The 112,887-nt window shown below is 67.1% G+C and carries 100 protein-coding genes and 3 pseudogenes (2 of these 103 running past the window's edge); 39 read left to right on the top strand and 64 right to left on the bottom strand.

Annotated elements, in window-relative coordinates; all coding sequences use genetic code 11:
- From ATO4_RS01860 to ATO4_RS01885, 6 genes are all read right to left on the bottom strand, one after another.
- A protein-coding gene (locus ATO4_RS01860; RefSeq protein ID WP_083589672.1) for a 3-hydroxybutyryl-CoA dehydrogenase crosses the window boundary here: on the bottom strand, positions 1-668 show its 5' portion. 214 nt of this gene lie to the left of the window's left edge; 668 of the gene's 882 nt are visible here — the first part of the coding sequence; it begins with the start codon at positions 666-668; its stop codon lies beyond the left edge, outside the window.
- A gap of 71 nt (positions 669-739) precedes the next feature.
- Entirely contained in the window at positions 740-1,669 is a 930-nt protein-coding gene (locus ATO4_RS01865; protein ID WP_083589673.1) for an electron transfer flavoprotein subunit alpha/FixB family protein, read from the bottom strand.
- Between the two features lie 124 nt (positions 1,670-1,793).
- Complete coding sequence (locus ATO4_RS01870; protein WP_083589674.1) at positions 1,794-2,543, bottom strand: electron transfer flavoprotein subunit beta/FixA family protein; 750 nt, start codon at positions 2,541-2,543, stop codon at positions 1,794-1,796.
- A gap of 240 nt (positions 2,544-2,783) precedes the next feature.
- Positions 2,784-3,356, bottom strand: a complete 573-nt coding sequence (locus ATO4_RS01875) for a cob(I)yrinic acid a,c-diamide adenosyltransferase (protein WP_083589675.1) — start codon at positions 3,354-3,356, stop codon at positions 2,784-2,786.
- Positions 3,357-3,397: 41 nt separating this feature from the next.
- Positions 3,398-3,589 (bottom strand): twin transmembrane helix small protein, encoded by a 192-nt coding sequence (locus tag ATO4_RS01880; protein WP_083589676.1) that lies wholly within the window; start codon positions 3,587-3,589, stop codon positions 3,398-3,400.
- 111 nt (positions 3,590-3,700) lie between these two features.
- Positions 3,701-4,582 (bottom strand): DMT family transporter, encoded by an 882-nt coding sequence (locus ATO4_RS01885; protein ID WP_245308511.1) that lies wholly within the window; start codon positions 4,580-4,582, stop codon positions 3,701-3,703.
- Positions 4,583-4,830: 248 nt separating this feature from the next.
- Between ATO4_RS01885 and ATO4_RS28210 the strand changes: the two are divergent.
- Positions 4,831-5,229, top strand: a pseudogene (locus tag ATO4_RS28210) (PAS domain-containing protein); the annotation flags it as partial.
- Positions 5,230-5,295: 66 nt separating this feature from the next.
- Positions 5,296-6,234 (top strand): annotated as a pseudogene (locus tag ATO4_RS01890) (methyl-accepting chemotaxis protein); the annotation flags it as partial.
- A 75-nt stretch (positions 6,235-6,309) separates the two neighbouring features.
- On the opposite strand, the gene ATO4_RS01895 reads toward ATO4_RS01890, so the two are convergent.
- A complete protein-coding gene (locus tag ATO4_RS01895) occupies positions 6,310-7,329 on the bottom strand; it encodes a potassium channel family protein (RefSeq protein ID WP_083589678.1) in 1,020 nt (339 codons plus the stop codon).
- A 373-nt stretch (positions 7,330-7,702) separates the two neighbouring features.
- Between ATO4_RS01895 and ATO4_RS01900 the strand changes: the two genes are divergently transcribed.
- Positions 7,703-8,089, top strand: coding sequence for a hypothetical protein (locus ATO4_RS01900; protein ID WP_083589679.1), 387 nt, complete (start codon positions 7,703-7,705; stop codon positions 8,087-8,089).
- 242 nt (positions 8,090-8,331) lie between these two features.
- Here ATO4_RS01900 and mfd read toward each other — a convergent pair whose 3' ends face one another.
- Together mfd and ATO4_RS01910 are read right to left on the bottom strand one after the other, a co-directional pair.
- The gene (mfd, locus tag ATO4_RS01905) at positions 8,332-11,856 is read right to left on the bottom strand and encodes a transcription-repair coupling factor (RefSeq protein WP_083589680.1); all 3,525 of its coding nucleotides are present in this window, start codon (positions 11,854-11,856) and stop codon (positions 8,332-8,334) included.
- Entirely contained in the window at positions 11,853-12,188 is a 336-nt protein-coding gene (locus tag ATO4_RS01910; protein ID WP_083589681.1) for a succinate dehydrogenase assembly factor 2, read from the bottom strand. The genes mfd and ATO4_RS01910 overlap by 4 nt, the downstream gene beginning before the upstream one ends.
- Positions 12,189-12,298: 110 nt before the next feature.
- Between ATO4_RS01910 and recG the strand changes: the two genes are divergently transcribed.
- Positions 12,299-14,404, top strand: a complete 2,106-nt coding sequence (gene recG, locus ATO4_RS01915; RefSeq protein WP_083589682.1) for an ATP-dependent DNA helicase RecG — start codon at positions 12,299-12,301, stop codon at positions 14,402-14,404.
- A 12-nt stretch (positions 14,405-14,416) separates the two neighbouring features.
- On the opposite strand, the gene ATO4_RS26815 is transcribed toward recG, so the two are convergent.
- Positions 14,417-15,202 carry a hypothetical protein gene (locus ATO4_RS26815; protein WP_139802189.1) on the bottom strand — a complete coding sequence of 262 codons (786 nt, stop codon included), beginning with the start codon at positions 15,200-15,202 and terminating at the stop codon, positions 14,417-14,419.
- A gap of 316 nt (positions 15,203-15,518) precedes the next feature.
- Positions 15,519-15,785 (bottom strand): hypothetical protein, encoded by a 267-nt coding sequence (locus ATO4_RS01920; RefSeq protein WP_083589683.1) that lies wholly within the window; start codon positions 15,783-15,785, stop codon positions 15,519-15,521.
- 391 nt (positions 15,786-16,176) lie between these two features.
- Here ATO4_RS01920 and ATO4_RS26820 point away from each other — a divergent pair, with 391 nt between their 5' ends.
- Positions 16,177-16,494, top strand: coding sequence for a hypothetical protein (locus ATO4_RS26820; protein ID WP_139802190.1), 318 nt, complete (start codon positions 16,177-16,179; stop codon positions 16,492-16,494).
- A 1,082-nt stretch (positions 16,495-17,576) separates the two neighbouring features.
- A complete protein-coding gene (locus ATO4_RS01925; protein WP_083589684.1) occupies positions 17,577-18,527 on the top strand; it encodes a glutaminase in 951 nt (316 codons plus the stop codon).
- Between the two features lie 97 nt (positions 18,528-18,624).
- Here the strand turns inward: ATO4_RS01925 and rpe are convergent, their stop codons facing one another.
- From rpe to ATO4_RS01965, 8 genes are all read right to left on the bottom strand, one after another.
- Positions 18,625-19,311 carry a ribulose-phosphate 3-epimerase gene (rpe, locus tag ATO4_RS01930; protein WP_083589685.1) on the bottom strand — a complete coding sequence of 229 codons (687 nt, stop codon included), beginning with the start codon at positions 19,309-19,311 and terminating at the stop codon, positions 18,625-18,627.
- 20 nt (positions 19,312-19,331) lie between these two features.
- Positions 19,332-20,375, bottom strand: coding sequence for a CbbX protein (gene cbbX / locus ATO4_RS01935; protein ID WP_083589686.1), 1,044 nt, complete (start codon positions 20,373-20,375; stop codon positions 19,332-19,334).
- 143 nt (positions 20,376-20,518) lie between these two features.
- Positions 20,519-20,941: a ribulose bisphosphate carboxylase small subunit gene (locus ATO4_RS01940; RefSeq protein WP_083589687.1), complete on the bottom strand. Its 423-nt coding sequence runs from the start codon at positions 20,939-20,941 to the stop codon at positions 20,519-20,521.
- Positions 20,942-21,041: 100 nt separating this feature from the next.
- On the bottom strand, positions 21,042-22,499 hold the full coding sequence (locus ATO4_RS01945; protein WP_083589688.1) for a form I ribulose bisphosphate carboxylase large subunit: 1,458 nt from the start codon (positions 22,497-22,499) through the stop codon (positions 21,042-21,044).
- A gap of 170 nt (positions 22,500-22,669) precedes the next feature.
- Positions 22,670-23,755, bottom strand: coding sequence for a class II fructose-bisphosphate aldolase (gene fba / locus ATO4_RS01950; RefSeq protein WP_083589689.1), 1,086 nt, complete (start codon positions 23,753-23,755; stop codon positions 22,670-22,672).
- Between the two features lie 122 nt (positions 23,756-23,877).
- On the bottom strand, positions 23,878-25,887 hold the full coding sequence (tkt, locus tag ATO4_RS01955) for a transketolase (protein ID WP_083589690.1): 2,010 nt from the start codon (positions 25,885-25,887) through the stop codon (positions 23,878-23,880).
- 30 nt (positions 25,888-25,917) lie between these two features.
- Entirely contained in the window at positions 25,918-26,790 is an 873-nt protein-coding gene (locus ATO4_RS01960; protein ID WP_083589691.1) for a phosphoribulokinase, read from the bottom strand.
- A gap of 54 nt (positions 26,791-26,844) precedes the next feature.
- Complete coding sequence (locus ATO4_RS01965; protein ID WP_139802191.1) at positions 26,845-27,882, bottom strand: class 1 fructose-bisphosphatase; 1,038 nt, start codon at positions 27,880-27,882, stop codon at positions 26,845-26,847.
- Between the two features lie 128 nt (positions 27,883-28,010).
- On the opposite strand from ATO4_RS01965, the gene ATO4_RS01970 reads away from it, so the two are divergent.
- Positions 28,011-28,958 carry a LysR family transcriptional regulator gene (locus ATO4_RS01970; protein ID WP_083589693.1) on the top strand — a complete coding sequence of 316 codons (948 nt, stop codon included), beginning with the start codon at positions 28,011-28,013 and terminating at the stop codon, positions 28,956-28,958.
- A 32-nt stretch (positions 28,959-28,990) separates the two neighbouring features.
- Here the strand turns inward: ATO4_RS01970 and fni are convergent, their stop codons facing one another.
- On the bottom strand, positions 28,991-30,058 hold the full coding sequence (fni, locus tag ATO4_RS01975) for a type 2 isopentenyl-diphosphate Delta-isomerase (RefSeq protein WP_083589840.1): 1,068 nt from the start codon (positions 30,056-30,058) through the stop codon (positions 28,991-28,993).
- 321 nt (positions 30,059-30,379) lie between these two features.
- Between fni and ATO4_RS01980 the strand changes: the two genes are divergently transcribed.
- Positions 30,380-31,336 (top strand): polyprenyl synthetase family protein, encoded by a 957-nt coding sequence (locus ATO4_RS01980; RefSeq protein ID WP_245308512.1) that lies wholly within the window; start codon positions 30,380-30,382, stop codon positions 31,334-31,336.
- Positions 31,337-31,409: 73 nt separating this feature from the next.
- On the top strand, positions 31,410-31,946 hold the full coding sequence (locus tag ATO4_RS01985) for a sterol desaturase family protein (RefSeq protein ID WP_245308513.1): 537 nt from the start codon (positions 31,410-31,412) through the stop codon (positions 31,944-31,946).
- Here ATO4_RS01985 and ATO4_RS01990 read toward each other — a convergent pair.
- Genes ATO4_RS01990 through ATO4_RS02005 form a run of 4 tightly spaced genes read right to left on the bottom strand, consistent with a single transcriptional unit; the run spans position 31,920 to position 36,921 of the window.
- Positions 31,920-32,945 (bottom strand): phytoene/squalene synthase family protein, encoded by a 1,026-nt coding sequence (locus ATO4_RS01990; protein ID WP_083589694.1) that lies wholly within the window; start codon positions 32,943-32,945, stop codon positions 31,920-31,922. The two genes, ATO4_RS01985 and ATO4_RS01990, sit on opposite strands and share 27 nt — an antisense overlap.
- 4 nt (positions 32,946-32,949) lie before the next feature.
- Positions 32,950-34,476: a phytoene desaturase gene (locus ATO4_RS01995; protein ID WP_083589695.1), complete on the bottom strand. Its 1,527-nt coding sequence runs from the start codon at positions 34,474-34,476 to the stop codon at positions 32,950-32,952.
- A complete protein-coding gene (gene crtY / locus ATO4_RS02000) occupies positions 34,473-35,645 on the bottom strand; it encodes a lycopene beta-cyclase CrtY (RefSeq protein ID WP_083589696.1) in 1,173 nt (390 codons plus the stop codon). Before crtY ends, ATO4_RS01995 begins: the two co-directional genes overlap by 4 nt.
- Complete coding sequence (locus ATO4_RS02005) at positions 35,632-36,921, bottom strand: glycosyltransferase (protein WP_176222819.1); 1,290 nt, start codon at positions 36,919-36,921, stop codon at positions 35,632-35,634. The genes crtY and ATO4_RS02005 overlap by 14 nt, the downstream gene beginning before the upstream one ends.
- Before the next feature lie 115 nt (positions 36,922-37,036).
- Between ATO4_RS02005 and ATO4_RS02010 the strand changes: the two genes are divergently transcribed.
- Positions 37,037-37,696 carry a DUF2585 family protein gene (locus ATO4_RS02010; RefSeq protein WP_176222820.1) on the top strand — a complete coding sequence of 220 codons (660 nt, stop codon included), beginning with the start codon at positions 37,037-37,039 and terminating at the stop codon, positions 37,694-37,696.
- Positions 37,697-37,771: 75 nt separating this feature from the next.
- Here ATO4_RS02010 and ATO4_RS02015 read toward each other — a convergent pair whose 3' ends face one another.
- Together ATO4_RS02015 and ATO4_RS02020 are read right to left on the bottom strand one after the other, a co-directional pair.
- Positions 37,772-39,346 carry an ATP-binding protein gene (locus ATO4_RS02015; RefSeq protein ID WP_083589844.1) on the bottom strand — a complete coding sequence of 525 codons (1,575 nt, stop codon included), beginning with the start codon at positions 39,344-39,346 and terminating at the stop codon, positions 37,772-37,774.
- Between the two features lie 216 nt (positions 39,347-39,562).
- The gene (locus ATO4_RS02020) at positions 39,563-40,849 is read right to left on the bottom strand and encodes a DUF4147 domain-containing protein (RefSeq protein ID WP_083589698.1); all 1,287 of its coding nucleotides are present in this window, start codon (positions 40,847-40,849) and stop codon (positions 39,563-39,565) included.
- A gap of 139 nt (positions 40,850-40,988) precedes the next feature.
- Here ATO4_RS02020 and ATO4_RS02025 point away from each other — a divergent pair, with 139 nt between their 5' ends.
- The 4 genes from ATO4_RS02025 (at position 40,989) to ATO4_RS02035 (ending at position 44,704) form a co-directional block, all read left to right on the top strand.
- Positions 40,989-42,407, top strand: a complete 1,419-nt coding sequence (locus tag ATO4_RS02025) for a cytochrome ubiquinol oxidase subunit I (RefSeq protein ID WP_083589699.1) — start codon at positions 40,989-40,991, stop codon at positions 42,405-42,407.
- A gap of 10 nt (positions 42,408-42,417) precedes the next feature.
- Positions 42,418-43,419: a cytochrome d ubiquinol oxidase subunit II gene (gene cydB, locus ATO4_RS02030; protein WP_083589700.1), complete on the top strand. Its 1,002-nt coding sequence runs from the start codon at positions 42,418-42,420 to the stop codon at positions 43,417-43,419.
- Positions 43,416-43,556 carry a DUF2474 domain-containing protein gene (locus tag ATO4_RS26825; protein ID WP_139802192.1) on the top strand — a complete coding sequence of 47 codons (141 nt, stop codon included), beginning with the start codon at positions 43,416-43,418 and terminating at the stop codon, positions 43,554-43,556. The genes cydB and ATO4_RS26825 overlap by 4 nt, the downstream gene beginning before the upstream one ends.
- Before the next feature lie 101 nt (positions 43,557-43,657).
- Positions 43,658-44,704 carry a Gfo/Idh/MocA family oxidoreductase gene (locus tag ATO4_RS02035; RefSeq protein WP_083589701.1) on the top strand — a complete coding sequence of 349 codons (1,047 nt, stop codon included), beginning with the start codon at positions 43,658-43,660 and terminating at the stop codon, positions 44,702-44,704.
- Here the strand turns inward: ATO4_RS02035 and ATO4_RS02040 are convergent.
- The 3 genes from ATO4_RS02040 to ATO4_RS02050 all read right to left on the bottom strand — a co-directional run bounded on the left by ATO4_RS02040 (position 44,618) and on the right by ATO4_RS02050 (position 46,928).
- Positions 44,618-45,856 (bottom strand): Gfo/Idh/MocA family oxidoreductase, encoded by a 1,239-nt coding sequence (locus ATO4_RS02040; protein ID WP_083589702.1) that lies wholly within the window; start codon positions 45,854-45,856, stop codon positions 44,618-44,620. The genes ATO4_RS02035 and ATO4_RS02040 overlap by 87 nt on opposite strands.
- A gap of 126 nt (positions 45,857-45,982) precedes the next feature.
- Positions 45,983-46,654 carry a DNA-3-methyladenine glycosylase I gene (locus ATO4_RS02045; protein WP_083589703.1) on the bottom strand — a complete coding sequence of 224 codons (672 nt, stop codon included), beginning with the start codon at positions 46,652-46,654 and terminating at the stop codon, positions 45,983-45,985.
- A gap of 79 nt (positions 46,655-46,733) precedes the next feature.
- Positions 46,734-46,928 (bottom strand): hypothetical protein, encoded by a 195-nt coding sequence (locus ATO4_RS02050; RefSeq protein ID WP_083589704.1) that lies wholly within the window; start codon positions 46,926-46,928, stop codon positions 46,734-46,736.
- A 453-nt stretch (positions 46,929-47,381) separates the two neighbouring features.
- Here ATO4_RS02050 and ATO4_RS02055 point away from each other — a divergent pair, with 453 nt between their 5' ends.
- The 6 genes from ATO4_RS02055 (at position 47,382) to ychF (ending at position 52,993) form a co-directional block, all read left to right on the top strand.
- Entirely contained in the window at positions 47,382-48,098 is a 717-nt protein-coding gene (locus ATO4_RS02055) for a L,D-transpeptidase (RefSeq protein ID WP_083589705.1), read from the top strand.
- Positions 48,099-48,379: 281 nt separating this feature from the next.
- Positions 48,380-49,099, top strand: coding sequence for a L,D-transpeptidase (locus tag ATO4_RS02060; RefSeq protein WP_245308528.1), 720 nt, complete (start codon positions 48,380-48,382; stop codon positions 49,097-49,099).
- Between the two features lie 301 nt (positions 49,100-49,400).
- Positions 49,401-50,060, top strand: a complete 660-nt coding sequence (locus tag ATO4_RS02065; protein ID WP_083589706.1) for a 50S ribosomal protein L25/general stress protein Ctc — start codon at positions 49,401-49,403, stop codon at positions 50,058-50,060.
- Positions 50,061-50,487: 427 nt separating this feature from the next.
- The gene (pth, locus tag ATO4_RS02070; RefSeq protein ID WP_083589846.1) at positions 50,488-51,219 is read left to right on the top strand and encodes an aminoacyl-tRNA hydrolase; all 732 of its coding nucleotides are present in this window, start codon (positions 50,488-50,490) and stop codon (positions 51,217-51,219) included.
- Positions 51,220-51,259: 40 nt separating this feature from the next.
- Positions 51,260-51,727 (top strand): DUF4279 domain-containing protein, encoded by a 468-nt coding sequence (locus ATO4_RS02075; protein WP_083589707.1) that lies wholly within the window; start codon positions 51,260-51,262, stop codon positions 51,725-51,727.
- A 162-nt stretch (positions 51,728-51,889) separates the two neighbouring features.
- Positions 51,890-52,993 carry a redox-regulated ATPase YchF gene (ychF, locus tag ATO4_RS02080; RefSeq protein WP_083589708.1) on the top strand — a complete coding sequence of 368 codons (1,104 nt, stop codon included), beginning with the start codon at positions 51,890-51,892 and terminating at the stop codon, positions 52,991-52,993.
- Positions 52,994-53,029: 36 nt separating this feature from the next.
- Here ychF and ATO4_RS02085 read toward each other — a convergent pair whose 3' ends face one another.
- Positions 53,030-53,515, bottom strand: coding sequence for an OsmC family protein (locus tag ATO4_RS02085; protein WP_083589709.1), 486 nt, complete (start codon positions 53,513-53,515; stop codon positions 53,030-53,032).
- Between the two features lie 133 nt (positions 53,516-53,648).
- Between ATO4_RS02085 and ATO4_RS02090 the strand changes: the two genes are divergently transcribed.
- Entirely contained in the window at positions 53,649-54,212 is a 564-nt protein-coding gene (locus tag ATO4_RS02090; RefSeq protein WP_083589710.1) for a hypothetical protein, read from the top strand.
- Between the two features lie 135 nt (positions 54,213-54,347).
- Here the strand turns inward: ATO4_RS02090 and ATO4_RS02095 are convergent, their stop codons facing one another.
- Positions 54,348-55,229, bottom strand: coding sequence for a 5'-nucleotidase, lipoprotein e(P4) family (locus ATO4_RS02095; protein ID WP_083589711.1), 882 nt, complete (start codon positions 55,227-55,229; stop codon positions 54,348-54,350).
- A 195-nt stretch (positions 55,230-55,424) separates the two neighbouring features.
- Between ATO4_RS02095 and ATO4_RS27575 the strand changes: the two genes are divergently transcribed.
- From ATO4_RS27575 to ATO4_RS02105, 3 genes are all read left to right on the top strand, one after another.
- Complete coding sequence (locus ATO4_RS27575) at positions 55,425-55,880, top strand: MaoC family dehydratase (RefSeq protein ID WP_176222821.1); 456 nt, start codon at positions 55,425-55,427, stop codon at positions 55,878-55,880.
- On the top strand, positions 55,877-56,347 hold the full coding sequence (locus ATO4_RS27580) for a MaoC family dehydratase (protein ID WP_176222822.1): 471 nt from the start codon (positions 55,877-55,879) through the stop codon (positions 56,345-56,347). The genes ATO4_RS27575 and ATO4_RS27580 overlap by 4 nt, the downstream gene beginning before the upstream one ends.
- Positions 56,348-56,493: 146 nt before the next feature.
- Complete coding sequence (locus tag ATO4_RS02105) at positions 56,494-56,895, top strand: hypothetical protein (protein ID WP_083589712.1); 402 nt, start codon at positions 56,494-56,496, stop codon at positions 56,893-56,895.
- A gap of 182 nt (positions 56,896-57,077) precedes the next feature.
- Here ATO4_RS02105 and ATO4_RS02110 read toward each other — a convergent pair whose 3' ends face one another.
- The 8 genes from ATO4_RS02110 to ATO4_RS02145 all read right to left on the bottom strand — a co-directional run bounded on the left by ATO4_RS02110 (position 57,078) and on the right by ATO4_RS02145 (position 69,154).
- Positions 57,078-58,208, bottom strand: a complete 1,131-nt coding sequence (locus tag ATO4_RS02110; protein ID WP_083589713.1) for an ATP-dependent RecD-like DNA helicase — start codon at positions 58,206-58,208, stop codon at positions 57,078-57,080.
- 313 nt (positions 58,209-58,521) lie between these two features.
- Positions 58,522-60,561 carry a PAS domain-containing sensor histidine kinase gene (locus ATO4_RS02115; RefSeq protein WP_083589714.1) on the bottom strand — a complete coding sequence of 680 codons (2,040 nt, stop codon included), beginning with the start codon at positions 60,559-60,561 and terminating at the stop codon, positions 58,522-58,524.
- Between the two features lie 500 nt (positions 60,562-61,061).
- Positions 61,062-61,637 (bottom strand): acetolactate synthase small subunit, encoded by a 576-nt coding sequence (gene ilvN, locus ATO4_RS02120; protein ID WP_083589715.1) that lies wholly within the window; start codon positions 61,635-61,637, stop codon positions 61,062-61,064.
- A 34-nt stretch (positions 61,638-61,671) separates the two neighbouring features.
- Positions 61,672-63,462 carry an acetolactate synthase 3 large subunit gene (locus ATO4_RS02125; protein ID WP_083589716.1) on the bottom strand — a complete coding sequence of 597 codons (1,791 nt, stop codon included), beginning with the start codon at positions 63,460-63,462 and terminating at the stop codon, positions 61,672-61,674.
- Between the two features lie 250 nt (positions 63,463-63,712).
- Positions 63,713-64,549: a DUF1206 domain-containing protein gene (locus ATO4_RS02130; RefSeq protein ID WP_083589717.1), complete on the bottom strand. Its 837-nt coding sequence runs from the start codon at positions 64,547-64,549 to the stop codon at positions 63,713-63,715.
- Between the two features lie 196 nt (positions 64,550-64,745).
- Complete coding sequence (locus ATO4_RS02135) at positions 64,746-66,224, bottom strand: mannitol dehydrogenase family protein (protein WP_083589718.1); 1,479 nt, start codon at positions 66,222-66,224, stop codon at positions 64,746-64,748.
- Between the two features lie 240 nt (positions 66,225-66,464).
- Positions 66,465-67,874 carry a glucuronate isomerase gene (gene uxaC / locus ATO4_RS02140; protein WP_083589847.1) on the bottom strand — a complete coding sequence of 470 codons (1,410 nt, stop codon included), beginning with the start codon at positions 67,872-67,874 and terminating at the stop codon, positions 66,465-66,467.
- 119 nt (positions 67,875-67,993) lie between these two features.
- A complete protein-coding gene (locus ATO4_RS02145; protein WP_083589719.1) occupies positions 67,994-69,154 on the bottom strand; it encodes an aminotransferase class I/II-fold pyridoxal phosphate-dependent enzyme in 1,161 nt (386 codons plus the stop codon).
- 153 nt (positions 69,155-69,307) lie between these two features.
- Here ATO4_RS02145 and ATO4_RS02150 point away from each other — a divergent pair, with 153 nt between their 5' ends.
- From ATO4_RS02150 to aat, 5 genes are all read left to right on the top strand, one after another.
- The gene (locus ATO4_RS02150) at positions 69,308-70,702 is read left to right on the top strand and encodes a M48 family metalloprotease (RefSeq protein ID WP_083589720.1); all 1,395 of its coding nucleotides are present in this window, start codon (positions 69,308-69,310) and stop codon (positions 70,700-70,702) included.
- A gap of 110 nt (positions 70,703-70,812) precedes the next feature.
- Positions 70,813-71,580, top strand: a complete 768-nt coding sequence (locus ATO4_RS02155) for a DsbA family protein (protein WP_176222823.1) — start codon at positions 70,813-70,815, stop codon at positions 71,578-71,580.
- 336 nt (positions 71,581-71,916) lie between these two features.
- On the top strand, positions 71,917-72,396 hold the full coding sequence (gene accB, locus ATO4_RS02160) for an acetyl-CoA carboxylase biotin carboxyl carrier protein (protein ID WP_083589721.1): 480 nt from the start codon (positions 71,917-71,919) through the stop codon (positions 72,394-72,396).
- An 11-nt stretch (positions 72,397-72,407) separates the two neighbouring features.
- Positions 72,408-73,757: an acetyl-CoA carboxylase biotin carboxylase subunit gene (accC, locus tag ATO4_RS02165; protein ID WP_083589722.1), complete on the top strand. Its 1,350-nt coding sequence runs from the start codon at positions 72,408-72,410 to the stop codon at positions 73,755-73,757.
- Between the two features lie 221 nt (positions 73,758-73,978).
- The gene (gene aat, locus ATO4_RS02170) at positions 73,979-74,647 is read left to right on the top strand and encodes a leucyl/phenylalanyl-tRNA--protein transferase (protein WP_083589849.1); all 669 of its coding nucleotides are present in this window, start codon (positions 73,979-73,981) and stop codon (positions 74,645-74,647) included.
- Here the strand turns inward: aat and ATO4_RS02175 are convergent.
- The 5 genes from ATO4_RS02175 to gatB all read right to left on the bottom strand — a co-directional run bounded on the left by ATO4_RS02175 (position 74,587) and on the right by gatB (position 78,293).
- Entirely contained in the window at positions 74,587-74,988 is a 402-nt protein-coding gene (locus tag ATO4_RS02175; protein WP_083589850.1) for a DUF2155 domain-containing protein, read from the bottom strand. The genes aat and ATO4_RS02175 overlap by 61 nt on opposite strands.
- Positions 74,989-75,215: 227 nt before the next feature.
- Positions 75,216-75,599, bottom strand: a complete 384-nt coding sequence (locus ATO4_RS02180) for an NADH:ubiquinone oxidoreductase subunit NDUFA12 (protein WP_083589723.1) — start codon at positions 75,597-75,599, stop codon at positions 75,216-75,218.
- Between the two features lie 111 nt (positions 75,600-75,710).
- Entirely contained in the window at positions 75,711-76,184 is a 474-nt protein-coding gene (locus ATO4_RS02185) for a phosphate-starvation-inducible PsiE family protein (protein ID WP_083589724.1), read from the bottom strand.
- Positions 76,185-76,293: 109 nt separating this feature from the next.
- The gene (locus ATO4_RS02190) at positions 76,294-76,797 is read right to left on the bottom strand and encodes a GNAT family N-acetyltransferase (protein ID WP_083589725.1); all 504 of its coding nucleotides are present in this window, start codon (positions 76,795-76,797) and stop codon (positions 76,294-76,296) included.
- Positions 76,794-78,293: an Asp-tRNA(Asn)/Glu-tRNA(Gln) amidotransferase subunit GatB gene (gene gatB, locus ATO4_RS02195; RefSeq protein WP_083589726.1), complete on the bottom strand. Its 1,500-nt coding sequence runs from the start codon at positions 78,291-78,293 to the stop codon at positions 76,794-76,796. The genes ATO4_RS02190 and gatB overlap by 4 nt, the downstream gene beginning before the upstream one ends.
- Positions 78,294-78,474: 181 nt before the next feature.
- Here gatB and ATO4_RS02200 point away from each other — a divergent pair, with 181 nt between their 5' ends.
- Positions 78,475-79,077, top strand: a complete 603-nt coding sequence (locus ATO4_RS02200; protein ID WP_176222824.1) for a Uma2 family endonuclease — start codon at positions 78,475-78,477, stop codon at positions 79,075-79,077.
- A 15-nt stretch (positions 79,078-79,092) separates the two neighbouring features.
- Here the strand turns inward: ATO4_RS02200 and ATO4_RS02205 are convergent, their stop codons facing one another.
- Both ATO4_RS02205 and ATO4_RS02210 read right to left on the bottom strand, forming a co-directional pair.
- Complete coding sequence (locus ATO4_RS02205) at positions 79,093-80,133, bottom strand: hypothetical protein (RefSeq protein ID WP_083589728.1); 1,041 nt, start codon at positions 80,131-80,133, stop codon at positions 79,093-79,095.
- A gap of 162 nt (positions 80,134-80,295) precedes the next feature.
- Positions 80,296-81,714, bottom strand: a complete 1,419-nt coding sequence (locus ATO4_RS02210; protein WP_176222825.1) for a PLP-dependent aminotransferase family protein — start codon at positions 81,712-81,714, stop codon at positions 80,296-80,298.
- A gap of 108 nt (positions 81,715-81,822) precedes the next feature.
- On the opposite strand from ATO4_RS02210, the gene ATO4_RS02215 reads away from it, so the two are divergent.
- Positions 81,823-82,101, top strand: coding sequence for a DUF1127 domain-containing protein (locus tag ATO4_RS02215; protein ID WP_176222826.1), 279 nt, complete (start codon positions 81,823-81,825; stop codon positions 82,099-82,101).
- Positions 82,102-82,165: 64 nt separating this feature from the next.
- Here the strand turns inward: ATO4_RS02215 and ATO4_RS02220 are convergent, their stop codons facing one another.
- From ATO4_RS02220 to ATO4_RS02270, 11 genes and pseudogenes are all read right to left on the bottom strand, one after another.
- Positions 82,166-82,573 carry a TfoX/Sxy family protein gene (locus ATO4_RS02220; protein ID WP_083589730.1) on the bottom strand — a complete coding sequence of 136 codons (408 nt, stop codon included), beginning with the start codon at positions 82,571-82,573 and terminating at the stop codon, positions 82,166-82,168.
- 16 nt (positions 82,574-82,589) lie between these two features.
- Positions 82,590-82,970, bottom strand: coding sequence for a Fe-S cluster assembly scaffold SufA (gene sufA / locus ATO4_RS02225; RefSeq protein ID WP_083589731.1), 381 nt, complete (start codon positions 82,968-82,970; stop codon positions 82,590-82,592).
- Positions 82,971-83,158: 188 nt separating this feature from the next.
- Positions 83,159-83,581 (bottom strand): VOC family protein, encoded by a 423-nt coding sequence (locus tag ATO4_RS02230; RefSeq protein ID WP_083589732.1) that lies wholly within the window; start codon positions 83,579-83,581, stop codon positions 83,159-83,161.
- A 13-nt stretch (positions 83,582-83,594) separates the two neighbouring features.
- Positions 83,595-83,921, bottom strand: a pseudogene (locus tag ATO4_RS02235) (SUF system Fe-S cluster assembly protein); the annotation flags it as partial.
- 196 nt (positions 83,922-84,117) lie between these two features.
- Positions 84,118-85,368, bottom strand: a complete 1,251-nt coding sequence (locus ATO4_RS02240; protein WP_083589734.1) for a cysteine desulfurase — start codon at positions 85,366-85,368, stop codon at positions 84,118-84,120.
- Positions 85,369-85,480: 112 nt separating this feature from the next.
- Positions 85,481-86,746 (bottom strand): Fe-S cluster assembly protein SufD, encoded by a 1,266-nt coding sequence (gene sufD, locus ATO4_RS02245; RefSeq protein WP_083589735.1) that lies wholly within the window; start codon positions 86,744-86,746, stop codon positions 85,481-85,483.
- Positions 86,747-86,749: 3 nt separating this feature from the next.
- Positions 86,750-87,505 (bottom strand): Fe-S cluster assembly ATPase SufC, encoded by a 756-nt coding sequence (gene sufC, locus ATO4_RS02250; protein WP_083589736.1) that lies wholly within the window; start codon positions 87,503-87,505, stop codon positions 86,750-86,752.
- Positions 87,506-87,563: 58 nt separating this feature from the next.
- Positions 87,564-87,764, bottom strand: coding sequence for a hypothetical protein (locus ATO4_RS02255; RefSeq protein WP_083589737.1), 201 nt, complete (start codon positions 87,762-87,764; stop codon positions 87,564-87,566).
- Entirely contained in the window at positions 87,764-87,985 is a 222-nt protein-coding gene (locus tag ATO4_RS02260; RefSeq protein ID WP_083589852.1) for a hypothetical protein, read from the bottom strand. Before ATO4_RS02260 ends, ATO4_RS02255 begins: the two co-directional genes overlap by 1 nt.
- 90 nt (positions 87,986-88,075) lie before the next feature.
- Positions 88,076-89,596 (bottom strand): Fe-S cluster assembly protein SufB, encoded by a 1,521-nt coding sequence (sufB, locus tag ATO4_RS02265; protein WP_083589738.1) that lies wholly within the window; start codon positions 89,594-89,596, stop codon positions 88,076-88,078.
- A 132-nt stretch (positions 89,597-89,728) separates the two neighbouring features.
- Complete coding sequence (locus tag ATO4_RS02270) at positions 89,729-90,928, bottom strand: cysteine desulfurase family protein (protein WP_083589739.1); 1,200 nt, start codon at positions 90,926-90,928, stop codon at positions 89,729-89,731.
- Between the two features lie 189 nt (positions 90,929-91,117).
- On the opposite strand from ATO4_RS02270, the gene ATO4_RS02275 reads away from it, so the two are divergent.
- Positions 91,118-91,792 carry an alpha/beta hydrolase gene (locus ATO4_RS02275; protein ID WP_083589740.1) on the top strand — a complete coding sequence of 225 codons (675 nt, stop codon included), beginning with the start codon at positions 91,118-91,120 and terminating at the stop codon, positions 91,790-91,792.
- A gap of 251 nt (positions 91,793-92,043) precedes the next feature.
- The gene (gene tyrS, locus ATO4_RS02280) at positions 92,044-93,294 is read left to right on the top strand and encodes a tyrosine--tRNA ligase (protein WP_083589741.1); all 1,251 of its coding nucleotides are present in this window, start codon (positions 92,044-92,046) and stop codon (positions 93,292-93,294) included.
- A 130-nt stretch (positions 93,295-93,424) separates the two neighbouring features.
- Here the strand turns inward: tyrS and ATO4_RS02285 are convergent, their stop codons facing one another.
- Positions 93,425-96,634 (bottom strand): hypothetical protein, encoded by a 3,210-nt coding sequence (locus ATO4_RS02285; protein ID WP_083589742.1) that lies wholly within the window; start codon positions 96,632-96,634, stop codon positions 93,425-93,427.
- Between the two features lie 241 nt (positions 96,635-96,875).
- Between ATO4_RS02285 and ATO4_RS02290 the strand changes: the two genes are divergently transcribed.
- From ATO4_RS02290 to ATO4_RS02300, 3 genes are all read left to right on the top strand, one after another.
- Positions 96,876-97,352: a peroxiredoxin gene (locus tag ATO4_RS02290; RefSeq protein WP_083589743.1), complete on the top strand. Its 477-nt coding sequence runs from the start codon at positions 96,876-96,878 to the stop codon at positions 97,350-97,352.
- Positions 97,353-97,357: 5 nt separating this feature from the next.
- Positions 97,358-98,188 (top strand): ferritin-like domain-containing protein, encoded by an 831-nt coding sequence (locus ATO4_RS02295; RefSeq protein ID WP_083589744.1) that lies wholly within the window; start codon positions 97,358-97,360, stop codon positions 98,186-98,188.
- A gap of 109 nt (positions 98,189-98,297) precedes the next feature.
- Positions 98,298-99,743 (top strand): M23 family metallopeptidase, encoded by a 1,446-nt coding sequence (locus ATO4_RS02300; protein WP_245308515.1) that lies wholly within the window; start codon positions 98,298-98,300, stop codon positions 99,741-99,743.
- A 16-nt stretch (positions 99,744-99,759) separates the two neighbouring features.
- Here ATO4_RS02300 and ATO4_RS26830 read toward each other — a convergent pair whose 3' ends face one another.
- From ATO4_RS26830 to ATO4_RS02320, 4 genes are all read right to left on the bottom strand, one after another.
- On the bottom strand, positions 99,760-100,359 hold the full coding sequence (locus ATO4_RS26830; RefSeq protein ID WP_139802196.1) for a hypothetical protein: 600 nt from the start codon (positions 100,357-100,359) through the stop codon (positions 99,760-99,762).
- Positions 100,360-100,504: 145 nt separating this feature from the next.
- Positions 100,505-101,633 (bottom strand): peptide chain release factor 2 gene (gene prfB, locus ATO4_RS02305; RefSeq protein WP_139802197.1). Its coding sequence is split into 2 segments (ribosomal slippage): positions 100,505-101,563 and positions 101,565-101,633, totalling 1,128 coding nucleotides; the frame shifts between segments, so codons are not numbered across the junction.
- A 152-nt stretch (positions 101,634-101,785) separates the two neighbouring features.
- Positions 101,786-104,230 carry a penicillin-binding protein 1A gene (locus tag ATO4_RS02315; protein WP_083589747.1) on the bottom strand — a complete coding sequence of 815 codons (2,445 nt, stop codon included), beginning with the start codon at positions 104,228-104,230 and terminating at the stop codon, positions 101,786-101,788.
- A 355-nt stretch (positions 104,231-104,585) separates the two neighbouring features.
- Entirely contained in the window at positions 104,586-105,812 is a 1,227-nt protein-coding gene (locus tag ATO4_RS02320) for an N-acetylmuramoyl-L-alanine amidase (protein WP_176222827.1), read from the bottom strand.
- 849 nt (positions 105,813-106,661) lie between these two features.
- Here ATO4_RS02320 and ATO4_RS02325 point away from each other — a divergent pair.
- A complete protein-coding gene (locus ATO4_RS02325; protein ID WP_083589748.1) occupies positions 106,662-109,631 on the top strand; it encodes an Rne/Rng family ribonuclease in 2,970 nt (989 codons plus the stop codon).
- Between the two features lie 851 nt (positions 109,632-110,482).
- Here ATO4_RS02325 and ATO4_RS02330 read toward each other — a convergent pair.
- Together ATO4_RS02330 and ATO4_RS02335 are read right to left on the bottom strand one after the other, a co-directional pair.
- Positions 110,483-111,835, bottom strand: coding sequence for a PleD family two-component system response regulator (locus ATO4_RS02330; RefSeq protein WP_083589749.1), 1,353 nt, complete (start codon positions 111,833-111,835; stop codon positions 110,483-110,485).
- An 8-nt stretch (positions 111,836-111,843) separates the two neighbouring features.
- The gene (locus tag ATO4_RS02335; protein ID WP_083589750.1) at positions 111,844-112,215 is read right to left on the bottom strand and encodes a response regulator; all 372 of its coding nucleotides are present in this window, start codon (positions 112,213-112,215) and stop codon (positions 111,844-111,846) included.
- A 113-nt stretch (positions 112,216-112,328) separates the two neighbouring features.
- On the opposite strand from ATO4_RS02335, the gene ATO4_RS02340 reads away from it, so the two are divergent.
- Positions 112,329-112,637 (top strand): DUF3572 domain-containing protein, encoded by a 309-nt coding sequence (locus ATO4_RS02340; protein ID WP_083589854.1) that lies wholly within the window; start codon positions 112,329-112,331, stop codon positions 112,635-112,637.
- 24 nt (positions 112,638-112,661) lie between these two features.
- A protein-coding gene (locus ATO4_RS02345; RefSeq protein ID WP_083589751.1) for a hypothetical protein crosses the window boundary here: on the top strand, positions 112,662-112,887 show its 5' end (the start). The gene runs 431 nt beyond the window's last position; 226 of the gene's 657 nt are visible here — the first part of the coding sequence; its start codon is at positions 112,662-112,664; the stop codon falls past the right edge of the window.

A 112,887-nucleotide genomic window follows, 5' to 3' on the forward strand; every position in this document is an offset into this window, starting at 1 on the left:
CCGAGCTTCATCGCCGTGTCGATCGACGTCACCGAGCCGACGCCCTCGTAGAGCGTGTAGATCGCCTCGTTGATCATCGGCAGGAGGATGCGGTTGACGATGAAGGCCGGAAAGTCCTCCGATACCGTGATCGCCTTGTCGAGCGCGCCGACGAAGACCTTGGCCGCCTCGAAGGTCTCTTCCTCCGTGGCGATGCCGCGCACCAGTTCGACCAGCTTCATCACCGGCACCGGGTTCATGAAGTGGATGCCCATGAAGCGCTCGGGGCGGTCGGTTGCGGAGGCGAGCCGGGTGATCGAGATCGACGAGGTGTTCGTCGCCAGCATCGCGCTCGGCTTCAGATGCGGGCAGACCTCCCGGTAGATCTTGCGCTTGACCGTCTCGTCCTCGGTCGCCGCCTCGATGACGAGGTCGCGGTCGCCGAGATCGGCGACATTCGTCGTGCCGGCGATGCGGGCGAGCGCGCCGGCCTTGTCGGCCTCGCTGATCTTTTCGGATGCCAGCTGGCGGCCCATCGACTTGTCGATGCGCTGCAGGCCGGAGGCCACGCGATCCTCGGCGATGTCGTAGAGCTTGACGTCGAAACCGGCGAGCGCCGCGACATGGGCGATCCCCGCCCCCATCTGGCCCGCGCCGACGACACCGATCGTTCTGATTTCAGACGCCATTTTCGCTCTCTCCCAGGGTCTTGTTGCACCGCAGCATAGGCTTGGCCGCACCGGCGATCAAGCAGACGGGCTCAGAGCTTGTCCTTCATCTCCGGCAGGATCTGGAACAGGTCGCCGACGAGGCCGTAGTCGGCCACCTGGAAGATCGGCGCCTCCTCGTCCTTGTTGATGGCGACGATGACCTTGGAATCCTTCATGCCGGCGAGATGCTGGATCGCCCCGGAAATGCCGGCGGCGATGTAGAGCTCGGGCGCCACCACCTTGCCGGTCTGGCCGACCTGCCAGTCGTTCGGCGCGTAGCCGGCGTCGACCGCGGCGCGCGAGGCGCCGACGGCGGCGCCGAGCTTGTCGGCGAGCGGCAGGATGAACTCGTCGAACTTCTCCTTCGAGCCGAGCGCCCGGCCACCGGAGAGGATGATCTTGGCCGCCGACAGCTCCGGGCGCTCCGAATGGGCGAGCTTCTCCTCGACGAAGCGGGAAAGCCCCGGATCGCCCGCCGCCTCGACGGAGGCGGTCTCGGCAGAGCCGCCCTCGCCCGTCGCCTGGAACGCCGAGGTGCGCACGGTGATCACCTTCTTGGCGTCCTTCGACTTCACCGTCTGGACGGCGTTGCCGGCATAGATCGGCCGCTCGAAGGTGTCGGGCGCGATCACGGCGGTGACGTCGGAGACCTGCATGACGTCGAGGAGCGCGGCGACGCGCGGCGCGACGTTCTTGCCGGTGGTCGTCGCGGCGAAGACGATGGCGTCGTAGCCCTCGGCGAGCTTGACGACGAGATCGGCCATGGGTTCGGCGAGATGATGGGCATAGGCCGCATCGTCGGCGCTCAGCACCTTGGCGACACCGCCCAGCCTGGCGGCAGCCTCGGCGACCGCGCCGGCGCCCTGTCCGGCCACCAGCACATGCACGTCGCCGCCGAGCATGGAGGCGGCGGACAGCGCCTTGGCGGTCTGCTCGGACAGGGTCTGGTTGTCGTGCTCGGCGATCAGAAGGGTGGTCATGTCGTTGTCCTCGGGTAGCCCGGTATCCCGTGTCGTCGGGTCTCGTCGGGCGCTTCGTCCGGTCGGTGCAAGGGTGCCGCCTCAGGCGGCAAGGCAGGCGGCGCGGCGGCCGCCCGCTCTAGCGTCACAACAGGCCGGCCTCGTTCTTCAGCTTGTCGATGAGCTCGTCGACGGAGGCGACCTTGACGCCGGCCTCGCGCTTCTTCGGCTCTTCGGTCTTCAGCACCTCGAGGCGGGGCGCGATGTCGACGCCGAAGTCCTCGGGGCTCTTCTCGTCGATCGGCTTCTTCTTGGCCTTCATGATGTTCGGCAGCGAGGCGTAGCGCGGCTCGTTGAGGCGAAGATCGGTGGTCACCACGGCCGGCATCTTCAGATCCACGGTCTGCAGGCCGCCATCGACCTCGCGGCTCACCGTCAGGCGACCGTCCGCCGGCCGGACCTCGTTGGCGAAGGTGCCCTGGCTCCAGCCGAGCAGCGCCGCCAGCATCTGGCCGGTCTGGTTGCAGTCGTCGTCGATCGCCTGCTTGCCGACGATGACGAGGTCGGGCTTCTCCGCCTCGACGACGCCCTTGAGGATCTTGGCGACGGCGAGCGGCTCGGTCGGCTGGTCGGTCTTGACCAGGATGCCGCGGTCCGCGCCCATGGCGAGCGCCGTGCGGATCGTCTCCTGCGCCTGCTGCGGGCCGACGGACACGGCGATCACCTCGGTCGCCGTGCCGGCCTCCTTCAGGCGGATCGCCTCCTCGACGGCGATCTCGTCGAACGGGTTCATCGACATCTTGACGTTGGCGAGTTCGACGCCCGAGCCGTCCGACTTGACGCGGATCTTCACGTTGTAGTCGACCACCCGCTTGACTGCGACGAGAACTTTCATGGGCGGATTGTCTCCTTCGAGGTGTCTTTCAAGCGACGATTTTGTTGCGGCACTCTTCGCGCAAAGCGGGGCGGCTTGGCAAGCCGGAGGCGGTCGTCACCGCCACTGCGATCGCGGGAAACTAGGCCCGCCATCAGGATTTCGCCCTTCCCGGGCATCGGTGCGACCCGTGCCGGCGGCCGCGGCGACGGCCAACGCCCGGCGATTCGCCTCGGCAGGGCGCCGATCCCGGCGCTCCCCTCACCGGCTGCCTCCCGGCACCCAGAGGACGTCCGCCCTGCCCTCGTCGTTGGCGATGCGGGCGGCGACGAAGAAGTGGTCGGACAGGCGATTGACGTAGCGGATGGCGGTGGCGGCGACGGGCTCGCCCTGCTTGGCCGAAAGCGCGATCATCAGCCGCTCGGCGCGGCGCGCCACGGTGCGGGCGAGATGCAGATGCGTCGCGGCGGGCGAGCCGGCCGGCAGCACGAAGGACTTCAGCGGCGACAGCCGCGCATTCATCGCGTCGATCTCGGCCTCCAGCCGCTCCACCTGGCTGTCGACGACCTTCAGCGGCTCGAATTCGAGCTTCTTGCCGGTGTCGGGGGTGGCGAGCTCCGCCCCGAGGTCGAAAAGCTCGTTCTGGATCCGCGCCAGCATCGCGTCGATCTCCGCCTCGGCATAGAGCCGCGCGAGACCGATCACGGCATTCAGCTCGTCGACGGTGCCGTAGGTTTCGACCCTGAGATCCGCCTTAGAGCGGCGCTCGCCATTGCCGAGCGAGGTCTCGCCCAAGTCGCCCGTGCGGGTGTAGATCCTGTTCAGTCGGACCAAATCCGCCTCCCTTCCAGTGTTCTCGATGGACGTCTGCGGCGTCAGCGCTTGGCCAGCAGCAGCACCCCGACGATGAGGATGACGGCGAGCCCCTGCAGCATGACGCGGGCCCGCATCAGCTTCTGCGAGGTGTTGCCGGAGCCGCCGCGCATCATGTTGACGAGCCCGGCGAGCAGCACGCCGGCGGTGACGATCATCACCAGGAGGGCAAGATAGGTCAGGAAGCTGGACATGCCGTCCTTTCGGTTTCGAAACGAGGGATCGTTTCCGCTTCATATAAGCGCGCGGAGCGTTTCAGCGAACCGCTCCCGCAAGACAGCATCGCAGCATCGCGGCCCGCCGCCTCATCGCGCACCCTTCAGCCGCACCCGCCCCATCGCGGCGGAGACCCCCACGCCCGCCAGAAGCAGGCCGCCCAGCTGGACGATCGTCAGCGTCTCGCCGAACAGGAGATAGGCCATCACGGCGGTGACGCCCGGCGTCAGATACATCAGCGAGGCCACCTTCGAGACGGCGCCCTCCCGGATCAGCATCATCATCAGGAAGATCGCGCCGATCGACAGCACCACGGTCAGCCAGACCAGGGCGAAGATCACCTCGCCGTTCCACTCGATGCGCATCGTCTCGAACAGGGCGGCGAGGGCAAAGCTCGGGATCAGCGCGCCCAGATACTGGTAGAAGGTGCCGGTTCTGACGTCGATCCCGGTGGCGAAGCGCTTCTGCCAGATCGTGCCGATCGAGATCGCCAGCGCCGACAGGCAGGCCGGCGCGACGTTGACGAAATGGTAGTCGCCGCCGCTGCCGAGCTTCGGCAGGATGACCAGCGCGACGCCGACGAGGCCGAGGAAGAGCCCGAGCGCGTGGCGCGGGCGGATCGTCTCGCCCAGCGCCGGCGCGGCGATCAGCGCGGTGATGATCGGCTGCAGGCCCACGATCAGCGCGGCGACGCCGGCATTCAACCCGTGCCGCACGGCGAAGAACACCCCGCCGAGATAGACGCCATGGATCAGGCTGCCGGCGATCATCGAATGGCCGCCGAGGCGCCAGCCCGGCCAGGCGGCCCGGGAGACGAGCGCCATGGCGCCAAGCAGGACGAGCGCCAGCGCATAGCGCAGCGACAGGAAGGTGAACGGCTCCGCATAGGGCATGGCGAAGCGCGCGCCGATGAAGCCGGTCGACCAGAGGAGCACGAAGACGGCCGGAAAGAACGAAACGAAACGCTGCACGTCGGCGCCGCACCCGGAATGGGAGATGGAGGAAGATGCCCGCCGGGCCCCGCCTCTGGAATGAACGGCAACCCTGTATCGCGAACGGCCGCGCTCTGTCACGACCTCGATCGCAGCGTAGGACTCGAACAAATCAGCCTCCGGAGAACCCGGCGCGCTTCAGACGCCCGCTCCGCCGCTCCGCCAGATAACCAGATCTTGACGATTTCCATCGACAGTGAGTGATCAAGAGATCGCTTCCGGGGGGAATGCAAGTGTTTGGCAGAACGCGCAGCAAGAAGACTTTCAAGGACCATGCGGCGGAGGCCGTCTTTCACCTCTCCCCCGACGGCTACTACGTCCTCGACGACGGCGTCCTCACGGAATGCAACCCGTCGACGGAACGCATGCTTGCCGCCAGCCGCGAGCGGCTGATCGGGCTGCGCTTCGAGGACCTGTCGCCCGAAAAGCAGGCCTGCGGGACCCGCTCCAGCGAGCTGGTGAAACGCATCCTCGCCGATGTCGCGAGAGACGGCGTCACCCGTTTCGAATGGAAGATGAAGCGGCTGGACGGTACGACCTTCCCCGGCTTCCTGACGCTGATCGCCTCGGAAATCGACGGCCGCCCCGCGGTCATCACCTTCCTCGTCGACATGACGATCATGGTCGAGTTGCGCGAGCAGGGCGACAAGGCCCGCATCGCCGAGGAGGCTGCCGCGAAGAAGCAGTCCGACGCCTTCGCGCTGCTGGCGGACGGCCTGTCGAAGGTCGCCTCGGGCGATCTGTCGGTGCGCGTCGGCCCAAGGATGCCCCAGGGCTTCGAGCGCATCGGAAACGACTTCGATTCGGCGATCGGGTCGTTGGGCGCGGCGATGGGGGAGGTCACCGAGTCGGTCCGGATCGTCGCGGCGACGTCGGGCGAGATCGCCGGCACGGCCGACGATCTGGCGCGCCGCACCGAGCAGCAGGCGGCGACGCTCGAAGAGACCGTCGCGGCGCTGAACGAGATTTCCCGCGCCGTGAACCAGACGGCGCAGAGTTCGAGCGCGGCACAGAAGACCGCCTCCACCGCCCGCCAGAAGGCCGAGCGCGGGGGCACGGTGGTGGCGTCGGCCATCGAGGCGATGAACCGCATCGAGGGCTCGTCCCAGCAGATCAACCAGATCATCTCGGTGATCGACGAGATCGCCTTCCAGACCAACCTCCTCGCGCTGAACGCCGGCGTCGAGGCGGCCCGGGCCGGCGAGGCGGGCAAGGGCTTTGCCGTCGTCGCCCAGGAAGTCCGGGCGCTGGCGCAGCGTTCCGCAGAAGCCGCCAAGGAGATCAAGGCGCTGATCTCCGCGTCGTCGGATCAGGTGGAAACCGGCGTCGAGCTCGTCACCGCCTCCGGCCGGAGCCTCGAGGAGATCGTCGCCGAAGTCTCGGCCATGAGCGAGACGATCAACCAGATCGCCAGCGCCGCCGGCAACCAGGCGACGAGCCTGCGCGAGCTCTCGAGTGCGGCCGACGCCATGGACAAGGCGACCCAGCAGAATGCCGCCATCGTCGAAGAGACGACCGCCGCGGCCAGATCGCTGGCCATCGAGGCCGAGAAGCTCGACACCATCGTGCAGAAGTTCGAGGTCGAGGAACGCCCCGTGACAACGCGGCGCCCCCAGCGCCTGGCCGCCTGAGGCCACTCAGCCCCGTGAACCGACACCAACGGGCAGATGCCGCCGCATCCGCCCGTTGAACCGCCTCCCCTTGCATCAGGACGGGCTCCGGTCGCCCCCCGACGAGACCACGTCGTGCCATCTCCATCCGTCGCTCTCGACCAGCGACTTGAGCAGGCGGCGATCCGCCCCGCCCGTGTCGGCCGCGATGGCAGGCGTGGCGTCGATGGGCACGCCGTTCGCCACCGCCGCGCTCAGGTCGGGCGCCGCCGGTTGTCGCTCGGAGATGTTGATATGGGCCGACTCCATCGCCCCCAGGAACGTCGCGACGGCCGCCTGGCACTGGACCAGCGACAGTCGGCTCGGCCGAATGTGCTCGGGTGTCGAATGCGAGATCGCGTCGATCGCCTCGCTGAACGCCGCGAGACGGACCGGTAGCGCCGACTCCGCATGCCTGCTGTGGAAATAGTGCAGGATCGGATAGGCGAGATGCTGCTCGCCGAGCGTCAGGATCTGCGTCGAGATATCCGGCAGGACGCCTTCGAGGCTCGCCAGGCTCTTGCCGTCCCAGGCCATTTGCAGGATGCCGGCCGGCGTGCTGCCGATGCCATGGATCGTCAGCGCCAGCTGGCGCTTCTGGACGGCGGCCGAGAGGATCGGCACGAGATACGTCACCGACAGGGTCAGTGCCAGAAGCCCGTTGGCCGCGCAGACCGCGGTGAGGATCTGCCAGAGGGCGCCGGACGGCTTGAAGTCGCCGATCCCCAGCGTCGTGACCGTGTAGCCGGCGAAGTACAGCGCATCGAGCGCGCCGGCCGGCTCGTTCGTCGATGCATCGACGATGCTCCCGCTCGCGCCGAGAAACACCAGCCACCAGCCCAGCCACAGGCCGGCATACCAGCCGAGCGTGGTCAGGGCGAGGAACAGCGGGCCGATCTTGGTGAAGATCGCGTGGCGCCTCGGGCTCTTCGAAAAGACGCGCAGGCACAGCTTCCAGATCAGCCGCAGGCCGCGCGACGTCAGCGGGCCCGCCCCTTGCGCGGTGAGGGTCGTCATGCCGATCTCCGCGATCGTCCAGGCGACGACGAGGATGCCGAGGAAGGTCACGGCGATCATCGGCCCGATCCCTCGCGCACAGACCCCGGTTTGGAGTTGCTCAAGTCGTCATCCTCACAAAAAAGGCCCGCCATTCCTGCGGCCCGTCCACCAGTCCGGGATTGCATCTCGCCTCGTTCTCGAACCATGCCTGGCCCTGAACGCAGGAACGCCAAGTATTGTTCAAATTCAACGACGTCTTCCTGCCCGTCGGGCGCTGCTGAGACGCTTCCCGAGTGGCATCGGCCGCTGCCGGAATGTTCGCTCCTGCCCGCCTGCCTTGCCCGCTGCCTGCACCGGTCGGAACAATACGACTAGAATCCTCATGATTGGGGAAGCTGACTTGAAAGTTCTGTCGGCCATTTTCCGAACAAGAGATTCGGGAACCAGCGTCATGACCAACAGCGACCCCTTACCGTCGATCGAGATCGCTTCCGTCTACAGCGCCTTCGCGTCGAGACAGTTCGAGCCGGCGACCCTCGCCATCGAGAACCGCAGCACCGAGACGGCGCGGGCCGTGCCGGACGAACTCCGGGCGTCCCTCGCCGGATCGCTGCGATCGCCGGAAATCAACCAGGCCTATATCGAGAGGCTGAAGGCGCAGGCCGAGGAACAGGCGATCAATCGCCGGGCGATGCGCACCCGCACGCAGGTCGACGCTGTCGGGTCCAAGGCTTCCCTCGACCTGACGGCCCTGAAGAACAGCCCCGAGGCAACGACCGCCACCGGCAATGGTCCGCTCGATGCCGTGATGGAGGCCTATCGCGCCAATCTCGGCTGACCCGGGGCATCGTTCGTCCGGCGGGAAGCACAAGGCACGCCCCGACGCACCGACCGACCTGTCGTGCCCGACAGCGATGCCGGTCTTCGGGCCGGTGCCGTTCCAGTTCCACCAAGGCCGGGAGGGCCACGGCCAGCGAGCGCCCAGCCCGGGCGCCCGCTTCCGCAAAGCCGGCGCCGTGCCTCAGAGGGCGGCGCCCGCTGTGCCGGTGACGCCCTTTCCGCAGATATCCCGGGATGGCCTCACGCCGCCTTTTTCTGCCCCTCGTCGACGAAACGCGCCAGGTTGGTCGCCACCGTCGCCGCGCCGTTCAGGCGCTTTTCCGGTGTCGGCCAGTCGCGGATGAGGACGATCGACTGGTCCGGCCGGATCTTCGCCGCCGCGCCCTGCTCGCCGATATAGCGCACGAGCGCCGCCGGATTGGCGAAGTTCTTGTCGCGGAAGGTGATGACGATCCCCTTCGGTCCGGCATCGAGCTTCTCGATGTTGGCCTTCCGGCACAATGCCTTGATGAACACGACTTTCAGAAGGTGCTCCACTTCGGTGGGCAGCGGCCCGAAGCGGTCGATCAGCTCGGCGCCGAAACCGTCGATCTCGCGGGCGTCGCCGAGATCGGCGAGGCGGCGATAGAGCGTCATGCGCAGCTGCAGGTCGGGGACGTAGTGCTCTGGGATCATCACGGCGGTGCCGAGCGTGATCTGCGGCGACCACTGGCCGTTCGTCTCGCTCTCGACGCCCTTCATCTCGGCGACGGCCTCTTCTAGCATCTGCTGGTAGAGCTCGAAACCGACCTCCTTGATGTGGCCGGACTGCTCATCGCCGAGGAGGTTGCCGGCGCCGCGCTGGTCGAGATCGTGGGAAGCCAGCTGGAAGCCGGCGCCGAGAGTGTCCAGCGACTGCAGCACCTTCAGCCGACGGTCAGCGCCCTTGGTCGGCGTCTTGTTGGCCGGCAAAGTGAGGAGGGCATAGGCCCGCTGCTTGGACCGTCCGACGCGGCCGCGGATCTGGTAGAGCTGGGCGAGGCCGAACATGTCCGCCCGGTGGACGATCAGCGTGTTCGCCGTCGGGATGTCGAGGCCGGATTCGACGATGGTCGTCGCCAGCAGGACGTCGTACTGGCCCTCGTAGAAGGCGTTCATGATGTCGTCGAGTTCGCCCGCCGCCATCTGGCCGTGGGCGACCGCCACCTTCAGCTCCGGCACCTGGGTGTCGAGGAACTCCTTCACCGAGGCGAGGTCCGACACCCGCGGGCAGACATAGAAGCTCTGGCCGCCCCTGTATCGTTCGCGCAGCAGCGTCTCGCGCACCACCATCGCGTCGAAGGGCGAGACGAAGGTGCGCACCGCCATGCGGTCGACCGGCGGCGTGGTGATCAGCGACAGTTCGCGCACGCCGGTGAGAGCGAGCTGCAGCGTCCGCGGGATCGGCGTGGCCGAGAGGGTGAGGACGTGCACGTCCGACTTCAGCTCCTTCAGCCGCTCCTTGTGCTTGACGCCGAAATGCTGCTCCTCGTCGATGATCAAAAGGCCGAGCGACTTGAAGTTGACCGCCTTGCCGAGCAGCGCATGGGTTCCGACGACGATGTCCAATGTACCGTCGGCGATGCCTTTCTTGACACCTGCCAACTCCTTCGCCGTCACCAGCCGCGAAGCCTGGCCGACCTGGATCGGCAGGCCGCGGAACCGTTCGGCAAAGGTCTTGTAGTGCTGGCGGGCGAGCAGCGTCGTCGGAACGACGACCGCCACCTGCAGCCCGTTCATCGCCGCGATGAAGGCGGCCCGCAGCGCCACCTCGGTCTTGCCGAAGCCGACATCGCCGCAGACGAGGCGGTCCATCGGCTTGCCGGCGGCGAGATCGTCGGTGACCGCGTCGATGGCGCCGAGCTGGTCCTCGGTCTCCTCATAGGGGAATCTCGCGGCAAACTCGTCCCACAGCCCTTCCGGCGGCAACAGCCGCGGCGCCCCGCGCATCTCGCGCTCGGCTGCGATCTTGATCAGGCCGCCCGCCATCTCGAGCAGCGTCTTCTTCAGCTTGGCCTTGCGGGCCTGCCAGGCGCCGCCGCCGAGCCGGTCGAGCATGGCTTCCGAGCCCTCGCCGCCATAGCGCGACAGGAGCTCGATGTTTTCCACCGGCAGGAACAGCCGGTCGTCGCCGTGATAGCGCAGCTCCAGGCAGTCGTGCGGCGCCCCCGCCGCCTGGATGGTCTTCAGCCCGACGAAGCGGCCGATACCGTGGTCGACATGGACGACGATGTCGCCCTCGTCCAAACCGGAGACCTCGGCGATGAAGTCGGAATTTTTCCGCCGCTTGCGGCCGCGCCGCACGAGCCGGTCGCCGAGAATGTCCTGCTCGGCGACGACGACGAGATCGTCGCTCTCGAAACCGGCTTCGAGGCCGAGGACGGCGGTGACGACGAAGTTCTTCGGCGCCTCGCGCACCTGCTTGAGGGTCTCGGCCGGCTTGATGTTGCCGAGGCCGTGCTCCTCCATCACCTGGGTCAGCCGCTCGCGCGAGCCTTCCGTCCAGCCGGCCAAAAGCACCCGCTGCCCCGCGGCGCGCAGCTTGGCGACATGGTCGACCGCCTCGGCGAAGACGTTGACGCCCTCGGCGGTGCGCTCGGTGGAGAAGTTGCGCCCGCGCCGGTAGTCGAGATTGTAGGCGTCGCGGCCGAGGACGTCGGAGACGCCATAGGCCGAGAAGCGCACCGGCTCGGCGCTGGCGAGACCGCCGGCGAGCTCGTCGTCACTGAGGTAGAGCGCGTCCGGCTCCACCGGATGATACGGCACGCCGCCCTCGCCGCCGCCCTCGCCGCCGCTCTCGCCGGCGCCGCGCTTTCGCGCCTGATAGTGGTCCTCGATCAGCGTCCGGCGCTCGGCCACCGCCTCGCTGGTCAGATGGTCGAGGACGAAGGCAAAGCCCCGGCAGTGGTCGAAGATCGTGTCGAGCCGCTCGTAGAACAGCGGCAGCCAGTGCTCCATGCCGGCGAAGCGCTTGCCCTCGGAGATCGATTCGTAGAGGGCGTCGCCGCGCTGGGCGGCGCCGAAGCGCTTGATGTAGCTGGTCCGGAAGCGGCTGATCGTCTCGTCGCGCAGCGAGACTTCCGAGACCGGCGACAATTCGAAGCGCTTCAGCTGCTTCGTCGTGCGCTGGCTCGCCGGATCGAAGGCGCGCACCGTCTCCAGCGTGTCGCCGAAGAAGTCGAGCCGCACCGGCTCCTCCGCCCCCGGCGCAAAGACGTCGAGAATGCCGCCGCGCACCGCATATTCGCCGCGCTCGCGCACCGTCGAGACCCGCTCGAAGCCGCCCCGCGTCAATGCCGTGACGATCTTCTCCATCGGCATCTGGCCGCTGGCGGCGACCGAGATCGCCTCCTCGGCGAGGAGTTCCGCCGGCGGCATCTTCTGTAAAAGCGCGTTCGCCGTGGTGAGGATCACCGCCCGGTGCGGCGCCTCGCGAAGGCTGGCCAATGCTGCCATCGCCGCGAGCCGCCGCGCCGCCGCCTCGGAGGAGGGGCCGACGCGGTCATAGGGCAGACAGTCCCAGGCCGGCAGCGTCAGGACGGGCAGCTCCGGCGCGACGAATTTCAGCGCCTCCTCGATCTCCGGCATGCGGCTGCCGTCGCGCATGACGAAGACCAGCGGCCGCTTCTTGGCGCGGTGGCGCGCGACGTCGGCAAGAACGAAGGCTTCGGAGCCCTCGACGACACCGCCGATATCGAGCGCGCCGTCCCTGTCCAGCGCCTTCTTGAGCTTGTCCGGCAGGCTCACGTCTCGCTCCCCGCGGCCTTCTCGGCGCCGACCGCCATGCCGCCGGCCGCAGCCCCGCCGACATGAAAGTCGCGGATCTGCCGGAACACCGGCGTGTCGAAATTGGCCGGCGTCTCCGCCTCGCCGGTCAGCCACATGAAGATGTCGCGATCCTGCGCTTCCATCAAAAGCTCGTAGTCGTCGAGCTCTGCGTCGCTCAACGTCCCGATCTTCGCGTCGGCGAACTGCCCGAGCACGAGATCCATCTCCCGGATGCCGCGATGCCAGGAGCGAAAGAGCGCCTTGCGGCGACGAATGTCGAGATCGCTCGATGAGCGCTGCATGCCTGTCATGGGAAACCTGTCGCCTGGGAACAGCCCCTCATATAGGCACCGATCGGCTCTGTCAGCAGATCGGCCATTCGTTGCTTGCCTTCATCGGCATGGTCGCTAAACGTCGCCCCATGCGCCCCTCCCTCCTCGACCCCCTCTTCGCCCCCGTCACCACGCTGGAAGGCGTCGGGCCGAAGCTCGCCGGCCTCTTGCAGACCCTGCTGGTGCGCCCCGGCGAAACGCTGCGCATCCGCGACCTCGTCTTCCACCTGCCGACCGGCCTCGTCGACCGGAGGAAGCGCGGCGAGATCGCCACCGCCCCGGAAGGCGCGATCGTCACCCTCACCGTCCGCATCGACCGCCACCAGCCCCCTGGACGGGCGCAGAAGTCGGTGCCCTACCGGGTGTTCGCGACCGACGAGACCGGCGAGATCGCGCTCACCTATTTCCGGGCGCAGCCGGCCTGGATGGAAAGCCTCCTGCCCGTCGGCGAGACGATGATCGTCTCCGGCAAGGTCGAGTGGTTCAACGGCCGCCCGTCCATGGTCCATCCGGATTTCGTCGCCAGCCTCGAGCGGGCCGAGACCATGAGCCTCGTCGAGCCGATCTATCCGATGACGGCCGGGCTCTCCGGCAAGGTGTTGCGCAAGGCGATCGGCCAGGCGCTGGAGCGCGTGCCGCCCTTCCCCGAATGGATCGAGCCTTCGGTCGTGAAGCGCCAGACCTTCCCGACCTTCAACGACGCGCTGAAGCGCCTGCACGACCCGGCGGACGCCGCCGACATTTCGCCGGAGAGCCCGTCATGGCGCCGCATCGCCTATGACGAATATCTGGCGAGCCAGCTCGCCCTCGCCCTCTCCCGCCAGAACCAGAAGGCGGTGCCCGGCCGGGCGATGACCGACCCGGCCGGGCGGCTGGCCAAGGTCAAGGCCGCCCTGCCCTTCGCGCTCACCGCCGGCCAGGAACAGGCCTTCGCCGAGATCGCGGCCGACATGGCGAGCCCCGAGCGCATGCTGCGCCTCCTGCAGGGCGATGTCGGCGCCGGCAAGACGATCGTCGCCCTGATGGCGATGGCGGTGGCGGCAGGGTCCGGCTGCCAGTCGGCCCTGCTCGCCCCGACGGAAATCCTCGCCCGCCAGCATTTCGCCAGCCTCGGAAAACTCTGCGAGGCCGCGGGCCTCGCCATGACCCTCCTCACCGGCCGCGACAACGGCAAGGCCCGCGCTGCCAAGCTGGAGAGTATCGCCAACGGTCAGACCGACATCGTCGTCGGCACCCACGCGCTGTTTCAGGAAGACGTCGCCTACCACGACCTCGGCCTCGTCATCGTCGACGAGCAGCACCGCTTCGGCGTCCACCAGCGCCTGTCGCTGACGAGAAAGGGCCGCGGCGCCGATCTCCTGGTGATGACGGCCACCCCCATCCCGCGCACCCTCGTCCTCTCCGCCTTCGGCGACATGGAGGTCTCGCGCCTCTCGGAAAAGCCGAAGGGGCGAAAACCGATCGCGACCGTGGCGCTGCCCACCGACCGCATCGAGGAGGTCGTCGAGCGGATCGGCAACGCCATTGCCGGCGGCCAACGGGTCTACTGGGTCTGCCCGCTTGTGGAGGAGAGCGAGAAGAGCGACCTTATGGCCGCCGAGGAGCGCGGCCGTCAGCTCCGCGACGTCTTCGGCGAAGACACCGTCGGCGTCGTCCACGGCCGCATGAACGCCGAGGAGAAGGACACCGTGATGGGCGCCTTCAAGCGCGGCGAAAAGCGCCTCGTCGTCGCAACCACGGTCATCGAGGTCGGCGTCGACGTGCCGGAGGCGACGATCATCGTCATCGAACACGCCGAGCGCTTCGGCCTCTCCCAGCTCCACCAGTTGCGCGGCCGCGTCGGCCGCGGCGACAAGCCCTCGGCCTGCGTCCTCCTCTACCGCGGCCCCCTGGGCGAAACGGCGGCGGCCCGCCTCAAGGTCATGCGCGAAACCGAAGACGGTTTTCGCATCGCCGAGGAAGACCTGAAACTGCGCGGCGAAGGCGACCTCCTCGGCACCCAGCAATCGGGCCTCCCCTTCTTCCGCATCGCCCGCACCGAGCACCACGCCGACCTGATGGAGGTGGCGCGGGATGACGCGCGGCTAGTGCTGGCGAAGGACCCGGAGCTGAAGGGCGAGCGGGGCGAAGCGCTGCGGGCGCTGCTGTATCTGTTCGGGAAGGACGAGGCGGTGAGGCTGCTGCGGTCGGGATGAGGTAGCTACTCTTTAGCGATTACTACGGGTGTTTTTACTTTCAGATAAAGAAGCCACGAGCCTCCTTCCAATTTCAACAACTGTAGCAACATCGCAAATAATTTGGCCATGAATTGTAACAGGTCGGCTTTTCTCCCCATAAGAATGGGTCATTAAGGGTTGAAATTTACCAAGCGAACGCTGTCTAGCCATCAATTCATCCCACTGTCTCCAGTTCCCTGTCTGAGCTGCCTCTTGTGATTCCGCTTCAATCTGTGCGTATTTCTCTGCGTCTTGCTCGCTAAGAGTTGCCGGAGGGATATAAACGGGAATACGATGCGCTACGGCATGCCGATAGTTCTCAAGATATTCAAACCATGGATCCGAAGCGATAAGATATGCGCGAAACTCGTATGGGAGACTTTCTCGTACAATGAGATTCTTACGCCCAAATCCAATCATCCCGTCGGGTATTGCAAGGCCCTTTTTATTCCGAAGATCAGTTTCGACGCACCAAATACGAGCCATATTGTCAATGGCACCATATACGTTTAGCAAAAACGACTGTATGAACGCCTCAGCGTCATGTAGATCCCTTTTGGATGGGGACTTCGAATCTCCCAAAGAGATCACGGAGAAAATTCGTTCTGTCAAATGCGTAAGAGCACGTATGCGACGGCAAAGTCCGTGCTTAGCGTACTCAGATCCAGTTGCGGTGACGTAATCGCGACAAATGATTGTCAAAAACAATCCTTCGCTCGCACGCAACCATTCATCCTTTGTATCAATTATGTGAGCAATATCAGATGAAGCGTACATATTGCGTCTTCTTTTGAATATTGGTAGCGGTGATTCAGATGTCTCAGTACCTCTTGCCAGACATACAAGTCACAGCCACGGTTCACGTGCCTCTTCATCTTCGGCCCGCAGGTCGGCGATATATACCTTTGCTCCTCACTAGCACTTAGTTTCAGGCCGAGCGGCCTTTTCCGACGCCGAAAGGGCAATGGAACAGCTCAGGCATGGATCCCAGTGCAGGCGCAGGAGGACGACGAAGCGGGGGTGAAGTCGCCCCTCCCGCTGGGCCGGACAGCATGATCGACCCAGGTGGCGGAGCCGCGAAGCGGCACACACCTCACGCCACCCTCTTCCCCGGCAGCCGCTCCGCCATCCCCTCCGGATCATCATAAACGAGATCGATCATCGTCAGCCCCAAGGCGTCCGGCTTGGTCCGGCGTTGCTCCCAGTTGCGCAGCGTCGCGGCCGGGACCTGGAGGAGGCTCGCGAAGTCGGCCTGACTGGCGGCGAGGCGCGCGCGCGTCGCCTTGAGCTTGGCGGCATAGTCCAGTGGCGCGAGAGGCACGTCGCTCCAATCCGGGTTATCATCGCCGACATCAACCACAGCGCTTCACCTCGCGGTCGTTCGCCTTGCGCACGGAGACCACCCAAAGACCATCATCGCGCACGGTGTGGACGCAGGCCGTTAGCCGGCCGTCCCCACACCCGCCGAGTTGACACTTCATCATGACAAACGGGCAAGAGTGCCCTGCCGGCGATGCCGCCGCACGTTTCGCCTCGACTTTCCCGTGGAAGAACGGGCGCCGTCAACACTGCGTCGTCATTCTCGGGCCCCGTCCCGAGAATCCAGGGGCAGCCGCCGCAAGGATCGGCGGCTTCCGCCTTCTGCAGCTGAAGCGGAACGCGCCCGACGATCTCTGGAGCCTCGGGACGAGGCCCTACTGCATTCACACATCTCGAGCGGTCGCGTCGGCAGTCTCCCATATGACTTCGCCATGGAAGAACGGTCGCAAAGCTGGAAACATCGTCATCCCGGCCCCCCGAGCCGGGATCCATTCCTCGACGTTGAAATGGCCTTTTGCTTCAGAACGAACAATGCGTCGGAAACCCACGGGCGCAACGGCGTCGACGATTTGGAATGGATCCCGGGTCAAGCCCGGGATGACGACGCGGTGGTGCTTCCATTCATTCTGCGACGTCGGTTCATCTCGCCTGATGCCAGCCGCAATGCCGGCGCGAGATGTGTGAATCTTGTAGCGACGAAGCCCGAAAACGACGAGGCCGCGATGGTCGCGACCAACCTGCCTCGATGAAGCGCCACCCGCACCCCTTCGTCATCCTCGGCCCGTGAGGGTCGGGGATCCATGCCTCGCCGGCTCAGGAGCATCCCGGTTCGAAACTAGCGTCCCCGCCACTCGATCGGCGGCGGAAACGCAGAGGCAAGGATCCCCGCGCTGGCGCACGAGGATGACGAAGCGGGGAGGACGGCGCCCCTTTCTGCGCCGTCCGCATCCGTCAAAGCGCCGTCATGACAGTCCCCTGCCCGCCATCACATCCCCGTCATCCAAAAACTAATCCCCATCCCCTCCACCCCGCCGATAATCCCCTCGCCGCCTTCCCGGAGGGACACGGACGATCGCCGGGATCGTTCGGGAAGGCGGGTGGTGTCCGCGGTGCGAACCCTTCCGGAGGGTTTTCGCATCCCGGACGGGTCCGAGGCTCCGCCGACCCCTCGCGTAATACGGCGCGGGTGCGGATTGGTCCGCTTTAACGGGAGGTCCTGAAAAGGGGGCTCCCGTGAAGCGTCGGCAGCCGGTGAGCGACCTCGGGTCCGGAGCGGAGGCGAAGAGCCGAAGCACCGGGCGGGGGAAGCGAGCCCCAAGGGCCTGGCAAAGACACCGCGCGGAACGCCGGAGGCGGGCCGTTACTAGAAACTATTCGGAGGCTCGCCTCCGGCGTTCCGCTGTCCGCCCGCCGGGCGACCGGCGACAGGACCAGCCCCTCCCTCGGGACGGGGCGCATCGCATGGGCCAAGACCGGGGCGCATCGCGTCGCCGGGGGTTTTGGCGCGGGGGTGATTTGCGGCTGTGCGAGGCGCCCCCCTCTGTCCTCCTGAGCCTGTCGAAGGGCGAGCATCTCCCCCACAAGGGGGGAGATCAGGCGGTTTCAGCGGCAGCACCCTTTCGTCGAGCGACCGGCGAGATCGAGACAGCTGCGATTGGCGGCGGCAGCGACGTCTGAGATCAGCCCCGCCGTCGACGCTCGGCCGATCTCCCCCCTTGTCGGGGAGATGCCCGGCAGGGCAGAGGGGGGTAAGCCACGCGTCACCGTCGCCGGACAAAAATGGCAGCGAGGCCAGGCGCCCGCCTCGCAACGACCCGAAGGGACATCGCCTATGGCCAATCTCGAAACCGTCGTCGCCGAGATCGCCGCCGAGATGGCCGCGCGGCCGGATCGCGGACAGGTGGCGACCTACATCCCCGAGCTCGGGCGGATCGATCCGAACCAGTTCGCCATCGCCGTGGCGCTCAAGGACGGCAGCACCGTCTGCGGCGGCGATTGCGGGGCGTACTTCTCCATCCAGAGCGTCTCGAAGGTCTTCACCCTCACCCTCGCCTTGGGGCTCGCCGGCGACCGGCTGTGGAACCGGGTCGGCCGCGAGCCGTCGGGGAGCCGTTTCAACTCGATCGTCCAATTGGAGCAGGAGCGCGGCATCCCGCGCAATCCCTTCATCAATGCCGGCGCCATCGCCGTCACCGACATGATCCTCTCCGGCCACCAGCCGCGCGAGGCTCTCGGCGAGATCCTGCGCTTCCTGCAGTTCCTCGCCGACGACGACGGCGTCCATATCGACCGGGCGGTGGCGGCGTCGGAGGAGCGCACCGGCTTCAACAATCGGGCGCTCGCAAATTTCATGAAGGGCTTCGGCGTCATCGAGAACACGGTGGAATACGTGCTGGGCGTCTATTTCCACCACTGTGCCATCGCCATGACCGCCCGCCAGCTGGCCAAGGCCGGCAGCTTCCTCGCCCATCTCGGCAAGAACCCCGCCACCGGCCATTCGGTGGTGACCGCCGAGCGGGCCCGGCGCATCAACGCCATCATGCTCACCTGCGGCCATTACGACGGCTCCGGCGAGTTCGCCTACCGGGTCGGCCTGCCGGGCAAGAGCGGCGTCGGCGGCGCCATCCTCGCCGTGGTGCCGGGCAAGGCGAGCGTTGCGGTCTGGTCGCCGGGGCTGGACGCTTCCGGCAATTCCCATCTCGGCCGCATCGCTCTGGAAAGGCTCACCGCCCGCATGGGCTGGTCGATCTTCGGCGCCCCGGCGGCGATCGAGCCGGGCTGAGGCCCGACACGCGGGAGGGCGCCGGACGCCGGACGCCGGACGCCGGACGCCGGAGAACGCGGCACAGATCAGGCGCCCCCGGTCAAATGGCCCCCGGTCAGGCGGGCGTCGAGGCCGCGCCCATTGCCGCCTCGCGGATGGCCGCGATGTTCCGCTCGTAATGCTGGGGGGTCCCGCCCTTGAACACCGCCGAGCCGGCGACCAGCGCATTCGCCCCGGCGGCGACCACCAGCGGCGCCGTCTCCGGCGTGATGCCGCCATCCACCTCGATGTCGATCGGCCGGTCGCCGATCATCGCCTTCACCCGGGCGATCTTGTCCACCACCGACGGGATGAAGGCCTGGCCGCCGAAGCCGGGATTGACGGTCATCAGGAGGATCAGGTCGAGCCGGTCGAGGACATACTGGATGACGCTTTCGGGCGTCGACGGATTGAGCGAGACGCCGGCCTTTTTGCCGGTCGCCTTGATCGCCTGGAGCGAGCGGTCGAGATGCTTGGTCGCCTCGGCATGGACGGTGATGACGTCGCAGCCGGCCTCGGCGAAGGCCTCGATATAGGGATCGCAGGGCTCGATCATCAGGTGACAGTCGAACAGCTTGGCCGAAGAGGCGCGGATCGCCTTGATGATCGGCGGGCCGAAGGTGATGTTGGGGACGAAATGGCCGTCCATCACGTCGAGATGGATCCAGTCCGCCCCCATCCGGTCGACGGCCGCGACCTCCTCGCCGAGCCGCGAGAAATCCGCCGAAAGGATGGAGGGGGCGATGGCGATGGGGCGGGTCATTGGGCGGGTCACGGGCCGGGTCATGGGGCAGTCTCCTCTGGCCCCCTCGCGGGGCGGGCTTGGTCGGCGGTCTGGCCGGGCTTTTGCAGGAACACCCGGCTCGCCGCAATGTCCTCTGCCGCAATCTCCGACAGGGCGCTCGCGTCGAGCGGGCCGTTATCGGCCTCGAACAGCCGGTTCGCCTGCCGCAGCCGCGCCCGGTCCAGCGCGTTGCGGATCGAGCGGGCATTGGCGAAATGCGGCTGGGCGCGGCGGTGCTCGATGTAGCTGGCCAGCGTCGTCGCCGCCTCCTCGGTCAGGTGGTAGTTCTGCCGCGCCAGCATGCCGACGGCGATCTGGTGCAGTTCTTCGTCGCTGTAGTCCGGAAAGTCGATGTGGTGCGCGATGCGCGAGCGGAAACCGGGATTGCTCTCGAAGAACTTGTCCATCCGGTCGGCATAGCCGGCGAGGATGACGACGAGGTCGTCGCGCTGGTTCTCCATCACCTGCAGGAGGATCTCGATCGCCTCCTGGCCGTAGTCGCGCTCGTTCTCGGGACGATAGAGGTAGTAGGCCTCGTCGATGAACAACACGCCGCCCATCGCCTTCTTCAGGATGTCCTTGGTCTTCGGCGCCGTGTGGCCGATATACTGGCCGACGAGATCGTCCCTCGTGACCGAGACGAGGTGACCCTTGCGGATGTAGCCGAGCCGGTGGAGGAGGTTCGCCATCTTCAGCGCCACCGTCGTCTTGCCGGTGCCGGGATTGCCGGTGAAGCTCATGTGCAGCGTCGGCGTCTCGTGGGCGAGCCCGAGCCGCCGCCGCGCCCGCTCGACGAGCAAGAGCGCCGCCGTCTCGCGGATGCGCTTCTTGACGGGCTTGAGGCCGATCAGCTCGCGGTCGAGTTCCTCGAGCGTCTCGCGGACCCCGGCATCCTCGTATTCGCGCTTGAGGTCGACGGTGGTGATCAAAGGCGCGGCGGCGGCCGCCTCGGCTGTGTCCGGAGGCGTGGCTGCGCCTGGAGCCGGCTTGGCGGCAGCCTCGTCCGGTTTGCCGCCTTTGTTCAACTGGTCGAGGTAGCTCATCTATGACCTCCCGTTGGATGAATGCTCCGGAATGACGTCGCGCCCGCGACCACCCCCCCTGTCCTCCTGAGCCTGTCGAAGGCTCAGGAGGAAAGGGGGGGTGCCTCGGCGCAAACGTCACGGGCTGGGCGAGACCCGTCCCCTCAAGCCTCGTAACGCTCGCCCTCGGGCTTTGCGTCGGCGTAGGGCTCAGTGGTGTAGCGCATGTTGCGGCCGTTGCCCTCCTGGCGGCGCAGGCGGTAGCCGGGCTCCTCCTTCGGCCGGTTGACGATGAAGGAGATCTTCACCGACTCCCAGCCATGGGTGGAATCGAAGGCCGAGAGGCGGATGTAGCGGTCGCCGAAGGCCTTGCGGCAGCTCTGCAGCTCCATCATGACGCCGGCGGCATCGGCGATGTCGAACATCGGATGGCCCCACATGTCCCAGTAGGTGTTCCGGGGATGCGGATCGTCGGTGTATTCGAGATTCACCGCCCAGCCATTGTCGAGGCAGTACTGGATCTGCTTGGTGATCTGCTCGTCGGTGAGATCGGGCAGGAAGGAAAACGTCCCTTGTGTCATGCGCATGGTAGTGGTTCCTCTAAAGGTTCGAACGAACGGCAAGGCCTGAAAGGGGGGCTGGGGCGGCCCTTGGGAGGACGATCCGCCCCAGCCCTTCCGCCACGGCTCAGGCGGCGGTGGCCGTCACCGCGTAGTCCGGCGAGTCGGTCGAGGTGTAGTTGAAGGTGACATCCTTCCAGGTATCCAGCGCCGCCTTCAGCGGCGAGCAGGTCTTGGCCGCCTCGTTGAGGATGTCCGGTCCCTCGCGCACGATGTCGCGTCCCTCGTTGCGGGCGAGAATCATGCATTCCAGCGCCACGCGGTTGGCCGTCGCGCCGGCGGCGATGCCCATCGGGTGACCGATCGTGCCGCCGCCGAACTGCAGGACGACGTCCTCGCCGAGGAGGTCGATGAGTTGGTGCATCTGGCCGGCATGGATGCCGCCGGAGGCGACCGGCATCATCTTGTTGAGCGAGGCCCAGGGCTGGTCGAAGAAGATGCCGTTCTCGAGCCGTTGCTCGGTGAACTCGTTGCGGCAGATGTCGTAATAGCCCCTGGTCGTCGCCGGATCGCCCTCCAGCTTGCCGACCACCGTGCCGGCATGGATGTGGTCGACGCCGGCGAGCCGAGCCCATTTGGCGATGACGCGGAAGGAGACGCCATGGGTCTTCTGGCGCGTATAGGTGGAGTGGCCCGCCCGGTGGAGATGCAGGATCATGTTCTTGCGGCGCGCCCACTTCGCCATGGACTGCATCGCCGTCCAGCCGATGACGAGATCGATCATGACGATGTTGGAGCCGAGTTCGGCGGCGAACTCCGCCCGCTCGTACATGTCTTCCATCGTCGCGGCGGTGACGTTGAGATAGGTGCCCTTGATCTCGCCGGTGGCGGCCTGGGCCTTGTTCACCGCCTCCATGCAGTAGAGGAAGCGCTCGCGCCAATCCATGAAGGGCTGGGAGTTGATGTTCTCGTCGTCCTTGGTGAAGTCGAGCCCGCCCTTCAGCGCCTCGTAGACGACGCGGCCGTAGTTGCGGCCGGACAGGCCGAGCTTCGGCTTCACCGTCGCGCCGAGCAGCGGCCGGCCGAACTTGTCGAGGCGCTCGCGCTCGACGACGATGCCGGTGGCGGGGCCCTGGAAGGTCTTCACATAGGCCGTCGGCAGCCGCATGTCCTCGAGCCGCAGGCCCTTCAGCGGCTTGAAGCCGAAGACGTTGCCGATGATCGAGGCCGTCAGGTTGGCGATCGAGCCGTTCTCGAACAGGTCGAGGTCATAGGCGATGTAGGCGAAGTACTGGTCGGTGGTGTTCGGCACCTTGTCGACCCGGTAGGCCTTGGCGCGGTACTTCTCGGCCGCGGTGAGGCGATCGGTCCAGACGACCGTCCAGGTGGCGGTGGAACTCTCGCCGGCGACCGCCGCCGCCGCCTCGATCGGATCGACGCCGTCCTGGGGCGTGATCCGGAAGCAGGCGATGATGTCGGTCTCCTTCGGCTGGTAGTCGGGCTCCCAGTAGCCCATCTTCTTGTATTCCATGACGCCGGACTTGTAGCGGTCCTTGCCGGTAACGGTCTGCGATCCCGTATCCATCTTGCCTTCTCCTTCTTCTCGAAATTCGGGCTTCGTCCGTCCATTGCGGGAATCAGGACAAAGTCTCTCCGCTCGCCGCGGAGGGTGGTCCGCGTCGTCGCCATTGGATGGTGCTGTTGCTCACTCGGTACGGCCGGCCGGTCTTTCTCGGCCGGGTCTTGCGGCCTCGCCTATTCGGCGGCGGCGGCCGTCAGTTCGATCCGTGGATCGAGTTCGCCCGTCTGATACCGGACGGCCATCTGGTCCAGCGGGAGGACCCTGATCTTCGAAGCCTTCCCGGCGCAGCCGAACTGCTCGTAGCGATCGAGGCAGAGCTTCTGCAGCGCCGCCATCGCCGGCACCAGGAACTTGCGCGGGTCGAATTCCTCGGGCTTCTCCATCGCCACCTTGCGGAACTGCCCGGTCATGGCCATCCGGCAGTCGGTGTCGATGTTGACCTTGCGCACGCCGTGCTTGATGCCGCGGACGATCTCCTCGACCGGCACGCCGTAGGTCTCGCGCATCCGGCCACCATACTTGTTGATGATCTCCTGGAGATCCTCCGGCACCGACGAGGAGCCGTGCATCACGAGATGGGTGTTCGGGAGCTTCGAATGGATTTCCTCGATGATGTGCATCGCGAGGATCTCGCCATCCGGCTTGCGGGAAAACTTGTAGGCGCCGTGCGAGGTGCCCATGGCGATCGCCAGCGCGTCGACGCCGGTGCGGCGGACGAAGTCGACGGCCTGGTCGGGATCGGTCAGGAGCTTGTCCTGGTCGAGCTTGCCCTCGAAGCCGACGCCGTCTTCCTTCTCGCCCTCGCCGGTCTCCAGCGAACCGAGCACGCCGAGTTCGCCTTCCACCGAGGCGCCCACCCAGTGGGCCATGCGCGTCACCCGTTCGGTGATCGCGACGTTGTAGTCGTAAGAGGCCGGCGTCTTCATGTCGGCCTCCAGCGAGCCGTCCATCATCACCGAGGTGAAGCCGTGGCGGATCGCGGTCAGGCAGGTCTGCTCGTTGTTGCCGTGGTCCTGGTGAACGCAGACCGGGATCTGCGGGAACATCTCGACGAGCGCGTCCATCATCTTTTCGAGCATGATGTCCTTGGCGTAGGATCGCGCGCCCCGCGAGGCCTGCATGATCACCGGCGCGTCGGCCTTCGCCGCCGCCTCCATGATCGCCAGCCCCTGCTCCATGTTGTTGATGTTGAAGGCTGGCACGCCGTAGCCATGTTCGGCTGCGTGGTCGAGCAACTGCCTGAGCGTGATCTTGGCCATGGCGCACTACACTCCCGATTGGCGCAATAGTTCCCCGTTCGCGGGAGAGACATCTCCCGCGCCGATCGTCGTTCCTCCGAGAAGGGCCGGCCGGTCAGCCGGCCCCTCGCGTCATGTCGTAATCAGTGCTTCACCATCCGGCCGGCCGCCTCGACGACCGCCTCGGCGGTGATGCCGAACTTTTCGTAGACCTGAGGGGCCGGCGCCGAGGCGCCGAAGCCGTGCATGCCGATGAAATGGCCGTCCTCGCCGATCCAGCGGTCCCAGCCGAGACGGGCCGCCGCCTCGATGGCGATGCGCGGTGCGGTGCCGAGGACGGATTTGCGATAGGCCGCGTCCTGCTCCTCGAACAGCTCCCAGCAGGGCATCGAGACGACCGCGACCTTCATGCCCTTTTCCTCGAGCGTCCTGGCGGCCGCGACGGCGATCTCGACCTCGGTGCCGGTGGACAGGATCGTCAGGTCCCGCTCGCCCTCGGCCTCCTTGAGAACATAGGCGCCCATGCGGGTCCTGTTCTCGCTCGTGTCGCCGGAGCGGACCGTCGGAATGCCCTGCCGCGACAGCGCCATCACCGACGGACGCTTGGTCTCGGTCATGGCGATCTCCCAGGCCTCGTTCGTCTCGACCGCATCGGCGGGCCGGAACAGGAGGAGGTTCGGCGTCGCGCGGTGGATCGCCAGATGCTCGATCGGCTGATGCGTCGGGCCGTCCTCGCCGAGGCCGATGGAATCATGGGTCATGACGTAGACGACCCGGATTCCCATCAGCGCCGACAGGCGGATCGCACCGCGGGCATAGTCGGTGAAGCACATGAAGGTGCCGCCATAGGGGATGAACCCGCCATGAAGGGCGATGCCGTTCATCACCGCCGCCATGCCGTGCTCGCGGATACCGTAGCGGATGTAGCGGCCGGAATACTCACCGGGGGTGATGTCGGTCAGGCCCTTGGTGCGGGTGTTGTTCGAGGGCGTCAGATCGGCCGAGCCGCCGATGGTCAGCTCGGTGGCGCCGTTGATCACCTCGAGCGCCATCTCGGACGCCTTGCGGGTGGCGACCTTCGGCTGCTCGGAAACGATCTCCGCGCGGGCCTTCGCCATCAGCTCGGCGAGGTTTTCCGGCAGGGTCGTTGCATAGCGCGTTTCGAACTCGGCCCGGTTCGGCGCCGCGTCGCGGGTCTTCTCCCAGGCTTCGCGGGCCTCGCGGCCCTTCTGGGCGGCCGCGTGCCAGGCCGCGGTGATCGGCTCGGGGACGACGAAGGCCTCCGAGGTCCAGCCGAGGTGCTTGCGCGTCGCGGCGACCTCGTCCTTGCCGAGCGCATTGCCATGCACCTTGTCGGTGCCCTGCAGGTTCGGCGCGCCGTAGCCGATGATGGTGCGGCAGGCGATGAAGGCCGGCTTGTCGCTCTTGCGAGCTTCTTCAATCACCTTTTCGATCGCCTCAGGGTCGTGGCCGTCGACGCTGAACGTGTTCCAGCCATGGGCGTCGAAACGCTCGATCTGGTCGATCGAGGTGGAGAGCTTGGTGTCGCCGTCGATGGAGATGTGGTTATCGTCGAAGAAGTAGATCAGCTTGTTGAGCTTCAGGTGCCCGGCAAGGTCGATCGCCTCGTGGGAGATGCCTTCCATCAGGCAGCCGTCGCCGCAGAAGACATAGGTGTAGTGGTCGACGAGATCGTCGCCGAAGCGAGCCGCCAGCATCCGTTCGGCGAGCGCCATGCCGACCGCCATGGTGATGCCCTGGCCGAGCGGGCCGGTGGTCGCCTCGATGCCGGCGGCGTGACCGTATTCCGGATGCCCGGCGGTGCGGCTGCCGAGCTGGCGGAAATTCTCGATCTCCTCGATCGACATCTCCGGGAAGCCGAGCAGGTGCATGACCGAATACTGCAGCATCGAGCCGTGTCCGTTGGACAGGACGAAGCGATCTCTGTTCGGCCATTCCGGCTGGCTCGGATCGACGCGCAGGAACTTCGAGAACAGCACCGCGGCGACGTCGGCCATGCCCATCGGCATGCCGGGATGGCCGGAATTGGCTTTCTGGACGGCATCCATCGAGAGCGCGCGAATGGCGTTTGCCATGTCGCGGAGCGAGACGCCCGCCATCTCGTGGGGCGATTTTTCAACGGCTTGGGACATGATGTCTTCCCTTGGAATCTCTTTTCGAGCTCAGGACGCGCGACGTTTCTTTTCCATCAGCTGGAGGATCAGCGGCGTCAGGATGAGCTGCATTGCGATGTCGAGCTTGTTGCCCGGTGCAACGATGGAGTTGGCTCGGGACATGAAGCTCCCGTGGATCATAGATAGAAGATAGGGAAAATCGATGCCCCGCGGCTTGGCAAAGCGGATGACGATCATGGATTCGTCCGGCGTCGGGATCCAGCGGGCGATGAACGGGTCCGAGGTGTCGACGATCGGCACGCGCTGGAAGTTGATGTCGGTGCGGCCGAACTGCGGACAGATGTATTTCACGTAGTCCGGCATGCGCCGCAGGATGGTGTCCATGACCGCTTCGGTGGAATAGCCGCGCGTGGCCTTGTCGCGGTGGATCTTCTGGATCCATTCGAGATTGATCACCGGGACGACGCCGATCTTGAGATCGACCAGCGGCGCCAGATCGACCGTCTCGGTCTTCACGCAGCCATGCAGGCCCTCGTAGAACAGCAGGTCGCTCTCCTCCAGCGGCGCCCATTCGGAGAAGGTGCCGGGCTCGGCGCCGTAGAGCTGCGCCTCTTCCTGATCGTGGACGTAGTGGCGCGTCTCGCCCCTGCCCTTGCGGCCGAAGTCCTGGAAGACCTCCTGCAGCTTTTCCAGGATGTTGGCCTCCGGGCTGAAATGCGAGAAGTCGCGGTTGCCCCGGGACTCCTCGTCCAGCATCTTGGCCTTCATCGCCTGGCGATCGTAGCGGTGGAAGGCGTCGCCCTCGATGAAGGCGGCGCGGACGTCCTCGCGGCGGAAGATCTGGTCGAAGATCTTCTTCACCGAGGTGGTGCCGGCGCCGGACGAGCCGGTGATGGCGATGATCGGATGCTTAGCGGACATCTGGTTTCCCTCCCGGATCCCGATGCGCCTCCCAACGCAGCGGGTCGAATTTGATTATGCCCTGAACAGGCTTCGCTTGCCGAACAGCGGCGAGCGCTCGGCCAGCGCCGAGGGATCGGCAATGTACCTCGCGACCCGCTCGACCTCGCGCTTCGATCCGAAGACCAGCGGCGTGCGGTCGTGCAGTCCCTCCGGCACGATGTCGAGGATCCGCGTCGTCCCGTCGGTGGCGAGCCCCCCGGCGTTCTCGACGCAGAAGGCGATCGGATTGGCCTCGTAGACCAGCCTCAGCCTGCCCTTGGCGTAGCCTTTGCGTCCGTCGCCCGGATAGAGGAAGATCCCGCCGCGCAAGAGGATGCGGTAGCAGTCCGCGACCATGGAGGCGATCCAGCGCATGTTGAAGTCGCGCTCGCGCGGGCCCTCGCTGCCGGCGAGGAGGTCGTCGACATAGCTGCGGATCGGCTGGTCCCAATGCCGGTAGTTCGAGGCGTTGATGGCGAACTCCTTCGCCTTGTCGAGGAGCACCAGCGAGGACTTCAATTCGACGAAGCCGCCGAAGCTCGGCGAGAAGATGAAGACGTGGGTGCCGTTGCCCATCGACATGACCAGCAGGAGCTGCGGCCCGTAGACGAAGAAGCCGGCGCCGAGCTGCACCGAGCCCTTCTGCCGGAACACCGAGGCCGGATCGCCGCGATGCTCGTCACCGACCGGCAGGATCGAGAAGATCGTGCCAATGGAGACATTGGTCTCGATGTTGGAGGAGCCGTCCAGCGGGTCGATCGCCAGCGCCAGCGGGGCGTCGAGCTTCAGCGCCACGGCCTCGTCCTGCTCCTCCGATCCGAAGAAGGCGATCGGCGAGGCTTCGGCCGCCTCGAGAAAGACCTTGTCGGCGACGACGTCGAGTTCCTTCTGGACGTCGCCACCGGCATTCGTCGCGCCGTGGGCGTTGCCCATGCCTTCGCCGCCGGCGATGATCTTGTTGCGCAGCTTGACCGAGGCGCTGCAGAGATTGCGGATGGTGTCGGCGACCTGTCGCTTCAGCGGATCGCTGCCGCATTCCGAACTCAGATGTGCGTCGAGAGACGATGCCATGCTTTCCTCCATGGAGCTGCGGGGTTCTGCGCCCCGCTCGCCCTGTGAAGAGGACGATGGACGCGCAGGCTGGATAAGTAAAATTTATTATCTTTACGCAAGCCGTAAAACAAAATAACTACGGAGTCATGCGGAACCTCACTCTTCGCCAATTGCGCTCGGTCCAGGCGATCAGTCGCCACGGGACGATCGCCGCCGCCGCCAGACAGCTGGGGCTGACGGCTCCGGCCGTGACCCTCCAGGTGAAACAGATGGAGGACGACGTCGGTCTCGCCCTCTTCGACAGGACCAGCGAGGGGATGCGGCTGACGGTGGCGGGGACCGCCATACTGGCGGCCGCCAACGCCATCGAGACGACCCTGCGGGGCCTCTCGGAGGAGATCGATTCGATCAAGGGAGTGCGGTCCGGCACGATCAATCTGGGTGTCGTCTCCACGGCGAAATACTTCGCGCCGCGGCTGATCGCGGCCTTTCGTGACGCCTATCCCGAGATCGAGATGAAGCTCAAGGTCGGCAATCGCCACGACATCATCGCCGACCTCAAGGACTACAAGCTGGACATCGCGCTGATGGGGCGCCCGCCGACGGAATTTCCGGTCGCCTCCACGTTTTTCGGCGACCATCCGCTGGTGATCATCGCCGAACCGGATCATCCGCTGGTCCGCGAGCGGGACATCCGGCGCGAACGGCTGCTCTGCGAACGGATCATCATTCGCGAACAGGGATCGGGGACGCGAGCGGCGCTGGAGGGCTTCTTTGCCGGCGATCTCGAACGGCTGGCTGCCTGCAGCGTCGAGATGGGTTCCAACGAGACGATCAAGCAGGCGGTGATGGCCGGGCTCGGCATCGCCTTCATCTCCGCCCACACCATCGCCTTCGAGGTCGAGATGGGGCGGATCGCGGTGCTCGACGTCGCCGAGATGCCGATCCGGCGCAAGTGGTACGCGGTCTGCCGCCAGGAGCGAATCGCCGCGCCGGCGGAAAGAGCGTTCAAGGCGTTCCTCGTCGAGCGGGGAGCAAAGCACCTGCCGCTCCTCGACAAGCTCTATCCGGCCGAGGCGGCGCTGGCGCGATAGCGCTCCGCGCGCGGGCTGGCTCCTCAAGCGATTCACGGGGCGAAGTGCGGCGGATCGACCAGCGGTGCCCGCCTCAGCGCCGCAAGGTCGGCCGATCCGGTGCAGAAGCAGGCGATCCGCAGTTCCTCGACGACGCCGGAGAAATGCGCCACGGCCGCTTCCGCCGACCGGTCCGCCGCGGCCAGCGAAGCCGCCGCCTGGCCGCAGACATCCGCCCCCAGACGAATCGCCCTCGCCACGTCGAGGCCGGTCCTGATGCCGCCCGAACCGATCAGCATCGTCGCGGGACAGGCCGCCCGCACCGCCGCGATCGCCTGCGCCGTCGGAATGCCCCAGTCGGCGAAGACCATGGCGGTCTTGCGCAGACGGACATCCTCGGACCGTTCACCCTCGACCGCGGCCCAGCTGGTGCCGCCGGCCCCGGCGACGTCGATCGCCGCGACGCCTGCCTCGACGAGGCGTCGCGCAAGCCGCGCCGAGATCCCTGCCCCCACTTCCTTGACGACGACCGGCACCGGAAGCTCGCGGGCGAGCGCTTCGATCCCGGCGAATATGCCCCGCCAGTCCGTGTCACCACCGGCCTGCACGGCCTCCTGAAGGGGGTTCAGATGGACGATCAGCGCGTCGGCCGCGATCATGTCCACCGCCCGCATCGCCTCCTTCTGTCCGTAGCCGAGGCCGAGCTGCGCGGCCCCGACATTGGCCAGGATCGGCACGCTCGGCGCCAGCCTGCGCAGCGTCAGGTCGAGACCGCCGCTGGCCCTGCCCTCGATGGCGATCCGCTGCGAGCCGACGGCGAAGGCGATGCCGAGTTCTTCGGCGGCTTCCGCCAGATGGGCGTTGATCGTCGCCGCGCGCTCCGGACCGCCGGTCATCGAGGAGATCAGCAGCGGCGCCCTCAGCTGCTTGCCGAGAAAACCCGCCGACAGATCGATTTTGCCGAGGGCAAGCTCCGGCAGCGCGCTGTGCTCGAAGCGAATCGCCTCGAGACCGGAGGTGACGCGGTCGGTTCCACCCGCGCCGGCGAGCACGATGTCGATGTGGTCGCTCTTGCGACCGGAAATGTCGGTGCCTTTCGGCCGGTCGTGATGGTCGCTCATCGCACTCTGGTCATCGAGGGTCGGGGTCCAATCGTCGCAGGCGGCGCGCCGGCCTCCCGCCGCGTCGTCGCCGTCTTCCAACAGCCCGCTTCATCAGTCCGCCATTGTCCATGGCGAAATCGTTTGCAACGATGTCCGGAACCCGGCTGGCACCATCGGCCGGGTTCAGCCCGGAGCCTGCGGGCTGCGATAAATGGCTGTCGGCAAGGCGCATTTCCCGTTATGAGTCGCGGCAGTCAGTTGCCGGGTACGAGGCATGGAGTTCAGGACGATCGTGGCAATCGGAGAATGCGCGTCTGACCGTCCGGGGGCAATCCCCCGATGCATGCCGGCATCGTCGGTGATGCGATGACGCCGGACCTCAAGCGGAGCCTCGCTGCCCAGCGCGAGGTCATCGACGAACGGCTCGCCCGTCTCGTTCCCCGCGCCCTGCCGGGCCAGACGGCGCTCGACGAAGCCATTGCCGCCAGCGTTCTGGCCCCCGGCAAGCGCCTGCGACCGATGATGACGGTGCTGGTGGCGATGGATCTCGGCGGCGATGTCGACGTCGCGGTCGACGCCGGCTGCGCCATCGAGATGGTGCATGCCGCCTCGCTGACCCTCGACGACCTGCCCTCGATGGACGACGCCTCGCTGCGCCGCGGCCGGCCAGCCGTGCATGCGGCCTATGGCGAGGACGTCGCGATCCTGGCGGCCATCGCAGCCCTCTCCGGCGCATTCGAGACGCTGGCGAAGCTGTCCGGCGCGAGCGACGCCGTGCGCTCGCAGAGCGTCGTGATCCTGACCAGGGCCGTGGGCGTTTCGGGCCTCGTCGCCGGCCAGCTGGCCGACCTGCGCGACGGTGCGCATCAGCGCGACGTGACGGACATCGCCGCGACCAACAGCCTGAAGACCGGCTCGCTGTTCTCGGCGGCGGTGGAGATCGGCGCGGTCGTCGCGGGCGCCGACCACGGCGTGCGGATCGCGCTGCGCAACTTCGCCACCGAACTCGGCCACGCCTTCCAGCTGCTCGACGACCTGCTCGACCAGGACGCCAATGCCGGCCGCACCGGCAAGGACGTCGGCAAGGATATCGGCAAGTCGACCATCGGTTCGGTCATCGGCAGCGAATCGGTGGTCGGACGGATCCGGGCTCACGTCGCCAGAGCGCACGATTTCCTGAACGAGTCCGTCGGGCCGAAGAGCTTGATGCATGGCTGCGTCGACTTCATCTTCCAGGAAGCGATGCCCGTCACCGAAGGCTCGTCCCTTCGCCAGCAGGACGTCGGCGCGCAATGAACCTGCCACGCTTCGGGCCGCGCCATCGGTGGAATGCTCCACCGATGCGGCGACGACCCGATGGGAGAGACGCATGAGCCTGATGGAATATCTCGGCCTCGCCGCCGTCGCGATCTTCGTCTTCCTGGTGATGGAGGGCGTCGCCTGGGCGGCGCACAAATACATCATGCACGGGTTCGGCTGGGGCTGGCACAAGTCCCATCACGAGGAGACCGAAGGGCTCTTCGAGAAGAACGACCTCTATGCGGTGGTGTTCTCGGTCCTGTCGATCATTCTCTTCGTCGTCGCCTCCCAGGGCTATCCTCTGGTCGGCGCGGTCGCCATCGGCATCACGCTCTACGGCATCTTCTATTTCGTCGTCCATGACGGGCTGGTGCACCAGCGCTGGCCGTTCCGCGCCATCCCCCATCGCGGCTATGCCAAGCGCCTCGTCCAGGCCCATCGGCTGCACCACGCGGTCGAGGGCAAGGATGGCTGCGTCTCGTTCGGCTTCCTCTATGCCCCGCCGGTGGAGAGCCTCTCGGCGGAGCTGCGGCGCCGCGGCACCGTCGCTGCCGAGCGGCAGGCGCGCAAGAGCGAGCGGTCAGAGAGCCGTTCGACGGTCGCCTGACGACTGCTCCTCGTCCGCCGGTCGCCCGCGCGGCCGTGTCCACAGTTCCGATGGCCGCCGCGACGGCCATGGCGTCCTGGTGACCACCACCTTCGTCGCTCCGAGAGCGACATGGCGCAGCTTGGCGGCCTTGCCGGTCGACTGCCGGGTTCCGTAGGCCGAGGCGCCCCGTGCCTTGAGGTCGATCCCGATCTGTCGATAGACGCCGTGGGCCATGGCCACCGCCCAGGCGGAGCGGGCAGGCAAGGCGCCAAGGCCGACGAAGGCCGAGCGGTAATAGGGCTCGGCGAGATCGACCAGCCGCCCGGCCACCCCCGCTACGGCTTGCCTGTGGGCGGGATCGGCGAGATCCTCGGCGCGCAGCCCCGCCTCGGCCAGCCAGGCGTCCGGAACATAGACGCGGTCGGCGCGGGCATCCTCGACGATGTCGCGAGCGATGTTCGTCAGCTGGAAGGCGATACCGAGATCGCTCGCCCGGTCGAGTGCCACCTCGTGCCGCGCGCCCATGATCAGCGCCATCATCACCCCGACCACCCCGGCGACCCGGTAGCAGTAGCCGAGCGTCGCTTCGATGGTCTCGTAGCGCTCGCCGCCGACATCCATGCGATAGCCTTCGAGATGCTCAACCAACAGCCGCCGCGGCAACGCGTGGCGATGCACCACGTCGGCGACCGACAGAAAAGCCGGATCGAGCGCCGTTTCGCCGTCGAGGGCTCGCATCGTGTCGATGACGATCCGGTTGAGCCGCTCCATCGGCTCGGCGAGCTCCGCCACGGGGCGGCGGGTGAAGCCGAGCTGCTGGCCGTCGATCACGTCGTCGCAGTGGCGGCACCAGGCATAGAGCATCATAGCGCTGCGTCGGATCTCCGGCGAGAACAGCCGCGCGGCAGCGGCAAAGCTCTTCGATCCCCTGGCGATCGTAGCCTCCGCCAGGGCGGCAAGCTCCTCCCTGTCAGCCCTGGCGAGCGGCGGATGCGTCGGATCGGTTGCGAGCGACATCGGTTCAGTCCGCAAGGTCCGCGATCATCAGCCCGGCGGTCGCCTTGGCCGAGCCGACGACCCCCGGAACGCCGGCGCCGGGATGGGTTCCCGCTCCGACGAAGTAGAGATTGGGGATCACGTCGTCGCGGTTGTGCGGCCGGAACCAGGCGCTCTGGGTGAGCACCGGATCGAGCGAGAAGGCCGAGCCGAGATGCGCGTTCAGCTCGGACTTGAAGTCGGCCGGCGTGAAGATCCGGCAGGTGGCCAAATCGGCTTTCAGGCCGGGGATGTAGCGCGCCTCGAGATAGTCGAGGATGCGGTCGCGGTAGAGCGGCCCCTCCTTCTCCCAGTCGATGTCGGCATTGCCGAGATGGGGCACCGGCGAGAGCACGTAGAATGCCCCTGCCCCGTCCGGAGCCAGGGACGGATCGGTGACGCAAGGGTTGTGCAGATAGAGGGAAAAGTCTCCGGGCAGGTCCTTGCCGTTGAAGATCTCCGAAATCAGCTCCCGGTAGCGCGCGCCGAAGCACACCGTGTGGTGGCGGATATCCGGCCGGTGGGTCTTGAGGCCGAAATAGATGACGAAGAGCGACATGGAAAACCGCTTCTTCTTCAGTCGCTTCGCCTCCGAGACGCCGCGCCCGCTGGTGCCCATGAGGCCGCCATAGGTGTGGACGACATCGGCATTGGAGGCGACGCAGTCGGCCGCGAGCCGGCGCCCGTCCTTCAGCCGGACGCCCGACGCCCGACCCTTCTCCATCTCGATCTCGGCGACCTCGGCGGACAGCTCGATCCGCCCGCCGATGTCGGTGAAGAGCTTCACCAGGCCGGCGACCAGCGCGCCGGTGCCGCCGCGGGCGAACCAGACCCCCCATTGCCGCTCCAGCGCATGAATCAGCGCGTAGATCGACGAAGTCGCGAAGGGATTGCCGCCGACCAGCAGCGAATGGAACGAGAAAGTCTGGCGCAGCTGTTCGTCCTGGATGAAGTCCGCGACCTTGGCGTAGACGCTCTTCCACGCCTGCAGCCGGGCGAGCTGGGGCCCGGCGCGGATCATGTCGCGGAAGGACAGGAACGGCACGGTACCGAGCTTCTCGTAGCCTTCCCGGAAGACGTCCTTGGAATAGGCGAGGAAGCGGCGGTAGCCCTCGACGTCGGCGGGATTGAAGTCGAGGATCTGCCGGTCGAGCTCGGCCTGGTCGTTGACGTAGTCGAAGAAGCGGCCGTCCTCCCAGCACAGCCGGTAGAAGGGCGAGACCGGCAGCAGCTCGACATAGTCGGCCATCTTGCGGCCGGCAGCCGTAAACAGCTCCTCCAGCGCCGACGGATCGGTGATCACCGTCGGCCCGGCGTCGAAGACGTAGCCGGCATCCTCGTAGACGTAAGCCCGCCCGCCGGGCTTGTCGCGCTTTTCGACCAGCACGGTGTCGAAGCCCGCCGCCTGCAGGCGGATCGCCAGGGCGATGCCGCCGAAGCCGGCGCCGATCACCACGGCACGGCGACGGCCACCGGGCCGCTCCTCCGGAAATCGCTCGATGACCGCGTTCATGCCAGTTCTCCCGTCAGTCCGTGGCGGGCGAGAACCCGGATCGCATTGCCGAAAGGTACGGGCGGCTTGCCGGTGAGGATGCGCAGCTTGTCGCGGGTGCGCAGGCGGGCGGCGTAGAACCGAGCGACCAGCGGCGCGTCGAGCCGGTAGAAGTGTTCGAGGATGCGGTAGCGCTGGGAGGCGTCGCCGGCAAAATACAGAAGCCGGTTCAGCATGCGGAAGAAGCCCCGCGCCTTCCAGGTGTCGACGGAGTGGCGGCGGGTCTCGGCATAGAGCCCGTCCGCCGTGTGCTCGGGCAGGCCGGCGATGCGGTCGGCGAGCTTCACCGCGTCGGGCAGCGAATAGCCGGTGGTCGGATGGAACAGGCCGGCGGCAAGGCCCGAGGCTGCAACCCCGGCCTTGTCGTTCCAGAAGGCCTCGATGTCCCCGTCGATGGCGATCGGCAGGATGCCCTCCTCCTCGCGCAGGATCCCGGCCGGCTGCCAGTCATGCGCAGCCATGTAGTCGCCGATCGAGGCGGCGAGCCGGGCGCGATCGAGTTCGGCGCCGTCGGCATAGTAGGTGTCCTCGATCAGGAGGCGGGTGTCCGTCAGCGGCAGGAGATAGACGAAGCGGTAGCCGTCGGCCTGCGGAACCGTCGCATCCATGATCACCGGGCGGTCGACGCCATGCGGCGCGCGCATCTCGATCTCCTGGCCGAGGAACTTCTGGAAGCCGAGGCGCATATGCCGGCTCGGTGCGTGGCCGCGGCCGTCGACGACTGCGCCGGCCGTCACCGTCGAGCCGTCTTCGAGGACGACCGAGCGGGGCGTCACCGCCCTGACGGGCGCGTTGCAGCGGATCGAGCCGCCGAGGCGTTCCTCCAGCAACTCCCGGAAGCGCTCCGAGGCGACGCTGCGATAGCCGGTGCCGAGGCTCTTGCGGCGGTTCGGGAAGCGGACCTCGTTGTCCTGCCAGGCATAGGTGACGAAGGGCTTCATCCAGCCGTGTTCGGCCGGTGTCAGGTCGCCCTCGTGAAAGGACCAGGTGTGATTGCCGCCGACCGCAGGCCCGGCCTCGAACATGGCGACCCTGAGATCGGGACGCAGTTCCTTCAGCCGCCAGGCGATTAGCCCGTTGGCGAGCCCCCCGCCGACGAGAGCGATATCGACGCCGTCAATGGCGGCCATGCATCCCATGCCCTTCTGGTCGCTCCTCCCCCATGGAGGCCTTCAGCACCGCTTCGACGAGGTCGGCTGCGAGGGTCGATCCGCCGGCCCTTGCAACGTCGCCCCCGATCCGGCGTGCATTGTCAGTGAAACTAGCTTGTATCAGCAAACGCTCAAGGCGGCTTGCGATCGAACGCACGGACAAATGGCCGCGCGTCAGCCTCTCGCCGACGCCATGATGGACGATGCGGGCGGCGATCCCCGGCTGGTCGAAGGCCATCGGTATCGCCAGCATGGGCTTGCCCGCCTCCAGTGCGTCGAGCACGGTGTTCATGCCGGCATGGGTGACGCAGACATCGGCCTCTCGCAGCATCGCCTGCTGGGGCAGAAAATCGGTCACCAGTGCAGCGTCGATGGTCGCGGCCTCGGCGGGGCCGAGCCGGCCGCAATGGGCGACGACGCAATCGGCACCGACGAGACGGGAGGCTTCGGCGATCTTGCGGAACAGCCGCAGCCGGTGCCCCTGGAGCGTGCCGAAGGAGGCGAACACCAGCGGCCGGACCGGATCGCGCCGGATCGGCAAGGCCGGCGCCTCCCTTCGCATCGCCCGGATCGGCCCGACCCCGTGGCGGATCGGCGACGGCTGGCGCGGGAAGTCGAAGCTCTCGACCATCTGGCTGATCTGGCAGGTCGCGGACAGGCAATCGGCCAGCGACCGGCGTTCGGAAAGCTGGAATGTCTCGGCCCAGCGGGCGATCGTCCGGTTCTGGCGGGCGAGCAGCAGGTCGGCGACCATGACGCCGCCGCGGTTGCGCTTCAGCCCGGCCTCGCTCGCATCATAGGGCCAGCCGAGAAACGGCAGCGGCACCGCCGGATCGTCATGGATGGGCAGCGCCGACGCCACCGACACCAACGGCAGGTGGAGATGGCCCGCCACGAGGCCCGCCGCCGGCTCCATCTGGTCGCCGATGATCGCGTCGATCTTCAGGTCCCGGCAAAGTGCCGGCGCCTCGCGGCAGAGTTCGTCGGTGAGACGGGCGGAATCGCGCACGGTGCGCAGCACCGACAGGCCGCCGCCGCCAGCGGCGGCGCGCGTCGTCAGCCGGTCCAGATCCGCGCGGGAGCGCTGGCCGACTTCATGGACGGTGATGCCCGATCCGCCGGTGATCATTCCCGCTGCACCGCCATTGACGATGAAGTGAAGGACATGGCCGCGTCGCACGAGTTCCGCCGCCAGCGTCTCGAACAGCCGCAAATGGCTGTAATAGGGGGGACAGACGACGGCGAAACGGGTCATGGGAACGAACTTCGGGGCAGTCGGCGACTTGAACGACGCGGCGATTGCGACATCCTTAGGCCATAGCCGACCCGCGCGCCATTCCATCCCTCTTCCCATTCAAGATGATAAAGCCTTGACACTGCTGTTCGATCGCAGACGGCAGGCGCCACGACGCCTGCTCCAGGAGCCTGCCGGGGTCGCGGGTTGCGCCGCCGAACCGACGCCCGATCGTCCGGCGTTCCGCTCCGAGGCGGCGATCTTCCGGTCCCAGGGCGTCAGTCTCGCCGCAGCCGCCCTGGTGTTCGCCGCGCTGGTGGCTTGGCTGCGCATCGTCGACCGACCGTGGATCTGTCCCTGCGGCGTCGTCGCACTCTGGCAGGGCGAGCTGAGCCAGGCGCAGAACAGCCAGCAGTTCTCCGACTGGTATTCGGCGCTTCACGTCATCTTCGGCATGGCACTCTTCGGCTTCGTCGCCCGCATGGCGCCGCGCTGGCCGCTGGCGAAGCGCGCCGTCCTCGCCGTCGCCTCGAGCGCCGCCTGGGAGGCGATGGAAAACACCCCCGCCCTCATCGCCATGTTCAGCCATTCGCCGGATGCGCCGGACTATTTCGGCGATTCGATCCTCAATGCGACCGGCGACACGATCTTCGTCCTCGCCGGCTTCTTCGCGGCCTCGAAGCTGCCCGCCTGGGCAACGGTGCTTCTGGCCATCGGGCTCGATCTGGTCGTCGAAGTGGCGATCGGCGACGGGTTCGTCCTGGGCACGCTGAGGCTGCTGCGCATCGCCGGCTGAGGGCTGCAGGGCCGACCGCTCCTCTCCCGCACGTCGAAACGCCCGCAGTCTAGGCAGGCGGAGGTTCTGCGCCAGTCAGCCGCCCTGCCGCGCCAAACGTGCCGCCCTTCGCGCCCTCGCCTCGTCGATGTCGTCGAGCCGGACGTCGGGGAGCTTGGTCCGCCAGCTCGTGCCGGCGATGGTCACCACTCGGTTGCCGCGGAAGTCGCGGTCGGCCTTGATCAGCCCGCGCTCGTCCATGAAGGACAACAGGAACCGTCCGCGCGAGGGCGAATGGCTGCCATAGGCCCTCGCGAGCGCCTCGTCCGAGGGGCATTCCGCCTCGTCCCGCGCAGCCCGGGCGAGCATCATGAAGACGCCCTGCATCTCCTCCGGCAACTCGCCGGCCCGCTCGATCACCACCTGCCATTCCGGATCGTCGGTGGCCTCGCCAATGCCGGCCCGCGCCAGGGAGAGCCGGCGGCGGAAGGCGGTCATGTCGGTGGCGGCGCCGGAGATGCGCTTCAGCCGGCAATGGGTGAGGAACTCCTGATAGAGCACCGGCACCGGCCGGAAGGCGGCTTCGGGATCCTGAAGCATTTCGGCGAAGATGGCATCGACGGCCGCCATCCGCTCCTCGGCCGAGCGCGGATCCTCGTCCTCGACCGGCTCGGAGACCGACGGGCTCTGGCTGACCCGTTCAAGGATCGCCCGCGTCGGCACGGCGGTGCTCGCCGGGTCGATCCGCGGTGCCGGCGGCGGCGGCGGGAAGCCGGGCGTCGCCCGCCGCGCCTGGCGGCGCTCCGCCTCCTCTTCCTCCGGACTTGCGGTGAAGACGAGATCGGCGAGGTCTTCGGGCGCGAGTTCCGGCAGCGGCGCGAGCGTCGGCCGGCCGGCCTTGGAATGGGTCTCGGTCGTGCCGATGCGGATCGGCACCGGGCGGCGGTAGAGCGCCGGCCCGAGCGCCACGAATTCGCCGGTGTTCAAGTCGCGGAACCGCTCGGCGGCGCGGCGGTCCATGCCGAGGAGGTCGGCGGCGCGGGCCATGTCGATGTCGAGGAAGGTGCGGCCCATCAGGAAGTTCGAGGCTTCCGCGGCGACGTTCTTGGCGAGCTTGGCGAGGCGCTGGGTGGCGATGACGCCGGCCAGGCCGCGCTTGCGCCCGCGGCACATCAGGTTGGTCATCGCGCCGAGCGAGGCCTTGCGCGCCTCGTCCGAATGCTCGCCCGACATCGAAGGCGCAAAGAGATGCGCCTCGTCGACGGCGATCAGCATCGGAAACCAGAGGGCGCGGTCGGCCTCGAAGAGCCCGTTGAGGAAGGCCGCCGCACAGAGCATCTGCACCTCGGCGTCGAGGCCCTCGAGATTGAGGACGACGGACGCACGATGCTGGCGGATGCGGCCGGCGATGCGGGTCAGTTCGGCGGGCGTCCGGTTGGCGTCGACGACGACGTGGCCGTATCTCTCCGCCAACGTGACGAAATCGCCCTCGGGGTCGACGATCGCCTGCTGGACATGGCCGGCGCTGCGCTCCAGCAGGCGGCGAAGCAGATGCGACTTGCCGGAGCCGGAATTGCCCTGGACGAGAAGGCGCGTCGACAGGAGTTCCTCGAGGTCCAGTTCGGCCGGCTCACCGTTGTGGGTCGTGCCGAGATCGACGGCGACGGTCATCATCTGCCTTTCGGGTGGATCGGGCGAGGGTTCGGCGGAGGGGCGCGAGGCACGCCGGGGCGGCGATCAGCGCCATGGACAAACTAGCACGCCGAGGTGTGACATGACGGTCGCAGATGCGGCTGTCCACAGAATCGCTGGCCTATCATGTCGAGATCCCATGGTGAATTCGCGCCGAACAAGGCGTGCCAGATACCAGCGAAGCACCCACCATGCTCACCCCACCAAAATCACCCTGCAGTCGTTGACGTTGGTATGGGTCGGGCCGGGCTGCAGCAGATCGCCGATCGTGGCGAAGAAGCCGGTCGAGTCGTTGTCCGCCAGCGCCGCGGCGGGGTCGATGCCGGCGGCTCGCGCCCGCTGCAGCGTCGAGGAGAGGACGAAGGCGCCGGCCGGGTCGGTGGCGAGGCCGGTGCCCCCGTCGGTGCCGTCGGTGTCGCCGGAGAGCGCGGCGATGCCGTCCGCCCCGTCGAGAGCGACAGCAAGGGCCAGGGCGTATTCCTGGTTCGGACCGCCCTTCCCCTCGCCGCGGATCGTCACCGTGAGTTCGCCGCCGGACAGGATCGCCAGCTTTTCGCCGCGCGCCCTGGCGTCCAGCGCGAGGCGGGCATGCTCGGTGGCGACCTCTCGCGCCTCGCCCTCGACGTCGGCGCCGAGGTTCAGCACCTCGTAGCCGGCCGCCCGCGCCGCCCGCTCCGCCGCCGCCAGCGCCTCGGCGGGCGTCGCCACGATGGTGAACTGCGCGCCGTCGAAGGCCGCATCGCCCGGCTTCGGGCTCTCGTTCGCCGGATCGTCCAGCGCCGCCCGGCAGCTCTCCGGCAGCGCGATGGCGCGTCGTTCGACGATGGCCCGGGCGTCGGCCAGCGTCGTTCTGTCGGGTACGGTCGGGCCGGAGGCGATGACGCTCGGATCGTCGCCGGGGACGTCCGAGATCGCCAGCGTCACCAGCCGCGCGCCGCCGGCCCGCGCCGCGGCGGCGAGCCGTCCGCCCTTGATCCGCGACAGGTGCTTCCTGACGCAGTTGATCTCGTCGATCCCGGCGCCGCTCCGCAGGAGCGCCTTCGTCACCGCCTGCTTGTCGGCGAGCGACACGCCCGGCGCCGGCGCCAGCCAGTTGGCGGACCCGCCGCCGGAGATCAGCGCCAGCACCAGGTCGTCCGGCCCGGCGCCGGCGGCGAGTTCCAGGACCGCCCGCGTCGCCGCGAGCCCCGCCTCGTTCGGCAGCGGATGGCCCGCCTCGACCACCCGGATCGGCGCGGCGGGAAGCGCGTAGCCGTCGCGGGTCACCGCGATGCCGATGATCCGCCCGGGCTCGAGGCCCCGGTCGTAATGGGCGACGGCAGCGGCGGCCATGGATGCCGCCGCCTTGCCGGCGGCCAGGACGACGACCCGCCCCGCCGGCGGCTCGGGGAGATGGGCGGGAAGGATCGCCTTCGGATGCGCCGCATCGACGCAGGCGTCGAATATCTCGTTCAGAACCCGCCTGACCCGTGCCTCTTCCATCGCTCTCGCCGTTCCCTTGATGCCCCGAAAATGCATGGCTGCAATAGCACGAATGTCATCCGCAGCGCTCTTCGCCGCATTGCGCAATGCCTAGATTGAGTGCAAACCAAACCCGACCAAAACAACCGGGAGCCATCCCATGTTCGAGGGCTTCGACCCAGTCAACCTGGCCCGTTTCCAGTTCGCCTTCACCGTCTCGTTCCACATCATCTTCCCGGCCTTCACCATCGGCCTCGCCTCCTATCTGGCGGTACTGGAAGGCCTGTGGCTGGCGACCGGCAAGCCGGTCTACATGGACACCTTCAAGTACTGGGTGAAGATCTTCGCCGTGTCCTTCGGCATGGGCGTCGTCTCGGGCATCGTGATGAGCTACCAGTTCGGCACGAACTGGTCGGTGTTTTCGGACAAGACGGGTCCGATTCTCGGTCCCCTGATGGGCTACGAGGTCCTCTCGGCCTTCTTCCTCGAGGCCGGCTTCCTCGGCATCATGCTGTTTGGCCAGAAGAAGGTCGGCAACAAGCTGCATTTCTTCGCGACCGTCGTCGTCGCGATCGGCACGCTGTTCTCGGCCTTCTGGATCCTGTCGGTGAACAGCTGGATGCAGACACCGCAGGGCTACGGCATCAATGCGGACGGGCAGTTCGTTCCCGAGGACTGGTGGGCGATCGTCTTCAACCCGTCCTTCCCTTACCGCCTCGTCCACATGGTGCTCGCCGCCTATCTCACCACGGCCTTCGTCGTCGGCGGCGTCGGCGCGTTCCACCTCCTGCGGAACCGCTACAATGCCAGCGCGCGGACGATGTTCTCGATGGCGCTCTGGATGGCGACGATCGTCGCGCCGCTGCAGATCGTCGCCGGCGACTTCCATGGCGTCAACACGCTGGAGCACCAGCCGGCGAAGGTCGCGGCAATGGAGGGGCATTTCGAGACCAACACGGACCATGCGATGCCCCTCACCCTGTTCGGCATCCCGAACATGGAGACGGGCCGGACCGACTACGCCCTCGACATTCCCTATCTCGGCTCGCTGATCCTCACCCACAGCCTCGACGGCGTTGTGCAAGGCCTGAAGGAGTTCCCGCGCGACCAGTGGCCGAACTCCACCGTCGTCTTCTGGACGTTCCGGGTGATGGTGGCGATCGGCTTCGCCATGCTCGGCATCGGCCTGTGGTCGCTGTGGAAGCGGTTCCGCGGATCGCTCTATGAATCCTCGTGGCTGCAGCGGACGATGATCCTGATGTCGCCGGCCGGCTTCGTCGCCGTCCTCTGCGGCTGGGTGACCACCGAGATGGGCCGCCAGCCCTTCACGGTCTATGGCCTCTTGCGCACCGCCGAGAGCCACTCGCCGATCAGCGCGCCGGCCGTCGGCGCCTCGCTCGTCGCCTTCATCGTGGTCTATTTCCTGCTGTTCGGCGCCGGAACCTTCTACATCCTGCGCCTGATGGGCAAGGCACCGACCCCCTACGAAGACGACACCCCGCACCAGCCGACGCGAACCGCCGGCATCACTCCCGCCCCCTCCCTGGAGGGGCGCAGGGTCCCGGACCCGGCGGAATAGGAGAACGGACATGGATTTCGCAGTCCTCTGGGCGTTCCTCATCGCCTTTGCCGTCGTCGCCTATGTCATCCTAGACGGCTTCGATCTCGGCACCGGCATCCTGTTTCCGTTCCTCGGCCGCCACGAGAACCGCGACACGGCGATGAATTCCGTCGCGCCGATCTGGGACGGCAACGAGACCTGGCTGGTGCTCGGCGGCGGCGGCCTCTTCGCCGTCTTCCCGCTGGCCTATGCGATCATCATGCCGGCACTCTATGCGCCGATCATCGCCATGCTCCTGGCGCTGATCTTCCGGGGCGTCGCCTTCGAATACCGGTTCAAGACGGTGCGCGGCCGCTGGATGTGGGACGTCTCGTTCTTCATCGGCTCGCTCACCGCCGCCTTCTGCCAGGGCATCGCCCTCGGCACCCTGGTGCAGGGGATCGAGGTCGAGGGCCGCGCCTATGCCGGCGGCTGGTTCGACTGGCTGACGGCCTTCTCGCTGGCGACGGGCGCCGCGGTCGTCGTCGGCTATGCGCTGCTCGGCGCGACCTGGCTGGTGATGAAGACCGAGGGCGACGTCCACGACATCGCCCGGCGCTACGCCTATGTCCTCGCCGTCGGGACGCTCGGCGCGATCGGCGGCGTCAGCCTGTGGATGCCGTTCCTGCAGCCGGAGTTCTATTCGCGCTGGTTCGCCAGCCTTCCCCAGTTCATGACGGTCGCCTGGGTTCCGGTGCTTCTCGTCGTGGTCGCGATCAGCCTCTTCCAATCGCTGGCGACGGGCAAGCATCATCGCCCGTTCCTCTCGGCCCTCGCGCTGTTCGTCCTCTGCTTCGTCGGACTGGGAATCAACTTCTATCCGAACATCATTCCGCCGGACGTCACGATCTGGCAGGCGGCGGCGCCGGAATCGAGCCTGATCTTCCTGCTCGTCGGAGCTGCGGTGCTGATCCCGACCATCCTGATCTATACGGGCTTTGCCTACTGGATCTTCCGCGGCAAGGTGCGTGAGGGAGAGGGCTACCATTGACCCCGGACGACGTCGAACGCGAGACCGGCGAGCGCCCGGCCTGGCAACGCTGGGTGTGGTTCGCCGTGCTGTGGCTGGCGGGCATCGGCTTCATCGGAGCCGTGGCGCTCACCATCCGCCTCGCTCTGGTCGGCTGAATCGCCCCTGCCTCACTCGCGACCGTCTCGCCTGCTGCGGTAAGCTGGCATTCGCTTTGTCCGGTTAGTCTCTGTCCGTGCAATGGCGAGCGGAGAGACCGATGGACAGGCAGGCGATCCGGTGGGCGATCATCGGAACCGGGGGCATTGCCCGCCGCTTCGCATCGGATCTGCGCTTCTCCCGTACCGGCACCCTCGTTGCCGTAGGCGGCAGATCGCCGGAGAAGGCGGCGGGCCTTGCGGCGGCGGCCGGTGCCGCGGTCTCCGGCGCGATCGAGGCGGTCATCGCGCGGCCGGACGTCGATGCCGTCTATGTCGCGACGCCCAATGCCGCCCATGTCGAGCTCGCCCTGAAGGTGCTGGCCGCCGGCAAGCCGGTGCTCGTCGAAAAGCCGCTGGCGACGAGCGCGGCGGGCGCCCGCGCCATCGCCGAGGCCGCCGGGGACGCCGGGCTGCTCGCCATGGAGGCAATGTGGATGCGCTTCACGCCGGGGATCGTCCGGCTGAAGCAGCTGGTCGACGCGGGCGCGATCGGCGAGATCCGGCGGATCGAGGCGGGCCTCGCCTATGCATCTCGCTACGCTCCCGACGACCCGCTCTTCGATCCGGTGTCCGGCGGCGCTCTCCTCGACCTCGCCGTCTATCCCGCCTCGCTCGCCGTCCATCTCGCAGGTCCCGCCGATGCGACCGCCGGGCAGCTCCGGCGCTATCCGAACGGCGCCGTCGCGGCCGCGACGCTCGCCACCCGCCATGGCGACGTTCTCGCCGGCCTGAGCTGCGGCCTCGACGCCGAGGGACCGAACGAAGCCGCAATCACCGGCACCGCGGGGGTGATCGCCCTCCACCGCTCGATGCTCTGCCCGCCGATGCTGTCACTGCGCAAGATGCCGCCGGCTCCGGTCAAGAGCCCCGGCGAGGCGGGCGCTCCGCTGCCCCGGCGCTCGCGGCCGACGCGTCTCGCCGCGCTGCGCCAGATCGCATCCGGCCTGAAGGTTCGCCGCATCCCGACGCTCTTCGAAGGGACCGGCCTGCAGTACCAGGCGGATCATTTCGCCGAATGCCTAGCGCGCGGCCTCACCGACAGCCCGGTCATGCCGCTTGCCGACAGCATCGCCGTCCTCGAGATCCTGGAGGCCGCCGCCGCCTGATCCGAGCGGGCGGGCGAATGTCGAGCGCGGGCGGTAGGGCATGGCGTAGTCGCCGGCGTTCTGCGCGACGAGGGCGAGCTCGGTGATGTGCAGCGCGAAATCGGCGCCGAATTCCAGCGGCCTCCCCGCCCCGACCGCCGCGGCGAGGACGGCCGGGCCGCGCGCGAAATCCATCCGCGACGAGGTTCCCGGCACCCTGGCGCTGCCGCGCGCATAAGCGAGGCGCCGGCCGAACCAGTGGCGCAGCGGCCGGCCTCGCGCCAGGCGCTCGAAGACCTTTCCGATGATCGCCGGGCGGGTCTGCCAGTGGCCGGTCACGTCGCGCAGATAGATCGGCGAGGCATAGTCCCAGGCCTCGGTGAGGGAGAGGATCCCGTCGGTACCGATGACGTGCAGCGACCGGTCCTTGGGCGCGGCGAGGCCGCAGGACAGGCGGGCGACGACGCCCGAGGAGAACCGCAGGCAGGACACCGACAGGTCGTTGGCGAGTTCTTCCGGCGGCTGGCCGGTGCCCTTGTCGTCGAAGCAGCGGGCGGCGAAGGCGGTCATCTCGACCACCGGCCCGAAGAAGGCGCAGAGCCAGCTGAGATAGTAGCCGGCGTGTTCGAGCGTCGCCCCGACGGCGAACTCGTCCCGCGACGGCCAGGGCGCGCCAGAGGGGCTGCGCCACTCCGCGTGCCGCTCGCGGAAGACCATGCCGTCCTCCATCTCGGCATAGACGAGGCGGACCTCGCCGATCCGGCCGGCGGCGATCTCGCGGCCGAGCGCCGTCGCCGCCTCGCCGAGATAGGAGCAGGGCGCCGCGGCGAGCTGCAGGCCGCGCGCTTCGGCGAGGGACACGAGTTCCTCCGCCTCGCCGACCGCCATGGCGAGCGGCTTTTCCGAATAGATGTGGAGGCCGGCGAGAAGGCCCGCCTTCGAGACCTCGTAGTGGCTGGAGGGATTGGTGAGGTTGAGGAGAAGCTCGGCGCCGGAGGTCGAGAGGAGCGCCTCGAGGCTGCCGAACATGGGGACGCCGAAATGCGCCTCGAACCGGCGCCGGGCGACCTCGTCCCGGTCGAAGGCCCCGACGAGTTCCAGCGCCGGGTGATTGGCGAGGGTCAGCATGTAGTAGTCGGCGACGAAGCCGCATCCGACGATCGCTATCTTCACCGCATCACCCGTTCCGCAAAGTCACGTCCTCAAGGCAATCTCACCGGCGGGTGAAGGAGACGTGAAGATCCTCGCATGGCGTCGCTTCGCCCTGTCCACCGAGCAGGCGAGCGCGGCTCATGCGCGTCAGGCGTCGCCCGGATGCGGGGACCGCGCAGGCCGCACGAATGCCGCGCGAGCGGCCTCGCAGGACTGCCGCGCGGAGCAACCCTCGACATGGTCGTTCACGAAACCCATGGACTGCATGAACGCATAGACGGTGGTCGGGCCGACGAAGGAGAAGCCGGCCTTCTTCAGGGCCTTGGACAGGCGCGTCGAGGCGGCGCTCGAAGGCGTCGCGCGCAGAAAGGCGACGTCGACCACATCCGGGCGCCCGGTGCCGTCCGGCTCGAACGACCACAGGAAGGCGGCCAACGAGCCGTGGGCTTGCCGGATCTCGGCCGCCCGCCTCGCATTGTTGATCGCGGAAACGATCTTGCCGCGATGGCGCACGATGCCGGGATCGGCGACGAGGCGGTCGACGTCCGCCTCGCCCATCCGTGCGACGCGATCGATCGAGAAGCCCTCGAAGGCCTCGCGAAACGCCTCGCGCTTCCTCAGAATCGTCAGCCAGGACAGCCCGGCCTGAAAGCCTTCGAGACACAGCTTTTCGAACAGGCGGTCATCATCGCCGCTCGGCCGACCCCACTCCTCGTCGTGGTAGCGACGATAGAGGGGATCGGCGCCGTGCCAGGCGCAGCCGAGAGTGCCGTCGTCCCGCCGGACGAGGCCGTCCGCAAGGGGGTGCTCGTGATCCATCGCCACCGGTCATGCCAGCCGCCGGGCGAGCAGGCAAGTCTTGCACAGCAGGCGAACGGTCCCCGACGGGTCGGCCGCCTCAGGCGCTCTTCAGCCGCCGCGACGAGCAGCTGTAGCGCTTCAGCGACCATTTCGGCCGTCCGCCCATGTAGTTCGCGGCTGCCGCCTGGCCGAACATGGCGCATTGCATGATCGAGCCGTCGAAGGCGACGTCTTCCTTGTGGCAGTTGCTGGGATCGGCATTCAGGCAGATCAGAAGGGTCAGGGCGATCATCGATCGGTTCCGTTTCTGAGGCCGCTCCTCCGCCCGCGGCTGGGGTTGATATTGCGGCAGGGTCCCGGAACGTTCCTCCTCCGGAAGACCTGCACTCGGTTTTGCAGCATGCGAGGCGGACGTCGGGCCGATGGCATCTCGGGTCGTCGGTCAAGCGTCAAGCGGGACCAAGGACGCCGGCCCCGCTCATGCTGCACTGCAACAATGCATCATATTTGGGCTCATTTATCAATGCCTGATTTTTGCACGGCTCACTTGCCTCAGCCTGAGACGGCTTTTGCCAAAGCTGCTCGCGGCACTCCGCGGAAACCCGCCGTTAACCCTACGGAATGGTTTCCAAAGAGCGTTATCGCCCAGGGCCTTCCGGTTAACCCTTCGGTCGCCCTTTCGGGCGAGCCTTGCTGACGAACCGGCCGCGCCGCCTGCGACCGACAGTCACATGAGGAGACTTCGATGCTTCGACGGGATGCCCTCGCCGCGCTCGTTCTGACGACGAGCCTGGCCGCTTCCATGCCCGGCGCTCTGGCGCTCGACCGCGGCCAGCCGCGACCGCAGGTGCGGATCGCCGCCGGCGTCGACGGCCCTTGGGTGATGGAGTTCGCGACGCCGGTATCGCCGAGCGGTGTCGTGCTTGGCGCCCGCACGCCCGACAGCGCAGCCGGCGTCCAGTCGGCGTCGCTGGGCAACCGCGCCATCCAGCCGGGCCGCCCCATCGACCCGCAGTTCCTGCCCCAGGACGTCGTCTATTCCGGACGCGAGACGCCGGGCACGATCGTCATCGATTCGAAATCGCACTTCCTCTACCTCGTCGGCGAGAACGGCACGGCCCGGCGCTACGGCGTCGGCACCGGCAAGACCGGCTTCGGCTGGTCGGGCACCCACAGGATCACCCGCAAGGCCGAGTGGCCGGGCTGGACGCCGCCGCGCCAGATGATCGCCCGCGAGCGCAAGAAGGGGCGCATCCTGCCGGCGCACATGCCCGGCGGACCCGCCAATCCCCTCGGTGCCAGAGCGATGTATCTCGGCTCGACGCTCTACCGCATCCACGGCACCAACCAGCCCTGGACGATCGGCCAGAACGTCTCCTCGGGCTGCATCCGCATGCGCAACGAGGACGTCACCGACCTCTACGAACGTGTCCGGGTGGGAACGAGGGTCGTGGTGCTGTAGGACAGCAACACGCAATTGTGAACGAGAAGCGCGAGAGGGGATTGGATCGATCGGCCGCTCAGCGCATTCGAATGATGGCAAAAAGATGGTTTTGGCGTGGCATCCAGCCTCGATCTGATGATCGAGTCGGATGAGCGCCACCTGAAGGAGACACGTGGAGGCGGGCCCCGCCTCGCGAGGATGGCAGTGGGGGCCGGCTCGAAGCGGCCCCGCAAGACATCAACGAAGAAGCCCGCCGGAACGAGCGGGCGATCAGCTGGAGATAGACATTAATGACATCGTTGAAGAAGCTCGTCCTCGGCCTGGCGGCGGCCGGCATGGTCGCATCGGTCGCGGCCGAAGCCTCCGCGGAGACCGTTCGTCGCTACAACTACGCGACCTTCTCCTGGGAGACCCTCGACGCCAGCCAGCCGCAGGCGCAGCGCCGGATCCAGAGCCGCAAGCCGGCGCAGGAGTTCATGCGCCGCGAGGTCCGCATCCAGACTTCGGAAAAGCCCGGCACGGTCATTGTCGATTCCAGCAAGCGCTTCCTCTATTTCGTCGAAGGCAACGGCATGGCGACGCGCTACGGCGTCGGCGTCGGCAAGGAGGGCTTCGGCTGGTCGGGCACCATGAAGGTCGGCCGCAAGGCCGAGTGGCCGGGCTGGACGCCGCCAGCGGCTATGGTCGCCCGTGAGCGCAAGAAGGGCCGCGAGCTGCCGGCCTACATGGAGGGCGGCCCCGGCAACCCGCTCGGCGCAAGGGCCATGTATCTCTATCGCGGCGGCGGCGATTCGCTGTTCCGCATCCACGGCACCAACCAGCCCTGGACCATCGGCCAGATGATGTCCTCGGGCTGCATCCGGATGATGAACGAGGATGTCGAGCATCTCTACTCGCGCGTTCCGGTCGGCTCGAAGGTGATCGTCATCGGGCCGGACGGCCGCGGCGCCGGCAAGGTCTATGCCGAACTCGGCAAAGCACGCTCGCCGAACGTCCTCGAGGCGCTGTTCGGCGGCTGACGCAAGGCCCCTCAACGAAAGATCCGGTCCGAGCGACAGATGCGGCGCCCGCCCTCCGGAAGACGGAGCGGCGGGCGCCGCACTTGCGCCCCTGCCACCCTGCTGTCAGGCGGCCCCACACCCTTCAGCGTCAACGGCCCGGCCTTGCCCGCAGGAGACCCTTGCGCTATAGGCTCGCGTGTCCGCGCGGACACCCTTGGAGGCAGCGCGGAGTGAAGCGGTTTCCGCAAGGGTGCCGCTTTTCGTCGTTTCGGGCATGGGGCCCGGCTCGACCCCTCGAAAAACAAAAGGACGTAACGCCATGCACCAGACCTTCACGGTCAAGGCCGAGGCGCGCGAGAAGGTCGGCAAGGGGGCCGCCAGGTATCTGCGCCGCAACAACATGATTCCCGCCGTCATCTATGGCGGCAAGGAAGAGCCGCTGCCGATCGCGCTGCCCTACAAGGAAACCTTCCTGGCGCTCCACGCCGGCGGCTTCATGACCTCGATCGCGACGATCGAGCTCGGCGGCAAGCAGATCAAGGTCCTGCCGAAGGACTACCAGCTCGAGCCGGTCCGCGACTTCCTCATGCACGTCGATTTCCTGCGCGTCTCCGAAGACACCCGCGTGACGGTCGAGGTCCCTGTGCATTTCGAGAACGAGGAGAAGTCTCCCGGCCTCAAGCGCGGCGGCACGCTGAACGTCGTTCGCCACGAGGTCGAGGTCGAGGCTCCGGCCGGCGACATCCCGGAGTTCTTCGCGATCGACCTCACCGGTCTCGAGATCAACGACTCGATCCACGCCTCGGCGCTGACCCTGCCGAAGGGCGTCGAGCTGACCATCACCGATCGCGACTTCACCATCGCCACGATCGTTTCGCCGGCGGCGATGCGCTCGGAGGGCGACGAGGAAGGCGAGACCGAGGTCACCGAGCAGAAGGCTCAGACCGTCGAGGGCGAGACCAAGGCCGGCAAGGAGTAAGCCTGCCGGCTTCGTCTTCTTGAACCATCCGACGGCCGGGCATGATTGTCCGGCCGTTTTCATATGTCTGGTTCCAACAGTCGGCATCGGCGTCGACAGTCTGGATGCCGGCATAAAGGCGTCGTCATCCCGGCCCCCGAGCCGGGATCCATTCTAAACCGTCGACGCCGCCAAGTTGATCGGCCTCTAGCGGATGGCGTGTTCCGCCCCGCAACAGCGGTCTCAGCGCAGAGGAATGGATCCCGGCTCGGGGGCCGGGATGACGAAGTGTCGGTGTTTTCGCTTCTTATTCCACCCTGACGTGTCGGCTGTCGTCCTTGTTGCAGGGGATTGGCGGAATGCCGAAATCTCGCAGGGACTGGGACGGAGCCGCGGCGTTCGACAGTTCGAACCACGACGATCGTCGATGATCCCAAGGAGTGCCATGATGCTTCTGATCGCAGGTCTGGGCAATCCGGGGCCGAAATATGCCGGCAACCGGCACAATATCGGTTTCATGGCCGTCGATGAAATCGCCCGCCAGAACAATTTTCCCGGCTGGTCGAAGAAGTTTTCCGCCGAGATCGCCGAGGGCGTCATCGGCGGGGAGAAGGTGCTGCTCGTCAAGCCGCAGACCTTCATGAACGAATCCGGCCGCTCGGTCGGCGAGGCGGTGCGCTTCTACAAGCTCGAGCCCAAGGACGTCGTCGTCATCCACGACGAGCTCGACCTCGCGCCGGCCAAGCTGCGGGTGAAGACCGGCGGCGGCCATGGCGGCCACAATGGGCTGAAGTCCATCGACGCCCATCTCGGCTCGAAGGACTATCGCCGCGTGCGCCTCGGCATCGGTCATCCGGGTGCGAAGGAGAAGGTCAACCCGCACGTCCTCGGCGACTTCGCCAAGGTGGATCGCGAGTGGCTGGAGCCCTTTCTCGACGCGATCGCCCGCAATGCCGACAGTCTCGTCAAGGGCGAGGATGCCCTCTACATGAACAAGGTGAGTGTCGCCACCGGCGGCCGGGAAGAGCCCGCCGGCGCCAAGGGCGCGACTGCCGCCAAGCCTGCCCCGAAGGGCCAGAGCCACATCCATCAGGCGCGTTCGCCCAAGCCCACGATCAAGGTGCCGGAAAAGGGACCGATGGCGGAGATGCTGCGGCGGATGTTCGGGGGGAAGGAGTGAAGCTAAAACCTGATCCTTCGAACAACGCAAAGGCCTGAATATGAACTCGCCTCCAGCTTCTGACCGGGAATACGCTTATTTCAGCGCAATCGGCGTTGATGACGTTGCGGAGATCACCCGCATTCTGACTTTAGAACCCTGCCAATCTTGGAATGTCGGCGAGCCATTCGAAATCAATGGCCATCCGATGACGCGTCGCTCGTCAAACTGGCAGCTCTCCAGTGGCATGGCAGATACTGAACATTTGAGTTCCCATCTTGAGGCGCTGCTTTTCCGTTTGGAGCGCCATCGCAATGCACTCCTTGAAGTACAGACAAAATTCCAGACCCGGTTCGTTTGCGTTGGATATTATTATCAAAGTTTCAGTTGGGAGATGAGCTTCGAAATCCAACGTCGCGCAACCGCTCTTGGAATTGGTTTCTGGTTCGACACATACTCACTTGGTGATCACCACGAACAAATGGTTTCGCTTCGAGAGGAACTTGGCGTTCGTGAGAACCGTCAATGACGCCAACGATGTCGATCAAACGAGCGCCCGGCTGCATCGCATGGCGATGCAAGCTGCATCGGCTGCCCCGTCCCTGTTGACCCATCTCACTTTCCCATCCAAACAGCGCTCAAAGTTCACGGGCCGCACGGCGGTCCCCAAAACTTCCGAAGGATCACCCCCATGGGTTTCAGATGCGGGATCGTCGGCCTGCCGAATGTCGGCAAGTCGACGCTGTTCAACGCCCTCACCAAGACGGCCGCCGCGGCCGCCGCGAATTATCCGTTCTGCACGATCGAGCCGAACACCGGCGACGTGCCGGTGCCGGATCCGCGGCTGAAGGACATCGCCAGGATCGCCAAGTCGGCCGCGATCCTGCCGACGCGCATCACCTTCGTCGACATCGCCGGCCTCGTGCGCGGCGCCTCGAAGGGCGAAGGGCTCGGCAACCAGTTCCTCGCCAATATCCGCGAGGTGGACGCCATCGTCCACGTGCTGCGCTGCTTCGAGGATGACGACATCGTCCATGTCGAGGGCCGGGTCGATCCCGTCGCCGACGCCGAAACGGTCGAGACCGAGCTGATGCTGTCGGATCTCGAAAGCCTCGAGCGCCGCGTCGTTTCCACCCGCAAGAAGGCGACCGGCAAGGACAAGGACGCGATCGCCGTCCTGCCCGTGATGGAGAAGGCGCTCGGCGTCCTCAACGAGGGCAAGCCGGTGCGCGTGCTCCTGTCCGGCATGGACGCCGAGGAGACGCAGCTCTTGCGGGGCCTCAACCTCCTCACCTCCAAGCCCGTTCTCTATGTCTGCAACGTCGCCGAGGCGGACGCGGCGAGCGGAAACGATCATTCCGCGGCGGTCGCCGCCATGGCCGAGAAGCAGGGCGCGAGCTCGGTGATCATCTCCGCCGCCATCGAGAGCGAGATCGCGCAGCTGCCGGAAGAGGAAGTCGGCGACTATCTGGAAGCCATGGGCCTGACCGAGCCGGGCCTCGACCGCCTCATCCGGGCCGGCTACGAACTGCTCGACCTGATCACCTATTTCACCGCCGGGCCGAAGGAGACCCGCGCCTGGACGATCGACAAGGGCACCAAGGCGCCCCAGGCCGCCGGCGTCATCCACACCGACTTCGAGAAGGGCTTCATCCGCGCCCAGACCATCGCCTTTGCCGATTTCGTGGCACTGGGCGGCGAAGTCGGCGCCAAGGAGGCCGGCAAGTCCCGCGACGAGGGCAAGGAATATGTGGTGGCGGACGGCGACATCATGAACTTCAAGTTCAACGTCTGAGGCATAGGGCGAGCCTCGGGGTGTGGCTTCCGAGCGTCAGGTCTCGGCCGGCTCACCCCGGATCTCCGGCTCGCATTCGACCGGAAAGTTCACCGAGCGGGCGATGAAGCACTTGGCATGGGCCTCGTGATGCAGCACCCGCGCCGTCTCGGCATCGCTCGCCGCCGAAACCGTGACGACTGGCCGCAGCACCGCCCGCACGAACGCGCCGCCGCCGTCCGGCGCCTCCTGCATCTCGCCTTCGGAGGCGTCCGCATAGGCGGTGACGACGACGCCCGCCTCGGCGCAGAGATGCAGGTACCAGAGCTGGTGGCAGGCAGACAGCGAGGCGAGCAGCATCTCCTCCGGGTTCCAGCGCGCGGGATCGCCGCGAAAGGCCGGATCGGCCGAGCCCGCGATCGCCGGCTTGCCCTCGCCCGAGATCACATGATCCCTGGAATAGCCCCGATAGGTCGCCGTCCCCTCGCCCCGGTTGCCGGTCCATGCGAGGCTGACGGCGTAGCGGTGGATCCTTGTGGCCATGGCTGCTTGCTCCCGCGACCGGCCCGGTTGTCGATCGACATCCGCCGCGGCCGGTAACCCTTTCTTAAGACTGCCGTCCGCAACGCTTGCGAAGCCGGGCATCGCGATGCTTATAACGGCTATGCACAGGTTATTGCCACATTCCATCGCCACCCGGCGCTCCCACCATCGCACCGCCCGCCTCGCCGTTGCCGCGGCGCTCGCCATTGCCGCATCGACGCTCGTCGCGGCCTCGTCGGCACGGGCGCAGCCGGCGGAAAAATCCGCGGCCCGGCTGGGGATCGAGGATGCCACCACTGAGACGATCGCGACGGCAGGGGCCGACGCCTCGCTGCGCATCGCCGCCCCGCTCGAACCGACCCGCCTGTCGCTGGTCCTTGCCCCGAGCGCCATCGATCCGGACGAGACCGTCTTCATCGACGTCTACATCGAGCCAGCCGGGAGTGAGGCCGGGACGGCGAACCAGAGCACCCCGGATGCCGCCACCCTCGACGCGGGCAATGCCAGCCGCCTCGCCGGCACCGTCGCCTTCACCGTAGCCGATCAGGTCGGCGAGGAGGAGTATTTCGTCGTCAACGTGCCGCAGGGCATGCGCTTCGAGGCCGGCGCGGCGATCGTCACCATCACGCTCGCGGGCGCCGATGCTCCGCTCGAAAACTCCGGCGTCGAGTTGCGCAAGGCGAACCTCCTGCGATAGCCGCGCCGACCTGCGCGAGCCGGAGAGCCGGAGAGCCGGGCCAAAAGCCCCCCGCTGGTCCCGGCCGGCAAGGCAGCCACCCATGGGCTCCAGCCGGCGAGACGCGCCGGCTGGAGCCAACCCCGCACGGGCCCGTCAGTCGACCTTCGGCGTCCATGGCTCCAGGGCATCGACCTTCAACGCCCGCTTCCTCTCGTTCGGCAGCTTGAAATCGTCGCCATAAGCCGATGATTCCCACGAGCCGTAGGCGGGATTGGCCAGCATGAACCAGTCCTCGGCGAAGTGGCTCTGCAGCCTGTCATAGGCCGCCTCGCGCTCCTCCAGCGTGCCCGAGGCGGCGCCGGTGAAGTCGTTGAAATTGTCGCCGAACAGCGCGACGACGCGGTAGTCCTTGGCGACGAAGGCGCGGCGGGAGGTCTTGTCGGAGCCCCAGTCCGGCTTTTCGTCGCGCATCAGGAAGGTGTCGACGTTGCCGCCCATGGGGTAGCCCAGCGCCTCCATGTTGGCGCGGGTCGCCTCCTCCTGGTCGGCCTTGCGGTTGGTAACGTAGAAGATCTTCACGCCCTTCGCGTCGGCGTATTTCAGGTAGTCGAGCGAGCCCGGCACCGGCTTGGCGTCCTTGGCCTTGGTCCATTCATCCCAGGTCTTCGACTGGTAGTCGGCATTCGTGGTGACCAGACCGGATTCGTAGGCCGAGTTGTCGATCACCGTCTCGTCGAGGTCGAGGATCACCGCCGCCGGAAGATCGGCCGCATCGCCCTGGTCGAGGGCGCTGGCCGTGTCGTCGGCGAGGGCTTCGTCGAGGCGGATCCTGCCGAGGGCATAGATGCCCACGGAATTGGCCTTGTACTCCACCGCCCGCTGCATCCAGAGGGCGGCATTGAGGAGATCGTTCGGCGCGGGTGCCGCGGCGTCCTCGCCCGCGGACTTGGCTTCCTGGGCTGATGCCGGCCCAGCGAGAAGGAGAGCAAGGGTCGTCGAAGCGAAGAGGCGGAAGAGGAACGCGGATCGGCGCATGGGAAGCTCCTTGCAGGGTGGCGAGCAGGCTCGGTCGAACCTCATGATTGCAGCGCAAGGCGGGGTTGTGAAGGCGGATGGCGTCTCCCGGCGGACCGTCAGCCCACGGATTTCGCCGGAAGCGGCTCCGCCACCTTCTCCTCCGCCGCGCGAGGGCGTAAACCTCCTTCCCGTCAACGACGAGAGAGACGACGCTTGCGCACGTTCGAAGATTTCACCGAGGGCCGCGAGATCCCGCTCCAGCCGTACACGGCCGATCGCGACGAGATGATCGCCTTTGCCCGGGAGTTCGACCCCCAGCCCTTCCATCTCGACGACGCGGCCGGCGGCGCCAACGAGCTCGTCGGCTCACTGACGGCGTCCGGCTGGCACACCTGCTCGATGCTGATGCGGATGATGGCAGAGGGCTTTCTTCTCGATTCGACCTCCCAGGGCTCGCCCGGCGTCGACTTCGTGAACTGGCGCGCGCCGGTGCGGCCCGGCGACAGGCTGACCGGCACTGCCCGCGTCCTGTCGCGGCGGCTTTCGGCCAAGCGCCCCACCCTCGGCATCGCCAAGATCGGCGTCGCCCTCGAGAACCAGGAGGGCGTGACGGTGCTCGAGAGCGAATACACCCTCCTCCTCCTCACCCGCGAGGGCGCCGCCCGATGAGCTTCTGGGACACCTTCGTCGTCGGCGAGCCGATCCTTCTCGGCTCGCACCTGTTCACCGCGGACGACATCGTCCGCTTCGCCAGGCAGTACGATCCGCAGCCGTTCCATGTCGATCCGGAGGCCGCCAGGGCATCCGTGCTCGGCGGGCTCTGCGCATCCGGCTGGCACACCGCCGCGGCCTGCATGCGTCTCAACGTCGACTATCGGTACGGCCGGCTGAAGGCCTGGATCGAGGCCGGCAACCCGGCCCCGAGGGTCGGCCCATCCCCGGGCTTCAAGAACATGCGCTGGCCGAAACCCGTCTTTGCCGGCGACACGGTCACCTTCACCCAGACCGTCACCGAGAAGCGCATCTCGGACAGCCGCCCCGGCTGGGGCCTCCTGAGTTTCACCACCCTCGGCGTCAATCAGGACGGCGTCAGGGTCTTCGCCTTCGACGGCGTGGCGTTCCAGGGAACCGACTGAGCGCGACCTCGCGGAAACCTGGACGAAACACAACTCGAAATCGCAGTGAAACCTCGCATGGTTAGAGGAGCGACCGCCGAACGGTTCCGATGGCAAGGTTGCCCGGAAGTTTCGTTGATTTCGGCGTCCGTGAGAGATCCAGATCCATGCGCAACATCGACAAGGTGTATGTCGCCACCGGCTTCGGGTGGCTCGTCTTCGCCGCCGGTTTCGGCACGTGGCTCGGCGCCAGCGGCCATTTCAACTTCGCCCAGTCGCATGCCCATATCGGCCTTCTCGGCTTCGTCGCCTCGGTGATCTTCGGCCTCGCGCATCGCGGCTGGCCGCAGCTGCGTGAGCGCACCCTCGCCACCGTCCAGTTCGCGGTCTACGAGGCCGGTACGATCGTCCTCCTCGCCGGCAAGGTCATGGTCGATGCCACCGGCGCGCCGAACCTCCTGCTGATGATCGGATCGCCGATCGTCATTCTCGGCGTGATCCTCTTCCTCTGGCTGTTCCTCGCTTCCCCCGCGACGAAAGCAACGCCGGAGCTGGTGCCTGCGGAGTAATCCCCCATCCCCGCGCCACCAAGAAGAGCCCTGACCGTCCCCCCACGGTCAGGGCTTTTTCGTTGGGAGAGGACTTCGCGGGGAGAGAGGACAGGGCCGCACGAGACGGCATTCCCGACCATCGCCGGCGGCGAACGGTTCGGGCCGGCGGAGTGCGGGACCGCCGGAGTCGCGGCGTGGCCTCAGCGCACGATGGTGAGCTTTTCCGCCGCCCGGGTGATCGCCGTATAGAGCCAGCGCTCGCGGGTGTCGCGAAAGGCGAAGCTCTCGTCGAACAGCATGACGTCGTTCCACTGGGACCCTTGCGCCTTGTGGACGGTCAGCGCGTAGCCGTAGTCGAAGTCGTCGAAGCGCTTCTTCGTCGCCCAGGGCACTTCGGCCTCCGGCTCCTCGAAGGCCTGCTTCAGGAGGCGGATCTTCGCCGCCCCCTGGTCGATGTCGTCGTCGTCGGGCTTGACGATCAGATTGACGCCCGGCTTCGTCGTCTCGCGGGATGCGGTCATCACCTGCCAGAGCGAGCCGTTCAACAGCCCCTTGGGCGGGTCGTTGCGCAGGCACACCAGCTTGTCGCCAGCCATCGGCAGCGGCCCCTCGAAGCCCTTCAGCTCGCGAAGGCGGGCATTGTAGCGCCGCCGGGTGCGATTGGTGCCGACGAGCACCTGGTCGGCGGCGAGCACCCGGTCGGTCTCCACCTCGCGCTTGGAGATCACCTGCGCGTTCTCGCCATAGTCGCCATACATCAGCTCGCGGCCTTCCCGCACGGCGAGCGCCATCTCGATGATGGGATTGTCCCGGGCCTGCCGGTGGATCTCGCTGAGGAGGAAATCCGGCTCCGCCTCGGTGAAGAAGCCGCCGCCCGAGACCGGCGGCAGCTGGCCGGGATCGCCGAGGACGAGGATGGGCGTGCCGAAGGACATCAGATCGCGGCCGAGCGCCTCGTCGACCATCGAGCACTCGTCGACGACGACGAGCTTGGCCTTGGCGACCGGGCTCTGGCGGTTGAGCGAGAAGGTGGGCGAGACGCGCGAGGTGCCGCTGGTCTCGTCGGCGACGGTTTCCTCGCCGCGCGGCCGGTAGATCAGCGAATGCAGCGTGCGGGCCGACTTCGCCCCCTTCGAGCGCAGCACCTGGGCCGCCTTGCCGGTGAATGCGGCGAACTGGACCGCCCCGTCGATGCCTTCGGCGAAGTGCTTGGCCAGCGTCGTCTTACCGGTCCCGGCATAGCCGAACAGGCGGAAGATCGGCTGGTTGCCGTTGTCGAGCCAGTCCGCGACGGCCTTCAGGGCATCGTCCTGCTGCGGCGTGAGTTTCAAGGCCGTGTCTCCCGTGAGGCTTCGGCGCTGCGCCGTGGCTCGCCCATGGCGCCCGCACTCCCCGTCTGCGCGGCCCGTCGGCCGATCGCCTCTGGAGCGAGGCGCCGCCGCAAGGCCGAGGGCGCAACGACATGCGCGGACCGTCCCGCCTGCGGCGGAACAGCCATCGGTCCGATTCGCGATTGGCCCAGATCCTGCGCCATGGTTTCCTTCGGTCGCAGGAATCGCGCGAGCAATCAAGCAGCAGGGAATTCGGGGCGGATCGGACGCTCGCTGCGGATCCACTGCCGCCAGCGGGTCGAGGCTCGGGCGATCAGGCGCCGAATTTGCCCGGTGCGTTCGTTCCGACGAAGGACAGCGGCAGGTTTCTCGCGGCCCCGGGAACGTGCGACCTGGCCGTTTGCTTGGCGGCGACGGCAGCGTCGATGGTCGCCCGGAGATCGCGGATCCCGAACGGCTTCTGCAGACGGGCCGTCGCGACGGATCCAACCTCCGTCCCCACCTCCGCATAGCCCGTCGCAAGGATCACCGGCAGGGACGGCCAGGTGTCGCTGACGCAGCGGGCGAGTTCCATGCCCGTCATCGACGGCATGGCATGATCGGTGATCATCAGATCGACGCCCGCCTCGCCCTCCGCCGCAAGGATGGCCAGTGCGTCACGCGCCGAGATCGCCTCGACGGTCTCGTGACCGAGTTCCGTCAGCATCGCCACGGTGTTCATCAGAACCAGCGCATCGTCGTCGACAACGAGAATGCGCAGCCGTCGTCTGTCAGAGCTTACCACGTCGTCATCCTCGATTTCGTCATCCACGATCGCTCCACGAGCCGGGTCCTTGGCACAGGGCAGCAGCAGGGAAACAGTCGTGCCTTTGCCCGGCGCGCTTTCGATCAACATCTGCCCGTGCGCGGCGTCAATGAAGCTTTGAACCGTCGAGAGGCCCAGTCCGGTTCCCTTTCCCGGTGCCTTGGTCGTGAAAAAAAGGTCTCTGGCCCGGGCAAGCGTCTCCGCATCCATGCCCGTTCCGGTGTCCGAGATGGCGAGCTGGACACAGCGCCAGGCGGCGCCGGCCGCCTGCGCTGGAGCGATGCGCCGGTTGCGCGCCCGGATGTGGATCGTGCCGCCACAGGGCATCGCGTCCCGGGCATTGACGAGAAGGTTCATCAGGGCGAGTTCGAGCTGGTGGGGATCGACCTCGATGGCTGCGAGACGTGGGCTGTACTCCGTCTTGACCGTGACGCCGGGGCCGATCGTCCATGAGAAGAGGTCTTCGAGACCGCTGACAAGATCCGGCAGAGCCACGCTCGCGATGTGCGCCGGCTGCTCGCGGGCGAAGGTCATCATCCTCGCCACCATGTCGGCGCCGCGCCGCGCGCCGATGAGCGCGTTGTCGATGAAGGGGCTGACGTTGCTGCCGGGGTCGAGGCGCCGGCGGCCGATCTCAAGATTGCCGAGGATCGCGCTGAGAAGATTGTTGAAGTCGTGGACCACTCCGCCGGTGAGCTTGCCGATCATCTCGAGCTTCTGGGACTGGAACAGGGCCTGCCGCGTCGCCTCCAGCGCATCTTCCGTCGCCCGCTGGGCCGACATGTCGCGCATGACCACCGCGAAGCCGGCATGGGCGCCGTCTTCGCCGTGAATCATGTCGATGACCTCGCTCACGGCGACCCGCCGGCCGTCGCTGCGCAGGCGCCAGCCGGTCTGTTGCAGCCGGCCGTCGCGGACGGCCGTCTGCAGCATGTCCTCGGGCAGTCCACGCGCGCGCTCGTCCTCGGGAAACAGTCGCGCGAAAGGCATGCCGACGATCTCGTGCCGGGCATAGCCCAGCAATCGCTCCAGATCACCGCCCCAGCTTCCGATTCGCCCCTCGGGATCGAGCATGCAGATCGCCTGGTCGCGAAACCCGTCGATGAGCTGGCGAAAGCGGGCCTCGTTGCGCTCCGAAGCGCCTTCGGCGCTGCGGCGTGTGGTCCGGTCCCGGCAGATCGCGACATAGCCCGCCCTGCCTTCGAGGTCGTCGGCAACCGCCTGGACCGTGACGTGAGCCCAGAATCGCGTCCCGTTCTTGCGACGGCACCAGCCTTCCGACGTATAGCGGCCGTCGAGTTCGATCTCGCGCATCGCGTCGTCGATCGAGGTGTCGGAGCGGTGCTCGCGAAAGAAGAAGTCGAAGAAGTCGAGGCCGAGAACGTCCTCCTCGGCGAACCCCTTCAGCTTTTCCGCTCCGGCGTTCCAGCTTCCGATCATGCCCTGCGCCGTCAGAATGATGATCGCATATTCCGCCATACCGTCGACCAGCCGTCGATAGGTCTGATCGGAAATGCGGTCCCTGGTGAGGCGCAGCTGACTCGACATTCGCCTACGTGATGGCTGGAGCGAAACTCCTGCAGTTGAAACGAAAAGTTCGCGGATTTCCACAGGCGACAATGAAAGTGGCCGCCGAATTCGTGCGACATCTTGTCACCTGCAGAGTTCTGCGGAAACAGGTCGCGGATTTCATTGCAACGCCACATGGCTCCGTGAACGTTATATTTGGTGAAAGTCTGCTGCCGGACAGTCAATGCAGCTGTTGCCTTGGATCGTGCTCCTTCGCCGCCGATCTACGCCCCGGTTCGGCGAGGCGCGCCGCGCGCTGCGACCATTTCGGAACGGCATCGGCACCCGGCGGCAGCGACGAAGATCAGCCCCTGCGCGCTGGAGGCCGGCGATGATCCAGCCAGCAGGTCCGCTCACACCATGCGTGGCCTTGGCCGAAGAGACAGGAACCGGCCGCGAAGAGGGAAGCGCGAGCCGGCACCGTAAGACTGTCGTGCCGGCTCCAACCTGCGCCAGGAGCAGGCTGGAGCCGGGTTTCCTCACATCCCTTCCATGCCCCGCGACAGCGCCGCCACACCCGTGCGGCACACCTCGACGAGGCCGAGCGGCGCCATCAGGCCGACGAACTTGTCGAGCTTCGACGGCCGGCCGGTGATCTCGAAGACGAAATGCTCGATGGAGGAATCGACGACCTTCGCCCGGAAGACGTCGGCCAGCCGCAGCGCCTCCACGCGCTTTTCGCCCTTGCCGGCGACCTTGACGATGGCGAGCTCGCGCTCGATCGGCTGGCTCTCGCCGGTCGAGCCCGCCGTGGACGTCAGGTCGACGACCCGATGCACCGGCACGATGCGGTCGAGCTGGCTCTTCAGCTGCTCGATCACATGGGGCGCCCCGCGGGTGACAACGGTGATGCGCGACAGATGCTTCTCGTGCTCGGTCTCGGAGACCGTCAGGCTCTCGATGTTGTAGCCCCGGCCGGAGAACATGCCGATGACCCGCGCCAGAACCCCCGGCTCGTTGTCGACGAGGATCGCGAGGGTGCGCGCGACCGTCGTCTCCTTCTCGGGCGTGATGAAATAGGCCGAGGCCGGCGGCTGGACGACAGGGTTGGTCATGGGTGTTTCCTGGTCATGTTCTTCTTGCGGCCGGTCAAACCAGCACCCTGTCCTTGGCGTCGATCGCCTTCGCGACGGCCTCGTCGGTCGCCTCTTCCGGCAAAAGGATCTCGTTGTGGGCCTTGCCCGACGGGATCATCGGGAAGCAGTTGGCGAGATTGGCGACCCGGCAGTCGAACAGCACCGGCGCGTCGACCTCCAGCATCTCGGCGATCGCATCGTCGAGATCGCCCGGCTTCTGGCAGCGGATGCCGACCGCGCCATAGGCCTCGGCGAGCTTGACGAAGTCCGGCAGCGCCTCGGTGTAGGAATGCGACAGCCGGTTGCCGTGGAGCAGCTGCTGCCACTGGCGCACCATGCCCATATACTGGTTGTTGAGGATGAAGATCTTGGCGTTGGCCCGGTGCTGCACCGCCGTCGACATCTCCTGCATGTTCATCAGCACCGAGGCGTCGCCGGCGATGCAGACCGACAGCGCATCCGGATGGGCGATCGCCGCGCCGATGGCGGCTGGCAGGCCATAGCCCATGGTGCCGAGGCCGCCCGAGGTCAGCCAGCGGTTCGGCTCCTCGAAGCCGTAGAACTGCGCCGCCCACATCTGGTGCTGGCCGACTTCGGTCGAGACGTAGGTCTCGCGGTGCTTCGTCGCCTCGTAGAGCCGCTGGACCGCGTATTGCGGCATGATGACGTCGTCATGGGGCTTGTAGGCGAGGCAGTTGCGCGCCCTCCACGTGTCGATCTCGTGCCACCACGCGGCCAGCGCCTCGCGGTCGACGCTCGCCCCGACGCGCTTCCACTCGGCGATCAGATCCCTCAGCACATGCGCGACATCGCCGATGACGGGCAGATCGACGCGGACGTTCTTGTTGATCGTGGACGGGTCGATGTCGATGTGGATCTTCTTCGAGCCCGGCGAGAAGGCGTCGAGGCGGCCGGTGATGCGGTCGTCGAACCTTGCGCCGATGCACAGCATGACGTCGCAGCCATGCATGGCGAGATTGGCCTCGTAGGTGCCGTGCATGCCCAGCATGCCCAGCCAGCTCTTGCCGGAGGCCGGATAGGCGCCGAGGCCCATCAGCGTCGAGGTGATCGGAAAGCCGGTCATCTCGATCAGTTCGCGCAGGAGCTTCGAGGCCTCCGGCCCGGAATTGATGACGCCGCCGCCCGAATAGACCATCGGGCGCTTGGCGCCGGCCAGCATCGCGACCGCCGCGGCGACGCGCTCCGCCTCGGGCGACAGGCGCGGGCGGTAGCTCTCATGGGTGCGGCCCGGCGGCGGCGGGGTGTACATGCCGGTCGCGAACTGGACGTCCTTGGGAATGTCGACGACGACCGGGCCGGGACGGCCGGTCCGCGCCACGTGGAACGCCTCGTGCAGGATGCGCGCCAGGTCGTTGACGTCCTTGACCAGCCAGTTGTGCTTGGTGCAGGGGCGCGTGATGCCGACGGTGTCGCATTCCTGGAAGGCGTCCGAGCCGATCAGCGTCGTCGGGACCTGGCCGGAAATGCAGACCAGCGGGATCGAGTCCATCAAGGCGTCCTGCAGCGCCGTGACCGCATTGGTCGCGCCGGGGCCGGAGGTGACCAGCATGACGCCTGTCTTGCCGGTGGAGCGGGCATAGCCTTCGGCCGCGTGGCCGGCGCCCTGCTCGTGGCGCACGAGAACGTGCCGGATCTCCTCCTGCTGGAACAGCTCGTCATAGATCGGCAGCACGGCGCCGCCCGGATAGCCGAAGATGTCGGTCACCCCGTTGTCGACGAGCGCCCGGACGACCATTCCCGCGCCCGTCATCTCCCGTGCTTCACTCTCGGCCCTGATATCCATCGCTTCGGTCTTTCTCGTTTCCGCCCCTGTCCCGGCGGACCATTCCCAGAATTTTCGGCAATAAAAAAGGGCCTCCAGGGGCCCTTTGTCTCGCGCACACGTGGCTATCGCCGGGCGGTCTTCAGACCGCCTCGCGTGTGCGCCATCCTACGAGAATCAGCTTCGTGCTCATGGCGCATAAGCTAGGCGCCGGCCGGGGCGCCGTCAACGGGTTTTTCGCCGTGGCGCCGCGGCGCTGGCCCGAGCGACCTCATCCGACATCGGGAACGTCCGGCATGTTGATCCGCCGGTAGACGGCCTCGGCGATCGAATAGATGCCGAAGGCGATCAATCCGAGACCGGTCAGCGACAGGAACAGCCAGCCGAAGCTCCAGCCGGAGATCTCCTGCAGCGCGGTGTCGAGACCCGGCGTATCGCCGGAACTGTAGCCGGCGGCGCCCGTGACCAGCAGCCCGGCGATGACGACGAAGGTCACGGCCCGGGCGATGAGCCCGAACTGGCAGACCGGCTTCAGGAGCCAGCGGCGATCCTGCGGGATCGCCATGTATTTCTCGAATCCGGCCTTCACCGCCTTGACGATGTGGGCGATGGCGGCGGCCGCCATGCCGGCGGCGATCAGATAGGTCAGCCAGACGCCGTAGCCCTGCTCGTAGGCATAGGCGATGACGCTCTGCTTGCCGCCGCCGCCTCCACCGGAGCCGCCGCTGCCGATCAGCAACGTCGCCGCGAAGACGGCAAGCGCACCATAGGAAAACGCGCTGATGAGCAGGCCGGTCCGCACGAACAGGCCCTTGGCATCGGTTCCGTGATTGTCGACATCCATCAGCACCTGGATGAGGCGCCAGCCGCAGAAGGCGGCAAGGGCGATGACCATCACCGCGAGAAGCAGGGTGCCGAAGCCCGATCCGCCGATCACCTCGATGGCGTCCTCGGTATCCATCGCCTCGCCGGTGGCAAAGGCCGCCCGGAACGAGAAGTAGCCGACGATCAGGAAGACCAGGCCCCTGGCGGCATAGCCGGCGCGTGCCGCCGTCTTCAGCCAGCCTTTGCCATCCTGGGGTGCCATGCCATCGGTCGTGAACGTCATCGGAATCCTTCCCTTTGGCGAGAAGACGCACGGGATGCGGCGCTGGTTCCGTTCGCGCGGCCGAAACGACGCAACCGGCGCGCAGCCGTCGCCGGTCGAAAGGCACAGGAGATTTGCCCCCGACGATGTCCGAGGCCAGGCTTTCACAGCCAATGCGGAGGGCTAGAACCGCCTGCCCGCGTCGCCATCCGCGCCATCACTTCGCGTAGCTTTGCACCGTTGCCGCGGCGCCCTTGTCGAGGAGCGAGGCGAGTGCCCTCGTGACCGGCCCGGCGAAGGCCGGGTCGTGACTGAGATCGCGGCCGAACACTTCGGGCACCCCGAGATAGCCTGCTGCCAGTCGCTCCGGGTCGCGGCCCGCCTCCGCGCCGATCGCCTTCAGCCTCGCGGCCAGCGGATCTCTGACGTCGATGGCCCCGCCTGCCTCGTCGATGCCGGTGACGTAGCGCATCCAGCCGGCGATGCCGAGGGCGAGCCGGTCGATGGGCGCGCCGGCGGCGAGCCGGTCGCGCACCGTGCCGAGAAAGCGCTGGGGCAGTTTCTGCGATCCGTCCATGGCGATCTGCCAGGTCCGGTGCTTCAGCGCCGGATTGTGGAAGCGCTGGATCAGCGCATCGCGATATCCGCCGAGATCGGAGCCGGGCATCTCGAGCGTCGGCATGATCTCCTCGCTCATCATCTCCCGCACGAGCCGCTCATAGGCGGGGTCCGCCATGGCGCGGGAGACCGTCTCGTAGCCGGCGAGATAGCCGAGATAGGCGAGCGTCGAATGGGAGCCGTTGAGCATCCGCAGCTTCATGCGCTCATAGGGCTCGACGTCGGCGACCATTTCGGCGCCGGCGGCTTCGAACCGGGGCCTGCCGGTCGGGAAGCGGTCCTCGATCACCCACTGGGTGAAGGGTTCGGTGACCACGGGCCAGGCATCGCCGAGCCCGAGCGCCGCGTCGATCTCGGCGATGTCCGCCTCGGTCGTCGCCGGCACGATGCGGTCGACCATGGTTCCGGCGACGGCGACGTCGTTCTCGACGAAGCTCGCAAGGGCGTCGTTGAGGAGGCCGGCATATTGCACGATGATCCGGTGGACGGTCGGGCCATTGGCCGGAAGATTGTCGCAGGGCATGACGGTGAAGGGCACGACATTCGCCTCGTGCCGGCGCCTGAGCGCCTCGACCAGGAGGCCCGGCGCCGAGGTCGGCGCGCGGGGATGAGCAAGGTCGGCCACGATGTCCGGATGGGCGGGATTGAGGTTTCCCGTCGCCGGATCGTGGCAGTAGCCCTTCTCCGTGACGGTCAGGGAGACGATGCGGATCGCCGGATCGCACATGGCGGCAAGCAGCGCTTCGGGGTTCTCCGGCGCCACATGGATCGCCTTGATCGAACCGACGACGCGCAGTCCCGTACCCTCGCCCGAGCGGACGGCGACGGTGTAGAGATTGTCTTGGCGAGCGAGCGCGTCGCGCATGTCGGCGCGGCGGAGCGAGGCGCCGACGATGCCCCATTGCGGATCTGAGGCCAGGAGGTCGTCCAGGGTGACCGCCTGGTGGGCCCGGTGAAAGGCGCCGACGCCGAGATGGACGATGCCGGCCGTCACCGCGGCCGGATCATAGGCCGGCCGGCGCACGCCGTCCGGCAGATCGGAGAGGGTCAAAAGGGACAGACGCCTGTCGGAAGTCATGGGCACATGCTCGGCTGCCAGAGGGAGATCGCCGGGACCAGGGTCAACGGCATCATGACGAGAACATCAACGGCAGGACCGGAGGCGCCGGCGACAAGGGGCGTGAGGGGACAGGCGGATCAGGCGCCGGGTCCCGGCCATGCGGAGGGCCACCTGCGCCGTCGCACCGCGCGCCGCCGTGGGAATGCCCATGATCATGCCCCATGCCCTCCTCCCGCAAATCGCGCGGAAACGCCGCCGTCAGAGCCTGTAGGCCTCCTTGGCGAGGCGGTAGGTCAGGTCCCGCGCCACCTCGAACGCCTCCTCCTCCAGGAGGCTGCCGGTCGTCACCAGCCCGGCGAGATAGGCGCAGTCCACCCGGCGCGCGACGTCGTGCCGGGCCGGGATCGAGCAGAAGGCGCGGGTGTCGTCGTTGAAGCCGACGGTGTTGTAGAAGCCGGCCGTCTCGGTCACCGCTTCGCGGAACCGCTTCATCCCCTCGGGCGCATCGAAGAACCACCAGGGCGGCCCGAGCCTGAGGCAAGGATAGACGCCGGCGAGCGGCGCGAGTTCGCGCGAATAGGCCGTCTCGTCGAGTGTGAAAAGGATGAGGGTGAAGCCCGTTTCGAGGCCGCAGACGTCGAGAAGGGGCTTCAGCGCGGCGACGTAGTTCGTCGGCTGCGGAATGTCGAAGCCCTTGTCGCGGCCGAAGGTGGCGAAGATGCGGTCCGAATGGTTGCGGAAGGAGCCGGCATGGATCTGCATGACCATCCCGTCCTCGACCGACAGCTTCGCCATCTCGGTGAGCATCTGGGCGCGGAACAGTTCGCGGTCCGCAGCCGAACCGGCGCCGTCCCTGATCCTGTCGTAGAGCGCCGAGGCTTCGGCGGCGGACAGGTTCGCGGTCCGGGCGGTCGGATGGCCATGGTCGGTGGCGGTCGCCCCGTGCTCGCGGAAGAAGGCGCGGCGTGTGCGATGGGCGTCGATCAGGCCGGCGAAGGTGCCGGTGTCGCAGCCGGAGATCTCACCGAGCTTGCGCAGGTTGTCGGCGAAGCCGGCAACGTCCGGATCGGTCACGGCATCCGGCCGGTAGGTCGTCACCACCCTGCCCGTCCATCCGCTCTCGCGGATCTGCCGGTGAAAGGCGAGGTCGTCGAGGGCGCTCTCGGTGGTCGCGATGACCTCGACGTTGAAGCGCTCATAGAGCGCGCGCGGCCGGAACGCGTCGGTCGTCAGCTTCTCGGCGATCGCATCGTAGGTCGCGTCCGCCGTTGCGGCGGAGAGGCGGACATCGAGGCCGAAGAGATTCTGGAACGTGTCGTCGAGCCACATCCGCGTCGGCGTGCCGCGGAACAGGTGGTAGTTCTCGGCAAAGCGGCGCCAGATCCTGCGCCCGTCGGTCTCGACGCGGGCACCGTCCCCCGAGGATACACCCAGCGCGGCGAGGTCGACGCCTTGCGAGACCAGCATCCGGAAGATGTAGTGGTCGGGCACGACGATGAGATGGGCGGGATCGGGAAACGGCCGGTTCTCGGCGAACCAGCGCGGCTCGGTATGGCCGTGCGGCGAGATGATCGGCAGCGACTTCACGCTGTCATAGAGCGTGCGGGCGAGAGACCGCCCCGCTCCGTCGGCCGGAAACAGCCGATTGTCGTCCAGAAGCGCCACGATCGTCCTCCCATATCCGGCACCGATGGCGAATGGCTGGTATGGTAGTATACGACTGGTGTCAACGTGACGCTTGCGATGTCGAAGCGCCGGACGAACACCGCTCGCCCGGCACAATCCGACTAGCCGGCAACATGATCCTGCATCCGCCCCACCGCCTCTTCGAGCGCAGCGTTGCCGCAGGCATAGGAGATGCGCACGAAGCGCTCGCCGCGGGAGAGGTCGAAGTCGATGCCGGGCGTCATCGCGACGTGGCATTCGGCAAGGATGCGGCGGCAGAAGTCGGATGCGCTCGCCTCGCCGTCGGGGATGCCGGCATAGGCATAGAAGGCGCCGTCGATGGGGGCGATGTCGCGGAAGCCGAGCGCCGGGAGTTCGCGCATCAGGAGATCGCGGTTGCGGACATAGGTCTCGCGCACGCGGTCGAGCTCGGCCGTCGCGTCGAACACCGCCGTCGCCGCCACCTGGGAGAGTTCCGGGGCGGAGATGTAGAGGCTCTGCCCGATCCGCTCGGCGACCCGCACCATTTCGGGCGGCAGCACGATCCAGCCGATCCGCCAGCCGGTCATGCAGTAGTATTTGGAGAAGGAATTGACGACGAAGGGCCGGTCGGAAAAGGCCAGCGCCGTCGCCTCGCCGCCCGAATAGGCGAGCCGGTGATAGATCTCGTCGGAAATGAAGCGGATGCCGTTCCGGTCGCAGAACGCGATCAGCCGCTCCAGCTCCGCGGGCGGCGTCACGGTGCCGGTCGGGTTGGCGGGGCTGGCGACGAGGACGCCGTCGATCGGCTTGTGGCGATGGGCCTCGTCAAGATGCTCCGCCGTCAGGAGGTAGCCGGTCGACACGTCGACGGGGATCTCGACCGGCTCGAGCCCGAGCACCTTGAGGATGTTGCGATAGGCGGGATAGCCGGGAGATGCGAGCGCGATGCGCGCGCCGGCATCGAAGGCGGCGAGAAAGGCGAGGTTGAACCCCGCCGAGGAGCCGGTCGTCACCATGATGCGCGATGCAGGAACCTCGACGCCGTAAGCCTCGCCATAGTGGCGGGCGATGCGCTCGCGCAGGGCCGGCAGCCCGGGCGCGTCGGTATAGGCGATCCGGCCCTTCGCCAGATGGGCGTTCGCCGCCGCGATGGCCTTTTCCGGCGTCGGCGCCTCGGGTTGGCCGACGGCGAGCGAGATCACCGGCGCGCCCCTTGCCCGCATCAGATTGGCTTCCGCAAGCACGTCCATCGCCCGGAACGGCAGGACGTCGGAGCGGCGGGAAGCGAAGAGTTCTGTCATGATCGGGGCGGCTTTCGGAGTTGGGCACGAAGGGCGGGTCGCGCTGCCGGCATTGCAGCGAGCAGGCCGGCCAGCTGACGACAAATTGAACTGGCGTCCTTGCTACGAAATGCCGTTCCGGTCCACTAGCGAATGAGCAAAAGGGGACGGGCCATGCGCAACATCGTCAGCTCCGTGATCGGACGCTTCGCCACTCTTGTCGTCACGGCAAGCCTTGCCTTGTCCGGCTTCGCGGGCGCCTCGCCGGCCTCGGCCCAGGCGCGCGCGAAAAACAGTCTTCCCCTGGTGCGCGACGCGGAGATCGAATCGCTGGTCGGCGACTACGCCCGCCCGCTCCTGAAGGCGGCCGGCCTGTCGCGCGCCGGCGTCCAGACGGTGCTGGTCAACTCCTCGGACTTCAACGCCTTCGTCCTCGGCCGGCGGATCTTCGTCAACACCGGCGCGATCACCATGACCGAGACGCCGAACCAGCTGATCGGCATCCTCGCCCACGAGATCGGCCATCTGGCCGGCGGCCACCAGCAGCGCCTGCGCGAGCGGCTGGAGAGCGCCAAGGTCATGGCGATCGCCGCCGCCCTCCTCGGCGCCGGCGTCGCCATCGGCGGCAGTGCGGCCGGCGTGCGCGGCGCGACCGGCGCCGGGGCCGGCGTCTTTTCCGCCGGCGGTGCGGCGGCCCAGCGCTCGCTCCTCAACTACATGCGCGGCGAGGAATCCGTCGCCGACCGCGCGGCGATCAACTATCTCGCCAAGACCGGCCAATCCGGCCGCGGCCTCGTCGAGACCTTCCAGACCCTCGACCGCAACAGCATGTTTTCCGGCTCCGGCGGCAGGTCCTACCTGTCGTCGCATCCGGCGCCGCGCGACCGTGTGCTGGCGATCGAGGAATCGGCCCGGCGCCTGACGCCCTACGACAAGCAGGACGCCGCCGCCCTCCTCGAGCGCCACGGCCTGGCGCGAGCCAAGATCGCCGCCTATGCCGGCGGCATGAACGACGTGCGGCGGCTGTTCGCCAAGGATCCGCGCAGCCAGCCGGCGCTCTATGGCGACGCCATCGCGACGTTCCTGTCCGGACAACACGCCAGCGCCCTAAAGAAGATGGACGCCCTGATCGCCGCACGGCCGTCCAATCCCTGGTTCCACGAGATGCGCGGCGAGATCCTCCTCGAAGCCGGCCGGGCTCCGGAAGCGGTCGCGGCCTTCAAGCGGGCCGCCAAGCTCGACGGCTCGAATTCCGGGCTGCTGCAGGCGGAGATCGGCCAGGCGCTGGTCATGTCCGGCGGCAAGTCCGATCTCAACCAGGCCATCGAGATGATCCAGGCGGGGCTGCAGAACGATCCGGTGAACGGCGAGGGCTACCGGTATCTGGCCATGGCCTACAGCCGGCTCGGCGACATCGGCAGGGCCGAACTCGCCACCGCCGAGGGGCACTGGAACGTCGGCTCGCTGCAAGAGGCGAAGGTCTTCGCCGCCCGGGCGCAATCCAAACTGAAGCCGGGGACGCCGGCCTTCCGGCGCGCCCAGGACATCCTGTCGACGAAGACCCGGTGACCGGGCCTTCACCAATGGCGGCTAAGCCCGCTCCAGCAAGAACGCCGCGATCGAAGGTGCCGGTGACGATGACCGGACCCATCGCCCGACCGAAAACAAGGAACATCCTGATGGCCCTCAGACGCACCGCCGCAGCCGCGCTCGCCCTGGCCCTTCTCTGCACGACGGGCGCTCCGGCGGTCGCGCAGGACAAGTTCGACGGCGATCAGACCAAGGAAATCGAGGCGATCGTCCGCAACTACCTCGTCACCCATCCGGAGGTGCTGGTCGAGGCGATCAACGCGCTCGAAGCCAAGCGCACGGCCGAAGCCGCAGCCTCCCAGAAGCAGGCCGTCGCCGCGAATGCCGAGGCGATCTTCTCGACGCCCGAGGGGACCGCGCTCGGCAATCCGGAGGGCGACGTCACCGTCGTCGAGTTCTTCGACTACAATTGCGGCTACTGCAAACAAGCGCTCACCGACATGGACGCGCTGCTGAAGAACGATTCGAACGTGCGCTTCATCCTGAAGGAAATCCCGGTCCTCGGGCCGAAGTCGATCGAGGCGTCGCGGGTAAGCCTCGCCTTCCGAAAGCTCAAGCCCGAACTCTACGGCGACTTCCATCGCAAGCTCCTGGCCTCGCGGGGCACGGCGGACGAGAAGCGCGCCATCGCCGTCGCAGCCGAGTTCGGCGTCGACGAAGCGGCCCTGCGCCCCGTGATGGCGTCGGCGGAAGTCGCCGCCGACATCGCCAAAGACAACGAGGTCGCGACGGCCCTCGGCGTCAACGGCACGCCGAGCTACGTCATCGAGGACCAGGTGCTGGCCGGCGCGGTCGGCATCGACAATCTGCAGGCCGCGATCGCGAATGTCCGATCCTGCGGCAGTGCGACGTGCTGAAAACCGCCCGAAAGCTTGAGCCTTCCCGCAATTAGAGCTTTGCGAACGAGGGTTCGGGCCTTATAGGGCTCTGTGAATTGCGACGGTCAGACGTCGCCAAACCGTCCGTGAGCGCCGAGCTACGATGCCGATCGTCGCTGCCTATGACTCCTGCGGCCGAAATCCTCGCCCGGCCCCCCTTTCGCGCCGGGGAACCGTCGCGATCAAGGCCTGCGGTGCGGTGATCGGGCCGTCCGGCAGCAGCGCGTCCCGCCGCATGGCGCAGGGACGCACTAGGCTCCGTGGCCTCACCGCCAGCAGGCTCCACCCTCAGATCGAATCGCTCCAAGGAAGACAATGCCCAAGGAAGACATGACGGTCGACCCGCGTTTCGTTCGCGAAATCGCGTCGATCCTGAAGGAGACCGACCTGACCGAGATCGAAGTCGAGAACGGCTCGATGAAGGTCCGCGTGACGCGCAAGCACGAGCAGGCGCAGATCCAGATGCCGGCCTATTACCCGCCGCAGCATCAGGCGCCGGCCCATCAGCAGGCCCCGGCCCAAGCGAGCGCCGCCCCCGCCGCGCCGGCAAGCGGCCCCGAGGCCGGCAGCGTTCCCTCGCCGATGGTCGGCACGGTCTATCTGGCCGCGGCGCCCGGCGCCAAGCAGTTCGTCGAGGTCGGCCAGAGCGTTGCCGAAGGCGAGACGCTGCTGATCATCGAGGCGATGAAGACGATGAACCAGATCCCCGCCCCGCGCGCCGGCAAGGTGACGAAGATCCTGGTCGAGAACGCCCAACCCGTCGAGTACGGCGAAGCCCTCGTCGTCATCGCGTAAGGGGGCACCTCATGGTCAAGAAGGTCCTCATCGCCAATCGCGGCGAAATCGCCTTGCGCGTCCTCAGAGCCTGCAAGGAGCTGGGCATCTCGACGGTGGCTGTGCATTCGACCGCCGACAACGCGGCGATGCACGTCCGGCTTGCCGACGAGAGCGTCTGCATCGGACCGCCGCCCTCGCGCGACAGCTACCTGAACATCCCGTCGATCGTCGCGGCCTGCGAGATTTCCGGCGCCGACGCCGTCCATCCGGGCTACGGCTTCCTGTCGGAGAACGCCCGCTTCGCGGACATCCTCGATGCACACGGCCTGACCTTCATCGGCCCGACCGCGGACCACATCCGCATCATGGGCGACAAGATCGAGGCCAAGCGCACCGCCAAGCGCCTCGGGATCCCCGTCGTGCCGGGTTCGGCCGGCGCCGTGACCGAGGACACCGAAGCCCTGAGGATCGCCGACGAGATCGGTTTTCCGGTCATCGTCAAGGCCTCGGCCGGCGGCGGCGGACGCGGCATGAAGGTTGCGAAAACCCGCGAAGACATGGTGGTGGCACTGCAGACCGCGCGGCAGGAAGCCGGCGCCGCCTTCGGGGACGATGCGGTCTATATCGAGAAATATCTCGAGAAGCCGCGCCACATCGAGGTGCAGGTGTTCGGCGACGGCGCCGGCAACGCCATCCATCTCGGTGAACGCGACTGCTCCCTGCAGCGCCGTCACCAGAAGGTCTGGGAGGAGGCGAACTCGCCGGCGCTCTCGCCCGAGCAGCGCAAGCGGATCGGCGAGATCTGCGCCAACGCCATGTCCGAGCTGCGCTATCGCGGCGCCGGCACGATCGAGTTTCTCTACGAGAACGGCGAGTTCTACTTCATCGAGATGAACACCCGCCTGCAGGTGGAGCATCCGGTGACGGAAGCGATCACCGGCATCGACCTCGTCCACGAGCAGATCCGCGTCGCCAGCGGCGAAGGTCTTTCCGTCACGCAGGACGAGATCGTCTTCTCCGGCCACGCCATCGAATGCCGCATCAATGCCGAGGATCCGCGCACCTTCGCGCCCTCGCCCGGCAAGATCACCTACTACCATGCCCCGGGCGGCCTCGGCGTTCGGGTCGATTCCGGCGTGTATCAGGGCTATTCGATCCCGCCCTACTACGACAGCCTGATCGGCAAGCTGATCGTCCATGGCCGCAACCGGGCCGAATGCATGATGCGGCTGCGGCGGGCGCTGGACGAGATCGTCGTCGACGGCGTCAAGACGACGCTGCCGTTGTTCCGCGATCTCGTGGACAATCCCGACGTCGGAGCCGGCAACTACGACATCCACTGGCTGGAGAAGTATCTGACCGGCGGCGCCAAGGCCTGAGGGCGCGCCGGCGAGCCCCACCGAGCTTGCTGAACCGGCGGTGACGGACATGACCTGTGCCCGCCGCCGGGTCGCCCGCGCTCCCTGGCCGCGCTGTGGCGGCTCGGTCGAAATCGCGATTTGTTCAACGGTTGGCCGCATCAGTGGCCTTGCCCGCCGGGAAGACGTCTGGCGGAATGCGATCCGGACGATCGCGGTACGGTCGATTGGTCGAGGCGAAGATGGCGAGACGCGGCGGCAAGACCCTGACGATCACGCCGGAACTGCTGCTCAAGGCGTATGCCTCGGGGATCTTCCCGATGGCGGAATCAGCCGACGACCCGCAGATCTTCTGGGTGGACCCGACCGAGCGCGGCATCCTGCCGCTCGAGGCGTTCCACATCCCGCGCAGCCTGCGCAAGGTGATCCGCCGCAGCGCGTTCACTGTCACGGTCGACACGGGCTTCGCCGCGGTGGTCGACGGCTGTGCCGAGCCTGCCCCCGGCCGCGACAAGACCTGGATCAACCGGCAGATCCGCGATCTCTACATCGCGCTCTACCGGGAGGGCTTCGCCCATTCGGTCGAAGTCTGGCAGGACGGCGCGCTGGTCGGCGGGCTCTACGGCGTCTCGATCAACGGCGCGTTCTTCGGCGAAAGCATGTTCTCACGGGCCACCGACGCCTCGAAGGTCGCCCTCGCCTTCCTGTGCGAGCGCCTGATGCGCGGCGGATACCTGCTGCTCGACACCCAGTTCATCACGTCGCATCTGGAGCGCTTCGGAGCGATCGAGATCGAGCGGGACGAGTATCAGCACAGGCTGCAGGAGGCGCTGGGGGTCGCCGCGACCTTCTATCCGGCGGGCGCCGGCACGTCGGAATCGGTTTTGCAGCTCTTCAGCCAGACATCGTAGACGGGATGCTCGACGGCGTTGAGCCCGGGTGAATCGGCGAACATCCAGCCCGAGAAGATCCGCTGGATCTTCCGGTCGAGGGTGATCTCGTCGACCTGGACGAAGGCGTCGGTCTTCTCCGCCTCGCCCTCGGCGGCGGTCAGGCAGACGCGCGGGGTCACCCGCAGCGCCCCGAACTGTACCGTCTCGTCGATATAGACGTCGAAGCTGGTGATCCGCCCCGTGATCTTGTCGATGCCGGAGAACACTGCGACGGGGTTCTTGATCCGCGGCGTCGGCGTCGCGAACTGCGCGTCGGGGGCGAGTTCTTCCTGCGCCAGTGCCACGGGGGCAGCCGACATGACCGACGCGGCAAGTGCGGATGCAAGGAACGGTCGGGTCTTCATCCACATCATGCGGGGTCGCGGTGTACCACTGTGACGGCGTCGGGTAGCGCCGAGGAAGATTTCAGATCGTGAACGGACCCATCCGTGCCCCGACGTCGTGCGACACCCGGCTAGCGCGCGAATGAGGCGGTCGTGGGGTCGCAGCAGCAGCCCCGGTAATCAGGACGTCTGCAGCTTCGGACTCAAGGGGTCCAGGCGTCGTATTCGCCGGTGACGCGCGGCCGCTCGGCGCCCGGCCGCAGCAGCGAACCGGCCGGTCGGTAGGCCTTGCCGGTGCCGGTATGATTCGGCTCGAACGGCTTCTGCCATTCGCGCGGGACATAGGACTCCTCGCTCGGCGGCGTATCGACGCGGTGATGCATCCAACCATGCCAGCCGACCGGGATCATCGAGGCCTCGGAGGGTCCGTTGTAGATCACCCAGCGACGCTTGCCGTCGGCATTGGTGTAGTAGACGTTGCCGAACTCGTCCTCACCGACTTTCCTGCCCTGGCGCCAGGTATAGAACCTCGTGCCGATCGTCTGGCCCTGCCACCAGGTGAAGATTTGAAGAAGCCATTCCTTCATGGGGATTCCGATCCATGCAAAGTCGCGCCCGTTATGCGTCCGGCGACCGCAAATGTCCACCCGCTGCGCGCCCGTCTGCAGGGCTTTGAGCCGGCACCTCGGCCCGCCGGCTCAGGCGGATGTGCGTCCCTTCTCCTCGCCGCCGGTGACGCTGGTCTTGGCGCCCTGCTGCTCCCGGCTGTCGACGAAATGGACCATGACGAGAAGGCCGCCGAGGGCGAGGAAGGTCGCCGCCAGCCCGGCGAGGAATGCCCCGCTCGTCGTGTCCACCTCGAGCAGGATCAGCTTCCGCACCACCGCCAGGACGCCGATCACGATGACGGTCCGCACCTGGGCGAGGCGATGGTCGCCCAGCGCCATCTGGTGGATCGAGTGGGCGAGCTCCAGCGCGATGATCGCCGCGAGGACCCGGTCGAACAGGGTCTGGAAGGCCGAGTAGTCCAGCGGCTGGCCGAAATCGAAGAGCGCCAGCCCGGTCGCCCGCAGGAAGCTCCACAGGGTCAGAAGGACGACGCCGACCATGCCGAACAGCAGGATGTGCGCGACCAGCTTCTCGAATCGGAAATAGAGTTTCACCAGATGCATGCCGCCGCTCCCGTCGCGGCGAAACGACGATCGCTCCGCTCGTTGCGCAGAGTGGCTGAGGCCAGGGCGTTCGTCCAGCATGCCCCGCAGGAGCCGCGCGCCGCCCCCGCTACGCGCCGAGGCGTCGTTCGTAGACGACCGCCGGAATGCCGCTGTCGGCGGCGCCGCAATTGTCGGTGCGGCCGGCCGGGGCGAAGCCGTGCGCCTCGTAGAAGCCCACGGCCCTGGCATTTGCCGCCTCGACCTCCAGCCGCATGGTCGTCGCATCGGGAAAGGCGTCGGTGATCTCGGCGAGGAGATCGGTGCCGATCCCCTGCCCCTGGAGGTCCGGATGGACGTAGAGCTGATGCAGCACCACCAGCTTCTTCTCCGGATCGGACGACGCGGCGAAGGCCATGCCACCGATCCGGGAGCCGTCGTCGGCAACGATGAATTCCGATTCCGGCCGCGTCAGCCGCGGTTCCAGCTCCTGGACCGAATGCCACGAAGCGGTGATCTCGCGGACCCGCTCGACCCCGTAGATCGCGTCATAGGTGTCGTGCCACGTGGCCCCGAGCAGTTGGGAGATGGCTTCGAGATCGTTGCGGCCGGCGGTGCGGACGAAGAAGGTCATTCCACCCCCAGCTTCTCTTTCACCAGCGCGTTGACCGCCTGGGGGTTGGCCTTGCCGCCCGTCGCCTTCATCACCTGGCCGACGAACCAGCCGGCGAGCGAGGGCTTCGCCCTGGCCTGCTCGGCCTTTTCCGGGTTCGCCGCGATCACCTCGTCGACGGCCTTTTCGATGGCGCCGGTGTCGGTGACCTGCTTCATGCCGCGGCTCTCGACGATCTCCTTCGGGTCGCCGCCCTCGTTCCAGACGATCTCGAAGAGGTCCTTGGCGATCTTGCCGGAGATCGTCTCCGCGCGGATGAGGTCGAGGATCGCGCCCAGCTGCTCGGCCGAGACCGGCGTCTCGTCGATGTCCTTGCCGGCCTTGTTGAGTGCGCCGAGGAGATCGTTGATCACCCAGTTCGCCGCCTGCTTGGCGTCGCGCCCCGCCGCGACCTTTTCGAAATAGTCGGCGATCGCCTTCTCCGACACGAGGATCGAAGCGTCATAGGTCGACAGCCCGGCGTCCTTGATCAGCCGTGCCTTCTTGTCGTCGGGGAGCTCGGGCAGCTCCTTCAGGAGAGCGTCGACATAGGCCTGGTCGAATTCCAGCGGCAGGAGATCGGGATCGGGGAAATAGCGGTAGTCGTGGGCGTCTTCCTTCGAGCGCATCGCCCGCGTCTCGCCCTTCACCGGATCGAACAGCCGGGTCTCCTGGTCGATGACGCCGCCATCCTCGATGATGGCGATCTGGCGCCGCGCCTCCGTCTCGATCGCCTGGCCGACGAAGCGGATGGAGTTGACGTTCTTGATTTCGCAGCGCGTGCCGAAAGGGCCGCCCGGCCGGCGCACCGAGACATTGACGTCGGCGCGCATCGAGCCTTCGTCCATGTTGCCGTCGCAGGTGCCGAGATAGCGCACGATCGTCCGGAGCTTGGTCAGAAAGGCTTTCGCCTCGTCGGGCGAGCGCATGTCGGGCTTGGAGACGATCTCCATCAGCGCGACGCCGGAACGGTTGAGGTCGATGAAAGACATGGTCGGATGCTGGTCGTGCATCGACTTGCCGGCGTCCTGCTCGAGATGCAGTCGCTCCAGGCCGATCTCGATTTCCTCGAACTCGCCCTTGGAATCCGGCCCGAGGGAGACGATCACCGTGCCTTCGCCGACGATCGGATCCTTGTACTGGGAGATCTGATAACCCTGGGGGAGATCGGGGAAGAAGTAGTTCTTCCGGTCGAAGACCGAGCGGTGGTTGATCTTGGCCTTCAGGCCGAGACCGGTGCGGATCGCCTGCTTGACGCATTCCTCGTTGATCACCGGCAGCATGCCGGGCATGGCGGCGTCGACGAGGCTGACATGGGAGTTCGGCTCGGCGCCGAAGCCGGTGGAGGCGCCGGAGAACAGCTTGGCCTCCGACGTCACCTGGGCGTGCACTTCGAGGCCGATGATGATCTCCCAGTCGCCGGTGGCGCCGGAGATGAAGGTCTTCGGATCGGGCGTACGGGTGTCGACGAGGGTCATGGGCGTGTCCGGATGGCTGCGAAATGGCGTGGGATTTGGCTAGAGGAAAGCGGCATCGGGTTCAAGCTCGCTGGATCGGACGGGCTTTCCCGCCAGGCCTGGTCCGATGCTGCGGGACGAGAGCCGATCTGCTATCGTGGCACGAGCATCGATGAACATGCCCCGACCTGAGGAGCCGACCATGAGCTCGCTGACGGAACCGCGGCAGCGGACCGACCTGCCGACGAACATGACGGTCGACGAGTTCTTCGACTGGCTGGACACCCACGAGGATCGCTATGAGCTCGTCGACGGAACGCCGGTCATGATGCCCTTCGTCAAGCGCGCTCACGCGCGCATCGTCGGCAACATCGACTTTTGCCTGCAGAGCCAGATCGACCGCTCCAGATACATGGTGACCCAAGGCGACTTTGCCATCCGGACCGGGCCGCGGTCCATCCGTTTCGCCGATCTCCTGGTCGAGCCCTCGAACGACGATCTCGGCGGGCGGATCTCCGAGCGCACTGTGCTGATCGTCGAGGTCCTGTCGGATTCAACCGCCAAGATCGACTTCAACCAGAAGCGACTCGAATATCTCGGCCTCTCCGGCCTCGACACCTATCTCATCGCCTCGCAGGAAGAGGCCCGGATCTGGGTCTGGACGCGCGGCGCGGGCGGCTGGCCGCAGACGCCCCTCGTCCTGACGCAAGGCAGCGTTGCGATCGAGGCCCTCGGCGCCCGCCTGCCGCTTGCCGAGATCTATCGCGGCGTGCACCGGATCGACGATCCGGCCCCGAGCGACTGAGCCGCCCGTCGCGCCTTACCGGAACGCGAAAGCCATCGCGCCTTCATAAAGGTCGAGCAGCAGGTGGTCGCCGGCGTCGACGAGGAAGTCGGCCGAGGTCGGCAGGACGTTGCGGCCGGTCACCGCGCCGGTCGCCGCATCGAGTTCGTAGAGATAGTCGTTTTCACAGCTGCCGCCGCTGGCGGTGTAGATGCGCCCGTCCCGCGCCATGAGATTGGTGTCGGAGACATTGAAGGGGCCGACCCATTCGACCGTCGCGACATCGACCTCGGTCTTGATCACGAGCCCCGCCTTGCGCGCCCTGTCGGCGCAGCGTGTGGGCGTGTCGATGGTCAGATAGACCGCGCCGTCATCGTCCTGGCCAGCCGCCAGCACGGCAACGTTGGCGTCCGGATCGCCCGTATCGAAGCCGTGGTCGGCCCGCGAGACCGGGATTGCGACGAGGCTTCCGATGCGCCCGTCGCGGTCGGCGAGCGCGTTGACGATGGTGAGGGCACCATCGCCGAAGGGGGCGCTGCGCGAGATGACGAGGCGGTCGGCCGGGCCAAAACGGGACAGGTAGAAGTAGGGTTCCTCATGCCGCGATGGATCGGCGCCGGCGTCGCGCAACGCGCCGGTGATCGTTCGCGCCAATGCTGCGGGCACCCAGGCGCAACGCTCGACCCAGTCGATCCGGCAGGGCTCGCCGGCCGTCCTGTCGTATCCCTGAAGGCCGATCCGCCCCGCCACGGCCGAAAGATCCGGACCCCGCGCGGCCTCGGTGATGGCGATGTCGGGCTGGGGCCCCGGATTGGGCGCCGGCCTCGGCAGATCGAGAACCACGATACCGTCGCGCGTCTCGATGCCTGCCGCGCTGCCGGCCTGCACCAGCATCCGGTAGCCGATCGCCTCGCCGCCTCCTCCCGTTTCGCGCGGTGGGGCGGGCGCCGCAGATTGTGGCCCGGCCGCGAGCCGGACCTCTTTGCCCCGGCTCCCGTGCAACGGACCAGCGGCGAGCGCGTCGCCGACGCTCAGCAGGCCGGCGACGGTCAAGAGGCCCGGAAGCCAGCGCGCCATGCGGTTTCCTCCATCATTCATCCGTGGCGGGTTCTTTACCTAACGGAAAACCGGGCTCGACGGTAGGTCGCCGCCGCGCCCAGATGGTCGGACAGTTCGTATGGGTCATCATCTGAAGGCCCCGGAACTCTCTTCTCGCAGTCCCTATGTGCCCCCGGGCGCTCAGGCCACGCTCACATAGGAGATGCTGCCGCTGTCGATCAGGCCCTTGAGGGTTTGCAGGGCGGTTGCCAGCCTGGCGCGCTCGGGAACGGCCGACAGGCCGATGCGCACGCAGTGGTGGGAGCGGTCGCCGCGCACGCTCTGATACTCGTCGGCGCCGTCGATGCGGATGCCATGGTTGCGCGCGGCGAGCTGGAAGGCCGGCGAGGTCCAGGGCGACGGCAGCGGCACCCAGCGGTACGGCACGGCGGCCGCCTGTCCCGTCGTCGTCACCCCGAAGATCTCGTCGAACATCGCGGCGCGGGCCGCGATTTCGGCGATGGCGTTGCCGCGCACCGTCTCCGCCATGCCCGACAGGACGAGGCGGGCCGCAACCTCCATGTTGAGGAAGGGACGCCCGCCGGTCAGCTGATTGTGAGCGACGGTGACACGCACGCTCTGGCCGCGCGGACAGGCGGCCCAGCCGGCGCGAAGGCCCGCGGAGACGCTCTTCGACAGCCCGCCGACGAAGAAGGTGCGCTCGGGGGCAAGCGAGGCGATCGGCGCAATGTCGCTCGCCGTGATCTTGCCGTAGATATTGTCCTCGATGATCAGGAGATTGTGTCGCCGCGCCACCGAGACGATTTCCTCGCGCCGCCGGAGCGACATGGAGACGCCGGTCGGATTGTTCACCGCCGGCATGACGAACACCATGCGCGGATGCTGGCGCGCGGCGCAGCGGTCGAGTTCGTCCGGCAGCATGCCCTCCCCGTCCATCCCGACGGTCAGCGGCATGCGGCCGATCATCGTCGCGGCACGGGCGACCGAGGCGTAGGACAGGTCTTCGAAGACGATGCGGTCGCCGGGATGGCTCGCCGCGGCGATGATGCCCTGGATCGCGGCGTTCACCCCGAGCGTCGGCACGACGTTTCCCGTCTCGGGCGTCCAGCCGCCCGTCGCGAGCCAGGCCGCGCCGGCCTCCAGCCAGTTGGCGGGGACGCCGCGGACATAGTCGAGGGCCTTGGCCGACGAATCCTGCAGAACCTCTGCAAACACCCCGGCGACGACCTCGGCCTGACCGACGAGGGGTGCGGAGGTGGAATCGAGCTTGGCGTCGTCGGTCTCCTGGCCCGGCAGGGAATCCGCCGTCGCATTGGGCATGAGCGACAGTTTCGACGGTTTCTCCGGCGGCACGTCAACGTGCCGGACATAGGTGCCCCGCCCGACCTCGCCGGTCGTCAGGCCTCGCTCGCGGGCGATCTGATAGGCACGGCCGATCGTGCCGACGGTGACCTTGAGATCGAAGGCGATGTCGCGCTGGGGCGGCAGCTTGTCCCCCGGCTTGAGCGCGCCTTCGACGATCGCCCGCTCGATGGCGTCGGCCAGCCGCAGGTAGAACGGCGTGCCCTCGTCCTGCGCGATCGCGAACTGGATTGTCACCCTTACACCTCTCTTTGTCACCCTCATTTGTTCGACATTGTACTGCAAAACAATCGGCGTACAAGCGGAAACAGAACATTCATGGGTGCAATCAAAGGAGATGTCACCATGACAATGCATCATGCCCGGATCGCCCAGATCGAGGACAGGCGCGCGCCGCGCATTGGGCGCCTGCGGGAAAGGGCCGAGGCGCTGCCGTCGCTCGCCGATGCCGGCCGCGCGATGGCCTCCGCCCTGCTCGTCCTCGCACAGACCTTCGAGCGCCGCCGGAAGATGCGGCGCGATCTCCTGTCGCTCAATGCGGATCAATTGAAGGATGTCGGCCTCACCCGCGACGAGGCGCTGCGCGCCGCCGAGCGGATCGAATGGCGCGGCGACTGGACCTGACGGTCGCGCATTGGCCCCCGTGGGCCTTGGCATCCGGCGAATCGGCGGATGATGCGCCGTGTGCTCATCGGGATGATGCGAGCCGCCGGGCCTTGCCAGCCGGGCGGCCTCTGGCTTTGCGGCCGGAGGCAGTTCTGTCGCCCTTGTCTTCAGCGCGCGCACTGCGCCGGGCCGCCGCATCGGCGACCGCGATCCAGCGCTCGGCTTCGTCCGGATCGTCGAAGGCGTCCTCCGGGAAGCGCCAGTAGGGCATGTTCACCGGCGCCATGCCGGTTCGCTGGTAGCTCCAGCGCTCGAGCCCCGCGCCGACATAGAGAAACTCGCTCTCGGCGTCGCCCTTGAGATAGAGAGAGCCCCGGATCACCAGAGCGAGGATGTGGCCGCGGCTGTAGATGCCCTGTCCGCCGAACAGCCGGCGGATGGTGACGTCGGGGACCGAGCGGAAGAGATCGCGCAGAAACGCCTCGTCCATCCGCCCGCCCCGGTCGTCAGGCCTGTTGCGCCGCGGCCATGGCAGCCAGATCCGCCTGCTTCAACTCGACCGACTCGCCACAGCCGCAGGCCGAGGTCTGGTTCGGGTTCCTGAAGACGAAGCCGGAGCGCAGCACGGTTTCCTCGTAGTCCATCTCGGTGCCGAGCAGGAACAGGACCGCCTCGGGCGAGATGAACACCTTGGCCCCCTCGCGCTCGACGACATCCTCGTTCTGGCGCGCCTCCTGGGCGAGGTCGACGGTGTATTCCATCCCCGCGCAGCCACCCTTCTTGATACCGACTCGAATCCCATGTGCGGGTCGGTCGCTGGCAGCGAGAATCGACTTGATGCGCTCGGCGGCAGCGCTCGTCAGGCTCATCACGGCAAACTGGCCCATCGGATTGCTCCTTTCAGACCCAAGGTCGTTTCATTGGTCACCTAGATACCATGCTTACATAAGCAAGCCCAAGGTGACGGATGCAAAATCGGAACGCCGACGGCGCGCATCGCGGATTCGGAAAGCGGGCATACTGCCAAGTCTGGCAGCCCGGCCACTCCCGCAGGCGCCGGCCTTCGAAGCGGGACCTAGCTCCGCTCCCACAGTCCGCGCGTCGCCAGTTCGCCGCAATGGCCATCCGGGTCGCGGAAATAGAGGCTGTGTCCCCTGCCCTTCGACCACGCCACCTCGCTCTCCACCGCGACACCCAGTCCGCCGAGGTGGCGGCGCCAGTCGTCCTGCGTGCCGTCCGGAATGGCCAGGGCGAAATGCAGCGGGCCGCTGCCGTCATGCGGCGGGATCACGCCAGCCCCCGGCACCGCGACAGGCTCCAGCGTCGAGCCGCGCTTGAACAGGATCAGCACGGTGCCGTCCGCGAGGCGAAACACGGTGATCCGGTCCTCCGCGAAGATCGGCTCGAGATCGAGAAGCCTGGCATAGAAGCCGCGCAACACCTCCATGTCGTCGACATAGAGGCATGTCTCGAGCAGTCCGGCGAGCGGCGGTGCCATCAAACTGTCCGTCTCAGAACCAGCCGACGGCGACCTGCGCCTCTTCGCTCATCCGCTCCGGCGTCCAAGGAGGATCGAAGACGAGTTCGACCTTCACCTGCCCGACGCCATCGACCGAGCCGACGGCGTTCTCGACCCAGATAGGCATCTCGCCGGCGACCGGACAGCCGGGCGCCGTCAGCGTCATCTCGACATCGACATTGCGCTCGTCGTCGATGTCGATCTTGTAGATCAGGCCGAGCTCGTAGATGTCGGCCGGGATTTCCGGATCGTAGACAGTCTTCAACGCGCCGATGATGTCGTCCGTCAGCCGGGACAACTCCTCGGCGGGGATCGCCGAGCCGGTCTCGCCGCCGCCTGCCAGCGCCATGTTCGCCGCCGCGGTGTCGTCCGCCGGGCTCGCGACCACGGGCTCGCCCCCGGCCGGTCCGGCCGTCCTCGCAGGATCGTTGGTCTTGATGTCGACTTCGTCGGTCATGCTTTATCGTCTTTTCGGGTTTTTGCGACCTCGGGATCGTCTTTCGCGTTTTGCGACCTCAGGCGAAGAATCGTCGGGCCTTTTCGAGGGCCTCGGCCAGACGGTCGACCTCGGCCAGAGTGTTATACATACCAAACGATGCCCGGCATGTGGAGGTCGTGCCGAAGCGCTTCAAGAGCGGCTGGGCGCAATGGGTCCCGGCCCGGACGGCGACGCCCTCCCGGTCGATCACCATCGACACGTCGTGCGAATGGATGCCTTCGAGGTCGAAGGAGACGATCGCCCCCTTGCCCGGGGCCTCGCCATAGATCTTCAGCGAGTTGATCGTCTTCAGCCGCTCATGGGCGTAGTCGCGCAGCGTCTCCTCATGGGCGGCGATGTTCTCGCGCCCGACGCTCGCCATGTAGTCGAGCGCCGCGCCGAGGCCGATCGCCTGGACGATCGGCGGCGTGCCGGCCTCGAAGCGGTGCGGCGGGTCGTTGTAGGTGACGCCCTCTTCCGTGACTTCCGCAATCATCTCGCCACCGCCGTTGAAGGGGCGGGTCGCCTCCAACATCGCCGTGCGGCCGTAGAGGACGCCGATCCCGGTCGGACCATAGACCTTGTGGCCGGTGAAGACGTAGAAGTCGCAGCCGATGTCCTGGACGTCGACCGGAAGATGGACGGCGCCCTGGCTGCCGTCGACGAGGGTCGGAATGCCCTTCGATCGTGCCAGCGCGCAGACGGCCTTCACGTCGACCACCGTGCCCAGCACGTTCGACATGTGGGTCGTGGCGATCAGCTTCGTGCGCGGCGTGATGGCCTTCTCGAAGGCCTCGACGCTGATCGAGCCGTCGTCCTCCACGGGGACGAAGACGAGTTTGGCGCCCTTCCGCTCCCGGATGAAGTGCCAGGGCACGATGTTGGAGTGATGCTCCATCTGGGTGAGGACGATCTCGTCGCCCTCGCCGATCTGCTCCATGCCGAAGCCATAGGCGACGAGGTTGATCGATTCCGTCGCCGAACGGGTGAAGACGATCTCCTCCGCCGACCCGGCGTTGAGGAAGGCCGTCACCTTGGCGCGGGCCGCCTCATAGGCCTCGGTCGAGCGGTTCGACAGGTAGTGCAGCCCGCGATGGACGTTGGCGTAGTCCTCGCTGTAGGCGCGCATGATCGTGTCGAGCACGACCTTCGGCTTCTGGGCCGATGCGCCGTTGTCGAGATAGGTCAGCGGCTTGCCGTAGACCTGTTTCGACAGGATCGGAAAGTCGGCACGGATCTTCTCGACATCGTAGCCGATCGAAGGGGCGATCGCGGCTTCTGCGGACATGGTGCGAAACTCCAGCTGGCCGGTGGGCCGAGTGGCTCATGCGGGCGACGCTCATTGGCGGGACGCTCGCCGGCAGTCGGTCGAGGCGGACGGATCGCGCCCGCCTCGTCCATCAATGGTTCATGTCGAGCCAGGCGTCGATCTTGGCCGTCAGCGCATCGCCGAGTGCCTCGTCGATCTCCAGCTCCTCGACCATCTCGTCGACGAAGGCCTTGACCAGGAGGGCCTTCGCCTGCGGCGCCGGGATGCCGCGGGACATCAGGTAGAACAGGTGGTCGCCATTGATCTCGCCCGCCGTCGCGCCGTGGCCGCACTGGACGTCGTCGGCGAAGATCTCGAGCTCGGGCTTGGCCGAGAAGTCCCCGTCCTCGGACAGGAGCAGCGTGTTGCACGCCATCTTCGCGTCGGTCTTCTGGGCCTCGCGGGCAACCTTGATCATGCCCTGGAAGACGCCGTGGCCACCCATCAGCACGTTGCGGAAGGTTTCCGTCGCGGTGGTGTTCGGATGGATGTGGCGCAGCGTCGTCGTCACGTCGACATGCTGGTCCTTCTGGAGAAGGTTCACGCCGCGCATGATGATCTCAGAGCCCTCGCCGGCGGTCACGGCGTGGACTTCCTGGCGCACCAGCGCGCCGCCCGCATTGAGGACGAACAGCTTGAAGGTGGAGTCGGCACCGATCGAGACGTTGAGCTGGCCGAGATGCGCCGCATCGAGATCCTTGGCCTGGTCGACGACCCAGAGCACCTCGGCGCCATCGCCGATGGCAAGGTGCGACACGAGGCTCGATGGGGCCGGCGAGCCGCCGCCCTCGACGCGCTCGACGAAGACCGCCTTGGCGCCGCTGCCGACATCGACCTTTACCGCCGCATGCGACTGAATGCCGATGCCGCTGCGAAGTTCGATCGGGTTGCCGGGCTCGGCCCTCGCCGCGACGGAGATCGCCACGGCCCGCGCCCCGAAGGCGGCGTTGACGAGGCGGACGGTATCGACCGGCCGGTCGAGATGGTTGGGGCTCTCGTGCCAGTCGGCGAGATCGTCGGTGGCCGCGATGGTGACGCCCTCCGGCGCGCTCGCGCGCTGCGGCGCGTCGAGATCGACCACCGTCGAGCCCGGCACCAGCGGCGACAGCACCGTCTCGGTCGGCGGAAATTCCCGGGCGGCGACGGCCTCGATCAGATGGTCACCGCCGAGGCGGCGGCCCATCAGATTGCGCAGGTCGGTGTAGTGCCAGGCCTCGACGCGGCGATGCGGCAGGCCCTCGCGGCGCAGCGCCTCGATCGCGGCGCGCCGCGCGTCCTCGTCGGTGCCGGCGGATTCCGCCAGCTGGACGAGAGCCGTCTCGGCCGGCGTGCGGGGGCGGAGTTCGGTGACGCTCATGGGTTACGCAGCCTCGCCGATGATCTGGGCGTAGCCCTCGTTCTCGAGCTGCAGCGCGAGGTCCTTGGTGCCGGACTTGATGATCTTGCCCTTGTAGAGGACGTGGACCGTATCCGGCACGATATAGTCGAGCAGACGCTGATAGTGGGTGATGACCAGAAACGAGCGCTCCGGCCCGCGCAGAGCGTTGACGCCGTCGGCGACGATCTTGAGGGCGTCGATGTCGAGGCCGGAATCGGTCTCGTCCATGACGCAGAGCTTGGGCTCCAGGAGCGCCATCTGCAGGATCTCGGCGCGCTTCTTCTCGCCGCCGGAAAAGCCGACGTTCAAGGGGCGCTTCAGCATCTCGGCGTCGATCTTCAATTCGGCCGCAGCCGCCTTCACACGGCGCATGAAGTCCGGCGTCATCAACTCGGCCTCGCCGCGCGCCTTGCGCTGGGCGTTCATCGCCGTCTTCAGGAAGGTCATGGTCGCGACGCCGGGGATTTCCAGCGGATACTGGAAGGCGAGGAAGACGCCCGAGGCGGCCCGCTCGGCCGGGTCCATCTCGAGGATCGACTCGCCGTTGTAGAGGATGTCGCCCTCGGTCACCTCGTAGTCGTCGCGGCCGGCGAGGATGTAGGACAGGGTCGACTTGCCGGAGCCGTTCGGCCCCATGATCGCGGCGACCTCGCCATCCTTCACCGTCAGGTCGACGCCCTTGAGGATCTCGGTGCCCTCATCGGCGACGCGGGCGTGGAGGTTCTTGATTTCGAGCATGGTGTCTTTTCGTCTCTAGCGTTCGTTCGTGTGTGTCGTCAGTACAATGCGGTCGGGCTTAGCGGCGATCGTCGTCGTCCGCGGTTCGGATCTCGTCGAGAAGCCTCTGGCGTTCGGCCTGAAGCACCTCGACCTCGTCGGCGATGACCGGGTCGGTCATCGAACCCTGCGCCATCGCGACGGCGTCGCGAGCCTGCTCGATCTGGTCCTCGATCGCGCGCAGGCGGGCGTGGCGGGAGTCCGTCGGGTCGTGAGGCATCAGTCGACGAGTTCGAGCCGGCGCTCGATGCGGTCAAGGCGCCTTCGGAGCGCATTGATTTCGACATCATGGAGCGACTGTCCACCAACCAGTCCCGCCATATGCTGGCGAATGACGACCAACTCTGCACCCATGATGTCCATCCGCTCCGACATGCGCGCCATGTCCGATCGAATCGCCCGAAGATGCTCAAGCACGATGTTCTCAACATTATCGATCATGCTACACCCCCAACTAGCGAATACCATTGTCCCGCGGTTCTCATGCGCATCGTCATTGCGAGAGCTGCCTGCGGTCCTAAAGTACCACTATCACCCCACACTGCCCTCCAGCGAGATCCCGATCAGCTTCTGCGCTTCGACCGCGAACTCCATCGGCAGCTGCTGGATGACATCGCGCACGAAGCCGTTGACGATCAGCGCGACCGCCTCTTCCTCCGGGATGCCGCGCTGCATGCAGTAGAACAGCTGGTCGTCGGAGATCTTCGACGTCGTCGCCTCGTGCTCGAACTGCGCCGTGGCGTTCTTCGCCTCGATATAGGGCACGGTGTGCGCGCCGCAGTCGTTGCCGATGAGGAGCGAGTCGCACTGGGTGAAGTTGCGGGCGTTGGCGGCCCTGCGGTTGGCGGTGACGAGGCCGCGATAGGTGTTGTCGGAATTGCCCGCCGCGATGCCCTTGGAGATGATCCGGCTCGTCGTGTTCTTGCCGAGATGGATCATCTTGGTGCCACTGTCGATCTGCTGGCGGCCGTTCGACACGGCGATCGAATAGAACTCGCCGCGCGAATTGTCGCCTCTCAGGATGCAGGACGGGTATTTCCAGGTGATCGCCGAGCCGGTCTCGACCTGCGTCCACGAAATCCGCGAGTTCTTGCCGCGGCAGTCGCCCCGCTTGGTGACGAAATTGTAGATGCCGCCCTTGCCTTCCTTGTCGCCCGGATACCAGTTCTGGACGGTGGAATACTTGATCTCGGCATCGTCCAGCGCGATCAGCTCGACCACGGCGGCATGCAGCTGGTTCTCGTCGCGCTGGGGCGCCGTGCAGCCCTCGAGATAGGAGACGTAGGAGCCTTCGTCGGCGATGATCAGCGTGCGCTCGAACTGGCCGGTGTTCTTCTCGTTGATGCGGAAGTAGGTCGACAGCTCCATCGGGCAGCGGACGCCCTTCGGCACGTAGACGAAGGAGCCGTCGGTGAAGACCGCCGAGTTCATCGTGGCGAAGAAGTTGTCGGAGACCGGAACCACCGAGCCGAGATATTTCTTCACCAGCTCGGGATGCTCGCGGATCGCCTCGGAGATCGGCATGAAGATCACGCCGGCCTTCTGCAGCTCCTTCTTGAAGGTCGTCGCGACGGAGACCGAATCGAAGACGGCATCCACCGCGACCCGCCCGCTCGGGGCCTGCAGCCGGCCCTCGTCGTCCAAGCCGTCCTGATCCTGCGGCTTGACGACGCCGGCGAGGATCTCCTGCTCGCGGAGCGGGATACCGAGCTTCTCGTAGGTGCGCAGGATCTCCGGATCGACCTCATCGAGGGAGGCCGGGCCGGACATCGATTTCGGCGCCGCGTAATAGTGGATGTCCTGGAAGTCGATGGGCGGGTAGTCGACGCGGGCCCAGTCCGGGCTCTCCATCGTCTTCCAGCGCTCGAACGCTTCGAGGCGCCAGGCCAGCATCCACTCCGGCTCGCCCTTCTTGGCCGAGATGAGCTTGATGGTCTCTTCGGTCAGCCCCTTCGGGGCGACGTCCATCTCGATCAGCGTTTCGAAGCCGTATTTGTACTGGTCGACGTCGATCTGTCGGACCTGATCGATGGTCTCCTGGACAGCTGGCATTCTTCATTGCTCCATACTCGCCGGATTCAAGGTCCGGTGGTTGGGTTATCGATCGGGAAAACTTGCTCCTGATCGTCAAGATAAGTCTCGGATGGCCGCGTTTTTAGTGCCATTCCAAATAATCGCAAGCGCTCAGGCCGCGACGTCGCGGGTCCTTTTCGCCCCGGCCCTCAGCGCCAGCCTCTCATACTCCCGAACGAAGCGTTCGAGGGCGGATTTTTCCGTCTCGAAACCGAAGCTGACGCGGATCGCCCCCAGCCCCGGATCGATCGGCACTCCGGCAGTGGCGAGAGCCGCCACGACGTGGCTCGGCCCGACCTTGCCGGAGGAGCAGGCCGAGCCCGCCGAGACCGCTACTCCCGCAAGATCCAGTGCGATCTGCGCCGTCTCGGCCTTCAGGCCGGGATGCACGACCGCGACGGTGTTGGGAAGCCGCTCCGCATCCCGTCCCAGGATCGTCGCCGCGGGAAGCCTGACGGCCAATTGCTGCTCCAGCCACGCGCGGCGATCATCCGGCGGCGACTGCGGACCCTCAAGCCTGCGGCTTGCGGCCTCGGCCGCCGCGCCGAAGCTGGCGATCGCCGGTAGCGCCTCTGTGCCGGCCCGCATGCCGCGCTCCTGGCCGCCGCCGCGCAGCAGCGCGAAGGGCCTGGTCGCGAGGTTGGCGAGGACGATCGCGCCAACGCCCTTCAGCGCCCCCATCTTGTGGCCGGACAGGATCACCGCATCGGCCCCGGTCGCGGCCAGATCGACCGGCAGCCGGCCGGCCATCTGCGCGGCATCGAGCACGAGGCGGACCGGCCGGCCCGCGATGACGTCGCGGATCGCCGCAAGCGGCTGGATCACGCCCGTCTCGGAATTCGCCCAGGACAAGGCAAGAAGGCCTGGTGCCTCCGTCGCGCCCGCCCATTCGGCCAGCGCGTCGAGATCGACGACGCCGTCCCGGTCGACAGCAAGGCGGGTGACGGCGGCCGGTGCGAAGCTGCCGCCCTCGCGCGTCGCGGGATGATCGGTCTCGATGACAGCGAGCCGGGGACAGTCGACGGCCTCGCCGCCGACGAGCCAGCGCGGCGACAGGAGCTGCGTCGCGGCCTCGGTGGCACCGCTGGTGAAGACGACGTTCTCGGGGGGGGCCACGTCAACGCTGCCGCCGACGAGGCGGGCGACGGCGAGTCTCGCAGTTTCGCAGACCGCGCGGGCTGCCCGTCCCTCGCGATGGGTCGAGGACGGATTGGCAAGCGCCATTGCCGCGACGGCTGCTTGCCTCGCTTCGGGCAGCAGCGGCGCAGACGCATTGTGGTCCAGATAGATCCGCTCGTCGCGGCTGGTCATGTCGACTCGCTGAGAATAACGCGTGCTGCCGCGCAAATTCCTTGAAATTCCGCCTGCAAAGGGACTAGAAAGCGCCCTCACATGGCATCGCCAGTTTTGAATTCTTCTAAAGTGGAACTTACGAGGCCGGTCCGGTTTCGTCAAGCGCGGCCAAAGCGCCTGCCCCGTCCGCTGAGCGAGAGTATCTATATGCCCGAAGTGATCTTCAATGGCCCCGCCGGCCGCCTCGAAGGCCGATACCAGGCCGCCAAGGAAAAGAACGCCCCGATCGCGATCGTGCTGCACCCGCATCCGCGCTTCGGCGGGACGATGAACAACCAGATCGTCTATCAGCTGTTCTACATGTTCGTGGAGCGCGGCTTCACCACGCTGCGGTTCAATTTCCGCGGCATCGGCCGCAGCCAGGGCGAGTTCGACCACGGCACCGGCGAGCTGTCCGATGCCGCCTCGGCGCTCGACTGGGTGCAGAGCCTCCACCCCGATTCCAAGCAGACCTGGGTGGCCGGCTATTCCTTCGGCTCCTGGATCGGCATGCAGCTGCTGATGCGCCGACCCGAGATCGAGGGCTTCCTGTCGGTCTCGCCGCAGCCGAACTCCTATGACTTCTCCTTCCTCGCCCCCTGCCCGTCTTCCGGATTGATCATCCATGGCGGCAAGGACAAGGTGGCGCCGCCCCGCGACGTCCAGACCCTCGTCGACAAGCTGAAGTCCCAGAAGGGCATCATCATCACCCAGAAGACGATGGACGAGGCCAACCATTTCTATACCGAGCATACCGACGAGCTGATCGCCGAATGCGCCGACTATCTCGACCGCCGGCTCGCCGGCGAACTCTCCGATCCGCGGCCGAAGCGGCTGCGCTGAATCGACCGAGTCGCCTGCCGGAACGAGCGGGGCGAGCAGCGGCCGAGCTGCCAGTCCCGCAGAAGATGGTCCGGCGTGACGGCTGCGGCTTCACCCGCCGGCCGCCACCGCCTCGACTGACGCCGTGATTCCAGACCGTGCATGATCTGGCCGGACAGCCCGGACAACGCTCTTTCGGATCATGCGCCGAACAGCATCTCCCCTGCCTCGCTGCGGCCAGAGGCGACCCCGATCGACAGGATCCCGCACCCATGACCGGCTTCAAGTCCGACTTCCTCCGTACACTCTCCGAGCGCGGCTTCATCCACCAGGTCTCGGACGAAAGCGGGCTCGACGACCTGTTCGCGAAGGAAACGGTCACCGCCTATGTCGGCTACGACGCAACGGCGACGAGCCTCCACATCGGCAACCTGATCTCCGCGACCATGCTCTACTGGCTGCAGGAGACGGGCCACCGGCCGATTGCCCTGATGGGCGGCGGCACGTCGATGGTGGGCGATCCGTCCTTCCGCGACGAGCAGCGCAAGCTCCTCACCGCGGAGGCGATCGATCAGAACATCGCGGGCATCAAGAAGATCTTCGCGCGCATCCTGCGGTTCGGCGACGGGCCGACCGACGCGATGATGGTCAACAATGCCGACTGGCTGCTGAAGCTGAACTATGTCGAGTTTCTGCGCGACGTCGGCCGGCATTTCTCCGTCAACCGCATGCTGTCCTTCGATTCGGTGAAGATCCGGCTGGACCGCGAGCAGTCGCTGTCCTTCCTCGAGTTCAACTACATGATCATGCAGGGCTACGACTTCGTCGAGCTCTCGCGTCGCCACGGCTGCCGGCTGCAGATGGGCGGCTCCGACCAGTGGGGCAACATCATCAACGGCGTCGATCTCGGCCATCGGATGGGCACGCCACAGCTCTACGCCCTGACGACGCCGCTCCTGACGACCGCTTCCGGCGCCAAGATGGGCAAGACCGCCCAGGGTGCCGTCTGGCTCAATGGCGATCTCTTCAGCCCCTATGACTTCTGGCAGTTCTTCCGCAACACCGAGGACGCCGATGTCGGCCGCTTCCTGAAGATCTTCACGCGCCTGCCGCTGGACGAGATCGCCCGGCTGGAAGCGCTGGGCGGCCAGGAGATCAACGAGGCGAAGAAGATCCTCGCCACCGAGGCCGCAGCCATCGTCCACGGCCGCGAGGCCGCCGAGGAAGCCGCCGAGACGGCGCGCAAGACCTTCGAGGAAGGCGCCCTCGCCGACACCCTACCGACGATCGCGATTGCGCAATCGGAGCTCGCCGCAGGCACCGGGCTTCTCGCCCTCGTCGTCCAGGCCGGGCTCGCCGGATCGAACGGCGAGGCGCGCCGGCACGTCCAGGGCGGTGCGGTGCGTGTCAACGACGAACCCGTCACCGATCCCCAGACGGTGCTGAGCGACAGGGACCTGAAGGACGGCGTCGTCAAGCTGTCGGTCGGGCGCAAGAAGCACGTGCTGGTGCGCCCGGAGTAGGAGCCGGCCGGGCAAGTCGCGAAGCCAGGCGAGCACACGGGAGCGCTGCCCCTCGCCGGCCTGACTGGGCCGCTCCTGGCCCCGCCCGATGCCGGCGGCAGAAGCCGCCGCTCCTCGCACGTCCGTCCGATCAATATTCGAAGATGCGCCGGAAGATGCCCGGCGCGATCAGCGAGATCGGATTGACCACCAGCGTCGGGTCGGCGAGCGTTCCTTCCAGGCGATAGGTGATGCCGATGAGACCGCCCTCGCCGCCATTGCCGAGAACGCCGCCGACGAAGGGCAGCGCCCCGAACAGCCGGTTGACCCCATAGGCCGGCATGAACGATCCGGCCATGTCGACCCGGCCGGACGGGTCGATCAGGATCCCCGAGAAGCTCGAGCCGAAGACCGGGCCGCGGATGATGCCGTCGTCGAGGATCAGCCGGCCCTTGTCCCACCGCAGATTGGCGCGCGCCGTGTCGAAATAGGCGCTGGCGACGGGCAGGTCCTTGCCGAGCCGCGCGGCGAGGCTGTCCGATTGCTGCCGCGCGGTGCCGACGAGGCTGCGAAGCCGCTCCTCGTCGACGAGGGTGAAGTCGCTCAACCGCACCCCGCCGGCATAGGCGCCGTCCCGCGCGCCGAGATTGGCCTGCAGCCGCCCCTCCCGCATCTTGTCGTAGAGGCCGGCGAACCGCAGCAGCGCGCCGGCCCTGGCGACGTCGACCCGCACGGCCGGGACGCCCTCGACCCCCGGCTGGAACGCCAGCGAGACAGGCGCGCCGCGGATGCTGGCCGATAGCGACGCCGAAAGGACGCGGTCGTCATCGGCCTTGTAGCGGATCTCGGCGTCTTCCAGCGCCTCGTCGCCGAAACCCCGCAGCGTGTCGGCGGACAGTTCCACCACCAGCTTGCCGGTGTCGTCCGGCTCGCCGTCATCGGGTGCCGCAATGCGGCTCTGGAGGGCGGCGAGGATCGGCCGGGCGTCGATGCTGTTGGCGGCGACGCTGAAGCCCATGCCGCCGGCGATCCGCGTCAGCCGGGCCGAGACCGAATCGCCGCGGTTCAGCGCCAGCGAGTTGAGAACCAGCGACTTCAGCCCATCGCCATCGAGCTCCGCCGAGCCGTTGGCCGAGAAGCCCTCGCCTTCGAGGACGGCATCGGCGACCTTCGTCACGCTGCCGTTCCGGGCGATGTCGAAGGTCAAGGTGCCGGGTATGCCGGCGCTCTTCGACCAGCCGATGGCCGGCAAGCGGATTTCCGCCCGCGTCAGATCGGCAGTCGCGGCAAAGCCGTGCGGGCGGCGGGTCAGATCGACGGCGATCGAGCCGCCGAGCATCCGGGCCAGCACCGGCGACAGGCGGGCGATCGAGCGGTCGTCGAGCCGGGCGGCGATCTTCAGCGAAGCCTCGCCGACGGGATCGGGGCCGAGCGGCTGGGCGAAGGTGACCTTGGCCGGGATGTCGTCGATCCGCCCCGACATCTCGCCGATCGCGCTGCCTTCGGCGATCATCGCTGTGCCGGTGAGCCCGGAGAGCCGGTGGCCGTCGATCGGCTTCTTCAGGTCGACGCCGGCCAGTTCGGCGACGACGGTCCAGTTGAGCGCGCTGGGATCGGATCCCTCCGGGCGGACCCGCGGATCGGCCAGATGAAACGCCACGCCGACGCCGACATTCGCCTTCCCCGAAAGGTCTTTCGCCTGCCAGTCCCGCTCCTGCCCCGCCAGGAGCTTCTGGCGCTCGGCCAGCTCCACAAGCTGCGCCGCATCGCCCTCGATGTTCAGCGAGAGGGCCGCGTCGACGCCGTCGCCGGCATGCTGGAAGTCGAGGGAGGACGGCAGCACCGCGAGGCCGGGCTGCCCGTCGACGGATGCCTCGTCGAGACTGACGGCGACGCGGCCGCCCCGGTGCTGGATCGTGCCCGATGCCGTCGACAGGGCCGGCATGTCGTCGAGGGTGGTGAAGGCGCCACCTGAAAACGCGAGAGCGAGCTGGAACTCGTCCTCGCGCATGGGAACCGCCGGTTCGAGGAGGGCGAGCAGCCGCTCGATCGTCAGGTCGAGGCTGAACGCCGTCTCGTCCACCACGCCGGCCCGCAGATGATCCAGCGCCCAGTCCCGCGGCCCGTCGGCGACGAAGAACGGCCAGAACGCGACGAGATCGCGGGCGTCGATCGCCCGGCCTTCGAACGAGGCGGTCAGGTGATCCTGCGGCTGGTGGCCGGCGAGTGCGGCGGTGGCCTTCAGCCACCCGGAGGCGAGTGCGAGCTCGGCGTCGTCGATGCGAATCGCTCCGCGCGTCAGGTCGAACACGCCCCTGGCGGCGAAGCGGGCGCTGCGTTCCTCGGCTAAGGCCGGCGCCGCATGGGATGCGATGGTCGAGACGAGCCGGGTCGAGGCGAGCCGGAATGGTGCGGTCCCGTCGGCGGCGGAGGCGAGATCAATCGCGCCGGAAAACTGCCCCTCGATCGACGTCGCGTCGGAGAAATCGGCAACGACATCCGCGCGTTCGCTGCCTTCGCTCACCTCGAACGCGAGATTGCCGCGCAAGCCCTCGGCAGCCTCCTCTGCCAATTGCCCCGCAGCGGCGAGCCGGAGCCGGCGGGCGCCGGCCTCCCCGTCCAGGCCGAGGGACAGCGACAGGAGCGGGGCGGCGGCCGGCCCGTCGCCGCCTGACGTCGGCAGCTCGACCTCGCCCGTCTGAAGGTCGAGCCGCTCGAGCCCGAGGCCGTCGGCAGAGATCTCTGCCGTGCCGATGGCGCCGAAGCGGGAACCCGCAAGGCTGGCGAGAAGCTCGAGCCCGATGATCCCGGCCGCGCCTTTTTCGACCGCGACGCGGGTGATGCGGGTGTCACCGGCGGCGCCCGCGATTGCCTGCAGATCGTTGATCTCGATCGCATTCAGCGGCATCCCCGATGCGCTCGCCGCGGCATGGTCGAGCGCGGCGAAGATCGCTTCGACATCCGGCGGCTCGAAGCCTTCTCCGGAGCCGAGCGCATCGGGATCGACCGTGAGGTGGTCAACCCGGAGCTTCTGCGCCGAGAGTTCGCCCGAAAGGATGTCGAGGAGGCTGAAGCCGACGGCGACGTTTCCGGCCGCTGCAAGCTGCTGCCCCGACTGCGGCCGTGCCAGGACGACGTCGTCGAAGCGCAGCGTGATGCCGCCGGAGGGCGTGAAGCCGATGTGGCGCGAGCCGACCTCGATCGTCACGTCCGCAGGCAGCAGGCTCGCGGCCAGCTGCTGGCTCTGATCGAGAAGCAGCCGGTTGCCGAACGGCGTCGCGACGAGGAGAACGAGCACACCGGCGACGAAGACGAGCCCGGCCGCCATTGCCGTCGCAAGGATCCTGACGACGGATTTCATGCCGGAGCGCGGCGGTCGTCAGTCACCCGAGGGGTTGCTCCCTGCGGGTCGCCGCGCCCATCCACGAAAGAGCGGTCCCCGGACCTTGCGCACCCCGTCACTTCCCGCATTTATCAGCTTCCCAAGCCGCACCCGAAAGGGATCATGATCAGGCGATTCGTCGTCGCCGCCGAGCCGAGGCCCGCGATCGCCACTCCCGAGGGATGCACCTTCCTTCAACTCGCGTCGAAAGGATGACACGATGACCATTTCCGTCGGCGAGAATTGCCCCGACTGCACTTTGCCCGACGACCATGGCGATCCGGTCGCACTCGCGGACGTTCGCGGCAAGCCCTTTGTCCTCTACTTCTACCCGAAGGACGATACCTCCGGATGCACGCGCGAAGCTGTTGATTTCAGCGGCCTTGCGGCGGATTTCCAGGCGGCTGGCGTCGCCGTCTTCGGGGTGTCGCCGGATCCGGTGAAGAAGCACCAGAAGTTTCGCGACAAATACGAGCTCGCCGTGCGGCTGTTGTCGGACGAGGAGAAGGTACTGCTGGACGCCTTCGGCGTCTGGGTGGAAAAGTCGATGTATGGCCGCAAGTACATGGGCGTCGAGCGCACGACCGCGCTGATCGGCGCGGACGGCACGGTCGCCCGGATCTGGCCGAAGGTGAAGGTGCCGGGCCACGCGGAGGAAGTGCTGGAAGCCGCCCGGCAGCTGTCGGTCGGCGCCTGAACCGCATGGAACAGGCTCCCGAGAAGACGCCGGACACGCTGCGGCGGGCGACCATCGACGCCCTCGCCGCGAGCGATCTGGAAGACAAGGTGCGGCTGACGAATCTCGCCTGCCGCCTCTGGTTCGCGCGTCGGCTCGGCCTCCATTCGCCGACCGATCCGGCCCATCCCGGCCGGCCGGGACGGCCCGAGACGCCGGAGCTGGTCTCGCCGAAGAAGCTGAAGCGGCGCTCGGTGCATACCGAGGAGGGACGGGTCGTCCTGGTCCATGCCCTCGCCCATATCGAGCTGAACGCCATCGACCTCGCCCTCGACATCGTCGCGCGCTTCGCCCGCGAGAAGATGCCGCAGAGCTTCTTCGATGGCTGGATGACGGTGGCGCTGGAGGAGGCCAAACACTTCGGCCTGTTGTCGCGCCGGCTGGGCGAACTCGGCTCCCATTACGGCGCCCTGCCCGCCCATGACGGGCTGTGGCAGGCGGTGGAGGAGACGGCGCACGATCTGTCGGCGCGGCTCGCCGTGGTGCCACTGATCCTCGAGGCGCGCGGCCTCGACGTGACGCCGTCGATGATCGACAAGCTGACCGCCGTCGGCGACCTCGACACCGCGAAGATCCTGGCGATCATCTACCGGGACGAGCAGAAGCACGTCGCCATCGGCGCCAAGTGGTTCCGCTTCCTGTGTGCCCGGCACGGCGTCAACGCCGCCGAGCGTTTCGGCGTGCTGGTTCGCCAGAGCTTCCGCGGCGAGATCAAGGCACCGTTCAACGACCGGGCCCGGGCGGAGGCGGGCCTGACGCCGACCTTCTACCGCTCGCTCTCGCCGCGCTCGCGGTGAAATCCGCCGGGGCCGAGCGCCCGCGCCAACCAAACGTTAACCTTAACGCCCTCTAATCGCCGTCGACGAGAGCCCTCTCCCGGGCCGCCCACCCAAGCGATCGATGTCGATGCAGGCGAGCAAGCTGACCAGCACCTTTGGCCGACGCAAGGAGCCCCATACCGTCATCATCGCGCAGGGGGAACGCGTCCGGCATTTCACCGTCGGGCGCGGAAGCCTGATCCTCGCAGCCGCCGTCACCGTCCTGGTCGCGGCCTCGGCCATTACGATGCCGCTCGGCTACGTCCTGTCGGCGCCAGAGGAAACCGGCGCCGCCGGGCGCCCCTGGGACGGCCAGGACGACTACGAGCGGCGGATCGCCACGCTGCGCGCCGAACTCGACCGGGCGACCAGCCGCCAGTTCCTCGCCCGCAAGATGGTGGAGAGCAAGGTCGACGTCCTGCTCGAACAGCAGGAGCAGCTGGCCGCGCGCTACGAGAAGCTGCAGCCGCTGTTCGACCGGGCGACGTCCACCGGCCTTCTCGTCGCCGCCGTCCCGGTCCCGACGCCGAAACCGGAATCGGATGACCTGTCGGGCCACGACACCGGTCCCGCGTCGGATTCGGTGGAGATCGCCGGCGATGCCGAGATCGACGCGATCGACGCGATTCCCGGTGAGTCCGGCGCACCGGCTCCGTCCGACCCTGCCCCAGCTCCTGCCGCCAACGCCTTCGCTCCCGACGACGGTGCCGCGACGGCCGACTGGCTCGGCCGGCTGCGTGCCGAGGTCGCGCCCCAGGCACGCGCTGTGCCCGTTGCCGCCGCAGCGCAGCCCGCGCGCGCCGGCGGCCGGACAGGCGCCGTCATTTCGGACGAGAGCCTGCGGCAGATCGGCGCCGCGATCAGCGTCGCCGAACTCGCCCAGCTGCGAAACCTCGAGGCGCTCGCCTCCACCGCCCGCGGTCGCGCGGTGCAGATTTCCACCGCCCTCGCCTCGGCCGGCATCGCGGTGGCCGACATCTCTGGCGAGGCCTCCGACCAGGAGGGGGCGACCGGCGGCCCCTACGAGCCGGTTCCCGCTTCGGACGCCTTCGAGGCGAGCGTCGCCGAGCTCGACGCCGCCCTCGACCAGCTCCAGCGCGTCAGCGCCGTTGCGCGGGAGCTGCCCTTCGAGCGCCCGATGCCGGGCTCGCGCGTCACCTCCACCTTCGGGGTGCGGGCCGATCCGTTTCTCGGCCGCAAGGCGCTCCATGCCGGGATCGACTTCGCCGAGGCCCAGGGAACCGCCATCCACGCGACGGCACCGGGAACGGTGACCAAGGCCGGCAATTTCGGCGGCTACGGCAACATGGTCGAGATCGACCACGGCAACGGCATCTCCACCCGCTACGGCCACATGGCGCGGGTCACGGTGGATGTCGGCCAGACGGTCGGGCGCGGCGCGACGATCGGCGCCGTCGGCTCGACGGGGCGCAGCACCGGCCCGCATCTGCACTACGAGGTCCGCCGCGACGGCGTCGCCGTCGACCCGGCGAAGTTCTTCCGCATCGGCGACCGGATCCGCGCCTTCGGGTAAGCGTCGTGGTCGGAGGTCAACGAAAGCGAACGTTCGAAGGGCTGTTATCGATTGAACGCCAATCGAAAATCCGTTGCTGCACCGTCACTCGTTTTTTATCGAAGACATCTGTATAGTTGACGCTTATTCCGAGGGCGATTTCGTTCCCTGCATGATGATCTTGTTTGAGATCTTCATCGCACGAAATAACAATTCGGCGGGTGGCTTCACGCCCCCCTGCCAACATCCCGCACCTTGTCGGTCCAGAAACTGACAGTCGCTCAGCAGAGCTATTCAAGAAATTGCCGTCGGCCGCATATCTCTCGGCTCTACCGATTAAAATCACGTCGTAGGCAGGCGTCGCGCCTGAATTTATGACCGTCAGATCAACGAAGAGATCCGGCCGAACTGTGAGTTGTAGCGAGGTACCGTCGCCGCCCTCAGCGCGCGGTTTGTAGTTCCAATATGCCTGAACCTGCTGGATTATCGGATAAGCTCGGACTTGACGCTCGTGCGAGCTTCTACCGGCATCCAGGGATGCGACAGCGACATCTGCGGTTCTTTTGGCGATGTGGAGCAGACGCCAGCTGACGGCTAGAGAAAGCGCCGACATAACCAGAGCCACATACTCAACCATGTGTGAGCTATCGATCACGTGAACCTCGAAACTACGAGCTTAGAGAGGCTCTAGCACGACTAAGACGAGAACCAACTCGAGAAAACCGTAGTTTCTTGAGCGGCGGGTATCTGCCCGCCGCGGTTGATTTGGCCCGCGACCTACATCAGTCGATGTCCTCGACCTCGGCCTTGCCGCCCTCGACGCGCTGGGCGAGCGCGGCTTCCATGAAGGCGTCGATGTCGCCGTCGAGCACGTCCTGGGGCGTGGTGCTCTCGACGCCGGTCCGCAGGTCCTTGACCAGCTGGTAGGGCTGGAGGACGTAGGAGCGGATCTGGTGGCCCCAGCCGATGTCGCTCTTCGAGGCGGCCTCGGCGTTGGCTGCCGCCTCGCGCCGTTCCAGCTCGGCCTCGTAGAGCCGCGCCTTCAGCATGTTCCAGGCGGTGGCCCGGTTCTTGTGCTGCGAGCGCTCCTGCTGACAGGCGACGACGATGCCGGTCGGGATATGGGTGATGCGCACCGCAGAATCGGTGGTGTTGACGTGCTGGCCGCCGGCGCCCGACGCCCGGTAGGTGTCGATCCGGCAGTCCGACTCGTTCACCTGGATGTCGATCGTGTCGTCGACGACCGGATAGACCCACACCGAGGCGAAGGAGGTGTGCCGCCGGGCCTGGCTGTCATAGGGCGAGATCCGCACCAGGCGATGGACGCCCGATTCGGTCTTCATCCAGCCATAGGCGTTGTGACCCTTGAACAGCAGCGTCGCGGACTTGATCCCGGCCTCTTCGCCGGGATGCTCCTCCAGCACCTCCACCTTCATCTTCGAGCGCTCCGCCCAGCGCATGTACATGCGCTGCAGCATCTCGGCCCAGTCCTGGCTCTCGGTGCCGCCGGCACCGGAATGGACCTCGACATAGGTGTCGTTGGAATCGGCCTCGCCCGAGAGCAGCGATTCGATCTGGCGCTTGGCGACCTCGACCTTGACCGCGCGGATCGCCGTCTCGGCCTCCGTGACGATGCTCTGGTCGCCCTCCTCCTCGCCCATGGCGATGAGTTCGATACTGTCCTGGAGGGTCTGGTCGAGCGAGCGGATCGCTGAGATGGCGCTTTCCAGCTGCTGGCGCTCGCGCATCAGCGCCTGGGCCTCGGCCGGATCGTTCCAGATCGAGGGATCTTCGGCCTTCTGGTTCAGGACATCGAGGCGTCTGAGGGATTTATCCCAGTCAAAGATGCCTCCTCAGCAGGCTTATGGCCTGCTTGATTTCGTCGACCAAGGTCTCGATTTCGGCACGCATGCCGCATTCTCCTGCAAGTGGCTGACGGGCCGGCTGCAATGCTGGCCCGGAGTGGCGAAACTGCGATGGAAGCCCCGGCTCTTACCGGTCCGGGCGCGCCGTCGTCAACACGCGGCAGCCGAACCGCCAGGGATCCCGCGACAGGGCGACGGTCAGAACAGTCCGCCGGCGCCCTGGGTGATGGCCTGCTCGGCCTGCTGCGAGATCTGGCCGCCGCCGGGGCCCGAAGCAATCTCGTCCTCGCCGATGATCTGGTAGGAGTCCGCCGGGCCCGTGCCGGGCTTGAAGGCCTCCATGATCACGTCGGGGCCGGAGCCCGAGGCGCGCATGCCGGTCTTGCGGTTGACGGCGATCAGCTCCATGCCCTCGGGCACCTTGAAGTCGACCGGCTTCTTGCCCTTCAGCGCTTCCTTCATGAAGTCGATGAAGACCGGCGCCGCGAGGCCGCCGCCGGTGGCGCCGTGACCCATCGGCTGCGGGTTGTCGTAGCCGAGATAGACGCCGCAGACGAGATCCGGCGTGAAGCCGACGAACCAGGCGTCCTTCTCGTCGTTGGTTGTGCCGGTCTTGCCGGCCACCGGCACGCCGAGCGCCTTGACCCGCGTCGCCGTGCCGCGCTGGACGACACCCTCCATCATCGAGGTGATCTGGTAGGCGGTCATCGGGTCGAGCACCTGGTCGCGCTCGTCGACGAGCTCCGGCTCGGCCTGGCCGTCATATTCGCGGGTGTTGCAGTCGGCGCAGAAGCGCTGGTCGTGCTTGTAGACGGTCCGGCCGTAGCGGTCCTGCACCCGGTCGATCAGCGACGGCTCGATCGAGCGGCCGCCATTGGCGATCACCGAATAGGCGGTGACCATCCGCAGGACGGTGGTCTCGCCGGCACCGAGGGCCATCGGCAGATAGGGCTTCAGATGGTCGTAGATGCCGAAGCGCTCCGCATAGGCGGCGACGAGATCCATGCCCATGTCCTTGGCGAGGCGCACGGTCATGAGGTTGCGGCTCTTCTCGATGCCGAGCCGCAGGGTCGAGGGACCGGCATAGCCGCCGCCGTAGTTCTGCGGCGTCCAGTAGCCGCCATTGCCGTCCGGCAGCGACACCGGCCCATCCATGATCACCGAGGCGGGCGTGTAGCCGTTGTCGAGGGCGGCCGAATAGACGAATGGCTTGAACGAGGATCCGGGCTGGCGATAGGCTTGGCTGGCCCGGTTGAATTCGGACTGGTCGTAGGAGAAGCCGCCGACCATGGCGCGCACCCGGCCGGTCTCCGGCTCCATGGCGACGAGCGCGCCCTGCACCTTGGGCGGCTGGCGGAGCAGGTAGCCGTCGCCGTCGCCTGCCTTCTCCACATAGACCACGTCGCCACGCGACAGCACCTGGTCGGCGGAGCGGACCGAGCCCTTCTGGTCCCTGGTGTCCAGCCTGAGGGCCCATTTCATGTCGGACAGCGCGATCGTGCCGATGTCGCGCTGGCTGTCCAGCGCCCCCGAGATCGCCCGGCGCGGCTGCACGCCGACGCTGACACGGTCCGCATTGGCTTCGAGCACCACGGCGAGCCGCCACTGCGGCACGTCCGCCAGGGCCTCGACCTTGCCGACCTCGGCGCCCCAGTCGCTGCCGATATCGATGGTCGTCACCGGGCCGCGGTAGCCGCGCTGCTGGTCGAAGGCGACGAGCGCGTTCTGCAGCGCCGCCCTCGCCTCCTTCTGCAGGGCCGGGTCGAGGGTCGTTCTGACCGAGAGTCCGCCCTCGTAGAGCGCCTTGGAGCCGTAGCGCTGGACGATTTCGCGGCGCACGTCCTCGGTGAAGTACTGGGAGGAGGCGAGATAGGTGCCGGACGGGCGCGGATTGACCTTGATCGGCTTCTCCTTCGCCGCGCTGGCCTCCTGCTGATCGATGACGCCGTTCGCCGTCATCTGGGCGATCACCCAGTTGCGGCGGTCGAGCGCCCGATCGTAGTCGCGAAACGGATTGTAGTTCTCCGGCGCCTTCGGCAGCGCGGCGAGATAGGCGGCTTCCTCGACGCTCAGCTCGGTCACCGACTTGTCGAAATAGGCCAGAGCCGCGGCGGCGATGCCGTAGGAGCCCATGCCGAGATAGATCTCGTTCAGATAGAGTTCGAGGATCTTGTCCTTCGAATAGGCCTGCTCGATGCGCAGCGAGAGGATCGCCTCCTTGAGCTTGCGGTCGAGGGTGCGCTCGTTGGTCAGGAGGAAGTTCTTCGCCACCTGCTGGGTGATGGTCGAGGCGCCCTGCATGCGCCCGCCCTTGGCGAGCACCATGACGGCGCGCCCGACGCCCTCGATGTCGATGCCGGGATGGGAGTAGAAGTTCTTGTCCTCGGCGGAGAGGAAGGCGTTCTTGACGAGGTCCGGGATCGCCTGGATCGGCAGGAACAGCCGGCGCTGGGACGCATATTCCGCCATCAGCTGCCCGTCGGAGGCGTGTACCCGCGTCGTCACCGGCGGCTCGTACTTGGCCAGCACCTGATAGTCCGGCAGCCCCTCGGCCGTGCGCTCGACATACCACGCCACCGCACCGGCGACGAAGATGAAGAGAACCGACCCGATGCCGAAGAAATAACCGATCAGTCTGATCATCGAAACTCCGTCCGGCCGCCCGGATTGTCCGGCGCCCGCATTGCCTGGCGCCCGCTGCCCTAGGCCCACTGTCCGGCGGACGATCGCTCAGCCGATCGCCCTCCCCCTCAGGGATGGCCGCCCCATCCCTCTCCCCGCTGGACCGCGCGGGGACAAGCCTGCCATGACCGCAAATTGCGGCGTTGCGATGGATCGGCCCGGATTTTCCGGCATCTGCGCAGATGAATGTTGCCGAATTGCCACGAACATTCGCAAACCCGACAAGGCCCGGTCAAGCTTTGCCGATCCGGCTGCGACGCCAGCGTCGCAGCGGCGAATCGCCCCAGCATCCAACCGGCTGATCGGGCGGTGCTTTTCAGCCGCGCCCTTCCGCCGCCTTGAGCGCGTCCGCCTGGCCGCCGCGAAAGAACCCGATGATCGATTCGGCGATGGCGGAGGTGATCTTGCGCCGCCACGCGTCGTCCTTCAGCAGCTTCTCGTCCTTGTCGTTGGACAGGAACCCCATCTCGACCAGAACCGAGGGGATGTCCGGCGCCTTCAGGACCCGGAAGCCCGCCGAGCGCTTCGGGTTCTTGATGAGTTCGATGTTGCGCCTCGACAGGTCGGTGACGAGGGCCGAGGCGAAGTGCTCGGAAAAGCTCACCGTCTCCCGGCGCGTCAGGTCGAGCAGGATGTCGAAGATCTCCGGCGAGGTCTCCTGGAAGCCCGTCGGAGCGAAACGGTCGGAGGCGTTCTCGTTCGCGGCGATCTGCCGGGAGAGCTCGTCCGATGCGTCTTCCGACAATGTGTAGACCGTCGCCCCGCGCAGCGCCTTGTAATGAATCGAATCGGCGTGGATGGAGAGAAAGAGATCGGCTCCGAACTCGCGCGCCGCCGCGGCCCGCGCGTCGAGCGGGATGAAAACGTCGCTGTTGCGGGTGAGCTCCGCGTCGACGTTCGGATAAGCGCGAAGGAGGTCACGCAGCATCCGGGCGTTTTCCAGATTGACGTTCTTCTCCATGGTCCCGGAGGGCGAGACGGCACCCTTGTCGTCGCCGCCATGACCGGGATCGATGACGATCGTCAGCTTCCGGGGACCGGCCGTCCGGGCCGGGGGACCGTCCTCGCTCCGGGGAGCCGACGGCTCGGCCGCCGTGGCCGCAACCTGCCCCGCGTCGTCAGGCGCGCGGCCCGGCACCGTGAGCGCGACGTCGACGACCTGACTGCCGTCCTCCAACCGCTCGCTCAAGGCGGCGGCCGCCGGAGCCTTGAGCCGGAAGATCACCCGGTAGCGATCCGCGGTCACGAGCCCGTGGCGCACCGTCGAGGCCAGCGGATTGTCCGGCAGCTGGTCGAACCCGACGGCCGGAACCGTGTCCTCGAAGTCCACCGCGATGCGGTCGGGATTCTTCAGGGCGAAGCTGCGGACGCGGGTCTTGCCGGTGAGCGTGAAGCGAACCGACAGGCCGGCCTTGCTGGCGGTGGGCTCGATGCGGGTGATGACGCGCTCCTCTCCGGCCATCGCGACACCACTGGCCGAAAGGCCGAGAACCGGAACGAGAAGGGCAAGGACGAGAGCAGCGAGCGAACGGCCGGCGATCATTCGGACATCTTTCCACGGTTGCCTGTGGCGAAAGGTCACTTTCAGTGTCAGTGCGCAGACGACCTCCGACGATCGGTGCCGCGGCCATAGCACATCCGCCATGGCCAGATCAGGGCACCCGGACGACGAGCGCCTCCGCCTCGGCACCAGCCGTTGCGCAGCCGGTGCTCGCGCAACAGGTCGTGCCGGATGAACGTCGCTGCGACAGGGCGGAACGCCGCGTCGAGGCGTCCATGCCGGACGCCCGACCGGATCAATGGCTGGCGAGCCTTGCGCGAAGCTCGGCGGGATGGCTTCGGAACCGGGTTTTCGCACCGATTTCGTCGCTTTGACCGCCTGCCGAACGGGCAGCACCCTTGTCATGGTCAATAACCCGTCATAAAAGCAGGATCGAGGTTTGTGGTGGCGGAAATCGCGTCGCCGGCAAGAGGTTCGGAAGCCCGCGTCAGGCGCACGCCGCCCCGTGTCGGATGCCGACCCGCCCGAGAGGCGATGCTGCGTTCCACCACCCCGCCTCAAGTCGAGGTTTTTCGCCGATGCCGCAGCTGGAACTGCGATCGGCACACTTCTCGTCGAGATGCGCCGCCCGCCCGGGGGCGCATGCGCGACGTTTCATCGGCCGCCCGATGGCGGTCACCTGTTGTTATAAGGTCGTGTATTTGCCGCATCTGTCCGATTTTCACCGTCAGTCGTTGCCCAGCGTCCGCCTCGTTGCGGCCGGTCATCAGCGCGGAATCGTCGAGCAGCGGCCTGTATGCACGGCCCAGTCGGGCTCGCGCCCAACGAAAGACCGCTTGGCGATGATCTGCCGGATGCGTGTCCCTTGCGCGAGCGCCGGGGAGTCATCTCATGGCAAACAAAATGCTGATCGACGCGTCCCACCCGGAAGAGACGCGCGTCGTCGTCGTCCGCGGTAGCCGGATCGAAGAGTTCGATTTCGAATCGGAACACAAGAAGCAGCTCAAGGGGAACATCTACCTCGCCAAGGTCACGCGGGTCGAACCGTCGCTGCAGGCCGCCTTCGTCGAGTATGGCGGCAACCGCCACGGCTTCCTCGCCTTCTCCGAAATCCACCCCGACTACTACCAGATCCCGAAGGCCGATCGCGAGGCGCTGCTCGCCGAGGAGATGGCGCGCGGCGACGAGGACGACGACGACGAGCCGAAGGCCAAGCCCGCCCCCAAGGCGCAGCGCGGTCGCGGCCGGACGCGCGGCAAGGCTGCCGCCCGCGAGGACGGCGAAACGGTCGCCGAGGACGTTTCGGACAATGCCGGCGAGACCGGCGATGACGATGTCGCCGCGACCGGCGACGGCCGCGACGACGCGCCGCATGCGCAGGACCGTCACGACGATGCGTCCGACACGATCGAGGCCCGCGGCGCCGACGAGGCCGAGGGCTCCGACGACGACGCGGACGAGACCTCTTCCGACGAGGGCGAAGACAACGGCCGTTCGCGCAAGCCGCGCCGTGGCCGGCGGCCGCGTGGCCGCGGCCGGGACGCCGACACCGACGATAACGCCGACGAGGATGGCGAGCCCGAGGAGATCGACGATCTCGGCTCCGAGGACGCGATGGAGGAGGTCCCGGTCCGCCAGAGCCGCCCGCGGCGCCAGTACAAGATCCAGGAGGTCATCAAGCGCCGCCAGATCCTGCTCGTCCAGGTCGTCAAGGAAGAGCGCGGCAACAAGGGCGCGGCGCTGACGACCTATCTGTCGCTCGCCGGTCGCTATTCGGTCCTGATGCCGAACACCGCGCGCGGCGGCGGCATCTCCCGCAAGATCACCAATGCCGCCGACCGCAAGCGTCTGAAGGACGTGGTGCGCGACCTCGAAGTGCCGCGCGGCATGGGCATCATCCTGCGGACCGCCGGCGCCAACCGCACCAAGGCCGAGGTCAAGCGCGACTACGAATATCTGATGCGGCTGTGGGAGACGGTGCGAACCGTCACCCTCTCCTCGATCGCCCCTGCCCTCGTCTATGAGGAAGGCAGCCTGATCAAGCGCTCGATCCGCGACCTCTACAACAAGGACATCGACCAGATCCTGGTCGCCGGCGAAGGCGGCTACCGCGAGGCCAAGGACTTCATGCGGATGCTGATGCCGAGCCAGGCAAAGGTCGTCCAGCCGTACCGCGACCCGACGCCGATCTTCGCCCGCCAGGGCATCGAGACCCAGCTCGACAAGATGCTGCAGCCGCATGTCACGCTGAAGTCCGGCGGCTACATCATCATCAACCAGACCGAGGCGCTGGTCGCCATCGACGTCAACTCCGGCCGCTCGACGCGGGAGCATTCGATCGAGGACACCGCCTACCAGACCAATCTGGAGGCGGCCGAGGAGGTCGCGAGGCAGCTCCGGCTGCGCGACCTCGCCGGCCTGATCGTCATCGACTTCATCGACATGGAAGAGAAGCGCAACAACCGCGCCGTCGAGAAGAAGATCAAGGATTGCCTGAAGGACGACCGGGCGCGCATCCAGGTCGGCAAGATCTCCCATTTCGGTCTTCTGGAGATGAGCCGCCAGCGCATTCGCGCCAGCGTGCTGGAATCCACCATGCAGGCCTGCCCGGTCTGTGGCGGTGCCGGCCATATCCGCTCGGCTTCCTCGCTGGCGCTGCACGTGCTGCGCACGATCGAGGAGCACCTGCAGAAGCACGCGACCCACGATCTCGTCGTCAAGGTTCCGACCGCGACGGCGATCTACGTCCTCAACGAGAAGCGCAAGCGGATCGACGAGCTGGAGCAGCATTTCGGCCTGAGGATCACCATCGAGGCCGATGAAGCCGCCGGCCACCAGGGCGTGACGATCGAACACGGCGCTCCGGCGGAACAGCCGATCATCCGGCAGATCGCGGCGCATCCCGAATCGGTCGTCGCCGATGAGGAGATCGACGTCGTCGAGGAGGAGGCGCCCGAAGAGGCCGTCGCCGAAGAGACCGATACGAAGGCGAGCGACACCCAGAAGGACGAGGGCGACGGCAAGCGCCGTCGCCGGCGGCGGCGGCGCCGGCGGGGCGAACGCGAGGACGCCCAGAATGGGGAGGCGAACGCCTCCTCGGACGGCTCGACCGATTCGGGCGAGGAAGCCGAGAGCGGCGAAGACGAGAGCGATGAGAGCGATGACGACGCGTCGGGCGAAGCCGATGATGGCGATCGCGGCTCGCGCCGCCGCCGGCGCGGCCGCCGGGGCGGCAGGCGCCACCGGGACCAGAATGGCGAGGCCGGCGAAGAAGCCGGCAACGGCACCGAGCCGGTCGCCGCCGTGAGCGAGGCCGCCGTGGTCGCCAGCGAGACGCGGCAGGAAGAGACGGTCTTCTCCGGCGAAGCCACTGCGCATGTCGTCGCGCCGGAGGCGTTTTCGGACGCTCCGCATGACGAAGCCCATGAGGACGCCGTGGCGGTCGCCGTGGTGAGCGAGACGGTCAGCGACACGGTCGTGGTCTCGGAGCAGGTCTGGTCGCAGGCCCCGCACAGCGAGGAGCCGGAGCATCACGCCGAGGCGCCGGTGGAGCATAGCGTCGAGGCGGCGGACCCCATCGATCATGTCGAGGTGCCCGAGGCCGAAGCGAGCCAGCCGGAAGCTGTCACGTCGAGCGACGACGGCGGCGCGGCGGAAACCGTTGCGGCCGGCGAGGAGGTCGTCGCGGCCGATCAGGCTGCTGCCGATCAGTCTGGCGCAGATCAGCCAGCCAATGACGACGTTCCCGAACCCGCAGCTCCCAGGGAGCCGGTGGTGACGTCCTCGACCGGCGAAGAGGCGAGCGGCGAAGACGGCAAGCCGCGGCGCACCGGGTGGTGGGCCCGCCGCAGTTTTTTCTGAGACTCTTCGGGCTCGGCCACTAGGCCGGGCCCGAAGCCTTTACGGGCATCGGTTGCTGCGGCGCCCATCCGCACCGAGCCGGAGCGTCGGCCCTTGCTGCTTCGCAAGATCAGGGCCCCTACACGTCACCTCGGCCGACCCGGTGTCCAGCCGGACGAGGCAAGTTCATGGCGACCCGGAGCGTCATGACGCTCCTTCGGCGACAGTTCCATTCGCGGCGTCGACCGTGACATTCCCTGCACCGGCCACGACGAGACCTGTGGCACGGCGCGCAAGTGAAGCGCAGGCAGGGAATCGCCCCATCGGACGAGCCGGCTGACGCGCGCCTTGAGCCTTTCAACGTCTGATGAATGTCAGCCCACACCCATCCCGACGATCTTAGGGCATCTCCGCAGGATGTCCGGCATCCGCATATCGACGCCAGGCATTCCCGACGAGACATCCGCAACGCTGGCGTCGCAGGACGGCGCAGCCCCGTCACGGCGTGAAGAGACGGCATCCAACCCGGAAACAGGCGGTCTGGGCTTGAGGCAATTGCTGAGAGAGGAAGGAATCAGTGGCCGGCCGGCATTCGCGCGACAGTACGAGGAAACCGTCATTGCGCGGTGCCGACCGACCCCCCACGGGACCCAGGAGATGCGGCGGACCTGAGCATTCCATGGGGTAACTCGGGGGCCTGGCAAGAGGCAGCAGGCGCCCTGAATTCCTTGAGGGAACACTTGCTCAGAACCGGTCGAATTGCAACTTCGCCGCCGGCTCGAAGAGGAAAGTTTTAGCAAGAGGGTTAAGATCCTGCCAACCGTCGAAGCCGCCCCGCGCGGGCTTATCCCCAACTTGCCGGTGCAGGACCCTCACGCCGCCTCGGCACTGGCGACGCGATTGCGGCCCGCGCGTTTGGCCTCGTAGAGCGCCGCGTCGGCCCGCTTGAGAATGGCGCTGCGCGTCTCGCCGCCCCGCGACAGGGCAAGGCCCGCGCTGACCGTCACCGCCAGTGCCTCGCCGCCGATCGAGAACAGGGCTTCCGACACGGCGTTGCGGATCCGTTCGGCGACACCGAAGGCGGTCTCGGCGTCGGCGCCTGCCATGAGCACCGCGAATTCCTCGCCGCCATACCGGCACGCCAGATCGCTCGCGCGAATCGCGCCCCGCAGCCGGCGGGCGAATTCGATCAGCACCCTGTCTCCCGCATCATGGCCGAAGCCGTCGTTGATGCGCTTGAAATGGTCGATGTCGAGCAGCGCGACAGAGAAGGTCCCTTCGGCATTTGCGGCGCGATCGAGATGGATGTCGAGGAAGCGGCGATTGTGGAGACCGGTCAGGGGATCGGTGACGGCAAGTTCGATGGTCTGCTGCAGCGAGCGGCGCAGGCCTTCGTCGTATCGCGAACGGCGCAGCTGCGTGCGCAGCCGGGCTGCGAGCTCGTTGCGGTCGATGGGCCTCGGAACATAGTCGTTGGCGCCGAGCTCCAGCGCGCGTGCCGCCTTCGTCTCGTCGCCGGCCTCGGCGAGGGCGAGGATCGGCTTGAGGCGGGTCGCCTGCCCGGACCGGAGCTGCGAGATCAGCCGCAGCGGATCGTGCGTCGTGGCGGCCAGATCGACGACGAGAACATCGATGCCGTCGCCGGCTGCCCGATCGAGGAAGTCCGCAGCCTGGAAGAGGATCGTCAGCTCGGTCTCGCCGCGCAGTCGCCGCTCGATCAGGCGTCCGTCCTCTGCCGCCTCGATCAGGGCGAGCGTATGCGACCTCTCCGTCGCGAGCTGCCGCAGCAACTCCATCTCGCCGCCGACCAGTTGCATCGCCGTTTCCGCCCTCAGGCGCAGCTCGTCCGTCACGCGCTTCAGCCGCGCCAGGCTGCGCACCCGCGCCAGCAGCGCCAGGTCTCCGACCGGCTTGGTCAGAAAGTCGTCGGCGCCTGCCTCGAGGCCGGCCAGCCGGTCTTCCGGTTGGTCGAGCGCGGTGATCAGGACGACCGGGACATGCATCGATCCCGGCGCTGCCTTGATCCTGCGGCAGACCTCGAAACCGTCGAGCCCGGGCATCATCACGTCGAGAAGGACGAGGTCGACGGGCTGCTGCGCGAGCACCTCGAGGGCCGCCTCGCCGCTGATGGCGGTGACGACGTCGTAATATTCCGCGGCAAGTCGCGCCGATAGCAGCCGCAGGTTCACCTCGATGTCGTCGACGACGAGAATGCGCGCGGTCATCGGGCGGCTCAGGCGTCGTCGAGGAAGGAACGAATCACTTCCATGAAGCGGTTCACCGAGATCGGCTTGGAGATGTAGGCCTCGCAGCCCCCCTGCCGGATCCGCTCCTCGTCGCCCTTCATGGCGAAGGCGGTCACTGCGACGATCGGGATCTTGAACAGCTCCGGATCCGCCTTGAGCTGGCGAGTGACGTCCAGCCCGGAGATTTCCGGCAGCTGAATGTCCATCAGGATCAGGTCCGGCCTGTGGGCACGGGCGAGATCCATCGCTTCCAGGCCACTTCGGGTCTGCACGGTGTCGTAGCCGTGCGCCACGAGGAGATCGCGGAACAGCTTCATGTTCAGCTCATTGTCCTCGACGATCATGACGGTCTTTGTCATCGTCGATACTCCCTGCCTCGACCCGTCCGAATAATTCGGCTACTCCAGCTTATGTAAGCGAATTTCTTTAAGAATCGGGTATCGATCCATTGACGTTCGTTAACGATCCGCGGCTGCCGCGCCGGCCTGGCGACAGACGAAACGCCCTCGACGCGGAAGCGGCGCAGGCGATTGCGATCAAGGCCCTCGCCTTCATCGCCGCCGATCCCGTTCTCCTGCCCCGGTTTCTCGGGCTCACCGGTCTCGACCCCGCCAGCCTGCGGCGCGCGGCGCAGGAGGACGGCTTCCTGCCGGGAGTTCTCGACTTCATTCTCGGGCACGAACCGACGCTTGCGGCGTTCTGCGAAGCGGAGGGCCTGCCGCTCCATCAGGTGCCGGCCGCACGGATGGCACTGCACCCTGTCGACGAGGTTTCCGAATGAAACCTCTCAAAATTGTGATCTGCCGTGACCTCGAAGCCTGAAACAGCGGGCCCGTCCGTCGATTCTCTTCCGCAGCGGAATAATGCACTTCTCGTTCTGGATGTCGATGAAGTTGTTCTGGAATTCATCAGCCCATTTTGTCGCCTGCTCGACGAGCACGGCGCCCGTCTGCATCCGGATAGCTTCCGGCTGACCGGCAATGTCCGCTCGATCGCGACGGGCGCCGCGCTATCGGGCCCCCGTCTGGAAG

The sequence above is a fragment of the Aurantimonas sp. 22II-16-19i genome, from assembly GCF_002088275.1.
Lineage (GTDB): Bacteria > Pseudomonadota > Alphaproteobacteria > Rhizobiales > Rhizobiaceae > Jiella.

What these genes read in the sequence shown, in the direction of transcription:
- tyrS (WP_083589741.1), top strand. Translation starts at nt 92,044, where the DNA reads ATGACCGGCTTCAAGTCCGACTTCCTCCGTACACTCTCCGAGCGCGGC.
- ATO4_RS02295 (WP_083589744.1), top strand. Translation starts at nt 97,358, where the DNA reads ATGGAACAGGCTCCCGAGAAGACGCCGGACACGCTGCGGCGGGCGACC.
- sufD (WP_083589735.1), bottom strand. Translation starts at nt 86,746, where the DNA reads ATGAGCGTCACCGAACTCCGCCCCCGCACGCCGGCCGAGACGGCTCTC.
- ATO4_RS02050 (WP_083589704.1), bottom strand. Translation starts at nt 46,928, where the DNA reads ATGATCGCCCTGACCCTTCTGATCTGCCTGAATGCCGATCCCAGCAAC.
- ATO4_RS01970 (WP_083589693.1), top strand. Translation starts at nt 28,011, where the DNA reads ATGCGGAACCTCACTCTTCGCCAATTGCGCTCGGTCCAGGCGATCAGT.
- ATO4_RS02115 (WP_083589714.1), bottom strand. Translation starts at nt 60,561, where the DNA reads ATGTCGAGTCAGCTGCGCCTCACCAGGGACCGCATTTCCGATCAGACC.
- ychF (WP_083589708.1), top strand. Translation starts at nt 51,890, where the DNA reads ATGGGTTTCAGATGCGGGATCGTCGGCCTGCCGAATGTCGGCAAGTCG.
- ATO4_RS02155 (WP_176222823.1), top strand. Translation starts at nt 70,813, where the DNA reads ATGGCCCTCAGACGCACCGCCGCAGCCGCGCTCGCCCTGGCCCTTCTC.
- ATO4_RS01925 (WP_083589684.1), top strand. Translation starts at nt 17,577, where the DNA reads ATGGCCAATCTCGAAACCGTCGTCGCCGAGATCGCCGCCGAGATGGCC.
- ATO4_RS01985 (WP_245308513.1), top strand. Translation starts at nt 31,410, where the DNA reads ATGAGCCTGATGGAATATCTCGGCCTCGCCGCCGTCGCGATCTTCGTC.
- recG (WP_083589682.1), top strand. Translation starts at nt 12,299, where the DNA reads ATGCGCCCCTCCCTCCTCGACCCCCTCTTCGCCCCCGTCACCACGCTG.
- ATO4_RS02205 (WP_083589728.1), bottom strand. Translation starts at nt 80,133, where the DNA reads ATGGCGCGCTGGCTTCCGGGCCTCTTGACCGTCGCCGGCCTGCTGAGC.
- ATO4_RS02045 (WP_083589703.1), bottom strand. Translation starts at nt 46,654, where the DNA reads ATGGATCACGAGCACCCCCTTGCGGACGGCCTCGTCCGGCGGGACGAC.
- crtY (WP_083589696.1), bottom strand. Translation starts at nt 35,645, where the DNA reads ATGGCCGCCATTGACGGCGTCGATATCGCTCTCGTCGGCGGGGGGCTC.
- cbbX (WP_083589686.1), bottom strand. Translation starts at nt 20,375, where the DNA reads ATGAGCTACCTCGACCAGTTGAACAAAGGCGGCAAACCGGACGAGGCT.
- ATO4_RS02290 (WP_083589743.1), top strand. Translation starts at nt 96,876, where the DNA reads ATGACCATTTCCGTCGGCGAGAATTGCCCCGACTGCACTTTGCCCGAC.
- ATO4_RS01895 (WP_083589678.1), bottom strand. Translation starts at nt 7,329, where the DNA reads ATGATCGCCGTGACCTTCCTCGGCATCCTCGTCGTCGCCTGGACGATC.
- ATO4_RS02125 (WP_083589716.1), bottom strand. Translation starts at nt 63,462, where the DNA reads ATGGATATCAGGGCCGAGAGTGAAGCACGGGAGATGACGGGCGCGGGA.
- ATO4_RS02055 (WP_083589705.1), top strand. Translation starts at nt 47,382, where the DNA reads ATGCTTCGACGGGATGCCCTCGCCGCGCTCGTTCTGACGACGAGCCTG.
- ATO4_RS02200 (WP_176222824.1), top strand. Translation starts at nt 78,475, where the DNA reads ATGAGCTCGCTGACGGAACCGCGGCAGCGGACCGACCTGCCGACGAAC.
- ATO4_RS02220 (WP_083589730.1), bottom strand. Translation starts at nt 82,573, where the DNA reads ATGGACGAGGCGTTTCTGCGCGATCTCTTCCGCTCGGTCCCCGACGTC.
- ATO4_RS01960 (WP_083589691.1), bottom strand. Translation starts at nt 26,790, where the DNA reads ATGTCCGCTAAGCATCCGATCATCGCCATCACCGGCTCGTCCGGCGCC.
- ATO4_RS02320 (WP_176222827.1), bottom strand. Translation starts at nt 105,812, where the DNA reads ATGATCGCCGGCCGTTCGCTCGCTGCTCTCGTCCTTGCCCTTCTCGTT.
- ATO4_RS02185 (WP_083589724.1), bottom strand. Translation starts at nt 76,184, where the DNA reads ATGCATCTGGTGAAACTCTATTTCCGATTCGAGAAGCTGGTCGCGCAC.
- ATO4_RS01870 (WP_083589674.1), bottom strand. Translation starts at nt 2,543, where the DNA reads ATGAAAGTTCTCGTCGCAGTCAAGCGGGTGGTCGACTACAACGTGAAG.
- gatB (WP_083589726.1), bottom strand. Translation starts at nt 78,293, where the DNA reads ATGACCCTCGTCGACACCCGTACGCCCGATCCGAAGACCTTCATCTCC.
- accC (WP_083589722.1), top strand. Translation starts at nt 72,408, where the DNA reads ATGGTCAAGAAGGTCCTCATCGCCAATCGCGGCGAAATCGCCTTGCGC.
- sufB (WP_083589738.1), bottom strand. Translation starts at nt 89,596, where the DNA reads ATGCCAGCTGTCCAGGAGACCATCGATCAGGTCCGACAGATCGACGTC.
- ATO4_RS02240 (WP_083589734.1), bottom strand. Translation starts at nt 85,368, where the DNA reads ATGTCCGCAGAAGCCGCGATCGCCCCTTCGATCGGCTACGATGTCGAG.
- ATO4_RS01990 (WP_083589694.1), bottom strand. Translation starts at nt 32,945, where the DNA reads ATGTCGCTCGCAACCGATCCGACGCATCCGCCGCTCGCCAGGGCTGAC.
- ATO4_RS01980 (WP_245308512.1), top strand. Translation starts at nt 30,380, where the DNA reads ATGCATGCCGGCATCGTCGGTGATGCGATGACGCCGGACCTCAAGCGG.
- ATO4_RS02145 (WP_083589719.1), bottom strand. Translation starts at nt 69,154, where the DNA reads ATGACAGAACTCTTCGCTTCCCGCCGCTCCGACGTCCTGCCGTTCCGG.
- ATO4_RS01900 (WP_083589679.1), top strand. Translation starts at nt 7,703, where the DNA reads ATGACCAACAGCGACCCCTTACCGTCGATCGAGATCGCTTCCGTCTAC.
- ATO4_RS01880 (WP_083589676.1), bottom strand. Translation starts at nt 3,589, where the DNA reads ATGTCCAGCTTCCTGACCTATCTTGCCCTCCTGGTGATGATCGTCACC.
- ATO4_RS02025 (WP_083589699.1), top strand. Translation starts at nt 40,989, where the DNA reads ATGTTCGAGGGCTTCGACCCAGTCAACCTGGCCCGTTTCCAGTTCGCC.
- aat (WP_083589849.1), top strand. Translation starts at nt 73,979, where the DNA reads ATGGCGAGACGCGGCGGCAAGACCCTGACGATCACGCCGGAACTGCTG.
- ATO4_RS02035 (WP_083589701.1), top strand. Translation starts at nt 43,658, where the DNA reads ATGGACAGGCAGGCGATCCGGTGGGCGATCATCGGAACCGGGGGCATT.
- sufC (WP_083589736.1), bottom strand. Translation starts at nt 87,505, where the DNA reads ATGCTCGAAATCAAGAACCTCCACGCCCGCGTCGCCGATGAGGGCACC.
- ATO4_RS27580 (WP_176222822.1), top strand. Translation starts at nt 55,877, where the DNA reads ATGAGCTTCTGGGACACCTTCGTCGTCGGCGAGCCGATCCTTCTCGGC.
- ATO4_RS01995 (WP_083589695.1), bottom strand. Translation starts at nt 34,476, where the DNA reads ATGAACGCGGTCATCGAGCGATTTCCGGAGGAGCGGCCCGGTGGCCGT.
- ATO4_RS02085 (WP_083589709.1), bottom strand. Translation starts at nt 53,515, where the DNA reads ATGGCCACAAGGATCCACCGCTACGCCGTCAGCCTCGCATGGACCGGC.
- ATO4_RS02285 (WP_083589742.1), bottom strand. Translation starts at nt 96,634, where the DNA reads ATGAAATCCGTCGTCAGGATCCTTGCGACGGCAATGGCGGCCGGGCTC.
- ATO4_RS02335 (WP_083589750.1), bottom strand. Translation starts at nt 112,215, where the DNA reads ATGACAAAGACCGTCATGATCGTCGAGGACAATGAGCTGAACATGAAG.
- pth (WP_083589846.1), top strand. Translation starts at nt 50,488, where the DNA reads ATGCTTCTGATCGCAGGTCTGGGCAATCCGGGGCCGAAATATGCCGGC.
- ATO4_RS02315 (WP_083589747.1), bottom strand. Translation starts at nt 104,230, where the DNA reads ATGATCAGACTGATCGGTTATTTCTTCGGCATCGGGTCGGTTCTCTTC.
- ATO4_RS01865 (WP_083589673.1), bottom strand. Translation starts at nt 1,669, where the DNA reads ATGACCACCCTTCTGATCGCCGAGCACGACAACCAGACCCTGTCCGAG.
- ATO4_RS02105 (WP_083589712.1), top strand. Translation starts at nt 56,494, where the DNA reads ATGCGCAACATCGACAAGGTGTATGTCGCCACCGGCTTCGGGTGGCTC.
- ATO4_RS02190 (WP_083589725.1), bottom strand. Translation starts at nt 76,797, where the DNA reads ATGACCTTCTTCGTCCGCACCGCCGGCCGCAACGATCTCGAAGCCATC.
- ATO4_RS02065 (WP_083589706.1), top strand. Translation starts at nt 49,401, where the DNA reads ATGCACCAGACCTTCACGGTCAAGGCCGAGGCGCGCGAGAAGGTCGGC.
- ATO4_RS02180 (WP_083589723.1), bottom strand. Translation starts at nt 75,599, where the DNA reads ATGAAGGAATGGCTTCTTCAAATCTTCACCTGGTGGCAGGGCCAGACG.
- ATO4_RS02230 (WP_083589732.1), bottom strand. Translation starts at nt 83,581, where the DNA reads ATGGCACCGCCGCTCGCCGGACTGCTCGAGACATGCCTCTATGTCGAC.
- fba (WP_083589689.1), bottom strand. Translation starts at nt 23,755, where the DNA reads ATGGCCAAGATCACGCTCAGGCAGTTGCTCGACCACGCAGCCGAACAT.
- ATO4_RS02325 (WP_083589748.1), top strand. Translation starts at nt 106,662, where the DNA reads ATGGCAAACAAAATGCTGATCGACGCGTCCCACCCGGAAGAGACGCGC.
- ATO4_RS02330 (WP_083589749.1), bottom strand. Translation starts at nt 111,835, where the DNA reads ATGACCGCGCGCATTCTCGTCGTCGACGACATCGAGGTGAACCTGCGG.
- fni (WP_083589840.1), bottom strand. Translation starts at nt 30,058, where the DNA reads ATGAGCGACCATCACGACCGGCCGAAAGGCACCGACATTTCCGGTCGC.
- ATO4_RS02095 (WP_083589711.1), bottom strand. Translation starts at nt 55,229, where the DNA reads ATGCGCCGATCCGCGTTCCTCTTCCGCCTCTTCGCTTCGACGACCCTT.
- ATO4_RS02005 (WP_176222819.1), bottom strand. Translation starts at nt 36,921, where the DNA reads ATGACCCGTTTCGCCGTCGTCTGTCCCCCCTATTACAGCCATTTGCGG.
- sufA (WP_083589731.1), bottom strand. Translation starts at nt 82,970, where the DNA reads ATGGGCCAGTTTGCCGTGATGAGCCTGACGAGCGCTGCCGCCGAGCGC.
- ATO4_RS02175 (WP_083589850.1), bottom strand. Translation starts at nt 74,988, where the DNA reads ATGTCGGCTGCCCCCGTGGCACTGGCGCAGGAAGAACTCGCCCCCGAC.
- rpe (WP_083589685.1), bottom strand. Translation starts at nt 19,311, where the DNA reads ATGACCCGCCCCATCGCCATCGCCCCCTCCATCCTTTCGGCGGATTTC.
- ATO4_RS02260 (WP_083589852.1), bottom strand. Translation starts at nt 87,985, where the DNA reads ATGATCGATAATGTTGAGAACATCGTGCTTGAGCATCTTCGGGCGATT.
- ATO4_RS01940 (WP_083589687.1), bottom strand. Translation starts at nt 20,941, where the DNA reads ATGCGCATGACACAAGGGACGTTTTCCTTCCTGCCCGATCTCACCGAC.
- ATO4_RS02130 (WP_083589717.1), bottom strand. Translation starts at nt 64,549, where the DNA reads ATGACGTTCACGACCGATGGCATGGCACCCCAGGATGGCAAAGGCTGG.
- ATO4_RS02255 (WP_083589737.1), bottom strand. Translation starts at nt 87,764, where the DNA reads ATGCCTCACGACCCGACGGACTCCCGCCACGCCCGCCTGCGCGCGATC.
- ATO4_RS02270 (WP_083589739.1), bottom strand. Translation starts at nt 90,928, where the DNA reads ATGACCAGCCGCGACGAGCGGATCTATCTGGACCACAATGCGTCTGCG.
- ATO4_RS26815 (WP_139802189.1), bottom strand. Translation starts at nt 15,202, where the DNA reads ATGTACGCTTCATCTGATATTGCTCACATAATTGATACAAAGGATGAA.
- ilvN (WP_083589715.1), bottom strand. Translation starts at nt 61,637, where the DNA reads ATGACCAACCCTGTCGTCCAGCCGCCGGCCTCGGCCTATTTCATCACG.
- ATO4_RS02135 (WP_083589718.1), bottom strand. Translation starts at nt 66,224, where the DNA reads ATGACTTCCGACAGGCGTCTGTCCCTTTTGACCCTCTCCGATCTGCCG.
- accB (WP_083589721.1), top strand. Translation starts at nt 71,917, where the DNA reads ATGCCCAAGGAAGACATGACGGTCGACCCGCGTTTCGTTCGCGAAATC.
- cydB (WP_083589700.1), top strand. Translation starts at nt 42,418, where the DNA reads ATGGATTTCGCAGTCCTCTGGGCGTTCCTCATCGCCTTTGCCGTCGTC.
- ATO4_RS02150 (WP_083589720.1), top strand. Translation starts at nt 69,308, where the DNA reads ATGCGCAACATCGTCAGCTCCGTGATCGGACGCTTCGCCACTCTTGTC.
- ATO4_RS26830 (WP_139802196.1), bottom strand. Translation starts at nt 100,359, where the DNA reads ATGGTTGAGTATGTGGCTCTGGTTATGTCGGCGCTTTCTCTAGCCGTC.
- ATO4_RS02015 (WP_083589844.1), bottom strand. Translation starts at nt 39,346, where the DNA reads ATGACCGTCGCCGTCGATCTCGGCACGACCCACAACGGTGAGCCGGCC.
- ATO4_RS02300 (WP_245308515.1), top strand. Translation starts at nt 98,298, where the DNA reads ATGCAGGCGAGCAAGCTGACCAGCACCTTTGGCCGACGCAAGGAGCCC.
- ATO4_RS01910 (WP_083589681.1), bottom strand. Translation starts at nt 12,188, where the DNA reads ATGACAGGCATGCAGCGCTCATCGAGCGATCTCGACATTCGTCGCCGC.
- ATO4_RS02275 (WP_083589740.1), top strand. Translation starts at nt 91,118, where the DNA reads ATGCCCGAAGTGATCTTCAATGGCCCCGCCGGCCGCCTCGAAGGCCGA.
- ATO4_RS02020 (WP_083589698.1), bottom strand. Translation starts at nt 40,849, where the DNA reads ATGGAAGAGGCACGGGTCAGGCGGGTTCTGAACGAGATATTCGACGCC.
- tkt (WP_083589690.1), bottom strand. Translation starts at nt 25,887, where the DNA reads ATGTCCCAAGCCGTTGAAAAATCGCCCCACGAGATGGCGGGCGTCTCG.
- ATO4_RS02075 (WP_083589707.1), top strand. Translation starts at nt 51,260, where the DNA reads ATGAACTCGCCTCCAGCTTCTGACCGGGAATACGCTTATTTCAGCGCA.
- ATO4_RS01965 (WP_139802191.1), bottom strand. Translation starts at nt 27,882, where the DNA reads ATGGCATCGTCTCTCGACGCACATCTGAGTTCGGAATGCGGCAGCGAT.
- ATO4_RS26820 (WP_139802190.1), top strand. Translation starts at nt 16,177, where the DNA reads ATGGAAGAACGGTCGCAAAGCTGGAAACATCGTCATCCCGGCCCCCCG.
- ATO4_RS01945 (WP_083589688.1), bottom strand. Translation starts at nt 22,499, where the DNA reads ATGGATACGGGATCGCAGACCGTTACCGGCAAGGACCGCTACAAGTCC.
- ATO4_RS02215 (WP_176222826.1), top strand. Translation starts at nt 81,823, where the DNA reads ATGACAATGCATCATGCCCGGATCGCCCAGATCGAGGACAGGCGCGCG.